Genomic DNA, 113,220 nt, shown 5'->3' on the forward strand with positions numbered 1-113,220 from the left:
AGAACAGCAGATCACCTGGTTCGAGGTCATTGCGCTTAACCAGCGGAGCATCGATGTTGATCATTTCACGGGAAGAACGCGGCAGGCTCATGCCCGCCTCTTCACGGAACAGATAACCAATGAAGCCGCTGCAATCAAAACCGGACTTGGTGGAGGTACCGCCGAAACGGTAACGGGTACCGATCAGGGATTTGCCACGTTCAAGAATGCTGTCAGCGAGTACTGGCAACTGGTAAGGCTTGTTGTCGGAGAAACGCGCCAGTTCAGCTTCTGTCGCCAGTTCTTCCTGCAAAACCGAACGATCTGAACGGACGTTTGCATTGGGAGCGCTGACCGATCTGGCGGTTTGCTGCTGTACTTGCTGTTGTTGCGAGACCGGTGAATTGGCGGCGCAACCTATAAGCAGGGTGACAAGTGCGAGAGGCACGAGGGGTGCGAAGCGAGCTAGCATGGGCACGACCGTGGCTGATAAGTATTAAGAAGCCGCGACTATGCCCACTCTCATTCTGATTTGCAAATTCAATCGAACTAAATGTGACTTACCAGATCGTCCATGACATGTACCGCTCGACAGGCCAAAAACACGTCCATTTGGGCGCTATGATCGGTAGGCGTCAAATTTACTAGCGCCGTAAAACCGCCGCAAACCCTTGTTCTTACTACGGGTTCATGGATATAGGGGAAGCTTGCAGTGGTGCCAATACTCAGCACTGCATCAAAGCCTTTTGCCATCTCTTCATAGAGTATTTGCATCGCTTGCTCGGGCAACATCTCTTGAAACAAAACGACGGATGGTCGCATTACGCCACCACAAAACGAACAGAGAGGTGGAAGAGGTCGTTCCAGGTGCGTACTTAAATCAGCATCCTCTGCACCGCATGACTGACAAAAAAGCGGTGCCATCTGCCCATGAATTTCAATCAGTCGCTCAGGCGGACTGCCCGCCGCGCGATGATAGCCATCCACATTTTGCGTCAGCACCCAGCATTCCGGCTTTTTGCGTTGCAGCTCGGCGATGGCGTAATGGGCGGCATTGGGCTGGCCTCCCAGGCATGCCCTTCCCAACTGCGCGATGTACTTCCAGCACAGCGCAGGATCGCGGCGCAGCATGGGGCCGGACAGAGCCATTTCGATAGGAATACCGTCGTCGGTTTCACCGTTATACAAGCCACCGACGCCGCGATAGGTCGGTAGCCCCGAATCCGCTGACAAACCTGCACCGGTAATAACCAGAATCCGCCGGGCATGACGCAGCGCCGAGGCGGTTTGCAGCAGCAACGCGGGGTCTACCACCCAAGCGTCTCTTTAAGGAAGGGAATGGTCAGCTTGCGCTGGGCCTGCAGTGAGGCCTGATCGAGGGTTTCCAGCAGATCGAACAATGCGCTCATGCTGCGAGTGCCACGGGTTAGGATGAAATGCCCGACCTCGTCAGTCAGATGCAGTCCGCGTCGCGATGCACGCAATTGAAGTGCACGCAGTTTGTCCTCGTCAGACAGGCCACGCATCTGGAACACCAGCGCCATGGTCAGGCGTGATTTGAGGTCGGGAAGTTTGACCGGTAACTCGCGGGGGGACTGCGACGCTGCAATCAGCAGACGGCGACCACTGTCGCGCAATCGATTGAACAGGTGAAAGAGTGCTTCTTCCCATTCCGGCTTGCCGACGATGGCTTGCAGGTCGTCGAGGCAGACCAGTTCGTATTGCTCAAGGTTGTCGAACAGTTCGACGCCTTCATCGATCACTTCAGCCAGTGGCAGGTAAACCGCCGGCTCGCCCATCTGCTCGAAACGCAGGCACGCGGCCTGCAACAGGTGAGTCCGACCTACGCCATCCTTGCCCCATAGATAGATGAGGCTTTCGGTCCAGCCCGCCTCGGCTTCGCACAGCCGCTCGACGTAGCCGAGTGCCGCAGCATTGGCGCCGGGATAGTAATTGATGAAGGTGGCGTCATCACGCAGACGCACACCCAGGGGCAGCTGAATAGGTTTCATGCTGGCTAAACGGTTCAAATGAACCGTTAGGGGCCTCTGTGTAAAGTGCGCAAAGTTTATACCCGTGACGCTGGGGGCACAATGCGCCAGACCATAAGCAAAATCAAAGGTTTGCGTGAATCCGGGGTATTTACGGGCCATCGCGATCCCTTGTGGGAGCAGGGCTTGCCCGCGATAAGGGCGCCAGAGATATCAGGTCTATCGCGTCCAGCCTTATCGCGGGCAAGCCTCGCTCCCACATAGGATTGCATTTCAACCCCAAATCCCCTGGGGGGATGCTTCCTACAACTCCGGATCTTCCGCCCCGCCGTAAACATCCGACTCTTTATAGACGTCATGCGCATGACGAACCAGGACCATGATCACCGCTGCCACCGGTAGAGCCAGCAGGATCCCGGTGAAGCCGAACAACTCACCGCCCGCCAGAATCGCGAAGATCACCGCCACCGGATGCAGGCCGATCCGATCGCCGACCAGCAAGGGCGTGAGCACCATGCCTTCAAGCGCCTGACCGACCATGAACACCGCCGCGATACCCAGCATCGGGTACAGGTCGCCGCCAAACTGGAACAGCCCGGCCACCAGCGCTGCGCCGATACCGATCACGAAACCCATATAAGGCACGATGGCGGCCAGACCGGCAATCACCCCGATCAACAGACCCAATTCCAGGCCCACCAGCATCAAGCCCGCTGCATAGATAACGCCCAGGCCAACCATCACCAGCAACTGGCCGCGAATGAATGCGCCCAGTACTTCATGACATTCGCCCGCCAGCTTGACGACCTGCTCTTCACGGTGGCGCGGCAATAGGCCACGAATCTTGGCCATCATCACGTCCCAGTCCCGCAGCAGGTAGAAACACACCACAGGGATCAGCACCAGATTGGTGATCCAGCCGATCAGCGCGAGGCTGGAGGCTGTCGCCCTGGACAATACAGCGCTGACGATATCGCCGGTCTGGCCCATGTGTTCGGAAATCGCTGCCTTGACCTTATCGAACTTCCAGAAGCCGTCAGCCAGTCCGAACTTGGTCTGCACCCACGGCAAAGCGCTGTGCTGCAACCAGTCCAGTATTTGTGGCGCCAGCTCATACAGACGGAACAGCTGCTTGGCGAGCATCGGTATCAGCACCAGCAGCAAGCCCATCAGGATCAGCGTAAACAGACCAAACACGGCCACCACGCTTAACGTCCGCGACAGGCCCAGCTTTTCCAGCTTGTCGGTCAGTGGGTCGCCCATGTAAGCCAACAGCAGCGCCACCAGAAACGGAGTCAGAATCCCGTGCAGCAAGAATACAAACAGGAACAGCAGAACAACCCCGCCAATCCAGAACCAGCGCCGTGTGTCAGTCATCAAAGCCCCTCGACTACTAATAGAGATGTCATGCGTTTTTACCAGCGGAAGTAAATCTGCGGTGCTGCTATTGGCACGATTGTCGGCCCGGGAGCCTGAACCGCTCCTGCAGCGTCAACTGGTGCCGGTGCAGCCTGCCCAGGTGCAGCGGCAGGTGCGGTTGGCGCCACAGTTGCTTCGGCTGCCGGAATCTCCTGCAACTTGGCCAGCGACAATTGCGAACGCAGTTGCTCGGCACTGCCGTTCACTTCGTAAATGATGCGATCGCCTTCAACCAGCTTCAGACGCGCGCCAAACGGTTCGAGTAACTGCATCAGTTGCGCGTAGCGCTCCAGATTCATGCCTTGTACCTGCATCAGCAGCCCGCTGGAGGCGCCTGGTTTGGCCACAAAACGCGGCGCCAGTCGTTCGCTGACGGCCAACAACACAGCGTCGGCCAAGGCCTCGGAGCTGGCAGCAGTCGCGGTGCCCTGCTCGCGCTTGTCACCCATCCACAACCGCCATTTGCCCTGCCATTGTCCAGCCTCTTCCTTGGCGTGCACGGCCAACAAGGCATCCGCGCCGTATCGCTCTGACGCCTGCTTCAACGCAGTGGGATCCGTGCCTTCTATATTTTTCGCGGTACCCACGCCCTGTTCTTCCAGGTCCGCCAGCGGCAGACGCAATGGCAACGCACGGTGCTGGGCCGCACGGCGCAGGGGTTCAGCAGAAGCCTGACCGTCGCCGACCAGATTGGAACCTTCGGTTGCATCATTCAGCCACCACCCAAGGATAGTCGGCCGATTGCTGCCCCACAGCGAATAACCGGCCTGGCGCAACGCACGGTCGGTGCTGGCCGGATCGAAATCCACCAGCAGGGTTTCCGGAGGCCCGGCGTCATAACCATATTGACTGATGATCTGCTGCGGATCCTTGCGCAAATCGGCCAGCGATGAACTCTGCGGAGCACGAGCATCGCCGGTCAGGCGCAGGACCATGGTTTCCAGCGCAGCCTGGGTGGCACGTGTGCGCTCGTCAGGCGTCTGGCCACTGACGGTTTCACGGACCTGATAAAGATTGTTAACGGTTTCAGCGACGCTCGGCAGACTGAGCAGTGACAGGCAGCCGGCAAAAAATAGATTCGAAAGACGCATGGACAGTTCCCGAACGGAAAAGCGGCAATAAAGAACCGCATCGAAATGACTGGCGTGAGTGAGACCGCAGCGAGCAGCTAAACATTCACAACAAAGATGAAGGCTACACCTTATAGGGGCGGCATCGAATCAACCAGTCCACAGACACACAGGTTTTTTTGCTTTCAATGCGCCAGCCCGTCGGCCTAAGGATGGCCGGTAAGGCCCAAGCCTGATAAAATCGCGCGCCTTCGCAGACTGGCGATGGTGGCGGCCCGAAAACTGGACACAGCTTTCAGCGGCCCCGCTGTTTCGGTCGATCCCCCGAATCCCCCCTAAAGGCCTGGATTATGAGCAAGCAACCCTCCCTGAGCTACAAAGACGCCGGTGTAGACATCGACGCCGGTGAAGCATTGGTCGAACGCATCAAGAGCGTTGCCAAGCGCACCAAGCGGCCGGAAGTCATGGGCGGCCTGGGCGGCTTCGGCGCCCTCTGCGAAATCCCGGCTGGCTACAAGCAGCCTGTGCTGGTTTCCGGCACCGACGGCGTCGGCACCAAACTGCGCCTGGCGCTGAACCTGAACAAGCACGACACCATCGGCATCGATCTGGTCGCCATGTGCGTCAACGACCTGGTGGTGTGCGGCGCAGAGCCGCTGTTCTTCCTGGATTACTACGCCACCGGCAAACTCAACGTCGACACTGCTGCTGACGTGGTCACCGGCATCGGCGCTGGCTGTGAACTGGCGGGTTGCTCGCTGGTAGGCGGCGAGACTGCTGAAATGCCAGGCATGTACGAAGGCGAAGACTACGACCTGGCAGGCTTCTGCGTTGGCGTCGTGGAGAAGGCCGAGATCATCGACGGCTCGAAAGTCGCTGCCGGTGATGCCCTGCTCGCCCTGCCGTCTTCCGGTCCGCACTCCAACGGCTACTCCTTGATCCGCAAGATCATCGAAGTCGCCGGTGCCGATATCGAAACCATCCAGCTGGACGGCAAGCCGCTGACCGAACTGCTGATGGCACCGACCCGCATCTACGTCAAACCTCTGCTCAAGCTGATCAAGGAGACGGGTGCTGTCAAAGCCATGGCCCACATCACTGGCGGCGGTCTGCTGGACAACATCCCGCGCGTGCTGCCAGCTGGCGCTCAGGCAGTGGTCGACGTGGCGAGCTGGCAGCGTCCAGCCGTATTCGACTGGTTGCAGCAGCAAGGCAACGTCGCTGAAAACGAAATGCACCGCGTGCTGAACTGCGGCGTCGGCATGGTTATCTGCGTCGCTCAGGAGCACGTTGAAACCGCGCTGAACGTTCTGCGCGAAGCAGGCGAGCAGCCTTGGGTCATCGGCCAGATCGCCACCGCTGCCGAAGGCGCTGCGCAAGTCGAGCTGAAAAACCTCAAGGCGCACTGATGCCTGCAACCTGCGATCTAGTGGTGCTGCTGTCCGGCACCGGTGGCAACCTGCAAGCCATGATCGACAGCTTCAAGGGCGGTGATCACCCCGCCCGCATCCGCGCGGTGATTTCCAACCGCGCCGATGCCTTCGGTTTGCAGCGCGCCAGGGACGCAGGTATCGATACCAGCGTCCTCGATCACAAGGATTACGACGGTCGTGAGGCATTCGATGCCGCGTTGATCGAAGTGATCGACACCTACCAGCCGAAGCTGGTTGTCCTCGCCGGATTCATGCGCATCCTCACCGCGGGCTTCGTCCGGCATTATCAGGGGCGCCTGCTGAACATCCACCCTTCCCTGCTTCCTCTCTATAAAGGCTTGCACACCCACCAACGGGTGCTGGAAGCTGGCGACGCCGAGCATGGCTGTACCGTGCACTTCGTCACCGAGGAACTCGACGGTGGACCACTGGTCGTACAATCAGTGATTTCGGTGGAGCCCAACGATACGCCGAGCACTCTTGCCCAGCGTGTTCATGTTCAGGAACACCACATCTACCCACTGGCTATTCGCTGGTTTGCCGAGGGCCGCTTGAGCCTTGCCGCAGAAGGCGCATTATTGGACGGGCAGTTGATCGCCGCCAATGGCCACTTGATTCGAACCTAGGAGATATTATGCGTCGCGCTTTGCTGTTCGCTTTCGCTCTGCTCGCATTGCCTGCCACCCAGGCCGCAGACCTGCAACCCTTCTCCGCCAGCTACACCGCCGACTGGAAACAGCTGCCCATGAGCGGCACGGCCGAACGCAGCCTGACCTCCGGCCCGAACGGCGTCTGGACTCTGAATTTCAAGGCTTCCATGATGATCGCCAGTCTGAGCGAAGTCAGCACGCTGAAGGTCGACAAGGACACCATGCTGCCGCAGACCTACAACTTCGAGCGTGGTGGTCTGGGCAAGTCCAAGAAAGTTGATCTGGCGTTCGACTGGTCCACCAAGTTCATCACCGGCACGGATCGCGGCGACGCCGTCAAGCTGCCGCTGAACCGTGGTGTTCTGGACAAATCCACTTACCAACTGGCCCTGCAACACGATGTGGCCGCTGGCAAGAAGACCATGACCTATCAAGTCGTCGACGGTGACGAGATTGATACCTACGATTTCCGTGTGTTGGGCTCCGAGAAGGTCGCCACCAAGGCCGGTCAGATCGACGCCATCAAGGTCGAGCGCGTGCGCGACCCGACGCAAAGCAAGCGTATTACCGTGCTCTGGTTCGCCAAGGACTGGGACTACCTGCTGGTTCGCCTGCAACAGGTAGAAACCGACGGCAAGGAATACAACATCATGCTGCTGGACGGCACGGTGAATGGCAAAGCGGTCAAAGGCAGCTGATAGCAGCCAAGCCGTACTCAAGAGCCCCGCCATTGTGCGGGGCTTTTTTGTGCCTGGGAGACGGGCAGCTATTAATAGCCTGTGGGAGATTCTATGTTGGCCTGCAAGGGTTGATCCCGGTGGGAGCGAATTCATTCGCGAATGCGTCATGTCAGGCGACAGAAGTGTTGAAGCTGCCGACCCTTTCCCGAATAAATTCGGTCCCACAGGTTTTGCATAAGCTTGAGAGGCTATCAACCTGTTGGAGCGAGGCTTGCCCGCGAAGAACGATAACGCGGTATTGCAATGAAACCGCGTCGCCTATATCGCGGGCAAGCCCGGCTCCACAGGGATTTGCGATCCACCCGAGATGGTTATCTCTGGGAGATTCTATGTTGGCCTGCAAGGGTTGATCCCGGTGGGAGCGAATTCATTCGCGAATGCGTCATGTCAGGCGACAGAAGTGTTGAATCTGCCGGCCCTTTCCCGAATGAATTCGGTCCCACAGGTCCTGCATAAGCGTGAGATGCTCTCAACCTGTTGGAACGAGGCTTGCCCGCGAAGAACGATAACGCGGTATTGCAATGAAACCGCGTCGCCTATATCGCGGGCAAGCCCGGCTCCCACAGGGATTAGCGATCCAACTGAAACGATTATCTGTGGGAGATTCTGTGTTGGCCTGCAAGGGTTGATCCCGGTGGTTCGAATTCATTCGCGAATGCGTCATGTCAGGCGACAGAAGTATTGAAGCTGCCGACCCTTTCCCGAATAAATTCGGTCCCAAAGGTCCTGCATAAGCTTGAGAGGCTACCAACCTGTTGGAGCGAGGCTTGCCCGCGAAGAACGATAACGCGGTGTGGCCGTGAAACCGCGTCGCCAGTATCGCGGGCAAGCCCGGCTCCCACAGGGATTTGCGATGCACCTGAGACGGTTGTCTGTTGGGAATTCATTCGCGAAGAGGCCAGTACAGTCGATGCATTTTGATCAGCCTTAGCACCGCCTTCGCGAATGAATTCGCTCCCACAGGTGCCATAAATCCGCAGCTGGAGCCACATGAAATAATCTTCATTTACCTGACAGACCCGCTGTAGCCCTTATAAATAAAGGCTCCCGGCAACCTGCCGTGCTCTGCAACCGAACATGAAAAAAACCAACTATTTACGTAGTCAGCTAACAAATTCTATAACTGAGGCCTGCGACAGATCGCCGCAGTCCAAGTCAGGAGTTTGAACGATGACCGTAATAGTAACTGAACGCGATGACGCCCATATCTCCCATGAAAGCATTGCCGACGGCATTCAAATCTGGGACGTCTACCAGCAGGATCAACTGGTCGGCATGTTTCACGTAGAGTCCGATGCGCAGCGCTACAAGATGGAACTCGAGGCGCAGGAAAACCAACGCAGTCAGTGATCGCTGACGTGCTGGATGACAAACAGAATCGCTTAAAAAACAAAACCCGCACTTGGCGGGTTTTGTTTTGACACGACGCTGGTATTACCACATCAGATCATCAGGGATCTTGTAAGCCGCGTACGGATCATCGCCGTCTGCCTTCTCTTCAGTCGGCTCGCTCAACATCACGATGCGACGCGGGTCGCGCTCCTGAATCTTCAGCGCCGCCTCACGCGGAATGACTTCATAACCCCCACCATGACTGACGATGGCCAGCGAGCCGTTGCTCAGCTTGCTGCGCATCAGGTTGTTGACCGACAGGCGCTTGACCTTCTTGTCGTCGACGAAGTTGTAGTAATCCTCGGTGGTCAGCTTGGGCAGGCGTGACGATTCGATCAATTGCTTGACCTGAGCGGCGCGGGCCTTCTGCTCGACCTTCTCCTGCTGCTGCCGATTGAGTTCCTGATCGCGCTTGACCTTCTCGGCCGCGGCTTCCTGGGCGGCACGCTTTTGCGAGTCGTCAATTTCAATCTGACCTTTGTGGGCCAGACGCTGTTCTTTCTGCTTGTCTTTGCTGACCTGTTTGGCCTGCTTCTGGTTGACCAGGCCTGCCTTGAGTAACTGATCGCGAAGGGAAATGCTCATTGTCTACTCACTTATGCAGATGCAGCGAGCTCAGCCACAGCTGGGCGCGTTCTTTTCCTGACGTTTGGCTTCGCCCCACAGAGCGTCCATTTCTTCAAGGGTGCAATCTTCCATGGGACGCTGGGTGTCGCGCAATGCCTGTTCGATAAATCGGAAGCGGCGTTCGAATTTGCGGTTGGCAGCGCGCAGGGCATTTTCAGGATCAACCTTGAGATGCCGGGCCAGATTCACCGCTGCAAACAACAGATCGCCAACCTCTTCCTCGATGCCCGCAGCGTCGTTGTCAGCCATGGCTTCCAGCACTTCATCGAGCTCTTCGCGGACATTGTCGACCACGGGCAAGGCTGAAGGCCAGTCGAAACCTACCTGTGATGCCCGTTTTTGCAATTTGGCGGCACGAGACAACGCAGGCAACACGGCGGGCACATCGTCGAGCAGTGACAATTGCTCGGGCGGCTTTGCCTTGACGGCACGCTCCTGAGCCTTGATCTCCTCCCAACGCTGCTTGACCTCTTCGTCGCTCAAGCGCGGCGTTTCCAGTGGCGCATACAAATCGCCAGTGGGAAAAACATGAGGGTGACGACGGATCAGCTTGCGCGTAATGCCATCAATCACGCCGTCAAACTCGAACCGCCCTTCTTCCCTGGCCAGTTGGCTGTAGTACACCACCTGAAACAGCAAATCGCCCAGCTCACCCTTGAGATCATCGAAGTCACCGCGCTCAATGGCGTCGGCCACTTCGTACGCTTCTTCAAGGGTGTGCGGCACGATGCTGGCGTAATTCTGCTGCACGTCCCACGGGCAACCGTATTTCGGGTCACGCAGACGGGCCATGAGGTGGAGCAGGTCTTGGAGCGAATACATGGGGTTCCCTTCGGTCACAGCTTTAAGCTACAAGCCCCAAGCTACAAATTGTCCGCGTCCAGCTTGCGGCTTGTAGCTTAAAGCTTGCAGCTACGCCTCAAGGCGTTCTGTTTCGCCGCGTCTCGATAATGTTCGGCAATTGCGAGATCCGCCCCAGCAAGCGGCCCAAGGCATCAAGCCCCGGGATCTCGATGGTCAGCGACATCAACGCCGTGTTGTCCTCTTTGTTCGAGCGGGTGTTGACCGCCAGCACGTTGATCCGCTCGTTGAGCAGGATCTGCGATACGTCACGCAGCAGACCGGAACGGTCGTAAGCACGGATGATGATGTCCACCGGATAGGTGAGCACCGGCACCGGGCCCCAACTGACCTGAATGATCCGCTCGGGCTCGCGACCGCCCAACTGCAGGACCGAGGCGCAGTCCTGACGGTGAATGCTCACCCCACGGCCTTGCGTGATATAGCCGACGATGGCATCGCCCGGCAGCGGCTGGCAGCAGCCCGCCATCTGCGTCATCAGGTTGCCGACACCCTGAATCTGGATATCGCCACGCTTGCCGGGCTTGTAGCCGGTGGCTTTGCGTGGGATCAGTTCCAGTTGCTCGTTGCCGCGCTCTGGCTCGACCAGCTGTTGCGCCAGATTGACCAGTTGAGTCAGACGCAAATCGCCCGCACCCAACGCCGCGTACATATCGTCGGCGGCGCGCATGTTGGCTTTTTCCGCCAACCGCTCGTGGTCCACCGCTGGCAGTGCCAGACGCGCCAGCTCCCGCTCAAGCAAGGTTCGACCGGCCGCAACGTTCTGGTCACGCGCCTGCAATTTGAACCAGTGAACGATTTTCGCCCGCGCCCGGGAAGTAGTGATGTAACCCAGGTTGGAGTTCAGCCAGTCACGGCTCGGCGTCCCCTGCTTACTGGTGATGATCTCGACCTGCTCACCGGTCTGCAGGCTGTAGTTGAGCGGTACGATCCGGCCATTGATCTTCGCGCCCCGGCAGTTATGGCCGATTTCGGTGTGAACCCGATAAGCGAAGTCCAGCGGTGTAGCCCCTTTGGGCAAGTCAATGGCGTGGCCGTCCGGTGTGAAGACGTAGACGCGATCCGGCTCGATGTCGACGCGCAGCTGTTCAGCCAGCCCACCGATATCGCCCAGTTCTTCGTGCCATTCCAGCACCTGACGCAGCCAGGAGATTTTCTCTTCGTAATGATTGGAGCCGGATTTAACGTCAGTGCCTTTGTAACGCCAGTGCGCACAAACCCCCAGTTCGGCTTCTTCGTGCATCGCATGGGTACGGATCTGGACTTCCAGCACCTTGCCTTCCGGCCCGATGACCGCGGTGTGCAGCGAGCGATAGCCGTTTTCCTTGGGGTTGGCGATGTAGTCGTCAAACTCCTTGGGAATGTGCCGCCACAACGTGTGCACGATACCCAGCGCGGTGTAGCAGTCGCGCATTTCCGGAACCAGCACCCGCACGGCGCGAACGTCGTAGATCTGGCTGAAATCCAGACCCTTGCGCTGCATTTTGCGCCAGATGGAATAGATGTGTTTGGCCCGGCCACTGATATCGGCTTTGACGCCGGTGGCCAGCAGTTCGTTGTCCAGTTGCGACATCACATCGCTGATGAAACGTTCGCGATCAAGGCGACGTTCATGCAACAACTTGGCGATCTGCTTGTATTGCTCAGGTTCCAGGTAGCGGAAGGACAAGTCCTCCAGCTCCCATTTGATATGGCCGATACCCAAGCGGTGGGCCAAAGGCGCATAAATATCAAAGACTTCACGGGCCACGCGATTGCGCTTTTCTTCGTCGGCATTTTTCACCGCACGGATCGCGCACGTACGCTCGGCCAGCTTGATCAAGGCAACGCGAACGTCGTCGACCATGGCCACCAGCATCTTGCGCAGGTTTTCCACCTGCACCTGAGTGCCCAATACCAACGACTGGCGCGGACTGAGGCTGGCGCTGATTGCCGCCATGCGCAGCACGCCATCAATCAGTCGGGCGACCGTTGCGCCGAAACGCTGCTCGACATCCGGCAAAGGAATCTTGCCTTCGCGCACGCCCCGGTACAGAACCGCTGCAACCAGCGAGTCCTGGTCCAGCTTGAGGTCGGCGAGGATCTCGGCGATTTCCAGTCCCGTATGAAAACTGGACGTGCCTTCGGCCCAGAGATTCTTCGCTGCATTGTCCTGCTGCTCGGCTTGCCGAACAAATTCACAGGCCTCTTTCAGCGCCTGTCGGTCCACTATGAGGTCGACGCTGACCACATGATCAAGCCACGCGTCGAGATTGATACTGCCGTCTGTGTTTATCGGCTGGTGTGCTCTCACCTGTACCATGTTGCTTACCTTCCCTACGGCGCGATGAATAGCGCCTACAGTCGCTGACCTTCTTGAGCGAACACTCCTCACCGGGCAAGCGAGGACTGGTGTCCGCGGGTCAGTCGGATTAAACGAGACTCCGTGTAAGCAGCCGACTCGATTCCCTGGGCCGCCGCTTACTTACTCGCTTCAAATAACGCCATCGCCTCGACATGTGCCGTCTGTGGAAACATATCGAGGATACCGGCACGTTTTAATCTGTAGCCCTGACTGAGCAATTCGACAGTGTCACGAGCCAAAGTTGCCGGATTACATGAAACATAAAGTAACCGGCGGGCGCCTAATGTCTTCAGCTTGCGCACCACCTCAAAAGCACCGTCACGCGGCGGGTCCAACAGCACCGCAGTAAAGCCTTGCGCTGCCCATTCAGCCTTGTCCAGCGGCTGCGAAAGATCCGCCTGAAAAAATGCCACGTTGTGTAGATCATTACTCATTGCATTGCGGGTGGCACGCTCGACCATGGTCGCAACCCCTTCGACCGCTACCACCTCTTTGACCATTTTCGCCAATGGCAGGGCAAAATTGCCCAGCCCGCAAAACAAATCCAGTACCCGCTCATCGGCCTGGGGTGCCAACCACTCCAGCGCCTGTTCGATCATCGCGGTGTTGACCGCCGCGTTGACCTGAATGAAATCTCCCGGCCGATACGCCAGCTCCAGATCCCAAGGCTCCAATCGATACCCCAAGGATTGCGAAGCGTCTGCCGGCTGCGGATCACCGTCCCCATGCAACCATAGTTGTGCGTCATGAGTATGGCAAAATGCTTTCAAATTATTGAGATCGGATTCAGCCAGTGGCGCAGTGTGCCGAACCAGTACCGCGCTCGATGTCCCCCAAAACAATTCGACATGCCCCAGCACCTGAGGCTTGCTAAAGCTTTTCAGCATTCCCGGCAGCTGCATCATGATCGGTTGCAAAGCCTGTACCAGCACCGGGCATTCATCGATGGCGACGATGTCCTGGCTGGCGGCAGCACGAAAGCCCACGTCCAGATGTTTTGCCTTTACGTCCCAGCGTACCGCGACCCGGGCGCGTCTGCGGTAGGCAAACTCCGGACCGGTCAACGGCGCTGCCCACTGCTCCGGCTCAACGCCGGCGACCCGCTGCAACTGCTGGGCGAGCATGCGCTGTTTCAGGGCGAGCTGTTCAGCGTGGGGCACATGCTGCACGCTGCAGCCGCCGCAGCGACCAAAATGCACGCACGGCGCAGGACGACGCATCGCGCTGCCCTGGAACACACGTTCGGTGCGTGCTTCAACGATTTTGCCGTGGGCATTGAGTACCCGCGCCTCGACCTCTTCACCTGCCAGGCTGCCCGCGACGAACCAGGTCTTGCCTTCGAAAAACGCGATGCCGCGTCCATCGTTCGCCAGGCGCTCGATGGTCAGCCGCTGTTTCTTGCCCGTCGGGATCTGGTTTGCCCGGGTACCGCCTGCTGGCTGGAAGCGCAGGCCTCTTTCATGTTTGGCCATCAGTTGGGCGCGTCATAGACGCCGGTCGACAAGTAACGGTCGCCACGGTCACAAATGATCGCGACCAGGACCGCATTTTCGACTTCACGGGACAGACGCAACATGCCCGCGACCGAACCGCCCGAGGACACACCGCAGAAGATGCCTTCTTCGCGGGCCAGACGGCGCATGGTCTCTTCGGCCTCGACCTGGCCCATATCAATGATGCGATCCACCCGATCAGCCTGATAAATGCGTGGCAGGTACTCTTCCGGCCAGCGACGAATACCCGGAATCGCTGCGCCTTCCATCGGTTGCAGTCCGACGATCTGCACATTCGGATTCTGTTCTTTCAGGTAACGCGACACGCCCATGATGGTGCCGGTGGTCCCCATGGAGCTGACGAAATGGGTGACTGTGCCACCTGTCTGCTGCCAGATTTCGGGGCCGGTGCTGGTGTAATGCGCCTGCGGGTTATCGCCGTTGGCGAACTGGTCAAGCACCTTGCCGCGACCTTCGCGCTGCATCCGCTCAGCCAGGTCACGGGCACCTTCCATGCCCTCTTCCTTGCTGACCAGAATCAGCTCGGCGCCATAGGCAGTCATCGCCGCCTTGCGTTCGGCGCTGGAGTTGTCCGGCATGATCAGGACCATCTTGTAACCCTTGATCGCGGCGGCCATGGCCAGGGCGATGCCAGTGTTACCGGAGGTCGCTTCGATCAGGGTGTCACCAGGATGAATCTGACCACGCAGTTCGGCACGGGTAATCATCGACAGCGCAGGACGATCCTTGACCGAACCGGCAGGGTTGTTCCCCTCCAGTTTCAGCAGGAGCGTATTGCTGGTATTACCCGCCATGCGCTGCAAGCGCACAAGCGGGGTGTTGCCGACGCAATCGGCAATGGTTGGGTACTGCAGGGTCATGGCGTATTCGCAATCCAGACTGCGGGGGCGCCTATCATAACGGCAAACGCCTAAAGCCCATATCACGCAAAGTGCGGGTCTTATCGCCAAATGGAATAACGCATAGTCAGCGATGCAAAGCCACCCTTCACCCAGTAGGGGTAATATGCGGCGATTGTGTCCGGTTAAATAGCTACACTGCCTGACACCAACCTGCCATCACCACCTTACAAGCCTGTGTAGCTCACCGGCAATCCTCGCCCGCTGGAGAAAAAAGTGTGCTGAAAAAGCTGGGTATCAAAGGCCGCGTCCTGCTGCTGACCGTCGTGCCGGCCATTCTCATGGCGACGCTGCTGGGGGGATATTTCACCTGGATGCAGCTGCACGACTTGCAGGAGCAATTGTTACAGCGCGGCGAAATGATTGCCGAGGAGCTTGCGCCTCTTGCCGCGCCAGCGCTGGACCGCGGTGACAGCGCCCTGCTTGAACGCATCGCAGTGGAGACGCTGGAAGAGAACGACGTACGTTCCGTATCGTTTCTCAGCGCAGACCGGGTGCCACTGGCCCATGCCGGGCCGAGCATGATCAACTCGCCTCCCGAGGGCAACAGCACAAAACTCCTGCAACGCACCGGCAACGATGCGACACGCTACTTGCTACCGGTGCTCGGTCGCGAACGTCACCTGACCGGCGAAATCATCCCGAATGAAGCCGACCGCCTGCTGGGCTGGGTCGAAGTCGAGCTGACCCACAGCGGTACATTGCTGCGCGGTTATCGCAGCATGTTTTTCAGCCTGCTGCTGATTCTGGGCGGGATGGCCCTGACCGCAGTGCTCGCGCTGCGCATGAGCCGCACGATCAACGGCCCTATCAGCCTGATCAAACAAGCGGTTTCCCAACTCAAGGACGGTAATCTGGAAACCCGCCTGCCACCGCTGGGCAGTCTGGAACTGGATGAACTGGCTTCGGGCATTAACCGCATGGCCGCAACGCTACAAAACGCTCGGGAAGAATTGCAACACAGCATCGAACAAGCCACTGAAGACGTCCGGCAGAATCTGGAAACCATCGAAATCCAGAACATCGAACTGGATCTGGCGCGCAAAGAAGCGCTGGAAGCCAGCCGGATCAAATCCGAATTCCTGGCCAACATGAGCCATGAAATCCGCACGCCGCTCAATGGCATTCTTGGTTTTACCCATTTACTGCAGAAAAGCGATCTGACGCCGCGCCAGTACGATTACCTGAGCACCATCGAAAAATCGGCCGACAGCCTGCTGGGGATCATCAACGAAATTCTCGACTTCTCGAAGATCGAGGCCGGCAAACTGGTCCTCGATAATGTGCCGTTCAACCTGCGTGATCTGCTGCAGGACACACTGACCATTCTTGCCCCGGCTGCCCACGCCAAACAGCTGGAACTGGTCAGTCTGGTGTACCGAGACACGCCGTTGTCATTGCTCGGCGACCCGCTGCGCCTGAAGCAGATCATGACCAATCTGGTCAGCAACGCGATCAAGTTCACCCGGGAAGGCACTATCGTCGCCAGGGCCATGGTCGAAGACGAAAGCGAAGACAGCGCTCAGTTACGCATTAGCGTGCAGGACACTGGGATCGGCTTGTCCAGCCAGGACGTGCGCGCCTTGTTTCAGGCCTTCAGCCAGGCCGATAACTCGTTGTCCCGACAGCCGGGCGGTACCGGTCTGGGCCTGGTGATTTCCAAGCGGTTGATCGAGCAGATGGGGGGCGAGATTGGCGTCGACAGTGAGCCGGGCGAAGGTTCGGAGTTCTGGATCAGCCTGCGCCTGCCCAAAGCCCGAGACGATATCGAGGACGCACCCGCCCTGCCGTTGCAGGGGCTGCGGGTCGCGGTAATGGAGCATCACGATCTGGCGCGGCAAGCCCTTGAGCATCAACTGGAAGACTGCGGCTTGCAGACACTGGTGTTCAACAACCTGGAAAACCTGCTCAACGGTGTCACCGCGGCGCATCAAACACCCGCAGCGATCAGCCTCGCCGTATTGGGTATCACCGCTCACGAGCTGCCGCCCGAGCGCCTGCGCCAGCACATCTGGGACCTGGAAAACCTCGACTGCAAAGTGCTGGTGCTATGTCCGACCACCGAGCAGGCGTTGTTCCAGCTTGCGGTCCCGGACATCTATACCCAGTTGCAGGCCAAACCGGCCTGTACCCGCAAACTGCGCCGCGCCTTGTGCGAGCTGATCAGCCCGGTCGCCCAGCGCAGCGATACCGCCGAACCGTTGTCGAGCCGTCCGCCACGTCTGCTGTGCGTGGACGACAACCCGGCCAACCTGCTGCTGGTGCAAACCCTGCTGGAAGACATGGGCGCCGAAGTGACTGCGGTGGACAGCGGCTATGCAGCGCTGCACGCGGTGAAGACCGAGACGTTCGATCTGGTGCTCATGGACGTGCAAATGCCCGGCATGGACGGGCGTCAGACCACTGAAGCAATCCGGGCCTGGGAGACCGAACGCCAGAGTTCGTCGCTGCCTATCGTCGCCCTGACCGCCCATGCCATGGCCAATGAAAAGCGCGCGCTGCTGCAGAGCGGCATGGACGATTACCTGACCAAGCCTATCAGTGAACGACAACTGGCCCAGGTGGTGCTCAAGTGGACCGGACTGGCCCTGCGCAATCAGGCACCGGAGCGTCAAACCGAAAACACTCACCGCAGTGCCGACATGCATGTGCTTGATCACAGCGAAGGGTTGAAACTGGCCGCTGGCAAACCCGATCTCGCCGCCGACATGCTGGCCATGTTGCTGGCATCACTGGAAGGCGACCGTGAAGCGATTCGCTCAGCCCGTGAAAGCGATGACCGGGAAGCCTTGCTCGAACGCGTCCATCGCCTGCACGGCGCAACCCGATACTGTGGAGTTCCGCAATTACGTGCTGCATGTCAACGCAGCGAAACGCTACTCAAGCAAAATGCACCGCAAGTCCACGACGCTCTGGACGAACTGGAATCAGCCATAAAACGCCTGGCTGATGAAGCGCGGGTGAGTGCCTGATCGAAGGGTTTGAGCCCACGGTCCATGGCACCGCGCTCGCTCGCACCGAACATAGAACTGCAGGAGCGCGCTTGCCCGCGATTCGGTCTGTCAGTCGATGAATATATCGTCTGTGCTGGCGCAATCGCGGGCAAGCGCGCTCCTACAGAAAAGGCATTTGAATTCAGTTAGTTATTTTATGTTTGATGGGAGCCGCCGAAGCTGCAAAGCAATATATCTGACACACCGCTTTCTCGGCCTTCGGCAGCGCCTACAAGATCCGGTATCTCTCCAACACTACAAGGAATCGTAGATGCGCACTCTGATCTTCAGCAGCCAGACTTACGACCGCGACAGCTTTCTTGCCGCGCGTCTGCCTGAATCGCTGCAACTGCACTTCCAGCCGGCTCGCCTGACAATGGAAACAGCCGCACTCGCGGACGGCCACGAAGTCGTGTGCGCGTTCATCAATGATGACCTCAGCGCGCCCGTACTTGAACGTCTGGCCGCCGGTGGCACTCGTTTGATTGCTCTGCGTTCGGCCGGCTACAACCATGTCGACCTGCCAACCGCGCAGAAACTGGGGATCAGCGTGGTGCGGGTGCCCGCCTATTCACCGCATGCCGTGGCCGAACATGCCGTTGCGCTGATTCTGGCCCTCAACCGTCGCCTGCATCGCGCCTACAACCGCACCCGCGACGGCGATTTCAGCCTGCATGGTCTGACCGGCTTCGATCTGGTGGGCAAAACCGTCGGCATCGTCGGCACCGGGCAGATCGGCGCAACCTTCGCCAAAATCATGTCGGGTTTCGGGTGCGAGTTGCTCGCCTACGACCCCTTCCCCAATCCACACGTCGAAGCCCTGGGCGCCCGCTACCTGAGCCTCGAAGAATTGCTGCAACAGTCGCAGATCATCAGCCTGCACTGCCCGCTCACGCCGCAAACCCGACACCTGATCAATGCCCGGTCGCTGGCGACCATGCAGCGCGGTGCCATGTTGATCAACACAGGACGCGGCGCGCTGGTCGACACCCCGGCCCTGAGCGAAGCCTTGAAAAGCGGTCAGTTGGGTTATCTGGGGCTGGATGTCTACGAAGAAGAAGCGCTACTGTTTTTCGAGGATCGGTCCGATCACCCGTTGCAAGATGACGTGCTTGCCCGCCTGCTGACCTTTCCCAATGTAATCGTGACCGCTCATCAGGCTTTTCTGACCCACGAAGCCCTGGGTGCTATCGCGCAGACCACGCTGGACAACATTCATGCCTGGGCCAGCGGTCAGCCGCAAAATCTCGTGGCAAGCTAGCGGGAAGAGAAATCCCACAACTGCGTGATAGGATGCGCGCAATTTGGAGGACCTCATGGCCGAACACGATTTTCGCTACAGCATGCTCAACCCGCAACACACCCTGACCGAGTGCCGCACCTTGGCACCGGGGCGCTATCAAGTGACTGGCAACGGCGGTTCGATTCACGATCGTGACGAACTGCTGGTGACCATCAAAGGCAGCAAAACCCTGCACATGCGCCTGCAGGTCGAGAAGGTCCGCCACCTGATCAACCCGCCCGGCCAATGGATCGCAGTCGCCAAAGGTCCAGTGTTCGACGAACTGGCCATCCACCAGTGGAAGGTCAATTGCGACAGTTGCGGTGTAGTGCTGGACTTCGAGTTCATGGTTGACGCCAAGGCTGGCGTTGCCGCACAGAAACCCGCCGCATCAGCACGCATTGCCGAGCTGGGCTGGAAATCCGAAGGTGAGAAGCACTTCTGCAAGAAGTGTCAGGAGAAAGCTGCATGAAACCGTTTGCCCTGTCAGCACTCGTCGGTGCTGCCTTGCTGGTCGGCTGCGCGGCTAAACCGCTGCCGATCAAGCATGACCAAAGCTACGTGCTGGAATGGATCGGCGAACGTCCGCTGATCGACAACAGTCACCTGACCATGACCCTGGGCGCCGATGGCCGCGCCTACGGCAATGCCGGCTGCAACCACTGGTTTGCGTCGTACACCCTGCAGGACGAGACCATCACGTTTGGTGCCGTCGGCAGCACCCGCAAAATGTGTGCCCCGGCCCTGATGGAGCAAGAGCAACGCTTCCTGCAAGCGGTTGGCAAAGTCCAACGCTGGGACATCTCGCCCATTGACCAGCTGCGCCTGTGGCCTGCGCAAGGCAAACCGTTGAGGTTCTGGGAAGAGGGTTGAACCCTGGGTTGCACCATTTCCGGTAGGAGCGAACTTGTTCGCGAGGCGGTGTATCTGAAGAACCGCGTCAGCCCTCTCGCCAACAAGTTGCCTCCTACCACAACAACCTGACACGGCACCGCCCGGTAGGAGCGAACTTGTTCGCGAGGCGGTTTGCCTGAATAACCGCATCAGCCCCTCTCGCCAACAAGTTGCCTCCTACCAGAACCGCCTGACACGCACTGATCGGTAGGAGAGAACTTGTTCGCGAGGCGATGGTGCAGCCGATAGAGGTTTTTCCTGCCTATTAGATTTCACCCCTCTCCGCGCAGCGCCTTCAGCTTCGCCGTCACACCGGTGGCGGTCTGTTCGCCCAGCAACTGCGCACGCATCTTGCCCTTGTCATCAATGATGTAAGTCACCGGTAATGCCTCACTCGGCGGCAGGTCATATTGCGCAGCCGGGTCCTGAGCCAATACCGTGAACTTGATGCCAAGTGCATTGCTGGCGGTTTTCAGCTCTTCGCCCTGCAAGTTGTCGAAATTGACGCCAAGCACCGTCACCTTCTGGTCCTTGAGTTCTTCCGACAGGTGATTCAGCTCCGGGATTTCAACCCGGCACGGGCCGCACCATTCAGCCCAGTAATTGATCACCAGCCAATGCTTGTCGATACGCTCGCTGGCAACTTTCTGGCCGTTCTGGTCAGTCCCCAGATCCACGCCACACCCCGCCAGCAACATACTGCCGACCAATGCCACTACCGCCGCCAATCGCCTCGCCATGTTGTTCCTCACTCCTGTCAAACAAGCTGCAATTTTCAGAGTTGACCCAAATCCTGTAGGAGCTCACCGACAGCATGCTGTCAGGGACGCCGGGGCGACTCTCATCGAATACTTAAACCTGCGACCGATCACCGCTTGGTGTTTAGCCCAGGTCCTATGGCGGGTAGAATAGCCGCCACTTCATGCTGGATGCGACCTGCAAATGACCGACCTGACGCTTTATCACAACCCGCGCTGCTCCAAATCGCGCGGCGCGCTGGAACTGCTGCAAGCCCGAGGCCTGAGCCCGTCCATCGTGTTGTACCTGGAAACCCCGCCCGACGCCGGGCAATTGCGCGACGTGCTGAACAAGCTTGGCATCAGTGCCCGTCAACTGCTGCGCACCGGCGAAGACGATTACAAAACCCTCAACCTGGCCGACCAAAGCCTGAGCGACGACGCATTGATCGACGCCATGGTCGCGCACCCCAAACTCATCGAGCGGCCGATTCTGGTCGCCGGTGACAAGGCCGTCATCGGCCGCCCACCAGAAAACGTCCTGGAGCTTTTACCATGAGCACGCCGTACATCCTGGTCCTCTTTTACAGCCGCAACGGCTCAACCAGCGAAATGGCCCGGCAGATCGGCCGCGGTATCGAACTGGGCGGTATGGAAGCGCGCTTGCGTACCGTGCCCGCGATTTCCACCGAATGCGAAGCCGTGGCGCCGAGCATCCCGGAAAGTGGCGCGCTGTTCGCCACACTGGATGACCTGAAAAATTGCGCAGGCCTGGCCCTTGGCAGCCCGACGCGGTTCGGTAACATGGCTGCACCGCTCAAGTACTTCCTCGACGGCACCAGCAACCTGTGGCTGACCGGCGCGCTGGTGGGCAAACCGGCCAGCGTGTTCACCTCCACCGCCAGCCTGCACGGCGGCCAGGAAACCACCTTGATGTCGATGCTACTGCCGTTGCTGCACCACGGCATGCTGATCACCGGCCTGCCTTACAGCGAATCTGCATTGGTGGAAACCAGTGGCGGCGGCACCCCCTATGGCGCCAGTCACCACGCCGGGCCTGACGGCAAGCGCCCGCTTGATCCGCACGAGACCCAACTGTGTCGCGCACTCGGTCAGCGTCTGGCGAAAACCGCCCTTCTGCTAGACCCGGCCCGTGGCTAAAAAGCCTGAAGTCCTGCCTGCGCTGGACTGGCTTGAGCCGAGAGTAAAAATCAGCCGCCTGATCAGCCTGAGCAGTTTTTTCGGGCTGATTGCGCTGCTGAGCATTTATTACCTGTGGATTGCCGACCTGCACGGCGCACGGCCATGGGTGATTCTGCTGATCGAGTTGGTGCCGCTGCTGTTGTTCGCACCCGGGATTATCAGTAGCAGCCCCCGCGCTTATTCGTGGCTGTGTTTCGTGGTCAACCTGTATTTCATCAAAGGTGCGCTGGCAGCGTTCGATCCCAACCGTTCGCTGTTCGGCATCCTGGAGATGCTCGTCAGCCTCGGGGTATTTGTCAGCGCGCTGCTGTACATCAGATGGACTTTTCAGCGAAACCGTAAACTTGCGGGCGAAGGCCAAGTCTGAGGCTGTACGCATCATTTTCTGGAGCAGTAATGCACGATTACAAATGGCTGAATGAGTACTGCCTGAACCGCTTCGGCTCGGCCAAAGCCCTCGAAGCACATTTGCCGACACCCAAGACCGCTAAACAACTGCAAGCCATCGGCGACGACCGCTACCTGTCGACCATGGCCCTGCGGGTGTTCCGCGCCGGTCTGAAGCACAGCCTGGTGGACGCCAAGTGGCCGACTTTCGAGGAAGTGTTCTACCGCTTCGATCCGGAAAAGGTCGTGCTCATGGGTGCCGACCACCTTGAGCGGCTGATGCAGGATGCGCGGATCATTCGCCACCTGGGCAAACTCAAAAGCGTGCCGCGCAATGCGCAACTGGTACTGGACATCGAAAAGGAACACGGCAGTTTCGGCAACTTCATCGCCCAATGGCCGGTGGATGACATCACCGGGCTCTGGCAGTACCTCGCCAAACATGGCAACCAAATGGGCGGACTGTCTGCGCCGCGCTTCCTGCGCATGGTGGGTAAAGACACCTTTATCCCGACCTGGGACGTGGTAGCCGCGCTCAACGCCCAGAAGATCGTCGACAAAGTCCCGACCAGCAAACGCGATCAGGCCATCGTCCAGCAAGTGTTCAACCAATGGCAAAGCGAAAGCGGCAGGCCGTTGTGCCAGCTGTCAGCGATGCTGGCGTTTACGGTGAATCACTGAGTCTACTAAATCTGTAGGAGCTGCCGAAGGCTGCGAATCGCGGAGTATCAGCCAATGCGCTTCGCAGCCTGCGGCAGCTCCTACAGAAACCGTCTTTAGACATTCACCACATTAACAAACCGCGATGCGGCGGTTTCGTCGATGCGCAGATTCGTGAAGTCGAACAGATTGCGGTCAGCCAGCTGTGACGGAATGACATTTTGCAGGCTGCGGAAAATGCTGTCGGTCCGACCCGGCGTCTTGCGCTCCCACTCCTGAAGCATGTCCTTGACCACCTGACGCTGCAGGTTTTCCTGAGAACCACACAGGTTGCACGGGATGATCGGGAAATTCCTGAAGTCGGAATAAGCCTGAATGTCTTTCTCATGGCAGTACGCCAATGGCCGGATCACCACGTTGCGACCATCGTCGGCGCGCAGCTTCGGCGGCATGGCTTTCAGCGAGCCATTGAAGAACATATTCAGGAAAAACGTCTCGACGATGTCATCGCGATGATGCCCCAGCGCCATTTTCGTTGCGCCAATCTCGTCGGCAAAGGTGTACAGCGTGCCGCGACGCAGGCGTGAACACAGCGAACAGGTGGTCTTGCCTTCCGGGATCAGTTCCTTGACCACCGAGTATGTGTCTTTCTCGACGATGTGATACTCGATGCCCAGTGTTTCCAGATAGGCAGGCAGCACGTGCTCGGGGAAACCCGGCTGCTTCTGATCCATGTTCACGGCGACGATATCGAACTTGATCGGAGCGACCTTCTGAAAATGCATCAGCACATCAAGCATGGTGTAGCTGTCTTTGCCACCAGACAGACAGACCATGACCTTGTCACCCTCTTCAATCATGTTGAAGTCGGCCACGGCTTCACCGGCCAGGCGACGCAGGCGTTTCTGCAGTTTGTTCTGATTGACTGAAAGGGTGCCCATGGCGCTGGTATCCGGTTGCAATGACAAGGAGAAAAGCCCGGCATTTTACGCATAAATACGGCGTGGGGCTAAAGCTTGCTGTTTACTGCCTGAGGGCATTAGCAGCGGCCTGTAGATCGCCAATTGCTCTAACCGGGTGCTTTTTGTACAGGTCAGGCTTCCTATACTGAAATCGAGGGCGGACGAGAAAGCAGTATTTTCAGGGATGTAAATCTATCGCCTGTACTGCTTCTTCCCGGCTAAAGACGGTTCCATGTCGTACATGAAAGGAAGGAGTACTCCACATGATCCATCACGTCTGGGGATTGTTTGCCCATCCTGATCAGGAATGGCAGGACATCCGTGGCGAGGAAGAACAAAGCATCGGCCATCTATACCTCACGCATACCCTGATCCTGGCGGCAATCCCGGCGGTTTCGGCCTATATCGGGACCACGCAGATGGGCTGGGTGATTGGGGATCGAGCGCCGGTCATGCTGACCCACGAAAGCGCAATATGGATGACGATCATGTCGTACATCGCCATGCTCGCCGGTGTTGCGATCATGGGCGGCTTCATCCACTGGATGGCCCGCACCTACGATGCGACGCCTAGCCTGGCACGCTGCCTCGCCTTCGCGACTTACACGGCGACGCCGCTGTTCATCGGCGGTCTGGCTGCGCTTTACCCACATATGTGGCTAGGCATGATGATCGGCACGGCAGCCGTCTGCTACACGGTTTACCTGCTGTACGTCGGCGTGCCGACCTTCATGAAAATCCCGGCGGACGAAGGCTTTATGTTCTCAAGCTCCATACTTGCAGTGGGCCTGGTGGTGCTGGTGGCGATCATGGCGTTTACAGTGGTGCTGTGGGGCATTGGCGTTGGGCCGGAGTACACCAACTGATGGTTCGCCGTTGAAATTGCATGTGACCGCAAATCACGTGGGAGCGAATTCATTCGCGAAGGCGTTGGTTCTGGCGATATAAATGCGTCGACTGTGCTGCCCCTTCGCGAATGAATTCGCTCCCACGGGAGACTACCGCGTCAGCCTGGACGACCATTCGGCAGCTTGGGTTTTCGATATCCAGCCCTTTTACGGCATACTCGGCATCTCTGGAGACCCATGAAGCATGCTCGAGCCACTCAACACCCGTGTCGAAGTCTGTTACCAACAAGCCGAAGCCTTTTTCAAACGCCCTTTCACACGCCCGGTAGTCAGCCTCAAGCTACGCGGCCAAAAAGCCGGTGTCGCGCATTTGCATGACAACATGCTGCGCTTCAACCCACAGCTGTACCGGGAAAACAGCGAAGACTTTTTACGCCAGACCGTCGCCCACGAAGTCGCGCACCTGATCGCCCACCAATTGTTCGGTGACCGCATCCAGCCCCACGGCGAGGAATGGCAACTGATCATGCGCGGCGTCTACGAACTGCCGCCCAACCGCTGCCACACCTACGCCGTCCAGCGCCGCAGCGTGACGCGCTACATATACCGCTGCCCGTGCCCTGGAAGCGAATTCCCGTTCTCGGCCCAACGTCACCAAATGGTCCGCAAAGGCCGCCGCTATTTATGCCGCAGCTGCCGCGAAACGCTGGTGTTCAGTGGTGAAACGCGAGTGGTGTGAGGTTCTACGCGATTGCGCAGAATCTGTGGGAGCGTGGCTTGCCCGCGATAAGGGCGACCCGGTATAAGCGGCAGACACATTCTGGCAAGCAATCCCACTCCCATACTCGAGAGCCTGGTCTAGCTTTTGGGTCTCGCAAGGTAGAAAGGCAGTGGAATGCTATCAACCCATCAGTCTCGCCAGCTCCGCGTCGGCCGATACAGTGAAAGCGGTCGATTTTATCTAATCACGTCCAATACTCGAGATCGTCAGCCGATATTTGGCGATCTGAGGATAGGACGTCTTGTGGCCCGTCAGTTCATGGAAGCCGAGCGCGACGGTCTTGTCCAATCGCTGGCATGGGTAGTGATGCCTGACCATTTCCACTGGTTACTCGAACTGAAGAGTGGTTCATTGAGTCAGGCAGTCGGGCGTACAAAGTCCCTGACGTGCGCAGCAGTAAATGCTGCACAAGGGCGCACGGGTAGTATCTGGCAGCAAGGTTTTCATGACCGTGCCGTTCGACGTGATGAGGATCTCAAGGCGTTGGCGCGCTATGTCGTGATGAACCCGGTGCGCGCAGGCCTGGTCAAGCGTATTGGTAATTATCCTCTTTGGGACGCTGTCTGGATTTAGTTGCCCCTAAGACCGAGTCGTCCTTATCGCGGGCAAGCCACGCTCCCACATATTCCACGTCGTCGAATCAGCTTGCTAAAGATAGTGGCGGCTAGCCGCCAGCCCATAAAAAAACCCATCCGAAGATGGGTTTTTCAGTAACGCGGGCTGTGGTTAGACAGGCTTGCGCGTCGGGATCGGGCGGGTCAGTGGCTCTTCAGCCAGTTCAGCAACACCCAGATCATCTACTGGAGCGGTGTTGTCGATAGCACGACCACCGGAAGCCAGCTCGGTTTGCAGCTTGTCGGTGTCCAGCTCGCCGACCCACTTGGCAACCACGACGGTGGCAACAGCGTTACCTACCAGGTTGGTCAGGGCGCGGGCTTCGGACATGAAGCGGTCGATACCGAGGATCAGCGCCAGGCCGGCAACCGGCAGATGGCCGACAGCCGACAGGGTTGCAGCCAGTACGATAAAGCCGCTACCGGTCACGCCAGCAGCACCTTTGGACGACAGCAGCAGAACAAGCAGCAGGGTGATCTGATGGGTGATGTCCATGTGAGTGTTGGTCGCCTGAGCGATGAACACTGCAGCCATGGTCAGGTAGATCGACGTACCGTCCAGGTTGAACGAGTAGCCAGTGGGGATAACCAGACCTACTACCGACTTCTGTGCGCCCAGACGTTCCATCTTGATCAGCATGCGAGGCAGTGCCGATTCCGAGGAGGAAGTACCCAGTACGATCAACAGCTCTTCACGGATGTAGCGGATCAGCTTCAGCACGCTGAAGCCGTGAGCGCGGCAGATGCCACCCAGCACGATCAGTACGAACAATGCGCACGTGATGTAGAAGCAGATCATCAACTGGCCCAGTTGCACCAGCGAGCTCACACCGTAAGCACCGATGGTGAACGCCATGGCACCGAAGGCACCCAGAGGCGCGAGCTTCATGATCATGTTGATGATGTTGAACATCACGTGAGCGAAGCGATCGATGAAGTCCAGAACCGGCTTGCCGTAAGCACCCAGGCGATGCAGCGCGAAGCCGAAGATCACCGAGAACATCAGGACTTGCAGGATATCGCCGTTAGCGAAGGCACCGACGATGGTGTTCGGGATCACGTTAAGCAGGAAGCCAACGATGCTCTGGTCAGCGCCCGCTGTCACATAAGCAGCGATCTTGGAAGCATCCAGCGTGCTCACGTCGATGTTCATGCCGGCACCCGGCTGAACAACGTTGACCACAACCAGACCGATCAGCAGGGCGATGGTCGATACGATTTCGAAGTACAGCAGCGCGTAGCCGCCAGTCTTGCCCACCGACTTCATGTTCTGCATGCCAGCGATACCGCTAACCACAGTACAGAAGATGATCGGGGCAATGACCATTTTGATTAATTTGATGAAACCGTCGCCCAGCGGCTTGAGGGCCTTGCCGGTGTCAGGATAGAAGTGGCCGATAAGAATACCGATCACGATTGCTACGATGACCTGGAAATACAGGGATTTGTAAATCGGCTGACGAGTCGTCATGAAATCATCCTCAAGGGCGTTGTCGGCACCATTCATGTGATGCGCGCGACGCCTAACGAGCTAACCCTCCTGCAACTGGAGGGATTTGTTTTGTCGAGCTGCACGGGGCAGACCTCTCCCCTGTATCGCAAGGCTCGTGCCACTTTTAAGAAACACGCTGAACAGCATGTAAACCGGTGTGTTGGAGTCTAGTTGGGGTTTGAGTATCCGCTCAGAGTGGCGGATTTCCGCCGATTAGCGGGAGAAAATGAGGAAGAGTGGCGGGTATCCGCCGATCCGCCATCAGATCGCCATCCCATGGTTATAGACGATGGCCAGGATTTTGGAGGTGAATTAAATATCCGGATTAAAACCCTTTCTCTGTGGGAGCCGGGCTTGGTCTGGGCGGCATTCCGACGATGCATGAGACGCAGCTAGAAGCTCAGACCGCGTCGTCGTTTATCGCGAGCAAGCTCTGCTCCCACAAAGCTCAGCGCATACCGTGGGAGCCGGGCTTGGTCTGGGCGGCATTCCGACGATGCATGAGACGCAGTTAGAAGCTCAGACCGCGTTATCGTTTATCGCGAGCAAGCTCTGCCCCCACAAAGCTCAGCGCATACCCGTGGGAGCCGGGCTTGCCCGCGATGCATGAGACGCAGCTAGAAGCTCAGACCGCGTTGTCGTTTATCGCGAGCAAGCTCTGCCCCCACAAAGCTCAGCGCATACCCGTGGGAGCCGGGCTTGGTCTGGGCGGCATTCCGACGATGCATGAGACGCAGCTAGGAAGCTCAGACTGCGTTATCGTTTATCGCGAGCAAGCTCTGCTCCCACAAAGCTCAGCGCATACCCGTGGGAGCCGGGCTTGGTCTGGGCGGCATTCCGACGATGCATGAGACGCAGCTAGAAGCTCAGACCGCGTCATCGTTTATCGCGAGCAAGCTCTGCCCCCACAAAGGTCTTGCGATGTATCAGGGATATCGCGGAACAGCCAGGATCTACCCCGCGAAAAAATGAATCCTGAACACAGCCCCGCCCAGTGGCGAATCACCCAGGGTCAACCGCGCGTTGTAGCTTTCGATGATGTCTTTAACCACCGCCAGCCCGATGCCCTGACCCGGGTTCTGGCGGTCCAGACGTTCGCCACGCTGCAAAATACGTTCGCGCTGGTGTTCCGGCACGCCGGGGCCGTCGTCTTCAACGCATAACTCTTCCCCGGCTTCGGACGTCCGCAAGCTGACGCGAACCTGCCCCAGACACAGCCGATACGCGTTCTCCAGCAGGTTGCCGAGCATTTCCAGCAAGGCGCCCTCTTCCATCGGCACCACGCATTCGTCGGGCAGGTCCAGCGTCACCTTCACCTGTTTATCGCGGTAGACCTTCTCCAGCGTATTGCACAGGCTTTCCACCACCGGCCGGAGCCTGACGTGATGACGCACCAGCCCGCTCTTGCGCAGGCTGGCCCGCTGCAGTTGATAGCCGATCTGCTGACTCATGCGCTCGATCTGGGATTGCAGAATGCGCGCCTGCTCGACATCTTCAGGTCGCTTGGCGATGTTTTCACTGACGCCCTGCAACACCGCCAGCGGGGTTTTGAGGCTGTGAGCCAAGTCGTCGAGGGAGTCGCGGTAACGAATCCGCTGCTCGCGCTCACTGCTCAGCAACCGGTTCAACGACCCGGTTAGACGCAACAGTTCGCTCGGATGATTTTCACTCAGGCTCTCGCGCTGGCCCGACTCCACCTGATCCAGCTCCTGACTCAAACCGCGCAAGGCACGCAGCCCCCAGGTCAGACCCAGCCACAGCAGCGCGAGCAATACCAGCAACGCAGCGCCAAACCCGAGATAAAGCTTTTGCCGCAGCTGAGTGACGGTTTCCTGATAACCGCGCACCGGTTGCAGCGCCACGATACTGAAGGCCGCATTACGGCCGCCGAGCAATCTGATTTCAACGTCATAGACGAAAAACTCTTCGCCGTTGGACTCTTTGATCGTGGTGAACTCACTGCCCTTGCCGTCGTAACGCGGCTGGTAGTCGATGTACTCGTCTTCAGTAGCCAGCGAGCGCCAGACCAGATCACCCTGACGGTTATAGATGTAGCCCAGCAAGCGCGAGCCGGGAAGATTGAATTGCTCACCGGGCAGCACGGATGGCATCAACAGACGGCCATTCTCGACTCTGGCGGCGGAAATCAAGGTGGTCACATCGGACGCCAGCCGCTGCTCGATGGAGCCGCGCAGCGCGAGGCTGAATGCGCCCTGCAAGGCGGGCAACATGAGTAGCATGAAAATCACTGCCAGGGTCGCTGCGCCAATCATCAGGCGCAGGTGCAGCGAACGAATCATGTGCAGCGCTCGTTGAACAGGTATCCCAGCCCGCGCACGGTTTCAATGGGTTTGAAGGCCACCGCACCTTCGATCTTGCGCCGCAGACGACCGACCAGAACCTCGATCACATTCGGATCGCGCTCTTCGTCATCGGGGTAGAGTTGCTCCATCAGGCGCTCTTTGGCCACCACCTGCTGGTGATGGCGCATGAGGTATTCGAGAATCCGGTATTCGTAGGCGGTCAGCGGCAGCGGTTGCTCTTCCAGCGTGGCCTGTTTGCGGTTCAGGTCCAGCGATAATGGCCCGGCAATAATCGTCGAGTGGGTAAACCCGCTAGCCCGGCGCAGCAAGGCATTGAGGCGTGCTTCCAGCTCTTCGAACTGAAACGGCTTGACCACGTAATCATCAGCCCCGGCAGCCAGGCCTTCGACCTTGTCCTGCCAATTGCCACGGGCCGTCAAAATCAGGATCGGAAACGCCTTGCCGAGGGTGCGCAACTGACGAATCAGCTCCAGCCCGCTCATGCCCGGCAGCCCGAGGTCGATTACCGCCAGGTCATGGTTGAACTGGCCCACCTGGTAGAGCGCCTCTTCGGCGTTGGCGACCGACTCAACGATATGGCCAGCCTCGGTCAATCGGGTTTGCAAGTGATGACGCAACAGCGCCTCGTCCTCAACCACCAGCAACTTCATGCAGCTCTCCCGGGTGATGTTTCACGTTCTAAAATCAACTCCGCAGCCATGCCAAACAACTACAAACCACTGAATTGACATACATTCTGTAGGAGCGCACGAGCAACGCGAGGCCGCGATTGCGATTTATCAGGCAGACCGCTATCGCTGCCTCGCGTTGCTCGTGAGCGCCTACAGAGCTTTATTTGTGGCATGACAGCGCATCGCCTCGAACACGAGGTGTGACGCTCAAAGCAACTGCTGCACCGGCTTCCAATGCTGCGAACCGCCCTCTTCAGTATTAAGCGAGGCCACATGAGCCTGGTGCAGATCATAGTGCCCCGACAGCGTTTTCGGCGCGACCGGCACGCCATTGTATGTACCCGACAGGCTGTCATACGTTGCAGAATAATATAGCCGGTCGGCGCGGGGCCGGTCATCGACCTGCTCGCTCAACCCCTGACTCCAGACACCCTCACCCAGCGACCTGCCACTCTCGCCAAACCTGTCGACCCGTTCGCCACTTTTGTTCAGCGGTGCTCGGGAAACTTCATTGCCGCTGTCCGCCGCTTGCGCCGCAGCACTGCCGCCCAGAAAAGCCAAAGCCAGGAAAAACTTGTTGAGTGTCGTCATGGTGTAGTCCTCTTGCGCCGGGCGCTGTTCAGGTACGGCACCAGACTAGTCTGCGCGCCCTGAACCAGCCCTGAACACCCACTGAACCTGCGCTGAACAACTATCTACCGCACACATTAAAAAACACCCGTCACAATGCGTTAATCTTCCTACCCATTCCCAACCGCTATATAGAAGGTGTCGATCATGCGTTTATGGATTGCGTTGCTGATGATGGGGCTGGCCGGTGTGACTCAGGCGGCCATCAAGACCGAACAGATCAACTATAAAAGCGCCGACGGCACCCCGCTGGTGGGTTATTACGCTTATGACGACGCCATCAAAGGCCAGCGTCCCGGCATCATCGTGGTTCATGAATGGTGGGGCCTGAACGATTACGCCAAGCGTCGCGCCCGTGACCTTGCAGCGCTCGGCTACAGCGCCATGGCTATCGATATGTACGGTGAAGGCAAGAACACCGAACACCCGAAAGACGCCATGGGCTTCATGCAGGCGGCGTTGAAAGACAGCGACGCGGCCAACAAGCGCTTCGATGCAGGTCTTGAGCAACTGAAGAAACAACCGCAGACCGATCCGAAGAAAATCGCCGCTATCGGCTACTGCTTCGGCGGCAAGATCGTTCTGGATGCGGCCCGTCGCGGCGAACCGCTGGCTGGCGTGGTCAGCTTCCACGGTGCATTGGTCACCAACACCCCCGCCAAGGCCGGTGGCGTGAAAGTCCCGATGCTGGTGGAGCACGGCGCTAAAGACAGCATGGTCACCCCGGAAAACGTCGCTGCCTTCAAAAAGGAAATGGACGACGCAGGTGCCGACTATAAATTCGTCAGCCTCGCCGACGCCAAACACGGCTTCACCAACCCCGACGCCGACCGCCTCAGCCACGGCGAACACGGCGGCCCGGACATCGGCTACAACAAAGCCGCTGACGAAAGTTCGTGGAAAGATATGCAGGCGTTTTTGAAGAAAGTGTTTGGCGCGTAAACCCGCCTAGGACGCTCTCCTGTAGGAGTGAGCTTGCTCGCGACAGCTGTATTCCCGACGCTGGACATGTATCAGGTGTACTGGCCTCATCGCGAGCAAGCTCACTCCTACAGGATCTATGTGGGCCGGGCTATAGCGCACGCCTTTAGCGAGCCGCTTCCCAGCACCGCATTCCCCCGGCAAAATGCCGCCCATGACTCAAAATCCTCACCTCCCCGCCTGTTGCCCCGCCCTCCATCACCATTGGCCCTTGCCTCATGCCTTGGCGAATGTGGCGTTGGTCAGCAGTCACTTCGATCCCAAACAACTCGCGGAGGGCGACTTCCAGCGTTGCGTCATCACGCCTCCGGCCAGCATCCAGCGCTCTGTCGCCAAACGGCAAACCGAATTTCTCGCAGGCCGTTTATGCGCCAGGGCGGCGCTGCAGCATCTGGACGGTCGCGACTGGGTGCCGGACAACGGCGAAGACCGCGCGCCGATCTGGCCAGCCGACATTTGCGGTTCAATCACCCACAGTACCGGCTGGGCCGCGGCCATCGTCGCGCACAAACAGCATTGGCGTGGATTGGGGCTGGACACTGAAAACCTGCTCAGTCACGAGCGCGCCACCCGTCTGGCCGGGGAAATCCTCACGCCGTGGGAAATGCAGCAAATGGCTGCAGGGCCTGCGGAGCAGATTGCTCTGCACGTGACGCTGACCTTCTCTATAAAAGAAGCGCTGTTCAAGGCCCTTTACCCCATCGTGCAGAAACGTTTCTATTTTGAAGACGCGCAACTGCTGCACTGGTCCACCGACGGTAAAGCCCGCTTGCGCCTGCTGACCGACCTGTCCGGCGAATGGCACAACGGCAAGGAACTGGAAGGGCAATTCAGCGTGCAGGGCGAGCATGTGTTGAGCCTGGTGGCAGTGCCTGCCGATCAAAACCAGGATTTGTAGGAGCTGCCGAAGGCTGCGAAAGAGATTTGTCTGACACACCGCTTTCGCAGCCTTCGGCAGCTCCTACATTGACCGGGCTAATCTGCTCCTATCGGGCAATGCTCACAGCGCCCAACCCACGCCACCTGATGGCTCAAGCAACAACTGCGCCGCTGCCGGCGTGGCGGTTCGCCCACATAGTGGATGGCATTGAACAGTGGGTTACGTCGCCCATCGCTCAAGGTCTTGCTGCGCAATAGCGCATAACCCACGTCAAGCGAGGTGTCGGTCAACGTGCCCAGTTGCACGAGGCAGCGCTCAAGGTAATCCCCGGCATTGCCCCACAGAACCGCCGCCGATACATCGACCAGCCGACTGAGCGCATCAATGAAAGGATGCAGATTGTCATCCATCAGCCCTGAAAAACTCACAGGCTGACTCGCGCCAACGCCGAGGAATTTCAACGCAACCGGAACACCACGCTTGTCCAGCGCCACAGCGATCTGATCCAGCTGCAACGGCCAGCACCAGCCCTGCACCAACCCCGCCACCACAACCGGTGGGATCACTTGCATGAAGTAATACTTGGACCACTGCGACACCAACACCTGTCGATGACTGGCCAGCAACTCAGCGCCATAGATATTCAGCAACAACGCGTCCAGCGCCTCAGCCTGCAAAAGCTCCGGCAACGGCCTCACCGCCCGCGGATCGTCTTCAGCCAGCAGGCTCTGCCCGAAGCACTCAAGTGCGCCACTGAATAATGGGTGACTCATCAGGCTTCCTGATTGGGAAAAGGGAGTTCTCAACTTACGTAGGAGCTGCCGAAGGCTGCGAAACCGATGTGCCTGATATATCGCCTTCGCAGCCTTCGTCAGCTCCTACAGGAACAACATCTCCATTGAGGGAATGACAGCGCGCCAAACCACAACCCGAACAATTCTATCCATCATTTCCCCAAGCACACCACATGCCAAAACCCCCTTGCCAAAGGCATTTTCTGTGATAGGGTTCGCGCCCTCAAAAATCAGCTGACTGCCGTAAAAAAACCTTGATAAGCCTCATAAGGGCGTCGGTCCAGTAGTTATGCGGCCTACACGCGATATGGAGCTTTCATACACCAATTACACACAGCTTTATCCACAGGTAGTGCGTTGCAATTGGTGTCCAAAACGCTTTATCTTGTAGCCCGGCTTCACGAACAACCCTACATGTAGGGTTTTACGTAAAAAACCCAACACAAGTCGAACAGGGATTTCAAGCATTTTTCTTACGTGTCGAGGGTTGAACCAAAGGTTCATTCGGTAGCCCAAGCTGCGCCCCAGACACCCGAGCATGCATACCCTATTTGACCGCAGCAAATTCAAGCATTTGTTGCAATATTTAACAGGCACCATCCAACAGATTTCCCGAGGCAGCGAGCAACGATTTCGCTGCCTTTTTGACTTCAAAGCCAAGGACGGTGAAATCCGCCATCCCCATTCCGTTTTGAGGTCGTTACAGCCGGCGTTTTTGTCGACTGAATGCCTACAAACCGGATCGGTGGGTGCTGATTAGCACCCAAACAAACATAGAGAATGTGGAGACACCCATGCAAACAGACACAACTCGCGAGAACTCGCCGAACCCGGCGCCGCAGACAAGCCAGTCCCAACAGGATCTGTCCGCGACCGCTCCCGGCCAGCTGCGCGTGATCAAGCGTAACGGCACTGTCGTCGCCTACACCGATGACAAAATTACCGTCGCTATCACCAAAGCGTTTCTTGCAGTTGAAGGCGGCACTGCCGCTGCGTCTTCGCGCATCCACGACACCGTGGCCCGTCTGACCGAACAAGTCACCGCGACCTTCAAGCGTCGCATGCCTTCGGGCGGCACCATCCACATCGAAGAAATCCAGGATCAGGTTGAACTGGCCCTCATGCGTGCCGGCGAGCAGAAAGTCGCTCGCGACTACGTCATCTACCGTAACGAGCGCTCCAAGGAGCGTGCCGTTCGTGGCACCGACGCACCGGTCGACGCCCACCCTTCGATCCGCATCACCCGCGCCGACGGCAGCATTGCGCCGCTGGACATGGGTCGTCTGAACACCATCGTCACCGAAGCGTGTGAAGGCCTGGCTGAAGTTGACGCCAACCTGATCCAGAACGAAACCCTGAAAAACCTGTACGACGGCGTGGCGATGAAAGACGTCAACACCGCTCTGGTGATGACCGCCCGAACCCTGGTTGAGCGCGAGCCGAACTACTCGTTCGTGACCGCCCGCCTGCTGATGGACACCCTGCGCGCTGAAGGCCTGAATTTCCTGGAAGTAGCAGAAAGCGCTACTCACCACGAAATGGCCGACCTGTATGCCAAGGCCCTGCCTTCGTACATCGCCAAAGGCATTCAGTTCGAATTGCTGAACCCGATCTTGGCCACCTTTGACCTGGAAAAACTCGGCAAGGCGATCAACCACGAGCGCGACCAGCAGTTCACGTACCTGGGCCTGCAAACCCTGTACGACCGTTACTTCATCCACAAGGATGGTATCCGTTTCGAACTGCCGCAGATCTTCTTCATGCGTGTGGCCATGGGCCTGGCAATCGAAGAGAAAGCCAAAGAAGACCGCGCCATCGAGTTCTACAACCTGTTGTCGTCCTTCGACTACATGGCGTCGACGCCTACGCTGTTCAACGCCGGTACCCTGCGTCCGCAACTGTCCAGCTGCTACCTGACCACCGTTCCGGATGACCTGTCGGGCATTTACCACGCCATCCACGACAACGCCATGCTGTCCAAATTCGCAGGCGGTCTGGGCAACGACTGGACTCCGGTTCGTGCGCTGGGCTCGTACATCAAAGGCACCAACGGCAAATCCCAGGGCGTTGTACCGTTCCTGAAAGTTGTGAACGACACCGCCGTAGCCGTTAACCAGGGTGGCAAGCGCAAAGGCGCTGTCTGTGCTTACCTGGAAACCTGGCACATGGACATCGAAGAGTTCATCGAGCTGCGCAAGAACACCGGTGATGACCGTCGTCGTACCCACGACATGAACACTGCCAACTGGATCCCTGACCTGTTCATGAAGCGTGTCTTCGATGACGGCAAATGGACCCTGTTCTCGCCATCCGAAGTACCGGACCTGCACGACCTGACCGGTAAAGCCTTCGAAGAGCGTTACGAGTACTACGAAGCCCTGAGCGAATACCCAGGCAAGATCAAGCTGTTCAAGACCATCCAGGCCAAAGACCTGTGGCGCAAGATGCTCTCGATGCTGTTCGAAACCGGCCACCCATGGCTGACCTTCAAAGACCCGTGCAACCTGCGTAGCCCGCAGCAGCACGTGGGCGTGGTTCACAGCTCGAACCTGTGCACCGAGATCACCCTGAACACCAACAAGGACGAGATCGCGGTCTGCAACCTGGGCTCGATCAACCTGCCGAACCACATCGTCAACGGCAAACTGGACACCGATAAGCTCAAGCGCACCATCGACGTCGCCGTTCGCATGCTCGATAACGTTATCGACATCAACTACTACTCGGTGCCACAAGCGAAGAACTCCAACTTCCGTCACCGTCCAGTGGGCCTGGGCATCATGGGCTTCCAGGACGCGCTGTATCTGCAGCACATCCCTTACGGTTCCGACGCTGCTGTCGAGTTCGCCGACCGATCGATGGAAGCTGTCAGCTACTACGCGATCCAGGCCTCTTGCGACCTGGCCGACGAGCGCGGTGCCTACGAGACGTTCCAGGGTTCCCTGTGGTCCAAAGGCGTACTGCCGCTGGATTCGCAACAGATCCTGATCGAGCAGCGTGGCCAGAAGTACATCGACGTTGACCTGAACGAAACCCTGGACTGGGCGCCAGTACGTGCCCGTGTACAGAAAGGTATTCGTAACTCCAACATCATGGCCATCGCACCGACCGCGACCATCGCCAACATCACTGGCGTATCACAGTCGATCGAACCGACTTACCAGAATCTGTACGTGAAATCGAACCTCTCGGGCGAATTCACCGTGATCAACCCGTACCTGGTCCGCGACCTCAAAGCCCGCGACCTGTGGGACTCGGTCATGATCAATGACCTGAAGTACTACGACGGTTCGGTACAACAGATCGAGCGCATCCCGCAGGAACTCAAAGACCTGTACGCCACCGCGTTCGAAGTCGACACCAAGTGGATTGTCGATGCAGCAAGCCGTCGTCAGAAGTGGATCGACCAGGCTCAGTCCCTGAACCTGTACATCGCTGGTGCATCGGGCAAGAAACTGGACGTGACCTACCGCATGGCCTGGTACCGTGGTCTGAAAACCACTTACTACCTCCGTGCCCTGGCTGCGACCAGCACTGAGAAATCCACCGTCAACACCGGCAAGCTCAACGCAGTATCGAGCGGCGGCCACGGCCCGGACGACTCGGCGATCACCGCCCCACGTCCAACCGAAGCTGCACCGGCCGGTCCAGCACCAGTGCCTAAGGCCTGTGCGATCGACGAGCCGGATTGCGAGGCTTGCCAATAAATTAGTATCTACGTTGAAGGTCCCCTATCACAGGGGGCTTTCAAGATCTTTGATCACAAATTTATCGCTTGCACGCAATCCGAACAAAAAGCGTTTAGGGAAGATAGAAACTAGCAAAGGATGGCAAAAAACGCCAAAATCCGAGTCAGACAAAACATCTGCTTTTAAACAAGCGATGGGGTATCCGACGACGAATTTGTCGTGCTTCAAAGAAGAAATGCCACGCTCAGAATAGGGCGGGGAGATAGAAAAAGCTCGCGGGCGATTGCGCAAAAGTTGTCGAGACCTATCGCAATTACCCGCGCCACCAAAACCAAACAGATACGAAAGGCCTAGGGGGTGTGCATTGAGCCAAATACTGACGTCATCGTCAACGACTCTCTGCTGGATGGTCCCCGAAAGCATGAAAACTCATGAATATCGGAGACTACAAAATGGTAACTAATACCAAAGCCACATCTGAAAAAGTCGCGCAATTAGCGTCGGAGACCCTACGAGATCCAAATGCGTCAGCCATATCAAAAACGCTCGCAGCCTCAGCGTTGGCTCAAACACACACGAGAAAACAGACCGGCGCAGATATGGAACGCATTGCTAGCAACGTTTTGCTCAGCGATAAATACAGCAATATCAGTAAGACCCTTGCAGGTTCGCTGGTTTCCCAATCCAACAAAAAACGTTGAGGTGCCTCATGAAAATCAATATGGCGCATCTCAGAGAACGCTCGACCACCGGCGGCTGGATTGACTTCGCAGTTTTCGACGCCAAGGCCACTAACGGAGACAATGACAACCTCTTAGCCCAGCTGACAATGTCAGCAAGGAATGCGGGCCTCAAGGTTGATCAAGCAGCTCTCGCATTCAATTCCGCAGGAAGGTTACGCTTCTATGGTACGAGGAGTCTCGTGGACTATCTCGCAGGAATTGGCGTACCACGCTGGACTCACACGATTGACTTTTAAATAGATCACGAAAGGCCTTGCCACGTGTGAGGCCTTTTTCACATAGCAGGCTCAATCAACGTAGTGTCTACGCCCTCAGTTGAACACCGAGAAAGACCTCCATCGAAGGAGCTGTTTGGACGCTCGCAGTTCCAACATCGTTTAGCTACACTAAGCGTCTTTCCAATCTGGAGGTCGCCAACATGCCAACACCCTCCCTCGCTGCAAAAAAAGCCTACTGTGCCAAAACGCGCAAATCGAACTATGCCGCCAGTCTGCGCTTGGAAGGTTTTGATAGCACTCCGCTTGATGCAGAACGCTCTCTTCCAACTCGTGAAGAACTGCTAAAAACCTATCGAAAAAAACAGGCCTGATGCTCGACAAATACGGTACCGGCCAGGATCCATACTGCTATTCCGGTACAACGATTTTGCGTAACAGTTTGGGCTTGACCAATGACGACATATTGGCTGAGGCGGAGCGCGCTCTTTCTGAGGTAGCGGCGGACTCCATCGAATTCGCCCCACCGCCTTATCGTCTTTCCTACCTTAAAAATCTTCACCTTCGCTTATTCACCGACCTCTACGACTGGGCCGGTGAGCTTCGTACCGTGGACATCTCAAAAGGAGATACCCACTTTTGCACGACGAGTCGCATTGAGCCCGAAGCTGAAAAACTATTCACTTTGCTGGCCGAGGCTGACTGGTTTCAAGGTATGGACAGGGCACAACTTGTTAAAGCGAGCGCCGAAATGTTCGGTGACTTGAACGTCGTCCATCCTTTCAGGGAAGGAAACGGCAGAACGCAGCGGATCCTTTTTGAACATATCATTGTAAACGCAGGGTATGAAATCAGTTGGTGGGCCGTAGACGCTGAAGAATGGACAAAAGCGAATATTGACGCAGTGGTTTGCGATTACGCAGCACTGACTGACGTATTCGAACGATGCATCGGGCAACCTATCTCAACTTGATATTCCACCACTGCGCAGCACGTGCAAAATACTCTCCCGCCAATAAATCTGACACCGCAGATCCCTCCAAATCAAGCCCAATCCTGTAGGAGCTCACCGAGGTTACGAGGCCAGCGATGGCGGTGTGTCAGGCATACCGTAATCGCTGGCCTCGTAACCTCCGTTAGCTCCTGCAGATTCAATGCTCGGCAAACGAAAGCGTTCGCTTCGATACCGTCGTAAAAACGCCGTATCCATTCAAATAAATGGGTTAGAAAATCCGATAGCATGACACTATCCATCCCGTAGCCACCCTCAATTGGGCGTCAATGCCACCTGAGGATATCTTCCCGCTACCCGCAACAGATGGCGCATTGACACCAACGCGCTTCAGCACCTTGTTTACCCACGAGTTCACCCCATGAAAAATCCGATATCCCTCGCATCGCGCATCGGCCTGGGCTTTGCCGCCATCGTGTCGCTGCTTGTATTGATTACCGCCGTGGGTATCCAACGAGTTGGATTTATCGACTCCACCCTGGAAGACGTCAGCGAAAACGCTGCGAAAGTGCAGCGCTACGCGATTAACTTTCGCGGCAGCGTTCACAACCGCGCCATCGCCATTCGTGATGCCGTGCTGGTGACCAATGATCGCGACCTTGAATCCCACCTGGCCGAAGTCAGCAGCCTGCAAAAAGACTACGTGGATTCAGCCACGCCGATGGACCAACTCTTCGCGAGCAACACCGTCACCCCGCAAGAGCAATCCATGCTGCAGGCCATCAAAGACATCGAACAGCGCACCCTGGCCTCCACGAAAAAACTGATCGACCTGCGCCGCACCGGCGACATCGCGGGCTCTCAGGCTTTGCTGCTCAACCAGATATCCGCCGACTACAGCGAGTGGCTCAAGCGCATCAACGCCTTGATCGACTACGAAGAAGCGTCCATCAAATCGCAGCTCAGTGACGTGCAGGCCACCGCTAGCCAGTTTCGCGGCTTGATGTTGCTGGCGACTGGCGCGGCCTTGTTGCTGAGCATCTTCCTGTCGATCCTCATCATCCGCTTCGTCAAATCCACCCTCGGCGCAGAACCCACCGAAGTGGCTCAAGCCATCCAGCGTCTTGCCGCGGGCGACCTGCAGCAAAGCATCGTCACGCCCTACCCCGACAGCGTGATGGGCGTACTGAAAACTGCCCTCAGCCGCCTGGCTGACACCATTACCCAAGTGCGCATGGCCGCTCAGGAAGTGAATCAGTCCTCCACACTGCTGTCCGCCACGTCGATCACCAACAACGACCAGATCAACCTGCAAACCCGTGAAGCTGAACAAGTGGCCACCGCCATCACGCAAATGGCAGCCACCGTCAACGAAGTCACCGGTTACGCATCCCAAGCCGCCGATGCAACGCGTCTGGCCGACGGCGAAGTGGAAAGCGGTAACCAGTTGGTCGCGGGCACAACCCTGGCGATTGAACAATTGGCCACGTCACTGGCGGAAACCACCCTGACCGTGGAGCGGGTGTCCAAACAAAGCGAAGAGATCGAGAGCGTGATCGACGTCATCAACTCAATTGCCTCTCAAACCAACCTGCTGGCCCTCAACGCGGCCATCGAAGCGGCAAGGGCTGGCGAGCACGGCCGGGGCTTTGCAGTCGTCGCCGATGAAGTACGGTCGCTGGCCAACCGCACCCAGCGCTCGACGCAAGACATTCGGGACATGATCAGCACCCTGCAAAGTGGTACTGAAGCCGCCGCGCAAACCATGCGTGACAACTGCGAACTGGTAGGTCGCACCGTGGAGCAAACCCGCAATGCACAAGGCGCGCTGTCCAAAATCAGCAAGGAAGTGGGCGCCATCAACCGCATGAACGCACAGATCGCCAGCGCCTCGGTGCAGCAAAACAGCGTGGCCGAAGAAGTGGCTGTCAACATCAACCGCATTCACGGCTCAACCGTGCAGTCCGCTACCGGATCAAAACAAGTGGCCACCGCAAGCCAGGAACTGGCCCAACTGGCAGACCGCCTCACCCAGAAAGTGGCGTTCTTCAAAGTCGGCTGAGCCAAAGGGCAGCGCAGAAAACAAGGCGTGGATCGCGGTGCCCTCGGCCCGGTAGGAGCGAACTTGTTCGCGAGGCGTCATACCTGAAACACCACGAAGCCCCCCTCGCCAACAAGTTGCCTCCTACCCGAACGGCCTGACACCGTGCAAAACGGTAGGAGCGAACTTGTTCGCGAGGCGTCATACCTGAAACACCACGAAGCCCCCCTCGCCAACAAGTTGTTGTGGCTCAATATTTATGGACCATGATGTAGGAGTATCAACCTAAGGAAGCATCATGGGATTTCGGGTCGTTACAGCCGAAGAAAAAGCCGAGGCTATTCGCCTTGTCGTTGAGTTGAATTACTCAGTGCCTAAAGCGTGTGAGCAGACTGGCGTAGGGCCTACCGCGTTGCGGCGCTGGGTTTCACGGTGGCGCAAGGAGCAGGTAGGAGCCGCGCAAACTACCCGGCCTCAGGATCAAGATCTCATCGACTCGCTGCAGGCCAGATTGGCACTGCTGGAGGCCGAGAACGATGTTTTAAAAAAGCAGTTGCCCTCTCATCTAAAGGTGCTGTTTGGCCGAAGAAAATGATTGAGGGCGCTACAAAGAAGCTGTCGGTTCGACGCTTGTGCTGCGTACTGAGCATACCTCGCAGCAGTTATTACGCCATGCGTCGGCCTCGAGCTAAACGCAGTATCGAGCCGCAGTTAGAGAAGAAGATCCGGCTTTTGCACAAAGAACATCGAGGCGCGCTGGGCAGTCGCGGATTTGTTAAAGCGCTGAAGGCACAAGGCGTCCAAATGGGGCGTCATCGTATGCGCAGCTTGATGAAGAGTCTGGGTTTGGTGAGGCGTCGGGCACAGCATGCGCACTATCGACGGGCTACCAAACCGTCCAACATTGCGCCCAATGTGCTGGCACGACGCTTTAACCCTGAACATCCCAACACGTTCTGGGCGGGAGACATTACCTATATCCGTGTCGGTGGTAGTTGGCTGTACCTGGCAATTGTGATGGATCTTTTCTCGCGCAGGATCGTTGGCTGGGCGTTTTCAAGGACGGCCGATACCGAGCTTTCATTGCAGGCTTTACGACTTGCGGTGGGGCTGCGCCGACCTTCTTCCGAGCTGGTGTTTCACTCGGATCAGGGATGCCAATACACCGCTGACCGCTTCGTTAGCTATCTGGCCGAGAAGCAAATCGTGCAGAGCATGAGTCGGCGCGGAAACTGTTGGGACAATGCGGTAGTGGAACGCTACTTCCGATCACAGAAACACGATTGGTCACCTGAGAACGGTTACTCGAATCACTTCGAGGCAGAACGAGACGTGATGGATTTTATTGCTCACTACAACCATCGACGTTGCCACTCTGCCTCGAATAACCTGCCGCCAGCTGTTTTCGAAAAACTGGCGGCCTAACACTCCTACGGAACGGTCCAAAAAAACTGGACCATTACAAGTTGCCTCCTACCCGAACGGCCTGACACTGCGCCAAACGGTAGGAGCGAACTTGTTCGCGAGGCGTCATACCTGAAACACCGCGCAGCCCCTCTCGCCAACAAGTTGCCTCCTACCCGAACGGCGACACTGCGCCACACCAACCGTTGGTCGCCTAAAAACCGCTACCGCACAGCCCCTCCCCGCCACAACCCCCGGTATCCAAGGCATAGCGAAACATTGACCCCCGTCAAGCCAAATCCCCATACCGCAAATGCGTCGCAACGACACATTGCCGGACACCCTCATGACCTATATGCTGTGTTTCGAAATATGAAAAACACTACATAAGGGATTTCTGCTGCATTTTCGGTCGTACCTTCTCCTCTGAGAATGAACCCACAAATGCAGAAGAAAATAACGAAATTCCTTCCTCAAACGCAGTTACGGATGAACAAGTGTCGGGCGAAATCTGTATAATCCCGCGCTCGCTCCAAGGTACTCAAATGACCCTTTGCCCACGCAATGCTGTCTTGCCTGAAAGCCACCTTGAGTCCCCGTTTTGCTCGCCTGTAAGGCCCCAAAGGCGCGGCGACAAATCCAATGATCGATCCGCAGCACCACAAACAGGTCGATCCTGAGTAAAACTCGAAAATTCCGTTGCCGGCGTCATCCACTCGACGCAGGCACTACATCCTTTGAAATTCAGGAGCTTCCACCATGCTGAGCTGGGACGAATTCGATAAAGAAGACGGCGAAGTAGCTGTCAAAGCAACCAACGCCGGTCACGCTAACGAAGCCAACATGGACCGCCTCGACAGCGCCGGTGGCGCCGCAGCCACCGAAGCTCGCGCCGTCACCGACAAAGACTCTGCTGCCCTGATCCGTGCCAAAAAAGCACTGGACGCACTGGACGTTGCCGAAGGCCTGGCTGAACTCGAAGGCGCCAGCGCCCGCGTTGCCGTTGACGAAAAAATGATGATCAACTGCCGCGCTGACCTTAACCAGCTCGTGCCATTCAAATACGACTGGGCGTGGCAGAAGTACCTGGACGGTTGCGCAAACCACTGGATGCCGCAAGAAGTCAACATGACCGCCGACATCGCCCTGTGGAGAGACCCACAAGGCCTGACCGACGACGAGCGCCGCATCGTCATGCGTAACCTGGGCTTCTTCTCCACCGCCGACTCCCTGGTTGCCAACAACCTGGTACTGGCCGTGTACCGCCTGATCACCAACCCGGAGTGCCGCCAGTACATCCTGCGCCAGGCCTTCGAAGAAGCGATCCACACCCACGCTTACCAGTACTGCATCGAATCCCTGGCCATGGATGAAGGCGAGATCTTCAACATGTACCACGAGATCCCATCGGTCGCGAAGAAAGCCGCCTGGGGCCTGAAATACACCCGTTCGATCTCCGATCCGAAGTTCGAAACCGGCACCGTCGAAACCGACAAAGAATTGCTGCGCAACCTGATCGCCTACTACTGCGTACTGGAAGGCATCTTCTTCTACTGCGGCTTCACCCAGATCCTGTCCATGGGCCGTCGCAACAAAATGACCGGCGTCGCCGAGCAGTTCCAGTACATCCTGCGCGACGAATCCATGCACCTGAACTTCGGCATCGACGTGATCAACCAGATTAAAATCGAAAACCCACACCTGTGGGATGCCGAAATGAAGGAAGAAGCCAGCCAGATGATTCTGCAAGGCACCCAGCTGGAAATCGAATACGCACGCGACACCATGCCGCGCGGCGTACTGGGCATGAACGCGGCGATGATGGAGGACTACCTCAAGTTCATCGCTAACCGTCGCCTGAGCCAGATCGGTCTGAAAGAAGAGTACCCAGGTACCACCAACCCATTCCCATGGATGAGCGAAATCATGGACTTGAAGAAAGAGAAAAACTTCTTCGAGACACGGGTTATTGAGTATCAGACTGGTGGGGCGTTGAGCTGGGATTGATTGATCCCGCGTTCACAAGCTTCAAATGAAAGGGCTGCCTGAGAAGGCGGCCTTTTTTATTACCTGTGAATGCCGTTGAATGACAGGTTGATCGAGGAGCTACGGAGTGGCCCCGATGCCCCTGACACCGCGCCGTCTCGCGGCAACATAGGTCTGGTGGGACCGGATTTATCCGGGAAGGCAGCATTCCAGACGACGATGATGTGGCGGATGTACCGACCTATTCCCGAATGAATTCGGTCCCACGCAGACTGTGTGAAAACGTAGCGAGCGACGGCAAGACAAGGCAAAAACAGGCGAAAAACGGCCGGGGTCGCGTCCGACTCTAGTGTTCTAAATGAGCATTTTTCGCCTGTTTTTAACGCAGTATTGTGCGCGTAGCACCGAAGGTGCCCAGCCTGCAGTAGTTTTCACACAGTCTGCACGGGTTCCGTGTGAATTCAGACGATTACACTTCTTTGATGAACGCGCCGATCACAAGATTCTCGAATCCCATTTCTCGTTCCCATACCGACGGGACTTGTAACTGTCGATCTTCCACTCCCCCGCTTTTTTCAACATGACGAAGAGATACTCGTCCTGAAAGCTCGTCTCCGTTTTAATCACCACTTCAGCTCTGGATTTGGTTTTGATCTCCACCAGGACTTCCGTTGGACTTTCGACACCGTTGAATTTAGCTGGGAAGCCAAAACTTCCAGGATTTTTGCCGCCGTACACCCGACGCTTATCAGTGCAGTAATGATCAAACAGCGGGGCCGTCCGCTCACCGAATATCGCAAACCAATCGGTTCTGCCTTCCGCGTAGTGGTATTCGATGCCCGGATACTTCTGCCGTAGCTCACCATCTTCTTTTTTACTTCCGGCGTAGATATCACGCTCGATCGAATTCCATTTAGTCCCGAATTCACTGACATGCAATGCCAGATGTGATTTGAGTGAAGCTTCGTCCATTTTACCTGGCCCCAGAATTTCCATTGATGCAGAACACTGCTTGAACGCAGCCGTCTTTCGACGATCGATTTCGTAGCTTACAAAGAGCCAGGCCTGATGGCTATCACAGGTTCAGATCTGACGTTCGTGGACTTACCACCCTCCCCGCCTCACTTCACATCGCAATGTATGGCACGATAATCTTTGAAGGAACATCGCCATATGCAACCCGCGTATTTTGAACCAGAGACAGGACGCTGAAATGGACGCCGCTTTTCAAAAGCTCGCACTCAAGATTGGCATCGAGCTACCGGAACGTTTTTCAGCATTGATGGCCATAGCGCAGTCGGACAAAAACACCATGCGCAGTGTTTATGACGTGTTTTTGCTTGATGCCGAAACGGCCGAGCGCGAAATTGATGAGTGGCTCGATCCGGCTGATCATGAAGGTCGAACGTTCCTGCCTTTCGCGACTAATGGCAGCGGTGAGCCCTACTGTTTCGTGCGTCTGGCAAATGGGCAGACGGGGATCGCACAAGCACTGCATTTCGGGCAGATGACAAGCCTTGCCCACATCGACATATCGTCGTGGTTGACAAGCCACTATGTGCGCGCCGCTGCCGACTTGTCCCACCTGAAATATCAAACAGAGCTGGTGACACCTCAAACAGAGATGGGCCCAGTAATCACCCACGAAGTGCAATTACTCCACCCAGCATTGCTGCCTGAACACCGTGCGCTACTTGCGGACCTTTTTTCCAGACCCTGTGTGGCCAGGTCATTCAAGGACGGCTCCGAGAGCATTCCCAGAACAGTGAACGCTTTCATTTCCCAAGAGGAATCGGAGTCGTTACAGGCAAGCCTGGAACAGCCAGACCCTATAGAATTCGAAGTACTGCGTGACTGGATGCGCTGAGTAGGCCTTGCAGTCAGCAGAATCCCAATGGAGTGACCATGAGCGAAAAACAACCCTGCCGGGTTTGCGCAAATTTGATATTGGCAACCACGGCGGCACGCAACGACGGAATGTGCATGCCCTGCAAGGGTGGCTATCGGAAGCGTATCGAAGACGGCAAGCTCCGGGCCGAAGAGCACAAGCGTTACATCGTCAGCCCGAGAGCGCTGTACTGGACGGCGCTGGTCAACCGCGTCTACAACACACCCGAAGGTTTCTCAGGGCTGGCATTGGCAGAACAGCGCTATTACGCCGTCAGCGCATTACAGGGCGAGATCTACAACGGCGGCTTCGACCAGTACTTCGGCAACTCCTCGGGGGATCACTTCGACATCGCTTGCGCAGGCCTGCTTGAACTGGGCGCGACGCAGACACTGGCGCTGCTCGAAGAGGCCAGGCGCCTGCTGTTCGGTACCCAGCCCGTGCCCACCGACCAGGGCTTGCGCCAGTTGAGCATGCCTACCTACGCAGACGAGCAAGATCTTGATTGCGAAGCGGCGCTGGATGCCCTCGACAACCAATTTTATAAGGATGCCGAACAACTCGACGACCGCTTGCTGAAGTACGCCCTCGAGCACGGCTTGTTCGAAAAAGAGGCTGATTGACCATCAGGCCAGATGACAATCTCCACTCAAATCAGCAAACCCAGGCAACGCCAACCATGAAAAATCACGCACCGTACTACGCGCTGTTTACTGTGATGCTTTCAATGTTTTGCCCAGCCGTCCTGGCAGCATCGTGGCAAATCTGCAGCATGGAATTGCGTATTACTGATGTCCTGACAAACCCCTATCCAAAGTTGCAGGCCGAGATCCTCAAGGTAAGCGCAAGGACCGCCACGGTCGTCTGCCCGGAGAAAGGCACGACCCTCAAGTTTCTGCCGGAAACGTCAGACTATCAGGCCGTGCTTCCGCGCCGAACCTGGCCCAAAAAAGGACAAGTGGTGCACTTTGATTACCGCTACCTGGATGGCACCTGTAAAGGCGAATGGAAGGATTATCCGTGCCGCATCAAACACTACTCACTGCCGAGGCAATGAACGTTGAATCATAAAAAACTACTGGGCTATCTGCCCGACGATCTCGTTGAGCCGATCACCCATGACGTTGCGCGGGTGACTGCATGGGAGATGCTTGGCCCTGAAAAAAAACCTCATGAAGTACTGACGGCCCAGGTGCTCAAGCGGGTGTTCCTGCGTTGGGATTGTGTGTTGCAGGGCCCACGTGATGACGCCGGCCCACACTACAAAGACCTGGTGTGCCTGACGATGGCGGCCGTGCTTCATCGTCATGGTTTTTGCGATGAGGCATTGACCCGGACTGCGCTGGAGGCGGTCGTCAGGCTTAATGAGCAGGGCGTGCTGAGCGATACCTTCGAACGCAACAGCGATACCATCAAGGCTCTGCTGACTTCGTCACCAACACCCTTGGTACGACGCCCTCCGTTCGACAAAGACGTCACGTTCTTGCGAGAGGGCGACGTCTTGTCAGTACAGATCGGCGAATGGTTTTATGCGATCTACGTCCATAGCATCCTGGGTAATCACGAAGCCCCGGTGGTCGAGATTTACGACTTCGCCTCACGCCAGCGCCCAGGGCCTGAAGACCTCCGGCACTGCAAGGCCAAAGGGCAGCGCTACAATGACGGCACTATGCGTATCGCACAGCACGCGCCTTATGGGCTGCGGGATGTGCCGGACAGGGCCAGGCAGTTTCAGATCATCGCCAGCGGCATGCCCGCGCCCCGTGTTGATCATTTACAACCGTCGATTGGTTTGTTCGCCGTAAGCGACCCGTTCACCCTCTTGGAAGATATCCAGCGCGCCTTCGGTCACGATTGAAAGCTCCCCGATTGAACAGCCCCTTAGCGTTGCATCGCCTCCAGACCAACGCCCGCGACGTAACGCACCTGCTCATCGGTATCCTGTGTTGCCCGACGTAGCGCCTCAATGGCCCGACGCGCGTCGTCGGGCAGCAAGCCACGGTTATTCAATCCACTCACTGCATGACGACGAATGGCGACGTGGGGTGAAGCCAGGCCGCGCAAGGCTTCGCTGACATCGGCAGTGGTGGTATCGATTTGGCCGTAGAGTTCTCCAAGTGTCTCTTCAACCGCAGCCCGAACCTCAGGACGTTGATCAAGCAGACGCTCAAGGGGCCTGTAATCCAGCACCGGGGGCAGCACGGCCCGCCAGCGAAAACCGTCAAAGTTAGCGCAGATCCCCGCGACTGCGACGTCGGGCGCTTGCTGCATAAGCCAGTCAAAATCCTCAAGGTAACCCAAGGCCTTCGCGCACCAGTTGCGGGTCGGTTGCTCAGGAGCTTCAATCGCCTGTCGGCGCAGGGCCTGGATCACGGGCTCATCAGCAAAGCCGGCCAGCCCAAGAATGCGCGCCGCAGGTGTAGGTTTTTTATGCCCGTTGACCTGCTCGATAAGCGCTGCCTTTGCGGTACGGCCGTTGGCAATCAACCACGGCTCTGCGTCTTCCCCGGAAACTCCATCAAAACAATGCAAGCGGCTGACGTAAAACGCGGCCTGCTCGGCGAGCGGCAAGGCAGCGACTTCGCGCAGCTGGTTTTCAATGGCCAGTTCGACAGGGAAATTCTCCTCGAACTGCTGGCGCGTCATGCTGCGCTTGGCCAAGGCGGTATAGCCACCAAAGTCATGAAAAATCACCACGAAGCCAGGCGTCACACCAGGGTGCCCACTGAAATGGCGGCCCAGCGCCCTGGCGGCACGGCTGACGGTGACCAGAAAGCGTCGCTCCGCCGCTTGCCATTCGCGCGGACGAAGCCAATTGGCATAGGCTTGCAGCTCATCATCAAGCTGCTTGAACGGCTCAGTCGCGCAGATTTCCCAATCCCAGCGCCAGTCCGCCGGGTTCCACTTCACCGAGCTGAAGCTTTCATCGTCGTCATCAGGAAAGTCTTCGCTGAGCGCCTGCAGGCTGTTTGCCCCAAAGCTGGGCAGCGACAGAACGCCCTCTTCTTCCCGGTAGCTGGCATGAAACGCTGCGGCGTACACAGGGCTGCCGCCTTCATCGAGCAGCGTTTGCAATGTCTGTCTGGCGGCGTCGAACAGCGCCTGCTCCAGAGCTTTCCAATTCATCATTCAGGTCCTTGCTGACGAAAGTGAGTTCAGCCCAGCAGGTCGAGCATCCCCTCAAGGGTGCTTTCCAGACGGGCCAATTCGATGTGCGTGCCATCGCCATATTCGGCGGTACGCAGCGCACATTCAATAATCACCACAAGCCCCAGAGGTGCTCGATGGCCGGGGTACTTGCGCAGCCTGAGCTCGACCCGGGTCGGGCTTAGCCAAGTGCTGCTGTCTGCTGACCACAGAGGATCCTTGAAGCTAAACACCTCGGTGCCGTTTTGGGTATCGATGATTTGCGGCGGGAACAGCCAATGCGAGTTGCCTGCCTCACACGGGGTCGCCTGGACTTGATAGCGACTGTCGGGAGACAGGGAGAGGATTTCGATGTCGCTCATAAATGTACTCCGACGGCCCTTCAGCGCTGAACGTTGGCAAGACCAAGGTGAGTGTGGGTCACAAGTGTACCCGTAGGACCGGCTTTAGCCGGGAGGACATTATTCCTGACGGAAGCTATGTCCCGAATGTACCGGCCCTCTCCCGGCTAAAGCCAGTCCTACAAATGCCTCGGTCTGGTATGTGAATCTGGACCGAGACAGGAATTATCAGGCGTCATCCGCTACGTAATAAAGAATGTACCCGGAATAAACGAGAGAGCCTGCCGCCACTCCTGCTTCGATGCACGCTGTGATTGCAGCCTCATCAGCAAAACCGTACTCCGACAACCTGTCGCCGGCAAAACCAGCAAGCCGCCATGCGTCGAAGCCACCGATCTCACCATGAGCGCCGAAGTCAAAATCTACTGTACCGGTGGGGAGGCTAACCGCGCAGCCATAGCCGTGCTTGAAGTAACGAACACCGCCTTCCAGCTCTCCGCGCTGAGGAATGTCATTAAAGACCCAATCCGTATTAGTCGAGGGCCGCGGGATGCCAGACCTTTGCATCAGGTCCACTGCGGCAGCAACGCATGCCTTGTAGTCGCTGATCAAAATGGCGAGTTGGTTATTCATACGGTCTCGCTTTTATAAACAAACGGGTGGGTGCCATACGCGCGCTGATCCGGGTAAACATCGGATTCATCGCCTCGGCACAGCATCCGCGGCTGGCGATGTTTTCACCGCCCCGAAGCAGCCTTTCATCAACGACCGAAAGCGGCGACCCTGCTCCCGAGACAGACCGTCACGAAAGTGCTTTCGCCATCTCGGAAGTAGCCGCCCAACCCAACCCTTCATACACCGGCTTGCCGACCATGGTCGCGTGCAGTATGGCGAAATTCATTCCACGTTGAGCAAACTCGGCTTCAGCCAACCTCATCAGGGCTGAAGCCAGGCCCCGGCGTCGATGAGAGGATTCGACGAAAACGTTCAGCACATAGCCGCGCTGATCCAGGGTCGGATGGGACGGATGAGGTGGCCAGTCGATACACATCAGACCTACCGCCGCCACAGGCTGCTCGGCGTCCATGAGCGCAAAACCGTAGTAGCGGCCATCGAACAGGCGCTGCTGCAACCAGGGCCGGAAGTGCTCAGTCATCACCCGCAACACCGATGGATCTTTTCCCGCCTCAAGGAACATCGCTTCACGGTGCACACAAATCATCTCAAGGTCATCGGGTACTAGTCGACGGGCCGTCAAGCCTGAAAAATCGATGTTGCCGGGGATCTCTTTCATCGCATACACCTGAGCGGAGCGTCCGATGCTAGAGCGGTCAAGGGGAGATTGTTAGACACAGATTGAATGAAAGCGCGCCATACAGCGGCCGCTTGACTGCCCGTATGGGCTGGACATATCGATGTTCACTGAGCGCATGGCAACCACGCGGAGTCACTCCACAGTCCACATCGCCCGGATGACTTATGATCTGCGCATTCCTGCCACGGACGAAGTCATCGCCAAAAAATGTCACGGCTAAGGATTGTCTGTATACCCTCCCCGGTTACCAAATTGTTCTGTCGTCGGGTGGGCCGCTCGGTCAATTCGTAGAGGGAGTGGCTTGTTGAGTGTTGCAAGAGTAAGCAATAGAACACATGCCCACACAGCGACCATTGAACGTGCAAGTACTTTTATAAGGGTTTTGCCAGCGGGGGCGATTATTTCCTTTTTCTTGTCATAGAGAAGTAGCGAGGCGAGGATAACCAGGCATATCCCAGCCAGCCAAACATGTTGGCTCGTGTCATAAGAACACAGATCGTTCTCACCGCATCTGTGGGCTATGAAGCCCCCTATTGATGACAATGAAGACCAACCGAAACCAATCATCGCCATTATTATTTTCCCCATGGCATTTCCAATGAAGCATATGACCGTACCTGCGAGGCCAAATACCCATATAAGAAAAAAAAGCCCATTGCCTAAGCCGCTCATGGGCCCACCAGCAGCTTCCGGCTTTAAGAAAATAACCGAGCCAATGATTGTTATTGCCAATGCGGAAAACATTAATATTCCGCAAAAAAATTCCCAGCGTATTAGGGAGGCTCGAAGTCTCTTGTTCATGAAAGTTTTGCTACCTCCTGGAGCGTTATACTATAGCGCAGCGGAAGCTTCAGGCTCATCGTTTTTTAAATCAGAAAAATGAGCAAACCTCCGCCTTTGCTGTGTTTTTTCGATAAGAGTTAAGGACATCCCAAAAAGCCCCGGTTTCTGTTGAAATACCTGCCTGACATGAACACAACGGTTCCCCCTATGATACAGCTGTCCTTCATTTGCCTTATCGAACCTGTAGATAATGCGAAAGCTGCTGCTAGCTGTGCGAGAGCTGGCCTGTGATGCGGGGAAACGCCTTGGAAAGGAGCTGCTTGAGAGAAAATCGATAAATTAACGACGGAACGTCTGCTTACCTGAGCGGGCGTTTTTGGCCATGAGGGCATCAAAAATCAAGGCCTACATCAGTGTAGGAAAAAACAGCCGTTATCAAGGGAGGTTGCAAGTGATCTACGAGTGCGATATCGACGTCGACTTCAATGGCGCTGTGTTATTTGTCTACCCGCGCTTGATGGACTTATTCGGAGGGGCGATAGAGGATGGGCAAAATATTCTTGAAGCCTTCACCTCCACGAATAAAGGCGATGAAATTTTAAACCTTGGTTGGGCGTGGCCTATCATGGGCATTGACGACGGTGGCTATCGCATTCGCTTTTTTATTGATGAGACTTTAGAGCCTGATGACAGGAAAGTATTGTTTGAAGACAAACATTTTTACTTAGACGTCTGTGATGATTTGTACCTGGCAGACATGGCAGTGTTTTGGGAGTGGGAAACGTACACAGGATGGAAGAAAATCCCCGTACCCATTGGCAAGTACAAAGGGAGCATTGCGGGCGTCCATACACGTGACGAAAACGGGGAAACCTTGTATGGTTTCGATATCCAGTTACACACGATAGCAGAAGCATTTAATCGAACAGTAGAACCGAGATCAGACTCTCGCCTTATTTAAGTGAGCGAGGGTTCGAAAATGAAAAATATGCCTTTAAGACTATCGCTGGGAAACTGATGTGATGAGCGCAAATTTTTACGTACTTGAGTATGAAAGCGATGATGAGGGCTGCCCGATATTTCTGGAAGGTGTGGCAAACGCCGACTGGGAATGGACAATATACGACCCCTACCCCTATAAATTTACAATTACAAAAGACCATGAATTCAGGGTAACGGATAAAGACGTGAAGATTCTAGATCTGGACTATTCCGGCTCTCCTACACGACTTGTCTCACAGCAATTTCTAAATGTTTGCGATGCATTAGGAGCGAAATATCGCTCAGTGCCGGTAAAGGTATATCTTGCAAATGGCGCAGAGACGAACAAGGACTATTTCTATTTTTTGAGCGCCCAGTGGGAATCACTGCTTGATGAATCCAAATCTGAATACAGCCTGGAACTAGATATGGAGAGCGGGAAACCAACGACCAACAAATTCTACCCAAGAGCAAATTGCTACAATTGGATAAGTGAATTCATAACCAAAGACAATATAGAAGCAGATATTTTCTGGTGTTCTGAGTTAATGGAGTTGGTGTGCAGTAAACAATTTGTAGACGAGGCGGCTCGGTGCGGTTTGAAAGGCACACGTTTCGTTTCTCTGGATGAAGAGTATCGGTACGATCCGTGGAACGAAATTCCAGAGTGAAGGCTTACTCTCTGGGCAGGTGCTCTCATGGTGGTGCTGTACCCGGTATCCCCCAGAAACAATGGCCCCATACCATGGCGTGTTTGGCATCGAGCATCCCAATGGCCGTCAACTCATCCTGCCACGCGATCTGCTGACTTTGTCGGGCGTCAAAGCCCGCCAGGCTCGTTAGCCTCCCGGTCAGGCCAGCGTGGAAATCGATTCCTATGGCCTCGGAGAAAACACTGACAACCGCAACACCATCCCCCAAGCGTGATCAATTCCGACGTCTTCATGAGCGTCTACTCGTCAGTAGCCGAGGAACCGATTGGCCACGTATCCATGCGGCGTCCCTGGCTAAGTTTAGGTTGTGGTTTACCTGTGCCTCGTAACTCCGATGAAGAGAAATTACGGCCTGAAATGCCACTGAACGAAGATCAACTTTTGTCCTTATTTCTAGGCACTATTGGAATGAATACAGCCTTTTGCCTAGTTTTCTAGTCATTAGCGGCTGATCGGGTAGCTCATTCGAGCTAAGAATTTAGAGACGTTGTGCTTCGCAGCTCTGAGTGGGAATGCAATTCCCCTCCCGCGCTCGGGCCTGTGAACTGGAAGGGCCGACTTCACTGATAGAGTCCGTTGAGACGAGTCCGCTATTAACGTGCGCCGTCGTACGTGGACGGCTCAGGAAGATGAGCTATTGGCTCAGTTAATGAATTTGGGACGCCGAGATTAAGGTAGCCGAAGGCGGCCATTTTTATTGGCGGAAGATTCGTGTTCAGTTTTTCTCACCATAGCGCTTTTCGTAGTAGCCATAAGCCTCGTCCATTTCGTACAGTTGTAGGAGATTTTTCCTACAAGGACGACGCAGTGGCGATCCCAGCAGTTGAGAGAAAAGCGATCGAAGGGGGCCTGGGTGAAAACCATGGCCCTTTCGGCGGAAGCTCCCAGAGCGACATCGCACCATCCAATAAAGCACCGGTGATATTTCTCATTTCAGGAGAATCAGGTGAGCAGTCTGGATACACAGACGAGGTAGACGTACACGGGGTTTATTCCTACGCAGGCGAGGGACAGGTCGGCGACATCATGCCGAACCGAGGAAACCTAGCAGCTCAACAGCATGCAGCTACTAGTCAGGCGTCGCATCTCTTCAAGTTGGGAGATTAGGAATGGCCGTAACTAAAGGTCACGGAAACCCTAATTGGACACGTGACGAAGTCATACTAGCGCTTGAGCTCTATCAGTCCTGTTCAGGTCAGATTCCTGGCCCCACAGATCATAGAGTACGTAAACTATCTGACCTGTTAAGACAATTTCCTCACCACAGCAATGCAGCACGCCAACCGTCCTTTCGAAATCCCGACGGCGTAGCATTTAAACTGCAAAATCTTCGCAGTGTAGCTATCGGATCCGGGCTTAAAAATACGTCAAAGGTAGACCGAGAAGTTTGGGAGGAACTTGGAGATAATCCATCACGGACACTTGAGCTTGGCAGCCTTATTCGCCAAAGCATCGCTATTATCGATGGACTTCCGCTGCCAGAGGATGAGGTGGAATTTTCGGAGGGCAAGTCTGCAACCAAGGTTCATATTCGGCGTGAACGTAGCGCCAAGCTCCGAAAGGAGTTAATTGACTTGCGCCTAAAACAGGGTGGAATGTCGTGTGACCTATGCGCAACAGATGGAAGCAAAATTGACCCAGCCCTGAGAAATTCAATGTTTGAGTGCCACCATATTATTCCGCTCAGTGTGGTTGGCGAGACAAAAACGAAGGTGAAGGATATGGCTCTGCTGTGTGCAAACTGTCATCGACTGCTTCACCGGGCGATAGCAAAGAGAAAGCAATGGCTTTCAATCGAAGACGCCAAGCGTTTTCTTTTCATCTGATCGATAGATAGGCCGGCTGCTGCGCTTCATGACAGGCTGCAAACGGCCAGCAGCAGCCTCTCGAGGGAGTCTAAAAAATCAGCGCCGATTCAGTGAGCCAGCGGCAGGTCAGATCATGCCTTTAGGCTTGGAGGTAGCGCTGATGACAGCGTCTTCTTCCACTACGGTCTGAACGAAGCCTTTCGTTTTAAGAGCGTTGACCAGCCTCATGTTGAGATCGGTTTTAGGCACCTGGATTTTTTTGACATTCGGTGAAAGCTTTGTGAAACCGACATCAGTCAACATACCAAGAAACAGGGATGCCTCTGCCCAACTGCACGATGGCAAGCATTGGATCAGAACTTCAGAGCGCTGAGCTGAGGTAAGCCCCTCCGCGCTTGCAAACTTCTTGAGTGCAGGGATAAACGCTGAAGGAAAGCTTACCGAGTGTCGATTAGCGAGGCGGCAGGTTTCAGCGACCTCTTTGACGGCCTCATTGTCGGTGTCGAAGACTTCACTCGGTAACGCCGTCCACATTTGGATCTTTTCATTTAGATCAAGCGCACCGCTTTTACTGAGTGCCACTGCCATACTGAGCGACAGTTTAGTTAGATCTATATGGTCGCGCGCCTCAACCCAATGTGCCGCGAGATAAGGAACTTCCAGATCTGCACTGAAAGTCCTGATGCACTCACGGATCTCAGGGCTGTACGCCAGAAAGGGGGCGGTTGCGAGCATCTCCCAACGCTCCCTCGATTCCAGTCCTTTGAGGATCAATGTATCGCTCAAGACGATATCTGCGAACAGCACTTCAAGCGTTTCGTTAGATAACCCTGTTGGGGCGATTAAGTACCTCTGCAGCTCTTGATGCAGGGAGGTATGGAGGCCCCAGAGTTCCCCTTTTAGCTCCTTACCATGAAGCTGGATAAAGCTTGCGAAAGCCTCCATATCCAAGGTTTCGCAACCATTATGCTCCAAAGCGGGTACGAGTATGTCTTTGAAGAATGTCCACACCGCGCCGACCTTCACTTTCACCCGATCAGACTGGAGTATTTGCGCCCACAACGATGGGGTCGTGTCTTCAAGCCGGTCGAATGTGCATGTCGTTCGATCGAACAGTTGAACCACGGCATCGGACTCGTCCGTCTCTTCCAAGATGGCCCATAACAGTTCTATGAGGGAGCCCGCCGACTCATCCAGCGTGCCAATTTGGGCTAAAAGTGTGATTGCAAACCCCTCCGCAGACTCAAGGAGAAGTTCATTCAGCCCCTCAATCTGAAGGGCCTGCAGTCGACGATAGGAAATGATGTTTTCACTGAGATCGGCTTTACTTGCATGAGCGGATTCGCCTTTTTGGCAAATCAGCGTGAGCAGGTTCAGATTTACCTCAACACAACCCCATTCGATCAGCTTCTTGAGGTCGTCCAGGACGATTCCATTACCTAACTCTGAGAAACGCACCGGCAGCTCTCTAAGCCAAGGCCAGCCTTTACCTCCCGCTTCAAGTCCAGGCATCAAGCGCGAGACGTCTTGGAGACTCGCAATGGCATCACAGATGTTCATGTCCGGCGCCGAATCAAGCCTTCGGAGCTGTGCAATCTCTAATCCATCCATGAGTGCACTGATCAGGGCTTGCCTCAGTAAAGTTGATTCGAATCGCTCAGCGTTCAATAACGCGCGGAACAATCCAGGCTCCAGAGCAAAAACAGATTGAATGAACTTCGGTGATGTCGCGGTTGATATCAAAAATTCGGTCGCTTGCGCCATTCTGCCCAAGTGCCCTTCCAGCCCACTCTTGAGAATAGTCGCGAGCTTACTGCGCTCATGGCTCATGCCAGGATCGTTGTATGGACAGCCAGAAAGGTACTCAATCAGGGCGACAATGATGCCCCTGCCATCGCTCAGATCATCTATATCCAGCTTTTCCACGGCCTTTTTCGGGGCATTGATTACAGTCGCGACATCAACGGAAACACCACGTCTTAATTCCAGGATCAGGTTTTTGTCTTCGGATGTGAGGGACCCTGCGTAGAAGTAGCCGAAGTAATCCGTGTAATCGGTATCGAAGTGTCCGTGGCGCATCAGGTACACGACAATGTCCAAGCCGTTCAGCTTTTGAGAGATGACATCGCCGTAGTTTTTTTTGGCTGCTGCCCGGAAGGTTTGGTGATTAATTCGGCTTGCCTCAATTCGGTGTTCGGCCATTTCATTATCTATGTCAACAAGGGTTCGTTGGAGCAGATCAAACCTTTTTGGGTATGACGTCGATGTCAGTAGTTGCTCAGAGTCAAAAGGTGCTGCCCTCTGAACTGCATCCCCGTACCTATCGATGATGGCCATTGTTAAATTAGTGCTCTGAGAAAAAATCGACTCAAAAACATCATCCTTAACAAAGTCGGTCAACGAAAATTTACTGCCACTTGGCATCCAAACATGGGTTGCCGCAATGTCGGATTTTTTAACCAGTTCTAGCCATACGTACGCCCGCAGCTCAGCCACACTTCCAGCGATTTCCTGTACCCGCTTTTCACGCTTTTCCCGCAACGCCTGGTAGGCATCTTCAGCCTGTTTGGACTGCTGGAATCGCCACTCGCTGAATCCTTGGATGGTCTCGTAAATGGCGCCACGTCGTTTGACCAAGTGTGCATATTCATCAGGATGCAGATTGCGAATCGCGATAATTGAAAACAGCTTGTTCGGATCAAGCTTTAGACCGGAGCCGCCGCTGAGAATGCTGGAAAACATGTCGAATTCGTTGACGATATTCTTGATCAACCGCATGTCATCGATGAAATAACAAACGGTTTCGACCAACGTCTCATTAAGCCCAACGTCCAACGTGACCCCATTGAACTGTCGCTCACGAAGCATCTTGAACATTTGCTCGCGAGAGTTCTCTGAGTTGACCACAGGGATTATCGGGATGATCAGGTCAAAAAATTTTGTTTTCTCACCGACGGCGAACAGTTCATCACGAAGCGCATAGATGAAGTAAACCGGTCTTTTGATCTGCGGGGACTGCTTGATGATGAAATTGATTTCCCGCAGGCGCGTGAAAACGTCGTGAATTCCGAATCTGTCGAGATCCTCGATGACCACGATATCGATCTTACTGCGTTCAAAGCAGTAGACGATTTCGTCAACATTCTTGTGCAACACTGAGCCGTGGTGTGTCGTTTCCAGTTTTCCGCCCTTGATCGTGAAGCCGTCAATGCTGAACAGGGACAACAGCTTCAGAGCCGAGAACAACATGTAGATGCCACCGCCCCCGAGCACCACAACGGCCATCCACCCAGGGATCCATAGAAGCCATTCGACCAACCACGCTGGGTCAATTTTTGGCAGTTTCTCGACTGTCGGGACGTAAAGCCTCAGTACGCTTACGATTATCAGCACGTAGAAAAAGGTACGCCCCCATATGCTCGACGTAGATGCCTGGATGATTCGCTTCAATCTGCTCTTCGGCAGTTCATCTGACGGTACCGCGTACAGCAGTTGCTGAACGATAGTTTCCTCGATACGCGTCAAAATATCCGACTCGGTTTTTTTATCAGCGCCTTTGAGGTCGGTGGTGTTTGAGTTGGAATCAGCGGGAGCGACAGGAGCATCAGTTGAGGCCGACTTTCCTGCCCCGCCTTTGTTTAGATCTTTGCCGAACGCGGCCAGCGATACAAATGCATAGGTAAGCTCAGGGTGACGTTCGACAAACGTACGTATGACGCTACTTTTGCCGGCGCCGTACTCACCAGTAATCGCGATATTGCGAATCTGATCGTTGCTAAGCGCGCTCAGCAGCTCACTCTCGTAACGCTGTGATCGATCCATCTCCAAAAGTACAGGCGTTAGCGGCTCGAAGACATTTTTACCACCGGGCACAGCAAGGTATTCGCGCGCGGCGGCTACGGCTTTTTCAACAGCTTTTCTGTAGCGTTTGTACTGTCCCATCGCATGATTCACTCGCGAGCTGACGTACTCGCACTTCGAAGTAAGCGCCTGAGCTATACGACGGAACATCCCTGTCTCCTATACCGCTGAAAGGCTGTTCGGGGGAACCGCCAAAATAGTCTTCACTTAATACCCAGTGTCACTGAGGTACGTGTTTTACCGATGATAGCGCACCGCCATCGCTGAATGGGACGAACTCTCTGCTGCTTCCCCTAAAGCACATCTTCTGGAGACCTCGCATGCCTAAATTTCTCGCTGGATCTCACCTCATTGTCGGCCTCGGTGTTTATACCCGCCACTGTATAGATGTCGAGCACGATCAGGTGATCCAGTACATTGGCATTCGGACGTGAGCGGAGTGTGTGAGCGTCCGCTTCTGGCCGGAAGCTGAAGCGAACGTTCCAAATTTGTGCTCGCTTGCTTGAAGCACGCTGTAGTGACCGACTACAGCAAAGTCGATATGATTCACATGCTCTTGGGCGTGCAGTCTCTTGAGTGGCAGCCTAATTAATTTATCGAATCCGCAAAGTTGGCTAAATAAGGATATTAGAGATGAAAGAAACTACGCCCCTTCGCAACTCATTGTTCAGGGAAGATCTTTATCAATTAGAACTTGAATATTGCAACCATTACAAGCGTGACGATGCCAAAGCAAATAATGTTCGCGGCAAGATAAACTCTTTGATTTTGGAAAACTGTCCGAATTGGACTGAGTGGTCCCAAAGGGAAGTCCAATCAATTTTTCGCATATATAATTTGATAAGTTTGTCGAGCCAGAATGTACGCAAACTTGCTCAGATGGATTTGCATGGGTTGAGTGATATTACAAATACGTCTTTTGGCGATGCCATTAGCTACGTGAGTGGTATCGCTGAGGTCGACCTCTCCAACGTGCAAGAAGTCCGGTTGGAGCGTTATGAGTGTGCTTATACTGAAGGTGAGTGCGTATCCTGCAATCAGGACAATCACCACATCTATTACTCTATCGATAGCAACCAGGTCAGCTCTGTCGATTTACTCTGCCACGAGCTGGGGCACGCAGCTGATTTCACTAATTCAAGGCAAGCTTCCGCAGATGACAACGCACTGCATCGTCATCAAAGTTTAGCTGAAGCTGTAGCGTATTATTGTCAGTTTCGTTATCTACAAGATCATGGCAATATGAAAAAAAGAACAGGGGCACTAGGCGCCTTTTTATACACTTATTTGACTTATCTGATTTGCTGCTACTGTTTTGATCAAAAAAACACACTAGACCAAGTGAACCCCGTCGAAGCTGTTGATGATGAAATTTTCAGTTCTTTTTTTTCTGCCTACACCTCGCTGTTTGGCGCTGAGCAAGCAAGAGAATTTCTAGCACAGAAAATCTATGAAACTCAGGCTAGATTCCAAGGCTTAGGAAATGTGATTCTCGAAGAATTAAATCCAAGGTTAGGCATCCCACTAGGGTTGGCACTGCTTGAAATAGAAAATTTGGATTTAGCTCTTGTATCGCGAATGAATATTTTGAGCGACGAACTTAAATATGTCATTGAGTCAATAGACCATAGTATAAATGATAGACTGTCGAACATGGATGCGCTCATCACGAAGTTCATAGAACAGGGGAAATAAGCGGAAACTTTCATTAATTCTATTCTAGGCTGCTCCTGTGCGGCAGCACAGGAGCAGTGTTTGAGTGCATATGGCATCAATGTGTGACATCCGACTACGAGCTGGCTGATAGCAATCAGCATATTCGATCACGCGGATAAATTGTGGCAACCCGACTTAGAGAAACTCGCTTAAGCGAGAAACCATACTGGTGCGGGCATCACCAGAAGTCGCAGATGCTGAGCACCAAAATTGGAATGTTCCTCACAGAGCTTTAGGACCATTAGCGAGCCAAAGTCTACTTCTCCAGTGAACACTGCGTCGAAGGCCCCCTAACTCACAAAGCCTCGACGCACCTAATTTAAATGCTAAGCATCAATCCTCATCCCACCACCTCTCAAGATTCGGTTCTAGGCGCCAGGTCTTCGCCAATCGCTCAAGCAATTCGATCCTCCGTACCTCCAGCTCTTCGAGCGTCCATTGAGAATACCCGCGCACTTCGTTGGTGAGAGTGAATGCGCATGAGTCACCAGATGCAAAGTACTTGGTCTTTTTTAGATCAAAGTCGTAGTTCTGCGCTGCGGAATTTTTACGCGTATTGAGCAGGACTAAGTTTGCCAAGCTATGCACCCAGGCCGCATGATCATCCGTATCAGAGAACCATTGCTCCCACTGCGATCCAGACGAGATTGTTTGCGGGCAGATATGCTCAACCGAAATAACCGGATAGTTGTAATTGGCCGAGCCATCCGTGGAGGCTTGTTCCAAACGAAGTAAGAGTGGTTTGACTATCTTGGGAACAAGGTAAACATTACCATCTAGCGCTTTGAAGAGCATCGTGGCTTCAGTATGTTCAATTTCCAATCCTTTGGAGCGGTCCCGATTGGTCGATCGAAATTTGGGGGCCGTCGGCACGTCGAGATCATCCAATACATCGACATAGCGTGACATCCGTGCGTTGACATCGGCTCGGGTCAAGAAGAGAAAATAGGCAAGTCTTTCCAACCGGAAGACAAACTCTGGAACGTCGATATCATCTCCACCATTGCTCTTGCGTAGACAAAGCAGCAAGGGCGGCAACCAATCTCGGTTGTCCAATCGCTCCAAGGAACGTACTAAGTCAGCGCTCTTCGCACCGAAGCGCGTGCGCAGCTTCTGATCATCCATTGCCAACATCAGAGCGTCAGCATAGGGCTCCAACACCGCGTCAATGAACCCAACGGGATTTTCGCGAAACGCTGGCACATGCACGGAAAAACCGCTTTCAAGCGCGGAACGAGGTTTGTCACGTTCGTAGATCATGCGGATGTGCGTGAATAAAGCACTGAATCTGTCGCGGCCCAGTGCTGCTTCAACTTCCTCCCAGCGGTGGGATAGTGATGACTCCTTGTCGGTGCCTGCTCGCTCCAAGAGATCCGCTTTAAGAATATCAGTGGCCGAAAGGTCGAGGCCGCGAGCGTTGAGAACGGTAAAGATTCGTCTCGCAGCAGTATCGGAGGGGACTTCAACTAGCACGAGATAACAATTTTGCAGCAGAAAGCGCAAAAGCTCATCGCGCTCCTTTTCATCCATGGCCTCTAATCTATAGCGAATTAGCTTTGCGTTTTCAACGATACGTGCTTTTGAGTCTGTGAGTCCGTCCAACGACGGCAGTTGGTTAGTCGCTCCGCGTGTCTGAATATGCGTCTCAAAAAAGCCCTGATCTTTCTGCCGCAGTTGCAGGCGTAGTGCCTCTGGGATGCCCTCATCCTCATTAGCTACCTGCTTGATATAACTTTCGCGCTGCGCTTTCTTCTCTGCTCCTTCCGTCAGGTCGCGAATGACGCTGAACAGGAGAGTGAGGGTGGTCAGACGCTGCTGACCATCGACTACACGTGATGCAGGGGCGCCGTGGGTTTTCACCAATACGATGCTACCCAAAAAGTAAAAGCCCCCGGCCGCAGAGTCTCGCGTCATGGCGTCCTTTAAGTCCGCAAGCAACTCCTCAGCTTGAGTCGTTTCCCAAGCATACGGACGCTGATAAGCGGGAACAGTAAAGGCATACTCTTTGGAAAAGACTTCCGCTATTTTTTTGTGAGCGGCCTCGATTCGCAACTGCGAAGCGTCATGCATGAAAAAATCCTTTTTGGTTTTAGCTCGACTTCTCATGCTGCCACAAGTGTATGTGCAGCATCGATGGCCAAGGGTTTAGCCGGTGGAAGGAATTCTGAAATACCTAAGCCTAAAGTAGATTTGCAGCCATAGTCGTCACATCAGTTTTAATCAGGCGATTAGCCTGGGTTTTTGCGTATTGGCTCACCGGCAACCGAATCTCCTGTCTCGTTAGACAGGCTAAACGTTCCGCATGAGCTGAACGGTTAGCCTGAAATGCCGACTCAGACTCAGGGACGAACCTGCGTGTAGCCAGAGTGCCACAACCTGAAAAAATAGGCTAAAAACAGCTCTGCAATTCAGGGGGGGGGCACCTAACCTACCGTCCGCTTCTGGCCGGTTTCTGCCGGTTATTACAGCCAGCATGCGCAGCTTTTTTGCCTATACGGTCACAAATCTTACCGGTCAATCCGACGGGATTGATCGTCAAACCTCCCGGTAAGGCGCAATGACAGCAAGCGGTTATTACACCTGCGTTTACGTGTTCAAGAGAAGCGTAATTTCGCAACACATCATGCATTTTCAGAAACGCCCTACAGCTTTGCTCCTTGCCCACCCCGCCATCGCACCCTACCCTTGCACCGCGCCTAAGAAACGCACCAGAAACTCAATGTAGCGGCCTGCCCGCCCCCGATAAAATGCGGCTTTTGTACCTGCGGCCTCTGGCTGCGCGTCCTAAAATCTCTGCTATGTCGGGAGTGGACCAATACAAGACCCGCAAGGGAAATACGTCCGGCCTTTTCTACATTGAGGTTTCTTAACTCCCGACGCCTTGGCTCTCACAAAGCTAACAATGTAGAGATCACTCAATGCAAAACCTCGATTCCCAATTGCCCCCCAGGCAACCCACCCCCGAACCTCTCACCCCCACCACCTTCCACCGCCACAACCGCCCACTGCGCACGGTCCTGCTGGAATCCCAGGTCTGGTTCTGTGCCCGGGATTTCAGTCGATTGATGAGTTGGCCGTTGAATGAGCGCACGACGCGCAAGCTGGATGAGGATCAGCGTCGTATGGTGTTGCTCGGCGCTCATTACGGGGCTGAGGAGGAGTTGATGGTGAGTGAGTCGGGTATCTACGAGATGCTGGTGTATCACTGTCATGCGGAGAAGCGCGCGTTGCGGCGCTGGATCACTAATGAGGTGGTGCCTTGCGTGCGGGATGGTGTGCCGCTCAATGACAACGCGCCGAGTTTGAGCCTGCTGCAATGGCCGGAGTTGTCGGTGTGTCTGTTGAATTGGCGCAGTGAGCCGTGGATCAGGTTGCGGGATATGCCGCGGCTGTTGCCGCATGGGCAGTTGCCGGAGGATTCGGTGCGGGGTAAGGGGTGGTTGGGTTGGTGGCGGGCGGTTTGGCGGGGTTGACGTCTTGCGATGCCCGTTGCAGATCTGACAACGGGCATCCAAGGTTGGGACAGGAGAAAGCTGACCAGCTTTCTCCTGTCGTAGCGGAAGCGTTGCTGCTTAGCGAGCGATCATGCCGGCCGCTTGTTCGGTTGCTTCGGTGGTACGGGTTGCGAGCTTGCGAACTTCGTCGGCCACAACGGCGAAACCGCGCCCGGCCTCTCCGGCTCGGGCAGCTTCAATAGCCGCGTTGAGGGCCAAGAGGTTGGTCTGGCTCGCGATGCTTTGGATCGTACCCACGATTTGCGACAACTGGGCCAGGCTGGTTTCCAGCGTTTGCTGATGCCTGACTTCCGCGTCTCGCAGGGCTTTCTGCTCGTGTTGCAGGTGGATGTCCACGAGCGCACCCACCACGCGAAGCGGAGCGCCGTGCGGGTCGCGCCGGGTCTGGCCTCTAGCCCTGAACCAACGGTATTCGCCACTCTTCATCTTCAATCGGTACTCGATGTCGAATGGGGTCTTGCCCGACTTGTCATTCAGGTGAGCGCCGAACGCGTTGAGGCTGCGTTCCTTGTCTTCCGGGTGCAGCCTGGATGCCCAGCTGTCCAGAACATCAGGAAACTCTTCAACCGTTTCAAAACCCAGCAGCCGTCGGAACTGAGGGGACCACCAGAAAGGGTTCTTCGCATTGACGGGGTCGCCAGCGATCACTTCCATGTCCCACAAGCCATCGGAGAGCATTTCTCTGGCCAGTTCAAACCGGGTGATGATGACGTCGTGTTCTGCATCGCGCTGCAACTGGTCGTGAATATCACGTAGCGAGCCAGCAACACGGATCGGCATGCCTCGGTCGTCACGAAGGGTTTCGCCTTGAGCGTGGAACCAGCGATAGGAACCATCCTTCATGGCGAGCCGGTTTTTAACCTTGTAGGGCGTGTTCCCTGATTTGTCGTTGAGATGACGCGCAAAGGCATCCAGTGTCGCTTGTTTATCCTGTGGATGCAGGCGATCTGCCCAACTGGCCAGGACATTCGGGAAATCGCGTTCGTCATTGAAGCCCAGCAGGTTCCGGAATTGCTGCGACCACCAGAAGCGGTTTTTGGGGTTAACGGGATCGCCAGCGACAACCTCCATATCCCAAAGCCCCTCACTGGAGGCAAGATTTACCAGGTCGAACCTGATGTCATGGGCTGAGGCAGAAGCGGCTGACTCGCGAAGCAATTCACGGGCATCTTCGAGGTCGTTTTCAAGCTGGTTTATGCGCGACCGGGACTCGCTATTCGATGATTCGAGAACACCCCAGGCGTCAAGGACTGCGGCTGCCTCTTGGCAACCTTTGACATCAGGAGTCTGACCGCTTTTGATCGCAGCGAGGAGCTGCTGGAGGGCATGACGGTCACGGCGCAAAAAAGGGATATTGGACATGTTGTAGGGCTCGGTAAGCGTGACGGGCCGCATCCATGGCACCTTGGCGACTATGTCGGCATGTCTTGGCAAAGCTGTAAATTTTTCCCAGCCTTGCAGATCCGTAGGCACAACTCGCTTACCGTGATGGACGTCTTGCTGATGTCTTTCACACCACGCTGTCTCGGGGCAAACAGACGACACCTGGGACGGCCGGGGTGGCTCCTATCAAACAAAATATAAATCACTGAATAAACGGGGGGCTGTTGGAGCGAGTGGGCGGCAATCCGACTTGCCCGCGAACCAATCGACTCGGTAGGTCAGACGCACCGCGCTATCGTTCTTCGCGGGCAAGCCTCGCTCCAACAGTTCAATGTTTGCTGCGCGACAGCACGGTGTCAGTGACACCGGGGCGGCTCTCATCAAACAAAATATAACTATCGGATCTGGAAGGCTTTTTACTGTAGGAGTGACCGGGGTCTATGTTTGCCGCGAGACAGAGTGGAGAGATGGACGACGGGGAATCTCCTAGCGACGCGCCTCACTCTTCTCTCACGCTGTTATCTCGCTGCGTCAGGGTGATCCGGTAACTGGTCAATTTTTCGCCCTGGGTCAGGTACTGTTTGCTGAAGTATCGATAGACCGCGCCCTGTAGCTCGATATTTATGCCGTTCTGGGTGTCACGGATGGCGACGTCTTCCAGGGCGCTGTCCGTGATCATAAATCCGCTGTTTTCATTCAACTGCTGCAGTATCTCTGCGTCATCGCCCTGTAGCGGCTTTTTTATGTAGAAACGAAGCATATCGAGATCCGTTGCTGGCGCGAGGTAGCGCGTTGCGTAGAGCCAGGCGCCACCGGGCAGTTCTCGCTTCAGGACCACTTCGTCAGCATCACCGGGGCCGTCGAGCCAATGGATGGCGGCTGATGTGATCAAGACGAATGCAAGTATCCAGAATCCGATTTTGTAAAAGGCGTTGGGACTGACAGGCTTGGGTGTTTGCATAGCGAATCCCTTTTTGATATCCACAATTGGTCCTTGGGTTCATCGCCATTGGGAGCGCGCGATCCCTGAACGGGACGACGAGCCGTGTCAGCGTGGCACCTTGACGGCGCGGCGTGCGCGAGTGCGTTCCTTACAGCTTCAGCGGATGGAGCCGGTGGTCAAACCACTGAAAATCCTAAGTTTTTCGGCGGGCGAGAGATCATACGCTGCGCTTATGACACTGGCTGTCACGCCCCTTCTCCTTTTGTCGCCCCCCTCTCAAGTTTCCGATGTTAAGTCGATAGCGTATTGAAAACTTCAATTCTCGATCGAAAAACAGGAATCTCGTATGCGTCTTAGAAATCTCAACGTAGCGCCCCGCGCGGCCTTGTTTTTCGCGTTGATTATTGCGTTGGTCTTTGTGCTTGGCGTGTTTGCCGTGGTGCAGATGGGCAAGCTGAGGGACGCCGAAAAAGACGTCGAACTGAACTGGATGGCCAGCATCCGACAGACGGCTTTGATGAACTCTACGGTCCTTCGCTTGAGGCTCGAAACACAGCGTGGCCTTGCTGACCCTCAGTCCATTCAAAAGACTATTGAACACTTCCCTGGCTACCGTAAGGCGTTCAACGATGCTGTGGCGCAATACGATGCCCTCATCGCAAGCGACAAAGAGCGCTCGTTTTATACACCAGTGAAAACCAGCGCGGATGCATATTCCAAGCAATTGGATCTGCTGGAACCACTGATGCGGCAGGGAGACATCGCGGCTGCGGTGAGCCTGGTGAGTACCGGCATCCGCCCTCTTACCAATAGCATGGAGCAGCAGATCAAGGATCTGACCAACTTCAACAACGAAGGCGCAGCGCAGGCCGGGCAGAACGCAACCGATCTTTACAACAGCGGGCTCTGGCTGGTTGTGGGCATTATTGCGGGCGTTGTTGTCCTGACGGTTGGATTGGCATTGCTGCTGACGAAAAGCATCACGTCTCCCATCAACGATGCCCTGTCCGTCGCTGAGCGTATTGCGGCTAGTGATCTCTCCAAAGAGGTACAGGTCAGCGGCACTGATGAAGCCGGTCGTCTTTTGAAAGCGCTCGCACAGATGCAAACGAACCTGCGCAGCACGATCATGCAGATCTCTGATTCATCCACTCAACTGGCCTCCGCGTCAGAGGAGATGACGGCAGTCACTGAGGAATCGAGTCGCGGCCTTGTTGCTCAGAACGATGAGGTCAATCAGGCGGCAACAGCGGTCACTGAAATGAGCGCGGCCGTTGACGAGGTTGCTCGCAACGCGGAGTCGGCTTCCGAAGAGTCGAAGCGTACTCAGGGTTATACCGAGGTCGGTCAGGCGCGGGTGGCTCAGACGCTGAAGTCCATTCAAAAGCTGAACGGTAACGTTGAAAACACGAGCGAGCAGATTCAAGGGTTGTCGGATCGTGCTCAGGGCATCAGTAAGGTTGTCGAGGTCATTCGGGCAATTGCCGAGCAGACCAACCTGTTGGCGTTGAACGCTGCGATCGAGGCAGCACGAGCAGGCGAGCAAGGTCGTGGGTTTGCGGTGGTTGCAGACGAAGTGAGGGCATTGGCCCATCGCACGCAGGTGTCGACTCAGGAAATCGAGCAAATGATCTCTGCCATTCAGAACGAATCTGATCAGGCGGTGAAGGCGATGAATACGAGCAGGGATCTGGCGACTGAATCACTGGGCGTCGCCCAGGAGGCCAGTACCTCGCTGGATCAAATCGCCACGGCCATTGTTCAGATCAACGAACGTAACCTGCTGATCGCGACGGCCTCTGAAGAGCAATCCCATGTGGCCCGTGAGGTTGACCGCAATCTGGTCAGTATTCGCGAGCTGGCGACCCAGAGTGCTGCAGGGGCCAGCCAGACGGCCAGTGCCTGCGGTGAGATGTCGAAACTGGCGGTTAACCTGAACCAGTTGGTTAACCGGTTTGTGGTGTAGGTAGTGCACTCAGGTCTATGCGAGCCAATGGGACTGGCTCGCGTCAAATATGAAATAACCAGCTGAGTTAAAAGCTTTTCTGTAGGACCGGCTTTAGCCGGGAGGAAGTCGGTACATCCGACCCACTTCTTTCGTCAGGGGCATTGCCCTCCCGGCTAAAGCCGGTCCTACAGCATTGCACCAATATCGACATCACACTTGTGAGTGCGAGGCTTGACCGCGATGCAGGCACTTCGGATTCGCAGGCAGACCGCGTTATCGTTTATCGCGGGCAAGCGCGCTCCTACAGGATTGTGTGGTTGCTAGCCTTTCATGCGCTCGCGGTATTCCTGAATCATTGCTTTGGTGACGTCTTCTTTGTAGCACAGGGGCGCGTATCCGCCCGGCTTGCTGTAGGCGCTGCGTTTGCCGCAGCTTCTGCCGTTACGCATGGCGTTGTAAGGGCATGGGCAGTTGCCGGAATAGGAAGCGATGGAATCGTCGATTAACAGCTGGACGATGGCTGAATCGGGGATTTTGCTGTCCTTGGCGGAGACCGAGAATGCGCACAGCAATGCCAGCATCGCGACGAAAGTGATTCCTGTCTTTCTCATGGCCAATCCTTAGCTGATGGGACGAAATGTCCTGTCAACCTTGTACCATGCCATCACTGCGCCATTACGCATTTTGTTTTCGGATGTTTTGATTTGAGAGATTTGTCTCGGCAGTGATGAGACAAATCTCTGCCAGTGTGGGCGGCTTTATTGTTGCTTTGGCGGATCGATGGGGTCCCAGTTGAAGTACTGGCGCTCGCCGATGCCGTTGAAGTCAACGCGGTAGGTGTGTTGTTTGCCGCCGATGTCACACACGCCGATGTAGTCGTGATTATGTTGCTCGCGAGGAGGCGGCGCTTCGATGTGGACAGTGCCTTTGCAGCCTTCGTAGTTACAGGGCGCGGTTTTGCTGTACAGCAGGTAATCACCGGCTTCGTCGTGCTCGACCCACTGACCGTCAATGAAACGCGCCTCTCCTTCAGGAATTCTCTGCAGGGCAATCTTGAGTTTGGTTATGTAAAACATGAGGCCGAACATGCCGACGATGGCGATGGTCCAGGCGAGGATTTTCCAGCCAAGGTTGAAGTAGGAAAAGATCCCCGTCGCATCGGCAAATATGGACATGACAGAGAGCAAGAACGCCGGTACAGAGCCTGCAAAATACCAGGCACCTTTTTTGACGCTCGCGCGGCTTAGCCTCTGCATGCTCTCGGGATCGATGACAAAGCGGACAGGGCCACGCTCGACAGTCTGATTTTGGGAGACGTGGATGTGGTTACCGTTACCGTCGCCTTGGTAGATTGAACCAATGGTGATGTTGTTGCCATCGGACATCAGCATGTCCTCCTTTTTCATGTTGGGCGCTAAGGACACGCTAGATGGGTCAACGGAGAAATACCACTCAACCCTGAGCAGTTACTCGCGCTGTGAGGCTTGTGCGCTGACTGGGCTGTACGTATCGAACAAGTCTGCTCGCTGCAACAGCCTCGGTTAATAATCCAGCCGGCCAAATAGATCGTCAAAAGGAATCATGACGTGTTGCCGATAGGCCGGACTCATTTGCAGCCGCCGATACCAGGCCTCGACGTGGGGAATATCAGGACGGGGGATATCCAGATTGAAATAGCGGTAGAGGTGGGTGCCCGCGGGTATGTCTGCCAACGTCAGGTGTTGCCCGGCGAGGAAGTCCTGCTCACTCAGAACTTGATTGAGTAGCTGAAAATATTGCGCACACAGCGCCACATTTCTTTCGATAGCTTTAACGTCCCGCTGGGCTTCGGGGGTTCTGTAAAATCCCCAGAACACGCCGGTCAGGAACTCGGGTTGCAGCGTTGTCTGAGACCAGTCCATCCACCGGTCGATCTGCGAGCGACGCGCCGGGTCATCGCTCCAGAACTCGGGCCCACCGTATCGTGCTGCCAGATACCTGAGAATGCTGTGGGATTCCCAGACCACTGTCCCATCGCTGTCCCTGATAACCGGCACTCGGCCGTGAGGGTTCATGGCCAGGAATTCGGGAGTGTCTTTGAGGCCAAATGCGCCACCTGCCGGAATATGCTGGTGAGGCAGATCCAGTTCACCGATGAGCCACATGACTTTCTGAACATTGAACGATGAGCGTCTTCCCCAGACTTGCAGCATGCAGCCTCCTTTATTGATCGGTTCGAACGAGCGTCGCGGGTGGTTCTGGTTTGGTTTGGTGATGGTCAGCGTTGCGATTTGGTAGCTTACCTTGATAGATGTGGGTTGATGCATGCGAGGAAGGTTAAGTCGCGCTAGCGCTGGTGAACTGTCCTCGCTGTAGGCTAGAACGGGATGGTTTATTTATCAGCATCGTTTGAGGACGCTGTAGGGTGTTTCCTGATTTGCTGTAGGTCGCGGTTGGTGACCAAGCTATAAGCCTTTATCCATGGCAGTTTCTGAGAGTCTCACACCTTCGGGATGTGACCAAACACCCGTATGTGAGCGTTTTTTGGTCGTTCGACAGCCTGCGTTTCGCCTCCTATCTTGCCCTCCCTTTTCGCCCGCAGGACATCTGAAATGAGCAAGCAAGTCGCGTCTATCGATGGCCCTCTTGAAAGCGGTTTCGCTGAGATAGCGCAACTGATCAATTCGGCCAGACAAACCACGCTGCAGACCGTCAACACTCAGATGATCCAGCTGTACTGGCAAGTGGGGGCTTACATCAGCGACAAGATCGAGAAGGCGGAATGGGGTGAAGGCGTAGTGACCCAACTGGCGACCTATTTGGCCAGGAGTCAGCCCGGCAAAAGTGACACCAGTGGTGTCACAAATTCATCCCGGTGCACTCAGCGTGTTCAAAGACGCCTATATGTTGGAGTTTCTGGATTTACCGGGTAGGCATGGTGAGGCCGATTTGCACCGCGGATTAGTGCAGCGGCTTAAAGATTTCCTCAGTGAACTCGGGCGGGACTTTTGTTTTGTCGGCTCACAATATCCGATACAGGTGGGCAACCGGGACTTCGCGCTGGATTTACTGTTTTTCCATCGAGGACTGAACTGCCTTGTCGCTTTTGAGTTGAAGGTGGGACGTTTCGAGCCGGAGTATTTGGGCAAGCTTGGTTTTTATCTTGAAGCCCTTGATCGCGACGAGCGCAAACATCACGAGAACCCGGCAATCGGTGTGCTGCTCTGTGCGAGCAAAGAGGATGAAGTGGTGGAGTACGCGCTGAACCGCTCCCTGTCTCCGGCCATGGTCGCGGAGTATCAAACCCGATTGCCTGACAAACAGTTTTTGCAGGCAAAGCTGCATGAGTTTTATACGTTAAATACCCAGGGTTGTGATGGCGCCTGAGGTGGATGCATTTATGCAGGCCCCGGCTAAAACCAGTCCTACAGATTTTCGTTTGCGGTAAAGTCTGCGCCCTGCCCGCTTCTGACCCATCAGGTTTATCACTGTGAAACTCTCTCGACTCAACACGTTGCTCGCTCGTGTTTTCGTCCGGTTCCAAGGCAAGCGTGAGCCTGTGGTCGAGTCGCAGGTGGTTGAGGAGACGTTACCCGATGCGCCGCCCGTTGAGCCCGTCAAACCGAAGGTCAGAAAGGCCAAACCCAAAGCAGTGCCCAAGGCGGTAGCCGAACCGAAAGCCCCTGCGTGTCCGCATTGCAAGAAAGTGATGGTGATGAAAGTGGCGCGCACTGGGGCCAATGCCGGGGGGAATTTCTGGGGGTGCGGGGATTATCCCAAGTGCCGCGGAATTCGGGCGATCTTTGCGCCGATGAAGGTTAAGTGAGCTTTGCATTTCCGGATGGATGCGTTTCCAGAAGAGCGTCTTCAGATAAAAAATTGATCAAGCAATCCGCAATTGCCTGAGTTGAAATAAAATTCCAGTAGGAGCGAATTCATTCGCGAAGGGGGCCGCCCTGAAAAACACCTGGGTCTGACACAACGCTTTCGCGAATGAATTCGCTCACACAGGTCTCCTGAGCAGAGTCAGGGACATTGTCCCTACCCCTCAACCCCATTACTGATAATCCACCGAATCATGTTTTTCAGCGGCACGCTGTGGTGGCGGACGCTGCACCAGGCGTCGTGTTCATCGCCGTAGAGTTCGAGGTAGCGGCTAAGCGTTACATGAAGGCCGTCCTCGGTCAGGCGCAGTTCGATTTCGCGGCTGTGCAATGACGCTGGATTGGGGGTACGGGTCCGGCGGTGCAGCACCAGTGCTTCGCTTTTATTCATCATCGGGTTCACCACCTGGGCAGGTTGAAGGGGCTGGGACAACCTTGCCTGATTTACCTTCAACCACGAAGTTGGCGCGTTTCTGGGCCACGGTGTCACGCAGGGCCACGTAATAATCCGGTTGTTTGCGCAGTTGGTCGGTGAACGGCAAGGCTTCAGCGCGGCCATCGACTATTCCGCCCACGGTATTGATGGTGCCCAAGGTCTGCACGGTGTCGCTGTTGCTGCCCAACGGATCGACCACGAAGCTCAGCACCTTACCAGTCGCGTCACGCAGGTTGCCGGTGCCAAGCAATGGCAGCTCGACGATTGGCCCGTTAGCGATGTTCCATACGCCGAAGGTCTGGCCGAAGTCTGACTTATGGCGCTCGATGCCCATCTTTCCAGAAACATCGATCAAGCCGACGATACCCACCGTGGTGTTGATCACGAAGCGGCCGAAGGTGGCGACCGAACGCTCGCCATTTCCTTGCAGCAGGTCGTTGATGAACACCTTCGGTTCGCCGAAGTTGGCGACGAAGTTGTGCACGCCAGCCTGGAAGAAGTCCGGCATGTGACGATAACCGCGGGCCACCGGGGCGATGGCGTAATCGTCGACGGTGCGGTTGAACGCGAAGATACCGCGGTTGACCGGTTCTGCCGGGTCATGAAGGGTGTAGCTGACGTTGTCGCAAGGGCCAACCGGTGTTGACGGTGCGCTGGCGCAACCACTGGCGAGCACAACGACGAAACCGGCGAAGGTAAAGCGGGCAATGGGCGAAGCACTTTTGAGAGTTGGCATGCAAGGTGATCTCGGAAGGACTGGCGCTGATCCTGCCTGCGGTTTTTTGCCTGAAGATTTCCGTTTTATTGCCTGCCCGTCGCTTTATTACCGAGTTGAAATATATGACGTAGCGTCAGGAATGATTTTAGATAGGCGTTGCGAATCCACTCCGGCAGCGAGCCCACTGTGAGCCATTTATTACTGGTCGACGATGACGTTGAAGTCCTCGCCCTTCTGCAGAAATTCCTTGAGCAACACGGCTACAGCGTCGAAGTGGCGACCGATGGCCCGGCGCTGTGGCGGGCGGTCGAGCGGCGTTTGCCAGACCTGATCATCCTCGACGTGATGCTGCCCGGCGAAAGCGGCCTGGTGCTCTGTCAGCAGTTGCGTGCCAGGCACACGGTTGCGGTGATCATGCTGACGGCCATGGGCGAATTGAGTGACAGGGTCGTTGGCCTGGAGTTAGGCGCAGACGATTACCTGACCAAGCCGTTCGACGCCCGGGAGTTGCTGGCGCGGGTGCGTGCGGTGCTCAGGCGTGTAGGGGAAGCGGCGACGGTCTCGAACGAGCCTTCGCGCTCGATTCTGGAGTTCGCCAACTGGCAGCTGGATGTCACGCGGCGCGAGTTGCGCTCGCCGGAAAAAGTCATGATCCCGCTCTCCACCGGGGAATTCGAATTGCTGCTGGTGTTTGCCGAGCATCCGCGGCGCATTCTCACCCGTCAGCAGTTGCTGGACATGGCGCGTGGCGAGGCTTACGACGCGTTTGATCGCAGCGTTGATGTGCAGGTCAGCCGTCTGCGGCGCAAGCTGGAGGCCGATATTCACAGTGAGCCGATGATTCGCACGATACGCAATGGCGGTTATCTGTTCAGTCCGTCCGTGGTGAAGCGATGAGTTTTTTGTCGGCATTGCGCACCCGATTCAATCGCCCCCATGACACGGTCGCACGCTGGATTGCCCTGACGACCATGCTGGCGATGCTCACATCGCTGGCCCTGAATGGCGCCTTTACGCTGCTGGCAGGTGTCTGGGCTCGACCGCCGATTCTGGAAACCGGTTTGATGGAAAAAGCGGCGACCATCACTCGCATCATTAACGCTGCGCCTTTGGAGCAGCGCAAAAGCATTGCCGTGGCGGCCAGCGACAAGGTGTTCGACGTGCAGTGGTTGGCCCGTCGCGAAGATGCGAATTTGCCGAATACCACCGACCCTGGCTTCGAAGACGGTCAGCAGTTTTTACGTGACTTACTGGAAATGCCCAATGCCGTTATCGAGGCCTATGAGCCGAGGGACTGGGGCTCGGACCAGGTTGGGCGACCTTATGCACTGGTGATCCAGTTGGGCGATGGCTCATGGGTGCAGTTATCCGTGGCCACGCGCAAATGGGGGTTTGATCCGTTTATGCGTAATCTGGTCGTCATCGTTTTGGTCCTGTTGTCGACCATCGTGGTGGCGCTGATTGCAACTCGACACCTGGCGACACCCCTTGAACGCTTTGCCGAAGGGGCCAGGCGGTTTGGTAAAGACTTTCGCGCACCGCCGATTCCGGTACTCGGCCCCCATGAAATTCGTCAGGCGATCCTCGCGTTCAACGCCATGCAGGCGCAGATCCAGCATTTCCTCAATGACCGCACGCAGATGCTTGCCGCCATCTCCCACGACCTTCGTGCCCCACTGACCCGGATGCGCTTGCGCGGGGAGTTCATTGAGGACACTGAGCAGCAAACCAAGCTGTTCCGGGACGTGGATGAAATGCAGACGATGGTCAATTCTGCGCTGGAGTTCTTCCGCGACGATGCACGGCTTGAACCGGCCACGGCGTTTGATCTGGCGGAGCTGCTGCTGACGATAGTCGATGATTTCAAGGATGCGGGCGTTGAAGTGCAGTTCGTGGGGGCCAGTCGTTTTGTATTTGAGGGACGGCCGATTGGCATCAAACGAGCGCTGGTCAATCTGATCGACAACGCCGTGAAGTACGGACACAAGGCCTGCGTGCAACTCGATTCACGCGCTGGCTGGGTCGAAATCCTGGTGCAGGATCGCGGGCCGGGAATTGCTCCCGAGCTGCATGAGCAGGTGTTTGCGCCGTTCTTTCGCATCGAAGGCTCGCGCAACAAAAACACTGGCGGTGTGGGGTTGGGGTTATCAGCAGCACGAGCCACGGTGCTTGAGCATGGCGGCTCGCTGACGTTGCGTAACCGGCGCAGTGGCGGGTTGGAAGTGAGTGTGGCGTTGCCGGTGGATTGAAATATCTGTAGGTGATTTTGTAGGAGCGCGCTTGCCCGCGATTCGGTTTATCAGTCGATAAATATATCGGCTGCGCTAACGTTATCGCGGGCAAGCGCGCTCCTACAATTCCCCGTTTGCCGCACTACAGCGTGATATCAGCGACACCGGGGCGACTGCTGCAGAAATGCATTTCAATTCAGTGAAGGGTTATTCCACAAGGCGAAATTCGACATCAATCTTCCCTTAGGGCAGGATGCCAGCATCTCCCGCCGCGATCACTCCGGCGCTCTCTTCGAGGACATCCGATGCGGTTCTTTAGCTGTAAGACTCTGCTGTTGGCTGCTGCATTGGCGATGGGTCTGCAAGGCGCCAATCTATATGCCGCGCCTCAACAAAAAGCCCCAACTCAGCAGAAAGTCTCGATGCTCGAGGGCAAGTGGGTGTTCCGCTTGCCCAAGGAATACGTGAAGAGTCCAATGCCGGAGATTGACGATAAAGCCAAAGCTGCGGGGGTCACGGGTTCGTTGTACATGAACAAGGCCGCCAAGCGTGTGGTAATTGTTACCGAAACGCCGCTGGAGTCTGGGGAAACCGTGTCGAGCAACGATGACGCCACCCTGAGCGGCGTGATTACCGCGACCATTGAACAGCAGAAAGCCAGCTACCAGAACTTCAAGCAGTTGGGCGATGTGAAGAAAATGGTTCGTCGCGGATTGGGTCTGCGTCAGCTGGATATTTCCGGCAGCGTCGACGGCGGCAAAGTGCTGAGCACCACGGTGACCGCCGCCTCAGGCAAGCGGATGGCGATGGTCAACGTGATCTCCCTGGAGAAACACGCCAAGGCGCATGGGGAGCTGTTGAAAGGGATTACGGCGGGGAAATAGCGGACCGCTATGAGACCGTGAATATATCGACAACCTGTTGTTCAGATGTCTATGGATGGACAGCTACCCATGCTTCAACTTCTTCGAACAGCCGCCGAGCATACTCCACAGCTTCGTTCGCCATGGCCTCACTAATAGGGTCGCCCGAGTAGTCACTGAGATTGCGTAATTTCCGCAGACCATCCAGGGTAATCATGAACGGACGATCCAGGCCAATCGTTGTAGGCAGCGTCTGAATCATTGTCATGTGGTGACCTGGCTTGCTGGTCAGTGTTCGAAAACCGTTGGCTTGCAAGGCTGCATTGGCGGCTTGCATGATGGACTTGTAAGCCATGTCGAAACGCCCTTCATTGCTCATCTGCGTGAGCTGAGCATCTGCAAGACTTCGCCTGGCCGCACTGATCAAGCGATCAATGTTGGCTGAATCCTTATGAATGCTTTCGAGTGCAGTGCCTAAAAGGTTTTCCAGCGTCATGCGTTACTCCCTGTGTGTAGCGTCAAGATCCTCCTCGGCGCCAATCACGAACAGCTTAGGTTTACTCAACAAGTCGCGCACAAAACCACCCTGTTCTTTTACTAATTGAAACCATTCATTGTCGGGATACTGTTTGGGATTGATCTCTCTGCCTAATGTCTCTTGCAGAGGATAAAGCAGGCTGATCAGCTCGCTGAAGGTCACGTCGCCGATCACCATAAGATCTATATCGCTGTCAGGACCGGCTTTGCCACTGGCCATTGAACCAAACACAAACGCAGCCTTGATCCTATCTTCAAGGGGTTGAAGTACGACCGAAAGAGACTGCAGCCAGCCGTCGGTTTTGCGCAAAATACTGGCCAACTCTTCATATATCGGGCAACCGGGATCAGCGCGATATTGCACCTGATTGCCGACCCGGATTTTTTTGAGAATCCCTACTTCGACCATTTTGTTCAGCTCGCGGCTCAGGGTGCCGGAGATTGTCCCGGTCTGCCGCGCGATCTCTCGCTGATGGTATTGCTCCCCCGGATGCAGGAGTAAAAGAGCCAATACCTTGCGCCTGTATTCGGAGAAGAGAAAACTGGCCAGATCCATAACATCGCCTTAAACGCTGCTTTAAAGGCAGCAATTGAAGCCTTAAAAGCAGCAACTTGCCAACTGAATTTTTTGCTTCAATCCATCCGCAGCCTCGCCGACAGCAATTCCACCAACTGATGCACCTTGGGCAGTGACTCACGATTACGCGGCCAGGCCAGGTGCAGGTCCAGGCCTTCGGTCGCGAGGTGTGGGAGGATTTCTATCAGTTCGCCGCGTTGCAGTTGGTCCTTGATCAGCCAGGTTGCCAACTGAGCGACGCCGCTGCCTGCCACGACGGCGGCCACCTGGGCCTCGCCATTGCCGACCACAATGCGACCGTCGACCATGCGCAACTGAGTTTGCCCGGTGGCGTCGACGATCACCCATGGGCTGGTGCCGCCCTTGTCTTTGCCGTACAGAATGCACGCGTGATCGGCCAGATCATCGAAGGTCTGCGGCGTACCGTGGCGATGCAGGTAAACCGGAGCGGCGCAGAAGATCACGCGCTCAGTGCCCAGGTAGCGATGGCCGAGTGTCGATGGCCAGGCTGACGAGCCGCCGATGCGCACTGCCAGGTCTATGCCCTCTTCTATCAGGTCCACAAAGCGATCGGTAAAAGACACGTGCGGACGCAGCTTGGGATTCCGTTCAGCGAACTCCAGCAGCAGTGGCAACACGTGAATGCGCCCGAACGATGCCGGTAAATCCACGCGCAGATTTCCGGCAGGCTCCGAGCGCTGTGCGGCCAGAGCGGTTTCGGCATCTGCCAGTTCATCAAGAATGCGAGTGCAGACGGCGTAGTAAGCCGTGCCTTCTTCAGTCAGGGCCAGGCTGCGGGTGGTGCGCTCGAACAGGCGCATGCCCAACCGCCCTTCCAGCCGCGCAATGCTCTTACTGACTGCGGAGTTGGTGAGGCTCAGCCGTTCGGCAGCCGCGGTAAAACTCCCCGCATTGGCAACGGCAACGAATGTGGATATGCCTTTCAGGCGGTCAGCAGAGATCATGAGCGTTATCAACTGATGAAATTAATTCCATAGTGCACGGAAAAACTGCCAAAGATAAGAAGTGATTTCTCGAATAGGCTAGCGCCATTCTTTCAATTCGAGTTATCCCCATGCCTTCTGTAGACACTACCGCTGCTGGCGCTGCCAGCGGCGCACGCGCCACTGGTGCGAATTTGGCGATTGCCATGCTGGCGCTAGCCGGTTTTGTGATCGTTACCACTGAGTTTCTGATCATCGGCATGCTCCCAGGCATGGCCCGCGACTTGGGGATTTCGATCTCTGACGCGGGTTTGCTGGTGACCTTGTTCGCCTTCACGGTGATGCTGTTCGGCCCGCCGCTGACGGCAATGCTTTCGCACCTTGATCGCAAGAAAACCTTTGTGGCGATCCTGCTGATCTTTGCTGCGTCCAACGCTCTGGCAGCGGTGTCCAGCAACATCTGGATCCTCGCATTCGCCCGTTTCGTTCCTGCGCTGGCATTGCCAGTGTTCTGGGGTACGGCCAGCGAAACCGCGAGTTTGATGGCCGGACCAAGCCAGGCCGGTAAAGCGGTAGCTAGGGTCTATCTGGGTATTTCCGCGGCGATGCTGTTTGGCATTCCGCTGGGTACGTTGTTTGCGGGCGCAGTGGGCTGGCGCGGTGCCTTCTGGGCACTGACCGTGATGTCGTTGCTGATGGCGCTGCTGCTGTGGATTTCCATGCCTTCAATCGCTAAAACGGCGAAGGTCGGCCTGGCCAAGCAGGCGAAAATCCTCACCGACCCGCAGTTCATCGTCAATTTGCTGCTGTCGATTCTGGTGTTCACGGCGATGTTCACCGCTTACACCTACCTGGCTGACACACTGGAGCGCATCGCGTTGATCGCCCCAACCCAGGTTGGCTGGTGGCTGATGGGCTTCGGCGCAGTCGGTCTGATCGGCAATGGCCTCGGTGGTCGCTATGTGGATCGCAGTCCGTTGGGTTCGACGATTGTCTTCGCGCTGTTACTGGCGATAGGTATGACCGCCACTGTCCCTGCCGCTGGATCCATCCCGCTGCTGTGCGTTGTCTTGCTGGTGTGGGGCATTGCCCATACCGCGTTGTTCCCCATCTGTCAGATCCGCGTCATGAAAACTGCACCGCACGCTCAGGCGCTGGCAGGAACGCTCAACGTTTCAGCCGCCAACGCCGGGATTGGCCTGGGGTCTGTGATTGGCGGGCTGACGATCGAGCATCTGAGCCTGGCTTACGTCGGTTATGTGGCCGCATTCGTCGCCTTGCTGTCCATCGCAACGGCTGTGATTGCCATTCAAATGAAGACACGATGAGCTGGAAAGCATCCTTCACGCTCCAGACTGCGACTATTTACGACGTTATTTTTCAATAATGGCTAAAGGCTCTTCCCATTTCCCATGAGGGAGAGCCAGAATCCGATATTTCGTTCTGACCTAAGGCTGGTAGGCCCTCAGAACGATCCGGTAGAGCGCCATGAGAAACTACGACGGCAAGGGAAAGTCCTTTGCCAAACGCATTTATTGGGTACGCAGCGTCGGCGTCGGCATCGGATTTTTCAGTGTCGCGGCGACCATGTACCCGTTACATCCGCCTGCCTGGGTCTGGGCTGTGATGTTGTGCAACTCGATTATCTGGCCACCCATTGCCTTATGGCTTGCAACTCGCTCGCGCCAGCCGTTTCACGCAGAACAACGCAACATACTCGTTGACTCACTGGCGGGTGGTTTCTGGGCCGGGGCGATGGGCTTCAATCCACTGCCGACCGTTACTGTGCTGGCGATGATGGCCATGCATAACCTTGCTGCAGGTGGTAAACGCCTGTTTCTGCGGGGCTGCGTAGCGCAAATCATCGGGGCCGCAATTTCTCTCTACCTGTTTCGCCAACCCTTCGTGTCGTCCAGCACGCCCACACAGATCTACGCCTGTCTGCCGGTACTGGTGTTCTATCCGATGTTCGTCGGCTACATGAGTTATCGGGTGGCGGTGAAACTCAGCGAACACAAACATATTCTGGGGAAACTCAGTCGTACCGACAGCCTCACCGGCCTGATCAATCACGGCTCCTGGAAAGACCTGCTGCAGTTGGAGTTCAACAAATGCCAGGTACTGTCGCGGCAGTCGTCCATTGCGCTGATCGATATCGATCACTTCAAGACGATCAACGATACCCACGGCCACATTGTAGGAGACAGCGTACTCAAGCGTCTGAGCACGACGCTCATGGCCAACCTGCGGGACGTTGACCTGGCGGGCCGCTACGGCGGCGACGAGTTCTGCCTGATCCTGCCCAATACCAGCGCGACGCTGGCGTGGGAAATCCTTGAGCAACTGCGCGGTGACGTGCATAACCTGAAAGACCCACAGCTGCCCCACCTGCAGTTGAGCCTGAGCGTCGGTATCGCGACATTCGGTCCACACCTTGGTGATGCCGCCACGTGGATCAACGAAGCCGATAAAGCGCTTTATATCGCAAAAACCACAGGTCGCAATCGGGTCTGTTCCGCAGCACCGACTGTGGTTGATTTTCCGCGACTGGGGATTGAATCCTCGGCGTCGTGACTTGCAAAGCTGGCACCGCTTCCAGATCTGTTCAGAAGCGGTAGCCATCAGCAGGTCAATCCCATGACAGTTATCAGCGAAGTGCTGAGCCCCGCTCAATCATCGTTAATCGCGCTCACACAGAGGTTCGTCAGCAACCACTCCGGGGTGTGCTCCTCAAGCAGTTGACTCACGCTTTTTTTAAGTTCCAGCCTGCCATACAGCGCTTCTTCCTGATCCAGGTGTCTTTGTTGAGCCAAACGGTAATCAACGGGGTAGATGCTCTGTTCGATGGGCAACAGCGCGTCGAAGTGTTCCAGCAGCCCCATGAAAACCAGACGCCGCTCGACGGTATGCCGGGTCGTTGCGATGAGGTTAATGAAGTACAGGCTGTCACGCTGACGCAATGCTTCAGAAGCCGCAAAGCGCTCTGCCAGGGTGTACGCCGCCTGATCGTCGAACACCATGCAACATAGCAACTGCCGTGAGAGATCATGAAAAGGGTTACCGGTCAGTGTCCGTCGATGATGCAGGCCGAGGACAAAATCAACGGCTTTTTCAACCTGACGCAGACGCTCGAAATCACTGAATTCCGGCAGCTCAGCCAGCAAAGGAGCCTGTCGGCCCTGCGCGGCAACTTGCCGGGAGAACATCGATAGCTTCCCTTGCGGTCCCAGCAAGGCGACCTGTCGATCACACAACTCTGTTCTGGATAATGCCGCCTGACGAGCGACCATTTGCTGGAAACCCAGGCCCATCTCGGCAAGTGGTACACCTACTGATTGCCCCCACGCCTGACCATCCTCCCGAGAAAGCAAAACGCTCATGATATAACTCCCTTTTATTTACGTTTGTGTTGTGCAGTTTTTATTGTTGGTTCACACATCGCCTTAACAGGTCGACAACAATCTATTCCACGGATATAAAAAGGGCGTAGTCACAACCTCTTCCCTGATCGAATCCGCAAGAGAATTCTCTATCTACATTCCTTGTGATGACTGCAGGTCAATTCAAAAGCCTTAGGCATAACGCCAGAGCCCCACGAGCGCAAAGCCGCATGGCGAAAACGAGCATGGTTATTAGCCCAAAGAGAATCTTCCTACATAGAGCTCGGATACATCTGTAAAACGTAGTTCAAACAAGCCAGGACTACGTGGACGCCATGACTTGTATAGACAGAAACGATAAACATTCGGAATAACAATTACAATCATTCGTTACAAATATAGCGATTTGTAAGTTACTTACAGAGAAAGTTTTCGGATGTGTCTTTGCAATAAGAGTTTTCCCACATAAATAATGGATGCGGGCTGACAGATATTATTTTCTTAGTGTGTGTTCTGTGCCCTCATGAGTCAGGATGGATTCAGGAACTGAAGAGGTAGAAGGTTGCGAAGCGTTTATTCTCACGCACCGCTATCGCAGCCTTCGACAACTCTCATCAAAAAATATACCCGCTGAATAAACCGTATCTGTTGGAGCGAGGCTTGCCCGCGAATCAGTCGACTCGGTAAGCCAGACGCACCGCGTGTCTTTCTTCGCGGGCAAGCCTCGCTCCAACAGATACGGTGCTTGCTGCGGTCGAAGACGGGGCTAGACCTCCTACAGGTCATTTGTTGCCCTGCGAAAGCGCTGTGTCAGGGCGCGTTCATTCAGGTGCTGGCGAGCATCGCATCGACCTTCATTCCGCGACGTAAACCGAATACTGCCGCAGTCCCGAGACCAACCGCGCCCATAATCGCGACATAACCAACGCAGACCCAAGGACTCCATGGCATCAGGGCGATCAACAGCAGCGGCGTGGTACTGGCCCACAGCGCGTACGCAATGTTGTAGGTGACCGAAATGCCCGATACGCGAATGTCAGCCGGGAAAAGGCCGACCATCACGGAAGGCACCACACCGACGATGCCGCAGGCCAGCCCCGCCAGCGCGTAGGCAATACCCGGCACCAGCCACTGATCGATCAGGCTCATGTAGAGCAGGCCAATGCCCAACGGCAGCAGCAAGCTGTAGACAATCACTGCACGCCACGCACCGATGCGATCCACCAGCATGCCGGCCAGCACACAGCCAATGTTCAGAAACACAATGCCAAGGCTACTCAGGGCAAAGGTATCGCTGGCGCTCATGCCAAAGCGTTTTTGCATGACTGTCGGCGTGATCACCACCAGCACTACCACGGCGGAGGTGAGCACGCAGGTCAGCAAGGCGGCGGGCAACAGGGATTGGCGATGCTTGCGCAGCACGGCGGTCAGGGGAAACTCCGTGGCGGTTTCACGTTGGGCATGCATGGCCATGAACACCGGCGTTTCGCTCAACCAACGGCGCAGCCAGACACCCAGAACGCCAAATGCGCCACCCAGCAGGAAAGGTATACGCCACGCGTAATCGAGGATTTCCGCCGGGGTGAATACCTTCGCCAGCCAGGTTGCGATCAGCGCGCCCAACAGGTAACCAAAGGTCAGCCCGGCCTGCAGCACACCCAGGGCATAACCGCGATGACCTACAGGTGCATGCTCGGCGACGAACACCCAGGCGCTGGGGACTTCGCCGCCCACTGCCGCGCCTTGCAGGATGCGCAATGCCAGCAGGATCAGCGGCGCCCAGTAACCGATTTCCGCGTAGGTCGGCATCACGCCAATCAACAGGCATGGCAGCGCCATCATCAGGATGCTCAGGCTGAAGACCCGCTTGCGCCCCAGGCGGTCGGCGAAGTGCGCCATGAGAATCCCGCCCAGCGGCCGCGCCAGATAACCGGTCACGAAAATCCCGAAGCTTTGCAGCAGACGCAGCCACTCGGGCATTTCCGGCGGAAAAAACAGCTGGCTCAGCGTCAGTGCAAAGAACACGAAAATGATGAAGTCATAGATTTCCAGCGCCCCGCCCAGTGCCGCAAGGCCCAGGGTTTTATAGTCAGCCCGGGACAGCGGCTGGGGACGTGGTCGAACAATGGCCGTCATAAGGACCCCGGACACGGAAGAGTAAAGACGCGACACAGCGTCGCAGGGCGCGAAGAATAGCAAAATGATGGGTAATGGCTAGGGGTTTGGATGAGTGGCTGCTAACGCAGAATGGTCAGATCGACGCCGTAGAAAACCCGTGTATTGGCTTTAGCCGGGAAAGGGCCGGTTTATCCGAGACATCTTCCGCCTCAGGGATGCAGTCTTCCCGGCTGAAACCGCTCCTATCAAACAAAATATAACTATCTGATTTGGAATGCTTTTTACTGTAGGAGTGACCGGGGTGGCGATCCACATTGCTCGCGATAGCTCCAGTACAGGCGATATATTCATCGACTGACAGGCCGAATCGCGAGCAATGTGGATCGCCACCCCGGTCACTCCTACAGGGTCCGTGTTTGCTGCGCGACAGCGTGGTGTCAGGGACACCGGGGCGACTCCCACTAAATTGCTTGATAGCTGTCACGTGCCTGACCCTCGAGCCAATCCAGAAATGCCTTCACTGGCGGTTGCCGCTCACGACCCGGCGTGCAAACGGCAACATAGGTTGGCCCAGGCAAGCTTACATCCGGGCGATAGGGGATCAGAAGCCCCTTGGAAACGCTGTCCGCCACCAGCACATTACTGGCCAGCACAAGTCCGTGCCCGGCAATAGCCGCATTCAAAGCGAAATGCTCATCGTCGTATTCACGCAGCATTGCTTGATTCAGCCATTGATGATGGCCTGCCGCTGCACACCAGGTAGCCCAATCCACAGCAAAACCGCCGGGAATCTGCCAGCGCAGGCTGATCAACTGCACTCTGTCTTGATTGGCCGGATCTGCCAGGCTTGGGGCGGCATACACCGCAAAACGCTCAGTCATCAGTGGCTGGCTGACCAATGCCGGATAGGTACGACTTGAAGTGCGAATGGCCAGATCGACGCACGCGTCACGCAACAAATCCACCAGCTCGTTACTGGTTTCGACCCGCACGTTGATGTGTGGCTGGGTTTGATAGAAATCACCCAGCCTTGGGATCAACCACGATGCCGCCAGCGCTGGCGTTGTCGATAGCACCAGCGTGTGGTGGTCCGGCCGAAACTGCAGACCGGCAAGGCTTTGACTCATGTCCAGTAAGGCGCGATGAGCATCACGATACAGGCGTTCGCCATCGTCAGTAAGCTGCACACCTTTGCCCAATCGCTCAAACAACAGCGTTCCTAGCCAGGCCTCTAACGCTTTGACCTGATATGAAACCGCAGCGGGCGTTACAAACAGCTCTTCAGCAGCGGCTTTGAAACTTGCTGACCGGGCGGCTGCTTCGAAGGTGCGCAACGCAGTTAGCGGTATTTTGGCGAACACAGGTAGCCTCGCACACATCAAATGAATTGAACGAGGGTCAATTTATCTCATTTTTGCGTTACACGAGCCGTCATTAAAGTGGCTGGCAACTCACCGCTGAAATGGAAGCCGCTCATGCAAGGTCCCTCCCGCAAAATTGTTCAAGCCGTGCTTTACGAGCTGATCGCTATCGGTGTCTTGTCGCCCTCACTGTCTTGGGCCTATGACGAAAGCCTGGCCAGCTCAGGCGGTTTATCGGTTCTGCTTTCGGCCACCGCGCTGCTCTGGAACATGCTTTACAACGGTTGCTTTGAATACTGGGAAGCACGCCAGCCGCAACGTAGCCGGACGTGGCTGCGCAGGCTGCTGCACTCTCTGGGCTTTGAGGGTGGATTGACGTTGATATTACTGCCGGTCGTCGCCGCCTGGCTGAATATTACCTGGTGGTCTGCACTGGCAACCAATCTGGCGCTGTTCGTATTTTTCTTCTTTTACGCATTACTGTTTCAATGGGCATTTGATCAGTTGTTTGATGTTCCGCTTTCAGCCAAACCGCAGTCCCCAACAATCGAGCAGCCCTGCCCATGAAGATTAAGCATGAATTAAGTATCACTGGCTAATCTGGCTTCAACAGGCAAACGGAACGAATCAGTTGCCTCCAGATCAATAACATCAGATCAACCAAAAGGAATACCCATGAAAACTTTGAATGCCTTGTTTGCTGCTGTTGCCCTTACTGCCGCTGCCGGTGCTGCACAAGCCGACGTACGTCCTGACGAGATCCCTGGCCTGCTCAAGTCCGGTGCGATCATGGACTTCGAAAAGCTGAACAAACTGGCGCAGGACAAGCACCCAGGCTTCACCATTCATGACACCGAGCTGGATAAGGATGCACAAGGCAACTACATCTATCAGGTTGAACTGCGCGATGCCAAAGGCGTGGAGTGGGATGTGGACGTGAACGCCAAGACCGGTGCGATCGTGAAAGACAAGCAGGATAAGTAAGACTTAACGCAGTTTTGTCGGACCGGATCTACCGGGAGTCAGTTTTTCAAGCAATCTGGTTTATTGCGTTGAAGAATGTCTCCCGGATAAATCCGGTCCTACCGTTCTGTGTACATCATCTGTTTACGTAACAGGATTTACTGTCTCAAACCTACTTTCAACAATTGGCCGTTATCTTCATCGGTCAGCACATAGATATAACCATCCGGTCCCTGACGCACGTCACGAATGCGTTTCTTCAGTTCGCTCAGCAAACGTTCTTCATGAACGATCTTGCCGTCTTCAAACTCCAGACGAATCAAATCTTCCGATGCCAGCCCGCCAATAAACAGGTTGTGATCCCACGCCTTGAAGCGTGACGCGTCGTAAAACGCCATGCCGCTGATGCCCGGTGACTTTTCCCAGACGTGGAAGGGTTTGATAGTGCCTTCGACGAATTTGCCTTTGGCTTCCGGAATCGCCTCTCCCGAATAGTTGATGCCGTGGGTTGCCAGCGGCCAGCCGTAGTTCTGGGCACGCTCGATGATGTTCACTTCATCGCCACCTTTAGGCCCATGTTCGTTGGTCCACAAGGTGCCGGTCCATGGGTTGAGCGCCGCGCCCTGTTGGTTACGATGGCCGTACGACCAGATTTCCGGGCGCACGTTTTTCTGGCCCACAAACGGGTTGTCATCCGGGACTTTACCATCGGCGTAAAGGCGCACGATTTTGCCTTGAAGCTTGTCCAGATCCTGAGCGGTGGGCCGGTTGTTGTTCTCGCCCAGAGCGATAAACAGATAACCATCCCGATCAAAGACGATCCGCGCGCCGAAGTGGTTGCCCACTGACAGCTTCGGCTGTTGACGGAAAATCACGTTGAAATCTTCCAGCCGGGTCAGGTCCGTGGAAAGGCGCCCTCGCCCTGCTGCGGTTCCGGCTGTTTTACCGTCTTCACTGCCTTCGGAAAAAGTCAGGTAAACCATGCGGTCCTTGGCGAAGTCCGGGGACAGGACCACGTCCAGCAAACCGCCCTGCCCGTTTGCCCAGACTTTGGGAACGCCGGACAGCGGTTGGGACAAGGTGCCGTCAGGAGATACGACGCGCAGGTTGCCCGGTTTTTCAGTGACCAGCATGCCCTTGTTGTCCGGCAGGAAAGCCACAGCCCATGGATGGGCGAGCCCTTTGGCCACTTCTTCGACGCTGAGGGTGCCTTGCTCGGTCTTGAAATCCTGGACGGGACCCGCAGCGGCGCTCAGCGGCAAACTCAGCAATGCGCTGGCACACAACGTTGCGATCAGGGTTTTGCAATGCATGGACGATTCCTTATGTCATGAAAAAGCCCCCATGAGAGGGGGACGCGGGTCTCAATCAGTGCTTTTACGGTTCTGCCCGCTATTGTTGTCGGCCGGGCGAGGCGCCTGTTGGGGGGGCGGATAACCATTGCCTATGCCGCCATTCTCCAGCGTAGGCGGTCGCGGATTGGGGGCCGTACTCGGGCCACGCACAGGCGGTGTGGCCGGGACGGTGCCCTGGCGGCTATTGGGATTGGCGCGATGAATAGGGCTGTTAGTGGAATTGCCGTTATTGAGCGTGCTGTTGGGCAAGGTCTGGGCTTGGGCAACACTGGTCAAGCCTGCTGTCATCAGGCCGCTCAGGGTGAGGAGTACGATGCGTCGCGCAAAACTGTTCATCACTTACCTTCTGTTGGAAACGGTAACGATCGGGTGTTTGATGGCGATAGCACTACTAGGTTCGCCTCCAACAGGGTGGATGAGCAACCTGCGCGGGTTTGAGTTTGTAACAAGGATGTGCAGCCATGCAGACTCAAGCCACCCAGTGGGAGCCGGGCTTGCCCGCGATACTGACGACTCGTTTTCATGGCCACACCGCGTTATCGTTCTTCGCGGGCAAGCTCAGCTCCCACAGATTGGTAGCATCTCAAGCTTATGCAAAACCTGTGGGACCGAATTCATTCGGGAAAGGGCCGGCAGATTCAACACTTCTCTCGCCTGACATGACGCATTCGCGAATGAATTCGCTCCCACCGGGATCAACCCTTGCAGGCCAACATAGAATCTCCCACAGATAATCGTTTCAGGTGGATCGCTAATCCCTGTGGGAACCGGGCTTGCCCGCGATATAGGCGACGCGGTTTCACGGCCATACCGCGTTATCGTTCTTGGCGGGCAAGCCTCGCTCCAACAGGTTGATAGCCTCTCAAGCTTATGCAAAACCTGTGGGACCGAATTTATTCGGGATAGGGTCGGCAGCTTCAACACTTCTGTCGCCTGACATGACGCATTCGCGAATGAATTCGCACCACCGGGATCAACCCTTGCAGGCCACCATGGAATCTCCCAAAGATAAGCGTTTCAGTTGGATCGCTAATCCCTGTGGGAGCCGGGCTGTTCTGGTCAAGTTTTTCCGGACACCGATTACGGTGATCAAGCCGCCTGCTGCTCCATAGCTATTGGCGACAAGTAGTTGTTGTAGCTGTGGAGTCTGATTCTGTTGTAGCGCATGAAGAAGCTGGTCATATCCTGCCTGGCTTCTTCAACTGTCGTGTAGCCCTTGGCGGGCACCCACTCTGATTTGAGCGTCCCGAAGAAACGCTCTGTTGGTGCGTTGTCCCAGCACTGCCCCCTGCGGCTCATGCTTTGCGTTATCCCATGCTCCAGTAGCTCGGACTGAAAGCGCTGGCTGGTGTATTGGCAGCCTTGATCTGAATGGAACATCAAGCCTGCATGTTTGCCTCGAACCTCCACCGCCATTCTCAGCGCCTTGCTAACCAGGTTGGCGTCATTGATCAGAGAAAACCCCCAGCCCACGACTCTGCGGGCGAACAGGTCAATAACTACTGCCAAGTGATACCAGCGCTTCCCAACCATCAGGCTGGTGACGTCGCCGCACCAGACCTGATTGATTGCGGTTGGCTCGAAGTTACGTTCGAGCAGGTTCTTGGCCACAAATGCTTCGACGCCTCTGGAGCGGTACTGATGGCGGCGGCGCTGCCTGCTGGCCAGATTTGCCTCCGCCATCAGCTTTCCAGCCAAATACCTTCCGACCTGGATATGCTGGGCCTTCAAGTGCTGAGAGATCATCCGCGCGCCTGCACTTCCCCGGCTTTCAACATGCAATTGCACGACTTTCGCTCTGAGCGCGTCACGGTTGGCTATCGGCGCTGAACGTCGCCTAATCCAGTCATAGAATGCGCTGCGGGAAACGCCCATCACACTGCAAAGCAAGCTGGTCGGATATGAACTCGACTCCCTCAGCTCCTCGATCAGGAAAAACGATCGGGATCCGACATCAAGAGAGCCGTAGCCTTTTTTAATATTTCAGCTTCAGTTTCCAAGCGCTTGACCTTGGCTCGCAGCTGTTGAAGCTCTCGCTGTTCGTCGCTGATTGCCTTGGTACCTGCTACTGGCTGCCCTTTCTGACGCTCTTTACGAACCTGATCAACCCAGCGGCGCAGAGCCGTACGGCCAACCTCCATCGATGCACAGACATCGGGAACTGAGCAGTTGTCATCAAGAACCATGCTCGCAGCACGTTGCTTGAACTCGCGGGTGTAGGTCTTTCGCTCTTGCATGGAACCTCCTGATTGGGCGAATCATATCGCCCTTAAGAGGTGTCCGGGATCATTAAGCCAGTTCAGGCTTGCCCGCGATACTGGCGACTCGGTTTCACGGCCACACCGCGTTATCGTTCTTGGCGGGCAAGCCTCGCTCCAACAGGTTGATAGCCTCTCAAGCTTATGCAAAACCTGTGGGACCGAATTTATTCGGGAAAGGGCTGGCAGATTCAACACTTCTGTCGCCTGACATGACGCATTCGCGAATGAATTCGCACCACCGGGATCAACCCTTACAGGCCAACACAGAATCTCCCACAGATAAGCGTTTCAGGTGGATCGCTAATCCCTGTGGGAGCCGGGCTTGCCCGCGATACTGACGACTCGTTTTCATGGCCACACCGCGTTATCGTTCTCCGCGGGCAAGCCTCGCTCCAACAGGTTGATAGCCTCTCAAGCTTATGCAAAACCTGTGGGACCGAATTCATTCGGGAAAGGGCCGGCAGATTCAACACTTCTGTCGCCTGACATGACGCATTTGCGAATGAATTCGCACCACCGGGATTAACCCTTGCAGGCCAACATAGAATCTCCCACAGATAATCGTTTCAGGTGGATCGCTAATCCCTGTGGGAGCCGGGCTTGCCCGCGATATAGGCGACGCGGTTTCACGGCCACACCGCGTTATCGTTCTTCGCGGGCAAGCCTCGCTCCAACAGGTTGATAGCCTCTCAAGCTTATGCAAAACCTGTGGGACCGAATTCATTCGGGAAAGGGTCGGCAGCTTCAACACTTCTGTCGCCTGACATGACGCATTCGCGAATGAATTCGCACCACCGGGATCAACCCTTGCAGGCCAACATAGAATCTCCCAAAGATAAGCGTTTCAGGTGGATCGCTAATCCCTGTGGGAGTGGTCCCGGTATCCCTGACACCTCGCTGTCGCTAAGCAAACGGATGACCCTGTAGGAGCCAACTTGTTGGCGAGACGTCGGACCCGCATCGTCAGAAATTCCGCTTCGCCAACAAGTTAGCTCCTACAAGGTCCGCGTTTCAAATCCATTATTGGAGTGATGTTTGATAGGAGCCGGGCTTGCCCGCGATACTGACGACTCGTTTTCATGGCCATACCGCGTCATCGTCCATCGCGAGCAAGCTCAGCTCCAACAGATTGATAGCCTCTCAAGCTTATGCAAAACCTGTGGGACCGAATTCATTCGGGAAAGGGCCGGCAGATTCAACACTTCTGTCGCCTGACATGACGCATTCGCGAATGAATTCGAACCACCGTGATCAACCCTTGCAGGCCAACATAGAATCTCCCACAGGTTCTACGCGTTCATAATCTGGAGCTCCCCATGACCGACACCACCCAGGCCGCGCCGGCGTTGAAGGAGATTTTCAATCGGGCGCGGCTGCAGCATATCGCCGAACAGACAACGGCGATTTACCCCGCTTTCGATACGCAAGCGTTTCTGGAGCATGTGGCCCACGACCTGGACAGCCAGTCGCTGATGCAACGGCTCAACCGCGTCAGTCGCGGGTTGCATGCTGGCTTGCCTGCGGATTACCCCGAGGCACTGGGAATTCTGTACGAGCTCGCGCCACGCCTGAACAGCAGCTTTGTCAGCCTGATCCTGCCGGAATACGTGGCGCTCTATGGTCAGCATGACTTCGAACGCTCTATGGCAGCATTGAAGTTCTTCACGACCTTTGGCTCGTCTGAATTTGCCGTGCGGCACTTCCTGCGTCTGGATTTCCAGCGGGCGCTGCTGATCATGCAAGGCTGGGCACTGGACGAAAATGAACACGTGCGCAGACTGGCCAGTGAAGGCAGTCGCCCGCGGCTACCATGGTCGTTCCGCCTTGAAACGCTAATGGTTGATCCGACTCCAGTGCTGCCGATCCTCAACACCCTGAAGGCTGACAGCAGCCTGTATGTGCGCAAGTCGGTGGCCAATCACCTGAACGACATCACCAAGGACAACCCCGACTGGGTGCTGGCGCAAATCGAAGGCTGGTCGCTGGAAAACCCGCACCCCGCCTGGATCGCTCGTCACGCGCTGCGTTCGCTGATCAAAAAAGGTGACCGTCGAGCGCTGACGATCATGGGCGCAGGACATAAGCCGCAAGTGCGTGTAGCGCTGATCAGCGTCACTCCCGGCACGATTCGTCTGGGTGACGACCTGAGTCTGTCTTTCCATCTGACGTCGACCGCCGGGCAAACCCAGCGGTTGATCATCGATTACGCGATTCATTACGTGAAGAAGTCCGGCGGCACCTCCGCCAAGGTCTTCAAGCTCAAGACGCTGGAGCTGGGGCCCGGCGAGTCGGTGAACGTGACACGCAAACTTCAGGTGCGTAATTTCACCACCCGGGTGCATTACCCAGGCGTGCATGAACTGGACGTTCTGATCAACGGCGAATGCCTGGCCAGCAGTCGTTTCGAACTGCTGCCGTGAGTCAGCTCAACGGCATGCGGAAAGTGAAAGTCGTGCCGTCTTCATGGCTGGAATGCACCGTCAGCATGCCGCCGTGGGCCAGTGCTATCTGGCTGGAGATGTACAGACCCAGTCCAAGCCCGGCCTGAGGTTCTTCGGCTCCAGGGCGCGAGTACGGCTGGAAGAGATGAGGCAGAACATCATCGGGGATCGGCACGCCCTGGTTGGTGACTGTCATCAGGAACTCCCCCGCTTCAACCCGGGCCGCTACGTCCACAACCCCGTTGGCGTCACCGTGGGAAATCGCGTTGGCGACCAGATTGGACAGCAGTTGCGCCAGCCGCTCGCGGTCGCACCGGATGCTGTCGAGGGCGCCAATAAAGGATCGAATCGGGCGTGTTGGATGCACACGTTGCACTTCGGAAATCACATGACTGAGCGCAGCACCCAGATCCCGACACTCATGCAGGCTCAGCGGAATACCGTGCCCCAACCGCCCGCGGGCAAAATCCAGCACGTCGTCCACCAGTTGCGAGGCGCGCCTTCCGGAAGTGAGGATATGACCCGCAATCTTTGCGGCCCTTTCATCCAGAGAACGCCGTAACAGCAGCTCGGCGCTGGCAGTAATCGCAAACAGCGGGTTACGCAGGTCGTGGCCCAATACGGCAATAAACTGCTCACGCCACTCTGCTACTTCGCGTTCTGCTCGCAGATCGGCTTTGACCTGCTCCAGCTTCTCTTCCGCCTCGATCTGAATCGCCAATAACCGCGCGAACGAGGTCATCAAGGCCTCGATGGCTGTAGCCTTGAGCTGGGAAGGTTTGGGGTCCAGCGCACAGATGGTGCCGAAAAACGATCCGTCTGACAGGAATACCGGTACGGCAATGTAGCTTTCGAACTGATAAATGCGCGGCGTGTGATGCGTGCGATAGTGATCGTCTTCACTGACATGATCGATGATCACCGGTTCATGCAAATGGGAAGACTGGATTTCGTGGCATATAGTTGTGGTCAGCTCCAGCTCGCCGCCGGGCTTGAGGCCAAAGTTCAGCTTGTCGAGCACCGCACAGGCGGTCCATGAAGTGCCGGTCACGCGCGCGACAGCGGCGAACCCCATGCCCGTGGTCTCGCTGATCACCTGAAGCATGGCGGGAACCGCGCTGATCCGGCTGATTAATGCGACATCTTCGGCGATGGTCTGCCTCATGGGCGTTCCTGTAGTCGGCTGGATAGAGAAAATCGGCGGCATTGTACCGGCCAGACGCCATGATCGTAAAACCGGAAGTCGGGAACTGCGTCGAGAATGACAATAAACTCAACGTGCACAAATCTTCCAGACATCAGCGCATCGCCTGACGAAAATCTTTCAGGGTGAACCGCTGATCAAATGCACCGCCCCGCAACATCGTGCCAACAGGACCTTGCCATGACCAACAGCAACTGGATCGATCTGAAGCAGGACAGCGAGTCCGGCATCGAGACGATTCGCGCGCATTTTGAGGGTCATGCCTACGATCCGCATTGGCATGACAGCTATCTGGTGGGCATCACCGAACAGGGCGTGCAGCAATTCCATTGCCAACGAAAACGCTATGTGAGCACACCCGGACGGATCTTCCTGCTGGAACCCGGCGAAATCCACGACGGTGACGCCCCCTCCCCGGAAGGCTTTACCTACCTCACCCTGTATGTCGACCCGAAGTGGCTGGACCGGGAGTTGCGCTCGCTGTTCGAACATACTCCGGCTGACTGTCAGATCAGTTTCGCCGACACGCAGGCTGATGACACGCGTCTGGCTACTGCCACCGCCAACGCATTTCAGACACTGCATGGAGCCGAGCTGCGCATCGTACGCCAGACCGCACTCGATGAACTGCTGTCGAACCTGACCCGCCATCTGCGCTGGCGGACCCAGGTCTCGCCCGACCCGCGCTTGCCACGGGTGGCGCAGATAGCGCGGGACTTTCTCCACAGCCACGCCAGCCACGACATTGGTCTGGATGATCTGGCGCGGGTTACGGGCGTTGATCGCTTTCGGCTGACCCGGGCGTTCAAGGCCGCCTTTGGCATCGCCCCGCATGCCTATCTGATTCAGTTACGACTGGCCAAAGCACGGCGCTTGCTGGCGGGCGGTCAATCCCCGGCTGAAACCGCCGCTGCGCTGGGTTTTGCTGATCAAAGTCATCTGGGGCGCTGGTTCCAGCGGGCTTACCGTATGACGCCAGCCGATTACCGCAAACGTTGCTCAAACCTTCCAGACTGAGGCACGGCCAATGGCGATGATCGACTGACGATCAATCACCAGTGAGCGCTCCATGGACCAGTTTTTGCCCTTTGTGCTGTTTGCCTTCGTGTCATCCATCACCCCCGGCCCGACCAATATTCTGGTCATGACTCATAGTTCGCGACACGGCTGGGCCGTCGTTGCGCCTATCGTGCTGGGCGCGTGTGGCGGCGCCGCGGCGTTGGTGTTGCTGGTGGGCACAGGCATCGGCGATGTGCTGGCTCGGCATCAGGGTATTCAGACCGCGATGTCGTGGGTGGGGATTGCCTGGCTGAGCTGGATGGCCTGGCAGATTTTCAACGCCCCGGCCGCAGCTATCGATCCGAGCGGCCCGGAAAATAAAAACGCCACGGACAGCAAAGGCACCCGACTGGGCCTGTTCGGGGCCGCCAGCCTGCAACTGGTTAATCCAAAGACGTGGATGATGGCCTTGGCAGTGGTCAGCGTTTTTGCCGGGACCGAAGCCGACAGAGGTATGCGCGTGGTTTACCTGTCGCTGATGTTCTTCCTGATCGCGATCCCCTGCATGACCGCATGGGCCTGGCTGGGCGTCAGCGCTGCACGGTTCTGTCGGTCGCCAACGGGTATGCAACGGTTCAACCGGAGCATGGCGCTGTTACTGCTGGTGTCGACGTGGATGACGGTGTGGGCTTGAGCTACGCAGATTTCACTGCAAACGGGTGACCTGTAGGAGTGAGCTTGCTCGCGATGGCGGTATATCCGTTACAAAGCTGTGTCTGATTAAACGCCATCGCGAGCAAGCTCACTCCTACAGATTTTATGTCAGGCGGTATCAACTCACTGGCCGCGCCAGGTTGATGGTGAACGTCGTGCCTTGTTCGGCAGTCGAGGTAACGCTGACGTCGCCCCAGTGAGCGCGAGCGATTTCGCGGACGATAAACAGGCCAAGGCCGATGCTGCGACTCGGATCATCATCGGCCACTCCGTGGGGCATGGGTTCGAACAGGCCTTCAAGCCGCTCCGGCGGTATCGGCGGACCGACGTTGTGCACCGCGATCCGGATCCACTGTGCATCGAAGGCAGACGTGATCGTGATGGCCCCTGTCGCTGAGCCATAAGCCACGGCGTTGCTCACCAGGTTATCAACCAGCTCGAATAGCCGGTCGGCATCAGCCGTGCACAAGCCGTCGCCAATACATTCGTGAATCAGCACACGCCGGGGAAATAACAGCCGTTGCTCCGCCACGCTGGCAGCAATCACCTCATGCAACTGCACCGGCTGGGGCAGCACGGAAATACCGCTGCCCACCCTTGCCTGAGTGAAGTCCAGCAGATCGACAATCAAACGCTGCGCACGCCCTACCGATTGATTGACCAGCCCGAGGCTGCGCTGTTGTTTGTCGCTGAGCGGTTCCAGCCCGATCAGCCCGGCCGCCATTTTGATCGCCGCCAGCGGATTGCGCAGGTCGTGGCTGACGATGGCCACCATCTGCTCGGCGAAAGTGGCACGAATGTCGGCTTCGGTCTGAGCCATACGCAGCCGGTTCTGCACCGAGGAGAGTTCCTTCTGAGAGGCCAGTTGCTGCAACAGCATCTCTTCAGCCGCCTGACGCGTCTCGGCCAGTTCACGCTGGTATTTATTGCGCTCTTCGCCGCTCATCAGGGACAGGTGATGCACCACGCCCTGCGGCGTTTCCCGTCGTATCGCATTGAGCATCATGGTCATGACGTGACCATCATGCCGCACCAGGTCGAGTTTGATCTCCGACACGGAGCCCCGCATCTCCAGCAGCGGCCCCCAGTGTGTCTGCTGGAAAATCTTGTCCCCTACGCTCATCAAATCCTGAAAGCGGGTTCCAGCCAGGCTCGCCGAATCGGAGCCCATCCACAGGCAGAAAGTGAGATTGGCCCGCAGGATCGTGCCGTCCTCGCGAGTCAGCAGCAGACCACAGGCCGCGCCCTCGAACAGCAGGTCGCTGTCAGCGCTCAACTCGACATCAACCGGCAAGGGTCACCACTCCAGACGCGCCGAAGAACTCATCCATCGCGACAATACACGCATCAGGATTACTCATGTGCGGGCAATGGCCAATGTTATCGATGACCCTCAGCGTGCAGTCAGGCATCACCCGCTGCAGATAATCGCCCACGTCCAGTGGCGCGATAAAATCCTGATTGCACTGCAATACCAGGGTTTTGGTCGGCAACTGCACTACATCCTTACGGTTATCCGCCGTGAACGTGACGCGGGCAAACTGCTGGGAAACTTCCGGGTTGGTGCGACAGAAACTATGGGTCAATTCCTCGCCCAGCTCGGGTTGATCGGGGGCACCCATAATGGCCGGAGCCATGGTACTGGCCCACCCAAAATAGTTGGCTGCCAGCGTGCTGAGCAGGGTAACGATGTCTTGCCGGGTGAAACCGCCCACGTAGTCACCGTCGTTGATGTAGCACGGCGACGGGCCGACCATGACTTGCGCCGCGAAGTGGCCGGGGTCGCGCAGGTCTGCGAGCACGCCAATCATTGAGCCGACCGAATGGCCAACATGGATCACCGGGCCCGGCCCGGCGAATTCCTTGACGACCTCGAGCAAATCACTGGCGTAGCCATCCAGAGAGTCGTACTTGCGCTTGTAGTAGGCAGACAGATCCGACTGGCCGTTACCAACCAGGTCGTAGACCACCACCTTGAATCGCTCGGCGAAATACGGGGCCATGAATCGCCACATGTTCTGGTCGCAACCGAAGCCATGGGAAAACACGAGGGTTGCAGGCCCCTCTCCCGTGACCCTGACGTTATTGCGTAACTGCACCGACATCCGTATGCCTCCAACACTGACCCAAAAGGTGATCAGATTGCCACTAATGAATTAAACGAGATTAGCATCGTTCCAGACAGGAACCACTCATACGAAAGCATCTGTTCCATGAAAAAGCTTGCTTCGGCGCTCGGGGCTGCTTCTCAATAGCTGTTTTTTAAACAAACTGTGAACCGTTCATGAGTCAGACTTACGACGCACGCGGCAATATCTATATCGTCTGCACGCCTCAGAACTTGCGCGAACGGGGCATCGCGATTGCTGATAACGCAGCCGATGCTGCCTTGAATAGAGAACAATGGGCCGCCGCCGCAGTGCATGCCTTGTGCAACTGGCCAGAGGGCACGCGCCCGGCAGGAGCAAAGGCGCACCGTTCGGATGGATTATTGGTCGGTCCTTTTCAGCAGGCAGCGCCATTTGACCTATTGATCGTCAACACAGACGGTACACTGGCCGAACGCAGCGGCAACGGCATGACCATTTTTGCCCGCTTTCTGACTGACTCTGGTTATGTTGCTTCGCAAGGCTTTGAGCTGCGGGTTCATCACGATAACCGCGACACAGCGACGCCGGTCAGCACTCGGGTTGAGCCGACTACAGTCAATGGCGAGCATGGTTTCTGGCTGGCACTCGGAAATCCGTCTTTCGGCCCGCAAGCGGTTGGCGCGCTTGGCGAAAGCCTGGAGCCCGCGCAGCTCAATGGTCGCGCGGTTAATCGGGTAAAGCCTTTGGCGCAGATTTATGCCCAATGGGACCACAGCGTTTTCGTGCGCATTGGCAACCCTCATTGCGTCACGCTGGTGAGTGATGAAGCGGACTTACCGTCTTTCGAGGCGTTGCAGGAGTCAGCATTGAACGCGGCGTTGACGCGTATCGCCTTTGCCAAAGGTGAATCCGGCACAGGCGAACCTTGCCCAGCCGGGGTGAATCTGCAATGGGCGTGGGTGCAATCCGCCAATCAAATCGTGGCCAGGATCTTTGAACGCGGCGAAGGCCCAACCGCATCTTCAGGCACCAGCGCCAGCGCCGTGGCCAGCGCAGCCTGGCATGCCGGGTTGGTGGAAGCAGGATTGGTTCATGTCAGCATGCCGGGCGGAACGGCACCGGTGAGGCTGGAAGAGCACAACGGAGAATTGCGGGTTTCGTTGTTCGGGGTGGCGAAGGTAGCAGGCGAGTAAACACCACTTCCCTGTGGGACGTCCCCCGTCGCGCAGCAAAACGGACCCTGTAGGAGCGCGCTTGCCCGCGAATCGGTGCGTCAGTCGATGAATATACCGTCTGTCCTGACGCAATCGCGGGCAAGCGCGCTCCTACAGATAAAATCTCTATAAATCAGGTAGTTATGCTTTAACGCCTTTGAGACGTCCCCCCGTCTACTACGCAACGCTGTCGCGCAACAAACACGGACCTGTAGGAGTGAGCTTGCTCGCGATTCGATTTCATGGCCGACGAATTTATCGCGTGAACTGACTCTATCGCGAGCAAGCTCACTCCTACAGGTAAAATTTCTATAAATCAGTTAGTTATGTTTTAACGCCTCTGGGACGTCCCCCGTCTACGACGCAACGCTGTCGCGCAACAAACATTGGACCTGTAGGAGTGAGCTTGCTCGCGATTCGATTTCATGGCCGACGAATTTATCGCGTGAACTGACTCTATCGCGAGCAAGCTCACTCCTACAGGTAAAATTTCTATAAATCAGTTAGTTATGTTTTAACGCCTCTGGGACGTCCCCCGTCTACGACGCAACGCTGTCGCGCAACAAACATTGGACCTGTAGGAGTGAGCTTGCTCGCGATTCGATTTCATGGCCGACGAATTTATCGCGTGAACTGACTCTATCGCGAGCAAGCTCACTCCTACAGGGGCATCTTGTTTGATAAGGACAGCTCTGCCCTACTCCCCAATATCCTCATTCCACAGTTCTGGCTTGCTGGCGATGAAGCCTTTCATCATGTCGACGCAGGCATGATTGTCGATCACTTCGACATTCACACCACGTGAACGCAGCAATGCTTCCTCGCCCATGAACGTCTGGTTCTCACCGACGATGACCTTGCGGATGCCGTACAACAGAATCGCCCCGCTGCACATCGAGCAAGGTGACAGTGTGGTGTAGAGCACGGCGTCGCGATAAACGCTGGCAGGCTGGCGGCCCGCGTTTTCCAGCGCGTCCATTTCCCCGTGCTTGATAGCACTGCCTTCCTGAACCCGACGGTTATGACCGCGGCCGATGATCTGACCGTCGTGAACGATGACTGAACCGATGGGAATACCGCCCTCGGCTAGCCCCAGTTGAGCTTCGTCGATTGCGGCCTGCATGAATGGGTCCATGGTTCTACCTCGTTTCCTGAGTCTGAAGAAAAGTAATGTGCATCATTGTGGCAGCCTCGCCATAGCGCTGTTCAGCGCTTGCGAAACAAACTCCTTGAGCAGGTCGGCCGAGCGCGCCTTCATGTCGGTACCGACGTCATTCTGTTTGGCCCTGAGTTTGTTGGCCAGTTGCGGTTCTTTGTCGCCGCGGTTGAGTGCGCGCAGTTCATCAGCGCTGAAGGACTGCGCATAAGCCGCAGCCATGTTGCGATCCCATTGCGACTGGAACTGCGGCTGCAAACGCTGCAACTCATCTTTGACCAGTTCCTGCGCCTGCGTCTTGCCAACCGACTCGACGATGCTGCCAAACGTGGCAGTGCGCGAAGCAACCTGATAGCCCAGCCAACCAAGGCTTTCGCCCAGGTGCCGGTCTTCGACATACGCCAAGGCGCTGTCATCAACCTCTGAAGCCTGGACACTCTGCTCAACGCTTGTCCAAAGGCCAAGCAGCAAGGCAAAAAACAAGTTGCCGGTCACTGACTTGTGCAGGGTCATGAAGTCTCCTCCGCCAACCACTCATCCCGGTTCAAACGATAGATTTTCACGCCTAACCGGTGGTATTGGCTGTAAACAAATGCGTTGAAACCCACCTTCTGAATCATGCGCACGGAAGCAACATTGGCGGGCTGAACGATGGCGATGATCGAGCGCAGCCCCAAGTGTTCAAAGCCGTAACCCAGCGTCGCACGGACAATCTCCGTGGCCAGGCCACGCCCCCAGAATTGCGGCGCCAGGCGATAGCCGATCTCCACTTCTTCAACGCCGTCGACGCTCTCACGATTCAGAGCACAAAATCCCATCAGGACACCGCTGGCTTTTTCGACCACCGCCCACGGCCCGAAGCCGTGGTGCGCATAAGATTGCAAAGACCAGTCAATGAACTCCGCCGTTGCGCTCTCGCCGAGGACGCCCCGCACCGAATAACGCATCACCTCAGGATTAATGAGGATCTGCGTCATTGGCGGCACGTCGGCGCTGCTTAACTGGCGCAGAATCATGCGCTGCGTCTCGAGTACAACGTCAGTGGTCATGGCTCAACCATCAGCCTTTCAAGGTTCTGCCGGGAGCGCAGAGACTCACAAGCCGTTGCTGACTTTCCCGGCCACATCGGCGGGCACCCAGGCCTTCCAGACTTCAGGATGCTGCTTGAGGAACAACTGAGCAACCTCTTTGGGCTGCTGACGTTTTTCACTCATCTGCCCCAGGGTCTGGTTAAGCAGGTCAATCGGCAGGTCGACCTTTTCGAAAAACGCGACAAGGTCCGGATACTGTTTGTGGAATGCATCCGAGACGCCGATGCTCAGGCGCGGCTCCAGTGAACGAGTGCCTCGTGGGTTCGGGTTATTGGCGTCGGCCAGGGTTTTCCAGGCTTCGGCGTCGAACGGCGGCTCTTCCAGCTTGATCAGTTTGAAGCGGCCCAGCAGCGGAGTCGGCGACCAGTAGTAAAACAGCACAGGTTTGCCACGATGAATCGAAGAACTGACCTCTGCATCCAGCGCCGCGCCCGAACCGGTCCGGAAGTTCACGTAGCTGTCATTGAGCTTATAAGCCTTGAGTTTCTGGGTGTTGACGATTTCTGACGTCCAGCCAGTGGGGCTGTTGAGGAAACGGCCCTTGTCCGGCGACTCAGGATCTTTGAAGACGTCTTTGTAGCGAGGCAAGTCAGCCACCGACTTGAGGTCCGGGGCCAGCGGTTTGATGCCTTTGGCGGGATCGCCCTTGATCACGAACTCCGGCACCCACCAACCTTCGGTCGCGCCTTTGACGATATTGCCAAGCCCATGGACCTTGCCTTCGGCTTCGGCCTTGACCCAGGCAGGACTACGCCCGGCCCACTCCTCGCCGATGACCTGAATATCGTTTTTCGCCAATGCGGCTTCGAGGCTCACCGTGCTGCCCGGCAGCTTATCGGTGGGGTAGCCATAACCTTTCTCGACGATGGTGCGCAGGATCTCCGTGATCAAGCTGCCGCTTTCCCAGGTGATGTCGCCGAAGTTGATCGGTGCCGCCTTTTCCGCCGCCACTGCGGGTTGCCCCAACAGGCCAAGGGCCAGGAGTGAACAGCCGAGCAGGGTTCTGATTGATGTCATGGTCACCTCTGGATGGCCGGGCCCGGCCTGATTGGGAAATTCGTTGTTAGATAGACTTGAAAGGTATCGACATCGGCAGACGGCGATAAGTTGTACTCATGCATAGGCGGCCTGCTTCTGGAGCGACACGTCAGAGCCTTCGCAATGCACGGGCAGGAGCGCGAAGTGCCTGAAGAACCGCGTCAGCCCATCTCGCCAACAAGTTGCCTCCTGTCTTAAAAAGCTAATGAAGGCAGCCCTTGCTCGGCCGCCTGGCGTTCATAGTCGAGCAGTATCTGATAATCGTCTTGATGGGCTGCCAACACCTGACTGATCGCTAGCGCCTCTGCGACATCCGGCAAGTCCGACAGAGCCTGATTCATGGCATGACGGATGACCTCTGCCTGAGCGACATCGACGCTCAACGACGTGATGAAAGGCAGGCATGGGCCATGAGCAGTGCGCGCCAGAATACGCAAACCGCGGACCTCCTCGCTGGCATCCCGGGCCAGATAGTCGAAGGTCACGCTGTCGATGGCTGCGATATCACCGCGCCGCTCCTTGAGCCAGCGCAGGCTGTGACGATGGCCGCCGGTAAGGGATACCTGCGAGAAAAACCGCCCATTTTGCTGCAGCGGTGCAACGGTATGCCGCAACAGGTTCATACCGGAGTTGGAGTCTTCGCTGTTGACGAGGCCGTGGCTGCCGAGAAAGTCCGCGACTGATCGACGAGGGTCATCAGCCCGGATCACCAGCAGGCTGCAATGCAGGCCATCGGCGCTGTTGGGCAACTCGTAAGCAGGCCGCCCGATCAGGCGAACCTTGCCGCGCAACAGCGTCATCAAGGGATAACCGCAGGTCTGTGCGAGCAGTAGCTGCCTGGATAGCCAGAGTTCCGGCAGATCGAACGCACCTTGCAGACGCTGCGCGCCGAGCACTTCGAAGATCCGCGCCAGCCAGGCCTCACTGGCCTGCGCGACGCGCTCTGGGGCGGTGTACATCGATAATTCGGCAAAACCTTGAATCATGGCAAATCCGGTCAAAACGGTTGAGCCAACCATAGATGAAAAATGCGGGGCGTGTACATGAGCCCGTCAGACTTCGCGCAAGGTATCTGAGACGGCCCTTGTGGGAGCGAACTCATTCGCGAATGCGGTGGGTCAGACCCGGATATTTTTCAGAAAGGCACCCTTCGCGAATAAATTCGCGGTGAATCTTGTTTCAGCCCAAATGCCAGGCTCCGCTTGGGCTCAATGCCCAAAAAGCCCCGTATCGGATTTCTTGGCTTTTTTGTCGGCGCGTTTTTCGTCGGCGGTCTTGGCGGGCTTTTTCTTCGCGGCTTTCTTTGAATCCATACCTTTGCTCATGATGCGTGCTCCAGGTTCAAGGATCTGTTCTCTGTTATACACCGATTCGACGCTATGATAAGCAGCCATTCCGGCCGCCCCTCTGAAGTGCGCCCTGCCAGATGTCCGAGACTGAATTCTGCCCTCTACCGTCGCTCTGCCAGCCCCTGCTGGACAAGTTCTACCGCTCCCATCGCTCGCCAATGCGCTCGTCCGGAGCGGCACAGATGTGGGTGGCACGGCAGCAGGAAATCATCGGCGCACTGAGTCTTATGCCGGTGGCTGACGGGTATTGGTTGACCGGGCTGTTCGTGGCGCCGCAGTGGCGAGGACGGACCATTGCAGGACAACTGATCGCCAGCGCGCTCAAGGAGCTGAACGGGCCGGTCTGGCTGTTTTGCCATCCGGATCTCGTGACGTTTTACGAACGATCAGCCTTCGCACTCACAACAGATTTGCCGCCGATGCTGGCGGACAAGCTGGCGCGGTATCAAAAGACCAAGGCGTTGATGGCGATGCAGAGGAAGGGGTAGATATTGAACCGTAGGAGCGCGCTTGCCCGCGATAGCTTAAGCACAGGCGATAGATTCGTCGACTGACAGACCGAATCGCGGGCAAGCGCGCTCCTACAAGAATGCATTCCAGCTCAAAGCATGAATGCATTCTGCCTAAGCGTTATTCATCCGCATTCGGATCCATATCCGGGAACATCACGTCCATAAACCCGAACTTGCTGAAGTCGGTAATACGCGAAGGATAAAGGCGGCCAATCAGGTGATCGCATTCGTGCTGCACTACGCGGGCATGAAAGCCGTGGGCGTCGCGCAGGACCGGCTGGCCGTCCGGATCGAAGCCTTCGTAACGGATACTTTGAAAGCGGTTAACCGCGCCACGCAAACCCGGCACAGACAGGCAACCTTCCCAGCCTTCTTCAACGGCCGGATGCAACGGCGTGATCACAGGATTAAGCAATATCGTCTGAGGTACGGCTTCAGCATCCGGATAACGCTCGTTGCGTTCAAAACCGAAGATCACCAGTTGCAGGTCTACGCCAATCTGCGGAGCCGCCAAACCAACACCGCCGACGCTTTCCATGGTTTCAAACATGTCGGCGATCAGGGTCTTGAGCTCAGCGCTGCCGAACATCGATTGAGGCACAGGTGGGGCGATGCGCAAGAGACGCTCATCGCCCATTTTCAGAATGGGGTGGATCATGCGGGCCGGGCTCCTTAGCGAAAAAACCTCATCCTGCCACACTCAGGCTCAGGATTCCCCGGCCTTGGCGGGCAGCGGCAGAGAATGGTCACGCCCCAGACCGGAAACATGCTGTTTCTCTGTGGACTCGATTGCGCCATCACCTTCTACTTTCTCGCCCTTGTCCTTGCCTTCAACCGACATATGCTCGACTACGGCGTTCATCTCGGCACCCAGCAATAGCACCGCTGCCGAAATATAGAAATACAGAAGCAAGACGATGATTGCACCGATGCTGCCGTACATGGCGTTGTAGTCAGCGAACGTCTTGACGTAATAACCAAAGCCCAACGAGGCGATAATCCACACCACGACCGCCAGCACAGAGCCTGGCGTGATAAAGCGAAACTCCTGCTTCACGTCCGGCATGACGTAATAAATCAATGCCACAGCCACCATCAGCAGCATGACGATCAGCGGCCAGCGCAGGATGGTCCAGAGCGTGACGATGAAGTCTTCCATGCCTATCTGCGCGGCAATCCAGTTCATGACTTGCGGCCCGGTGACCATCAACGCGGCCACCGCCAGCATCATCATGGCGATACCGATGGTGTAAGCCACAGACAGCGGAATGCGCTTCCAGACCGGGCGGCCTTCAACCACGTCATAGGCGGCGTTCATCGCACTCATCATCAAGCGCACACCGGCCGAGGCGGTCCATAGCGCGATGACGATACCAATCGAGAGCAACCCGCCTTTGGACTGCTGCAGTTGATCAATAACCGGATTGACCTGCTCCAAAGCCTGAGGCGGCAAAACGAGCTCTGACTGCAACCGCAGCCAGGAGAAGAAATCCGGCAGGTGCAGAAAACCGATCAGGGCAATCAGAAACAGCAGGAAAGGAAACAGCGAAAACAGCATCTGGTAGGCCAACGCTGACGCATAGGTGGACATCTCGTCATCGAGAAATTCGCTAACCGTACGGACCATCACCTTGCCCAGTGGCAGTTGGCGCAATTCCGGGAAAATCATGGCGTCTCCTTCGCTACATAACTGACGCAGCTTACACATTCACATTGATGGGTACTGCGCCTCTCACACAAGCTGTTCGCAGATACTGGCTTTTTACCTTAATTCAGTGGACTGGACGGCCTGAAAAAGGTTTCAAAACCTTGGTTTACAGACGCTGAAAATGACAACGGCCATCCGAAGATGGCCGTTACTCAACACCAGGACCAACCCGGATAGTCGGCTTACGCCTTGTCGACGCCCTTCTTCACTGCGTCTTTGGCCTTGCCTTTGGCTTGCTGGGCTTCGCCTTTGATTTCCTGCGCCTTGCCTTCAGCTTTCAGTTTGGAGTTGTCGGTTGCTTTACCCACGCCTTGCTTGACGTTACCGACTGCTTCGTTAGCCATGCCTTTAACTTTATCGCCAGTGCTGCTCATAGGTCTTACTCCGCAGAATCAATGAGAGGTCATCGCCTCGACGTAATGATTGACCTGCCCCTTTTGCGCAGAGTTTCAAGTATTTTCATGAACGTGACCGCCGTTCGTCTGCTGCTCATGAGCCTGATAAAACCGCTCGGTAAAACTTTGGCTTTAAGTTTGCGCAGCAACCCACGAGAATGCGCAACGCAATCCGGCTGCGTCGGGCCAATGCCCGTCGCGCTGAATACAACGATCCGCAGGAACATTATGAAACTCGATAAAAAGCAGGCCATCGCACGCCGGAACCAGGAACTGGGCGGTGCCGTGCTGGGTACCAACAACACCCACTTTGCAACCTTGAATACCAACAAGAACATCTGGTGGTTCGACCTGCCCGTACCGCGCCTGGCGGTGGGTCAGTACGAATGGATGCACCTGCTGCTGTACACGCCGAGCAGCGACCAATTGCTGCATTTGAAGGTCACCACGGTATTCCTGCGTGATCACATGGAAGGTCTGGTGATTCGCAATAAAGGCCAGCGCAAATCCACCGTCAGCCTGGAACTGAGCGCGGACAAGGATTCTTATTTGAAGGATGTGAGGCCGCTGGGTGCGAATTTGAGCTTCGCGGATTTTCAGCAGCCCTGATGCTTTGAACTGCGCAACTCTGTCGCGCAGCAAACGCGGGACCCTGTAGGAGTGAGCTTGCTCGCGATTCGGTCATAGGGTCTACGAATTTATCGCCTGAACCGACGTCATCGCGAGCAAGCTCACTCCTACAGGTCTTGTGGCTTCTGCGTTAGTGGGGGGGCCTTGGAGACTGCGCCATCCATAGACAGGAAGGCGTTCCAATCGAGTTATGCGCCAAGTATCAAGCAACCCGTCGAGCAACCAGAAATCCGACCGTCCCCGCCACAGCTGAAGCAAACGTTCCCCACGCCCAGTCGACCAGCGCCAGTTGCGCAGGCCAGCCCTGGAGCGTGGCCCAGTTGGTCAGGTCATAGGTGCCGTAAGCAACCAGCCCCAGCAACGCACTGCGCTTGGCCGCGTGGCTGACGCTGTCGCGACGCAACCCTGATTGCACCGCCAGGACGAGCAAGCCAAAGGCGTACAGCAGGTAGAAAACCACGGCGGGCGCAATCACCGGTTTGTCGAGCATCAACGGCCCAAGCCAGGCCCGATAGCTCGGCCCCATCAACAAGCCCAGCCAGATGCCGTCCAGGACCAAAAAGGTCAGCAAGATGATGAAGTAAGCAGTGAGGTTTCTTTTCATGAAAGGCGTCCTTGTCTGAGTGGGTCCGCATTGCGCGGAGCGACCTTGATGAGCATTGACGGGTTGGACCCCATGCCAGGCAGGAACGATCCATCGTCCCTGCTTTAACCGATGAACGTCAGACCAGCTCGATGCGGTCTGCGTGGATCACGATCTGGCCTTGCTTGTACAACGCACCAATGGCTTTCTTGAAATTGCCTTTGCTGACGCCAAACAGGTTGCTGATGACTTGCGGATCGCTCTTGTCGCTGACCGGCAGTACGCCGTTGTTTTCCTTCAGCTTGCCGAGGATCTTGTTGTTCAGGCTGCTGGCGGCTTGCTCGCCCACCGGTTGCAAGCTCAGGCTGATGTTGCCATCGCTGCGGACTTCCTTGATGTAGCCCTTTTCCTGCTTGCCGGCGCGCATGAACTTGAAGACCTCATTCTTGTGAATCAGGCCCCAGTGTTTGTTGTTGATGATCGCCTTGAAGCCCATATCAGTCGCTTCAGCCACCAGCAGGTCGACTTCCTGACCCAAGCTGTAACTGGCAGGCGTCTTGTCCAGATAGCGGTCCAGGCGTGCAGTCGCGGTGATGCGACGGGTGTGTTTGTCCAGATAGACATGCACCACGCAGTAATCACCGGCCTGTAACGTGCGCTTCTCTTCGGAGTACGGCAGCAGCAGGTCCTTGGGCAGACCCCAGTCAAGGAACACGCCGATGCTGTTGACTTCAACCACCTTCAGGCTGGCGAACTCACCGACCTGAACCTTGGGTTTTTCTGTGGTGGCCAGCAGCTTGTCTTCGCTGTCCAGATAAATGAAAACGTTGAGCCAGTCTTCATCTTCGCTGGGAATATCTTTGGGAATATAACGATTGGGCAGCAGAATTTCGCCGTCCGCCCCGCCATCCAGATAAAGACCGAAGTTAGTGTGTTTAACCACTTGCAAGCTGTTGTAACGCCCGATTAAAGCCATGTGCAAATACCCTCATTACGTGGGCGGCATTCTACCCGAGTTTGCGGGCCATGAGGCTGACGCAGAATGTCGCTGCACCCGACATTCAAAAAGGCCAAAAAAATCAAATATTTGCTTGCAGGCGATGAACCCGTCAGACGCTCCATTCGTCAGATGCGCGGGCGCTGTAAATGCTTGATTTTCAGGCGCTGAAAAATAATCGCTGAAATAACTTATCAGTTAAAACAACCGGTTAGCCCGACATTGTTAATTATTTAGCCCCCACGGCCAGATTATTTCCTGTGAGTTTAAGAGGATATTTCCCAAGCAATTGTCAAGCCATTCGTGTACCATTGCTGGCCGTATCAAGTTTATATAGGTTAATGGCAGCCATGCGTGTAAAAGCATCCAACTCGAAAGCAAAGCCAGCTCCAGCCGTTGAAACGAGCGACTCGATCAACGCCCAGATTGCTGCTTTCCTCAAGTCCGGTGGCGAAATCCAGCAGATTGCCAAAGGCGTCAGCGGCCAGACTTTCGGCCCGTCCAAACAGATCACCCTCGGCAAAAAGTAATTTCCCCCGCTCCAGTTGTCGATCTCTATGCGTCTTGACTCCCAAGGCGCCAGAGCTTGCTAATCTTCGTTGCACATACCCGTTTCATCCTGACTGCAAGGCCGCCATTGCCTGGTCGCTCGACTACGGGCAGGATGATGTCTTGAAGCCAGCCTTTTGCGGAATGCACGAATGAAGAACTGGATGCTGTTCGGCGCACTGATCTACCTGACAGGTTGCGCGTCTCACAATTGCAACACGGTCCCTGATGACGGCCACGCTTCTGGCAGCGACTGTCGCGCAGAGCATCTGCTGTATCAGAACGATATGCTGCAAGCCAAGCTGCTGATCAGTGAAGCCGATCGTGAGAATTACGAACTGGCCGAGGCCATGCTGCGCCGTGCGGGCGTGAATGACGCATCGGGCGAAGCCGAGTTTTACCTGGCGGTGCTGTTGATTCGTCAACAATCAGACCAGCCCAGGGTAATCGAATTGCTTGAAGATGCCGCGAGACACAAACACCCGCTGGCAATCGCGCTGCTTTCCCAGCAGCTCAGCATGACCGATCAAAAGAAGTCCGAACAATACCGTGCCGAGTACGCTGACCTGGATGTCGCCAAGAGTGGCTATCCGTCGTTTGATCAGGCGTTAGTGGTCATTCGCGGCTTGATTATCCCTCCGGCTCAAGCGACCGCTTCGAACTGATTATCCTGTGGATCGACGAACGGTCTTCGCTCTACGACTTTCGTAGGTATGCTGCGAGGCTCTAGATCGCGGCTCCCCTGTTTTTCCCGTTGGGCCTTTGGCCATTTCAACCTGCCCCCTCCGTAACATGAAGGAGTGAGCACGATGCTCAATTTTCGTCATTACGCGCTTTCCATAAGCGCCCTGCTTGTTTGTCAGCATGCATCCGCCCAGGTAATTGAGCGGGAATTGGGAGACTTCAGCCTGAAATTGGGTACATCGCCCACGCGCAGCATGGCGCAAGGCCTGGTAACCCAGAGCGGCTCGGGGTCATTCCATGGCGGGCTGGACCTGACCCACGACAGCGGCTTCTATTTCGGCCAGTGGACGCCCAATGTTGGCGTTACCGAGGACAGCACGCTGGAGCTGGATTCCTACATGGGATTCAAGAAACCGTTCGATCAGACCCTCGGCTACGAGCTGGGCATGATCCGCTACAGCTACCCGGACACCAGTCAGATCGATACACACGAGTTTTACGCTGGCCTGCGCATTCTCGACAGCCGCATTGGCGCAGCTTTCAGCAACGATGTGGGGCGTCGTGACAGTACCCTGATCGTCGATCTGGGCGGAGTCGAACAGTTGGGCCTGGGCGTGCGGATGCAGTACGCCAACCATCAGTACGATGCGCCACAGCAAATTTCGGATGGCAGCATGGTCACCAGTTTCAATGACTGGTCGCTGAACCTGTCGCGTCCCTGGCTGGGTCTCGACATGAATCTGATCTACAGCGGCTCCAGCCTGACCGGGGACGGTTGCAGCGCTTACAGCGGTCACAATCCGAATTGCGAAGGCACTCTTACCCTCAAGGCTGTGCGTTCATTCTTCTAATTCAGTGAACTGCTACTCTTTGGCCCGCTCTACACAAACAAGCAGGTCCATCGAGGAGTCGTTATGCGTACCCCGTTCAAAGCCTTCATTTCATTGTTGATGGCCGTGTTCATTCTTGGCGGTTGTACGCGCGTTGGGCTGGCGTACCGCAATCTCGACATCATCATTCCCTGGTCGCTCAGCGACTACCTGGAGATGAACTCAGCGCAAAAAGACTGGTTCGATGAGCGCCTCAAGGAGCATTTGAGCTGGCACTGTACGACTCAGTTGCCCGGCTATCTGGGATGGCTGGACCGCCTGCAACGCATGGTCGAAACCAATCAGGTCACGGCCGATGAACTGCAGGCACGCACCGACGAGGCCAAGCTGGCGATTGGACAGATATCACGACAGATCACCCCGTCTGCCGTCGAGTTGCTCGCCCAGCTGGACGACAAGCAGGTGCAGGAGATGCAGAACGCCTTTGCCAAGGACCAGCGCAAGCGTGAGAACGAATACCTCAAAGAGCCCCTGCCCCAACAGATCAGCGACCGTGCCGAGCGCATGGAAAAACGCCTGACCCCGTGGATGGGTAAACTCAACGCCGCACAGCTGCAACGCATTCAGAGCTGGTCGCAATCGCTTGGCGAACAGAATCGGGCATGGCTTGATAACCGGGCCAGTTGGCAGAAGCGCTTCGTTGCGACGGTACAGGATCGCAAAGCGCCAGACTTCCCCTCGAAGATTGCGAAACTGTTGCAGGATCGCGAGACGTTCTGGACGCCTGAATATCGCGAGGCCTACGACAGGACCGAACAGGCGGCCATCTCGTTGCTGGTGGACCTGATGGCCCAGAGCACGCCTGAGCAGCGCCAGCGCCTGCTGAGCAAGATCGCCGACACCAGGAAAGACTTTACGGATTTGAGCTGTTTGAAGGCGGCTCAGGCGAGCTGAATCTGTCGATCATGCAAGAGGGAGCATGCACTCTATTCGCCATACCTGGGCCCTGTAGGAGTGAGCTTGCTCGCGATCGCGTTCAGGTGGTCACGAAATACATGACAGGCGAGCGCTATCGCGAGCAAGCTCACTCCTACAGGGATGCATTTCAATTCAGCAGCCTGCAGGCATTCCTCAAGCAATCTGCGCTTTGGCCGCAACCTCTTCAAAGGTTGCCGGATCCAGCGCGTCCTGTTGTTCATCCAGCACCTGACGCGGGTGGTCATTGCCGGGGATGCTGCTGTCGATCAACGCCAGCAATTGTGCGCCGCGCGGGGTCAGGACAAAGTTTTCGCCATTGCCGCCCTCTGCTTCCGGACGTGACTGGATAAATCCACGGTCCAGCAGCAGCTTCTCGTATTCACTGGCAACGACCTTCAGGTGATCCAGATTTGCTACCGGCTCTCCCACTGCAGCTGACGCGGCGTGGTCCTCTGCGTACTCGCGGGGTTTGAAAGTGTCGTCGGCACTGTTCTGTACTTCGTGCAACAGGCGCTCAACGAGGTCCCAGTCATAAGGTTTGTCCATTGTTATTACCTCCAGTCAACTTGGGGGAATGGCCCGTGAAATCTGGCCATCAGGCTTGCAGCTGAAAATTGTGACAGGTGCTGAAGCGCCCCGTTCAGCCGAAGCTGCCCGATGGTGACTGGATGGAGATGAATCAGAGCTCTCAGCGCAGGACCGGCTTTAACCGGTCCTACGAGAGAATTGCGGGCAACTTACTCAGCCGCAGGCGTTTCGGTCTTACGCTTTTTCAGCGGGGCCATGCCGTCTTTGCTGACCAGCGACAAGGCGTCGGTCTTCGGCCGGTTGGCGATTTTGCGCTTGGTTGGGGCCTTGGCACCGGTTTTCTTCTTGTCGCCCTTGGCGTCGGTCTTTTTCTTCTTCACGCCAACGGCTTTGCCTGAAGCCTTGACCTTCTTCGGCCCGCCGTAGCTGCCTTTGACTTCCTTGATGGTACGACGCTCGAAGGTCTGCTTGAGGTAGCGCTCGACGCTGGACATCAGGT

At 56.1% G+C, this 113,220-nt stretch carries 111 protein-coding genes and 3 pseudogenes (2 of these 114 only partly in view); 56 read left to right on the forward strand and 58 right to left on the reverse strand.

Translation table 11 applies throughout. The annotated features are described in order from the left end of the window. From K3169_RS22520 to K3169_RS22540, 5 genes are all read right to left on the reverse strand, one after another. Window positions 1–451, reverse strand: the 5' portion of a protein-coding gene (locus K3169_RS22520; RefSeq protein WP_263268092.1) for a C40 family peptidase. The gene continues 251 nt to the left of window position 1, outside the view; the window shows 451 of its 702 coding nt (coding positions 1–451); its start codon is at window positions 449–451; the stop codon falls past the left edge of the window. 77 nt (window positions 452–528) lie between these two features. Further along, window positions 529–1,293 carry an NAD-dependent deacylase gene (locus K3169_RS22525; RefSeq protein WP_164706036.1) on the reverse strand — a complete coding sequence of 255 codons (765 nt, stop codon included), beginning with the start codon at window positions 1,291–1,293 and terminating at the stop codon, window positions 529–531. Continuing rightward, window positions 1,287–1,991: a DnaA regulatory inactivator Hda gene (gene hda, locus K3169_RS22530; RefSeq protein ID WP_027902380.1), complete on the reverse strand. Its 705-nt coding sequence runs from the start codon at window positions 1,989–1,991 to the stop codon at window positions 1,287–1,289. Before hda ends, K3169_RS22525 begins: the two co-directional genes overlap by 7 nt. Before the next feature lie 282 nt (window positions 1,992–2,273). Further along, on the reverse strand, window positions 2,274–3,347 hold the full coding sequence (locus K3169_RS22535; protein WP_027902379.1) for an AI-2E family transporter: 1,074 nt from the start codon (window positions 3,345–3,347) through the stop codon (window positions 2,274–2,276). A 38-nt stretch (window positions 3,348–3,385) separates the two neighbouring features. Further along, complete coding sequence (locus K3169_RS22540; RefSeq protein ID WP_263268095.1) at window positions 3,386–4,480, reverse strand: DUF2066 domain-containing protein; 1,095 nt, start codon at window positions 4,478–4,480, stop codon at window positions 3,386–3,388. A gap of 329 nt (window positions 4,481–4,809) precedes the next feature. Between K3169_RS22540 and purM the strand changes: the two genes are divergently transcribed. The 4 genes from purM to K3169_RS22560 all read left to right on the forward strand — a co-directional run bounded on the left by purM (window position 4,810) and on the right by K3169_RS22560 (window position 8,632). After that, window positions 4,810–5,868 (forward strand): phosphoribosylformylglycinamidine cyclo-ligase, encoded by a 1,059-nt coding sequence (gene purM / locus K3169_RS22545; protein WP_122397835.1) that lies wholly within the window; start codon window positions 4,810–4,812, stop codon window positions 5,866–5,868. Further along, window positions 5,868–6,518 carry a phosphoribosylglycinamide formyltransferase gene (purN, locus tag K3169_RS22550; protein WP_263268097.1) on the forward strand — a complete coding sequence of 217 codons (651 nt, stop codon included), beginning with the start codon at window positions 5,868–5,870 and terminating at the stop codon, window positions 6,516–6,518. Before purM ends, purN begins: the two co-directional genes overlap by 1 nt. Window positions 6,519–6,526: 8 nt before the next feature. Beyond that, on the forward strand, window positions 6,527–7,240 hold the full coding sequence (locus K3169_RS22555) for a DUF3108 domain-containing protein (RefSeq protein WP_027899227.1): 714 nt from the start codon (window positions 6,527–6,529) through the stop codon (window positions 7,238–7,240). Between the two features lie 1,212 nt (window positions 7,241–8,452). Further along, window positions 8,453–8,632, forward strand: coding sequence for a hypothetical protein (locus K3169_RS22560; protein ID WP_027899228.1), 180 nt, complete (start codon window positions 8,453–8,455; stop codon window positions 8,630–8,632). An 84-nt stretch (window positions 8,633–8,716) separates the two neighbouring features. Here the strand turns inward: K3169_RS22560 and K3169_RS22565 are convergent, their stop codons facing one another. The 5 genes from K3169_RS22565 to cysM form a co-directional block, all read right to left on the reverse strand. Beyond that, entirely contained in the window at window positions 8,717–9,259 is a 543-nt protein-coding gene (locus K3169_RS22565) for a DUF2058 domain-containing protein (RefSeq protein WP_027899229.1), read from the reverse strand. A 30-nt stretch (window positions 9,260–9,289) separates the two neighbouring features. Further along, on the reverse strand, window positions 9,290–10,123 hold the full coding sequence (gene mazG, locus K3169_RS22570; protein WP_263268098.1) for a nucleoside triphosphate pyrophosphohydrolase: 834 nt from the start codon (window positions 10,121–10,123) through the stop codon (window positions 9,290–9,292). Window positions 10,124–10,220: 97 nt separating this feature from the next. Next, the gene (relA, locus tag K3169_RS22575) at window positions 10,221–12,464 is read right to left on the reverse strand and encodes a GTP diphosphokinase (RefSeq protein ID WP_027899231.1); all 2,244 of its coding nucleotides are present in this window, start codon (window positions 12,462–12,464) and stop codon (window positions 10,221–10,223) included. Window positions 12,465–12,622: 158 nt separating this feature from the next. Further along, entirely contained in the window at window positions 12,623–13,978 is a 1,356-nt protein-coding gene (gene rlmD / locus K3169_RS22580) for a 23S rRNA (uracil(1939)-C(5))-methyltransferase RlmD (RefSeq protein WP_263268099.1), read from the reverse strand. Then, on the reverse strand, window positions 13,978–14,880 hold the full coding sequence (gene cysM, locus K3169_RS22585; RefSeq protein ID WP_099270633.1) for a cysteine synthase CysM: 903 nt from the start codon (window positions 14,878–14,880) through the stop codon (window positions 13,978–13,980). The genes rlmD and cysM overlap by 1 nt, the downstream gene beginning before the upstream one ends. A gap of 257 nt (window positions 14,881–15,137) precedes the next feature. On the opposite strand from cysM, the gene K3169_RS22590 reads away from it, so the two are divergent. The 4 genes from K3169_RS22590 to K3169_RS22605 all read left to right on the forward strand — a co-directional run bounded on the left by K3169_RS22590 (window position 15,138) and on the right by K3169_RS22605 (window position 20,067). Further along, entirely contained in the window at window positions 15,138–17,891 is a 2,754-nt protein-coding gene (locus tag K3169_RS22590; RefSeq protein WP_263268100.1) for a response regulator, read from the forward strand. Between the two features lie 292 nt (window positions 17,892–18,183). Then, on the forward strand, window positions 18,184–19,173 hold the full coding sequence (locus K3169_RS22595) for a 2-hydroxyacid dehydrogenase (RefSeq protein WP_027899235.1): 990 nt from the start codon (window positions 18,184–18,186) through the stop codon (window positions 19,171–19,173). A gap of 55 nt (window positions 19,174–19,228) precedes the next feature. Next, window positions 19,229–19,666 carry a hypothetical protein gene (locus K3169_RS22600; protein ID WP_027899236.1) on the forward strand — a complete coding sequence of 146 codons (438 nt, stop codon included), beginning with the start codon at window positions 19,229–19,231 and terminating at the stop codon, window positions 19,664–19,666. Continuing rightward, on the forward strand, window positions 19,663–20,067 hold the full coding sequence (locus tag K3169_RS22605) for an META domain-containing protein (RefSeq protein ID WP_099270636.1): 405 nt from the start codon (window positions 19,663–19,665) through the stop codon (window positions 20,065–20,067). Before K3169_RS22600 ends, K3169_RS22605 begins: the two co-directional genes overlap by 4 nt. A gap of 293 nt (window positions 20,068–20,360) precedes the next feature. On the opposite strand, the gene K3169_RS22610 is transcribed toward K3169_RS22605, so the two are convergent. Beyond that, the gene (locus tag K3169_RS22610; RefSeq protein ID WP_263268101.1) at window positions 20,361–20,828 is read right to left on the reverse strand and encodes a TlpA family protein disulfide reductase; all 468 of its coding nucleotides are present in this window, start codon (window positions 20,826–20,828) and stop codon (window positions 20,361–20,363) included. Between the two features lie 202 nt (window positions 20,829–21,030). On the opposite strand from K3169_RS22610, the gene arsC reads away from it, so the two are divergent. Genes arsC through K3169_RS22630 form a run of 4 tightly spaced genes read left to right on the forward strand, consistent with a single transcriptional unit; the run spans window position 21,031 to window position 23,096 of the window. Continuing rightward, on the forward strand, window positions 21,031–21,384 hold the full coding sequence (arsC, locus tag K3169_RS22615; protein WP_027901857.1) for an arsenate reductase (glutaredoxin): 354 nt from the start codon (window positions 21,031–21,033) through the stop codon (window positions 21,382–21,384). Then, a complete protein-coding gene (gene wrbA / locus K3169_RS22620) occupies window positions 21,381–21,986 on the forward strand; it encodes an NAD(P)H:quinone oxidoreductase (RefSeq protein WP_263268103.1) in 606 nt (201 codons plus the stop codon). Before arsC ends, wrbA begins: the two co-directional genes overlap by 4 nt. Beyond that, a complete protein-coding gene (locus K3169_RS22625) occupies window positions 21,979–22,395 on the forward strand; it encodes a DUF2069 domain-containing protein (RefSeq protein WP_263268105.1) in 417 nt (138 codons plus the stop codon). The genes wrbA and K3169_RS22625 overlap by 8 nt, the downstream gene beginning before the upstream one ends. A 29-nt stretch (window positions 22,396–22,424) precedes the next feature. Then, a complete protein-coding gene (locus K3169_RS22630; protein WP_027901854.1) occupies window positions 22,425–23,096 on the forward strand; it encodes a DNA-3-methyladenine glycosylase I in 672 nt (223 codons plus the stop codon). Window positions 23,097–23,191: 95 nt separating this feature from the next. Here the strand turns inward: K3169_RS22630 and ttcA are convergent, their stop codons facing one another. Beyond that, window positions 23,192–24,016: a tRNA 2-thiocytidine(32) synthetase TtcA gene (ttcA, locus tag K3169_RS22635; protein WP_099270640.1), complete on the reverse strand. Its 825-nt coding sequence runs from the start codon at window positions 24,014–24,016 to the stop codon at window positions 23,192–23,194. 284 nt (window positions 24,017–24,300) lie between these two features. Here ttcA and K3169_RS22640 point away from each other — a divergent pair, with 284 nt between their 5' ends. The 3 genes from K3169_RS22640 to K3169_RS22650 all read left to right on the forward strand — a co-directional run bounded on the left by K3169_RS22640 (window position 24,301) and on the right by K3169_RS22650 (window position 26,239). Beyond that, the gene (locus K3169_RS22640; RefSeq protein ID WP_027901852.1) at window positions 24,301–24,903 is read left to right on the forward strand and encodes a Yip1 family protein; all 603 of its coding nucleotides are present in this window, start codon (window positions 24,301–24,303) and stop codon (window positions 24,901–24,903) included. A 226-nt stretch (window positions 24,904–25,129) separates the two neighbouring features. Next, window positions 25,130–25,624 carry a SprT family zinc-dependent metalloprotease gene (locus K3169_RS22645; protein WP_027901851.1) on the forward strand — a complete coding sequence of 165 codons (495 nt, stop codon included), beginning with the start codon at window positions 25,130–25,132 and terminating at the stop codon, window positions 25,622–25,624. 156 nt (window positions 25,625–25,780) lie between these two features. Then, window positions 25,781–26,239, forward strand: coding sequence for an REP-associated tyrosine transposase (locus K3169_RS22650; protein ID WP_122704244.1), 459 nt, complete (start codon window positions 25,781–25,783; stop codon window positions 26,237–26,239). Between the two features lie 153 nt (window positions 26,240–26,392). Here K3169_RS22650 and K3169_RS22655 read toward each other — a convergent pair whose 3' ends face one another. The 4 genes from K3169_RS22655 to K3169_RS22670 all read right to left on the reverse strand — a co-directional run bounded on the left by K3169_RS22655 (window position 26,393) and on the right by K3169_RS22670 (window position 31,358). Further along, window positions 26,393–27,751 carry a dicarboxylate/amino acid:cation symporter gene (locus K3169_RS22655; RefSeq protein ID WP_122707615.1) on the reverse strand — a complete coding sequence of 453 codons (1,359 nt, stop codon included), beginning with the start codon at window positions 27,749–27,751 and terminating at the stop codon, window positions 26,393–26,395. Between the two features lie 974 nt (window positions 27,752–28,725). Beyond that, window positions 28,726–30,072: an ATP-binding protein gene (locus tag K3169_RS22660; RefSeq protein ID WP_027901317.1), complete on the reverse strand. Its 1,347-nt coding sequence runs from the start codon at window positions 30,070–30,072 to the stop codon at window positions 28,726–28,728. Further along, on the reverse strand, window positions 30,069–30,746 hold the full coding sequence (locus K3169_RS22665; protein WP_095094996.1) for a response regulator transcription factor: 678 nt from the start codon (window positions 30,744–30,746) through the stop codon (window positions 30,069–30,071). Before K3169_RS22665 ends, K3169_RS22660 begins: the two co-directional genes overlap by 4 nt. A gap of 228 nt (window positions 30,747–30,974) precedes the next feature. Beyond that, window positions 30,975–31,358 (reverse strand): hypothetical protein, encoded by a 384-nt coding sequence (locus K3169_RS22670; RefSeq protein WP_231674964.1) that lies wholly within the window; start codon window positions 31,356–31,358, stop codon window positions 30,975–30,977. Window positions 31,359–31,544: 186 nt separating this feature from the next. On the opposite strand from K3169_RS22670, the gene K3169_RS22675 reads away from it, so the two are divergent. Together K3169_RS22675 and K3169_RS22680 are read left to right on the forward strand one after the other, a co-directional pair. Next, on the forward strand, window positions 31,545–32,339 hold the full coding sequence (locus K3169_RS22675) for a dienelactone hydrolase family protein (RefSeq protein WP_027901319.1): 795 nt from the start codon (window positions 31,545–31,547) through the stop codon (window positions 32,337–32,339). Window positions 32,340–32,532: 193 nt separating this feature from the next. Next, the gene (locus tag K3169_RS22680; RefSeq protein WP_263268111.1) at window positions 32,533–33,276 is read left to right on the forward strand and encodes a 4'-phosphopantetheinyl transferase; all 744 of its coding nucleotides are present in this window, start codon (window positions 32,533–32,535) and stop codon (window positions 33,274–33,276) included. 77 nt (window positions 33,277–33,353) lie between these two features. On the opposite strand, the gene fhuF is transcribed toward K3169_RS22680, so the two are convergent. After that, a complete protein-coding gene (gene fhuF / locus K3169_RS22685; RefSeq protein ID WP_263268112.1) occupies window positions 33,354–34,031 on the reverse strand; it encodes a siderophore-iron reductase FhuF in 678 nt (225 codons plus the stop codon). 815 nt (window positions 34,032–34,846) lie between these two features. Between fhuF and K3169_RS22690 the strand changes: the two genes are divergently transcribed. Then, window positions 34,847–37,759 (forward strand): ribonucleoside-diphosphate reductase subunit alpha, encoded by a 2,913-nt coding sequence (locus K3169_RS22690; RefSeq protein ID WP_231674960.1) that lies wholly within the window; start codon window positions 34,847–34,849, stop codon window positions 37,757–37,759. 27 nt (window positions 37,760–37,786) lie between these two features. On the opposite strand, the gene K3169_RS22695 is transcribed toward K3169_RS22690, so the two are convergent. Beyond that, window positions 37,787–38,164 (reverse strand): hypothetical protein, encoded by a 378-nt coding sequence (locus K3169_RS22695; RefSeq protein ID WP_263268113.1) that lies wholly within the window; start codon window positions 38,162–38,164, stop codon window positions 37,787–37,789. 29 nt (window positions 38,165–38,193) lie between these two features. On the opposite strand from K3169_RS22695, the gene K3169_RS22700 reads away from it, so the two are divergent. The 8 genes from K3169_RS22700 to K3169_RS22735 all read left to right on the forward strand — a co-directional run bounded on the left by K3169_RS22700 (window position 38,194) and on the right by K3169_RS22735 (window position 45,103). Next, window positions 38,194–38,442 carry a hypothetical protein gene (locus tag K3169_RS22700; RefSeq protein ID WP_263272352.1) on the forward strand — a complete coding sequence of 83 codons (249 nt, stop codon included), beginning with the start codon at window positions 38,194–38,196 and terminating at the stop codon, window positions 38,440–38,442. Window positions 38,443–38,450: 8 nt separating this feature from the next. Then, window positions 38,451–38,720 carry a hypothetical protein gene (locus K3169_RS22705; RefSeq protein ID WP_263268114.1) on the forward strand — a complete coding sequence of 90 codons (270 nt, stop codon included), beginning with the start codon at window positions 38,451–38,453 and terminating at the stop codon, window positions 38,718–38,720. Between the two features lie 182 nt (window positions 38,721–38,902). Next, window positions 38,903–39,073 carry a YhfG family protein gene (locus tag K3169_RS22710; protein WP_263268115.1) on the forward strand — a complete coding sequence of 57 codons (171 nt, stop codon included), beginning with the start codon at window positions 38,903–38,905 and terminating at the stop codon, window positions 39,071–39,073. After that, window positions 39,073–39,672, forward strand: a complete 600-nt coding sequence (locus K3169_RS22715) for a putative adenosine monophosphate-protein transferase Fic (protein WP_263268116.1) — start codon at window positions 39,073–39,075, stop codon at window positions 39,670–39,672. The genes K3169_RS22710 and K3169_RS22715 overlap by 1 nt, the downstream gene beginning before the upstream one ends. Window positions 39,673–40,072: 400 nt before the next feature. After that, window positions 40,073–41,713 (forward strand): methyl-accepting chemotaxis protein, encoded by a 1,641-nt coding sequence (locus tag K3169_RS22720; RefSeq protein ID WP_263268117.1) that lies wholly within the window; start codon window positions 40,073–40,075, stop codon window positions 41,711–41,713. Between the two features lie 277 nt (window positions 41,714–41,990). Beyond that, on the forward strand, window positions 41,991–42,287 hold the full coding sequence (locus tag K3169_RS22725) for a transposase (RefSeq protein WP_095096866.1): 297 nt from the start codon (window positions 41,991–41,993) through the stop codon (window positions 42,285–42,287). Further along, window positions 42,203–43,117, forward strand: coding sequence for an IS3 family transposase (locus K3169_RS22730; protein ID WP_231677976.1), 915 nt, complete (start codon window positions 42,203–42,205; stop codon window positions 43,115–43,117). The genes K3169_RS22725 and K3169_RS22730 overlap by 85 nt, the downstream gene beginning before the upstream one ends. 738 nt (window positions 43,118–43,855) lie before the next feature. Next, window positions 43,856–45,103, forward strand: a complete 1,248-nt coding sequence (locus K3169_RS22735) for a ribonucleotide-diphosphate reductase subunit beta (RefSeq protein WP_027901745.1) — start codon at window positions 43,856–43,858, stop codon at window positions 45,101–45,103. A 474-nt stretch (window positions 45,104–45,577) separates the two neighbouring features. Here K3169_RS22735 and K3169_RS22740 read toward each other — a convergent pair whose 3' ends face one another. Next, window positions 45,578–46,054 (reverse strand): NTF2 fold immunity protein, encoded by a 477-nt coding sequence (locus tag K3169_RS22740; RefSeq protein WP_027901744.1) that lies wholly within the window; start codon window positions 46,052–46,054, stop codon window positions 45,578–45,580. Between the two features lie 241 nt (window positions 46,055–46,295). Here K3169_RS22740 and K3169_RS22745 point away from each other — a divergent pair, with 241 nt between their 5' ends. From K3169_RS22745 to K3169_RS22760, 4 genes are read left to right on the forward strand one after another with little or no spacing between them, the layout of a single operon-like run. Next, window positions 46,296–46,949 (forward strand): SMI1/KNR4 family protein, encoded by a 654-nt coding sequence (locus K3169_RS22745; protein ID WP_263268118.1) that lies wholly within the window; start codon window positions 46,296–46,298, stop codon window positions 46,947–46,949. A 38-nt stretch (window positions 46,950–46,987) separates the two neighbouring features. Next, window positions 46,988–47,593, forward strand: coding sequence for a DMP19 family protein (locus K3169_RS22750; protein WP_122398020.1), 606 nt, complete (start codon window positions 46,988–46,990; stop codon window positions 47,591–47,593). Between the two features lie 56 nt (window positions 47,594–47,649). Beyond that, entirely contained in the window at window positions 47,650–48,027 is a 378-nt protein-coding gene (locus tag K3169_RS22755) for a hypothetical protein (protein ID WP_241154105.1), read from the forward strand. Between the two features lie 3 nt (window positions 48,028–48,030). Next, window positions 48,031–48,828 carry a hypothetical protein gene (locus K3169_RS22760; RefSeq protein ID WP_263268120.1) on the forward strand — a complete coding sequence of 266 codons (798 nt, stop codon included), beginning with the start codon at window positions 48,031–48,033 and terminating at the stop codon, window positions 48,826–48,828. Window positions 48,829–48,851: 23 nt separating this feature from the next. Here the strand turns inward: K3169_RS22760 and K3169_RS22765 are convergent, their stop codons facing one another. The 4 genes from K3169_RS22765 to K3169_RS22780 form a co-directional block, all read right to left on the reverse strand. After that, on the reverse strand, window positions 48,852–50,096 hold the full coding sequence (locus K3169_RS22765; RefSeq protein ID WP_263268121.1) for a DUF4303 domain-containing protein: 1,245 nt from the start codon (window positions 50,094–50,096) through the stop codon (window positions 48,852–48,854). A gap of 29 nt (window positions 50,097–50,125) precedes the next feature. Then, window positions 50,126–50,479: a hypothetical protein gene (locus K3169_RS22770; RefSeq protein WP_263268123.1), complete on the reverse strand. Its 354-nt coding sequence runs from the start codon at window positions 50,477–50,479 to the stop codon at window positions 50,126–50,128. A gap of 207 nt (window positions 50,480–50,686) precedes the next feature. Beyond that, complete coding sequence (locus tag K3169_RS22775) at window positions 50,687–51,091, reverse strand: DUF6896 domain-containing protein (RefSeq protein ID WP_263268125.1); 405 nt, start codon at window positions 51,089–51,091, stop codon at window positions 50,687–50,689. Between the two features lie 169 nt (window positions 51,092–51,260). Then, window positions 51,261–51,752 carry a GNAT family N-acetyltransferase gene (locus K3169_RS22780; RefSeq protein WP_263268127.1) on the reverse strand — a complete coding sequence of 164 codons (492 nt, stop codon included), beginning with the start codon at window positions 51,750–51,752 and terminating at the stop codon, window positions 51,261–51,263. A gap of 541 nt (window positions 51,753–52,293) precedes the next feature. Here K3169_RS22780 and K3169_RS22785 point away from each other — a divergent pair. The 4 genes from K3169_RS22785 to K3169_RS22800 all read left to right on the forward strand — a co-directional run bounded on the left by K3169_RS22785 (window position 52,294) and on the right by K3169_RS22800 (window position 56,076). Further along, window positions 52,294–52,656 carry a hypothetical protein gene (locus K3169_RS22785; protein WP_263268128.1) on the forward strand — a complete coding sequence of 121 codons (363 nt, stop codon included), beginning with the start codon at window positions 52,294–52,296 and terminating at the stop codon, window positions 52,654–52,656. A gap of 282 nt (window positions 52,657–52,938) precedes the next feature. Continuing rightward, entirely contained in the window at window positions 52,939–53,517 is a 579-nt protein-coding gene (locus K3169_RS22790) for a hypothetical protein (RefSeq protein ID WP_263268129.1), read from the forward strand. Between the two features lie 61 nt (window positions 53,518–53,578). Further along, on the forward strand, window positions 53,579–54,208 hold the full coding sequence (locus K3169_RS22795) for an Imm43 family immunity protein (RefSeq protein ID WP_263268131.1): 630 nt from the start codon (window positions 53,579–53,581) through the stop codon (window positions 54,206–54,208). A 1,151-nt stretch (window positions 54,209–55,359) separates the two neighbouring features. After that, window positions 55,360–56,076: an HNH endonuclease gene (locus K3169_RS22800; protein ID WP_263268133.1), complete on the forward strand. Its 717-nt coding sequence runs from the start codon at window positions 55,360–55,362 to the stop codon at window positions 56,074–56,076. 108 nt (window positions 56,077–56,184) lie between these two features. Here K3169_RS22800 and K3169_RS22805 read toward each other — a convergent pair whose 3' ends face one another. Further along, window positions 56,185–60,069, reverse strand: a complete 3,885-nt coding sequence (locus tag K3169_RS22805; RefSeq protein WP_263268135.1) for a hypothetical protein — start codon at window positions 60,067–60,069, stop codon at window positions 56,185–56,187. Window positions 60,070–60,552: 483 nt separating this feature from the next. Here K3169_RS22805 and K3169_RS22810 point away from each other — a divergent pair, with 483 nt between their 5' ends. Next, entirely contained in the window at window positions 60,553–61,614 is a 1,062-nt protein-coding gene (locus K3169_RS22810) for a hypothetical protein (RefSeq protein ID WP_263268137.1), read from the forward strand. Between the two features lie 354 nt (window positions 61,615–61,968). On the opposite strand, the gene K3169_RS22815 is transcribed toward K3169_RS22810, so the two are convergent. Continuing rightward, window positions 61,969–63,705, reverse strand: a complete 1,737-nt coding sequence (locus K3169_RS22815; RefSeq protein ID WP_263268139.1) for a DUF262 domain-containing protein — start codon at window positions 63,703–63,705, stop codon at window positions 61,969–61,971. Window positions 63,706–64,553: 848 nt separating this feature from the next. Between K3169_RS22815 and K3169_RS22820 the strand changes: the two genes are divergently transcribed. Then, window positions 64,554–65,108, forward strand: a complete 555-nt coding sequence (locus tag K3169_RS22820) for a Bro-N domain-containing protein (RefSeq protein ID WP_263268141.1) — start codon at window positions 64,554–64,556, stop codon at window positions 65,106–65,108. 108 nt (window positions 65,109–65,216) lie between these two features. Here K3169_RS22820 and K3169_RS29875 read toward each other — a convergent pair. The 3 genes and pseudogenes from K3169_RS29875 to K3169_RS22835 form a co-directional block, all read right to left on the reverse strand. Then, window positions 65,217–65,501 (reverse strand): annotated as a pseudogene (locus tag K3169_RS29875) (methyl-accepting chemotaxis protein); the annotation flags it as partial. Next, window positions 65,490–66,545 (reverse strand): annotated as a pseudogene (locus K3169_RS29635) (PAS domain-containing protein); the annotation flags it as partial. The pseudogenes K3169_RS29635 and K3169_RS29875, both read right to left, overlap by 12 nt. Before the next feature lie 487 nt (window positions 66,546–67,032). Beyond that, on the reverse strand, window positions 67,033–67,494 hold the full coding sequence (locus K3169_RS22835) for a hypothetical protein (RefSeq protein WP_411567060.1): 462 nt from the start codon (window positions 67,492–67,494) through the stop codon (window positions 67,033–67,035). A 328-nt stretch (window positions 67,495–67,822) separates the two neighbouring features. On the opposite strand from K3169_RS22835, the gene K3169_RS22840 reads away from it, so the two are divergent. Next, entirely contained in the window at window positions 67,823–69,442 is a 1,620-nt protein-coding gene (locus K3169_RS22840; protein ID WP_263268145.1) for a methyl-accepting chemotaxis protein, read from the forward strand. A gap of 302 nt (window positions 69,443–69,744) precedes the next feature. Here the strand turns inward: K3169_RS22840 and K3169_RS22845 are convergent, their stop codons facing one another. The 3 genes from K3169_RS22845 to K3169_RS22855 all read right to left on the reverse strand — a co-directional run bounded on the left by K3169_RS22845 (window position 69,745) and on the right by K3169_RS22855 (window position 71,616). Next, a complete protein-coding gene (locus K3169_RS22845) occupies window positions 69,745–70,035 on the reverse strand; it encodes a hypothetical protein (protein ID WP_099270668.1) in 291 nt (96 codons plus the stop codon). Window positions 70,036–70,182: 147 nt separating this feature from the next. Further along, complete coding sequence (locus K3169_RS22850) at window positions 70,183–70,809, reverse strand: phage holin family protein (protein ID WP_099270860.1); 627 nt, start codon at window positions 70,807–70,809, stop codon at window positions 70,183–70,185. 156 nt (window positions 70,810–70,965) lie between these two features. After that, on the reverse strand, window positions 70,966–71,616 hold the full coding sequence (locus K3169_RS22855) for a glutathione S-transferase family protein (RefSeq protein WP_263268147.1): 651 nt from the start codon (window positions 71,614–71,616) through the stop codon (window positions 70,966–70,968). Between the two features lie 399 nt (window positions 71,617–72,015). Between K3169_RS22855 and K3169_RS22860 the strand changes: the two are divergent. Together K3169_RS22860 and K3169_RS29640 are read left to right on the forward strand one after the other, a co-directional pair. Beyond that, a pseudogene (locus K3169_RS22860) lies at window positions 72,016–72,790 on the forward strand (PDDEXK nuclease domain-containing protein). 103 nt (window positions 72,791–72,893) lie between these two features. Continuing rightward, window positions 72,894–73,229 carry a topoisomerase gene (locus tag K3169_RS29640; RefSeq protein ID WP_317633744.1) on the forward strand — a complete coding sequence of 112 codons (336 nt, stop codon included), beginning with the start codon at window positions 72,894–72,896 and terminating at the stop codon, window positions 73,227–73,229. Window positions 73,230–73,444: 215 nt separating this feature from the next. On the opposite strand, the gene K3169_RS22870 is transcribed toward K3169_RS29640, so the two are convergent. Together K3169_RS22870 and K3169_RS22875 are read right to left on the reverse strand one after the other, a co-directional pair. Further along, the gene (locus tag K3169_RS22870; protein WP_231678048.1) at window positions 73,445–73,681 is read right to left on the reverse strand and encodes a hypothetical protein; all 237 of its coding nucleotides are present in this window, start codon (window positions 73,679–73,681) and stop codon (window positions 73,445–73,447) included. Then, window positions 73,671–74,459, reverse strand: a complete 789-nt coding sequence (locus K3169_RS22875; RefSeq protein WP_263268150.1) for a VacJ family lipoprotein — start codon at window positions 74,457–74,459, stop codon at window positions 73,671–73,673. Before K3169_RS22875 ends, K3169_RS22870 begins: the two co-directional genes overlap by 11 nt. 168 nt (window positions 74,460–74,627) lie before the next feature. Here K3169_RS22875 and K3169_RS22880 point away from each other — a divergent pair, with 168 nt between their 5' ends. From K3169_RS22880 to K3169_RS22890, 3 genes are all read left to right on the forward strand, one after another. Further along, complete coding sequence (locus tag K3169_RS22880; RefSeq protein WP_027901720.1) at window positions 74,628–75,338, forward strand: response regulator; 711 nt, start codon at window positions 74,628–74,630, stop codon at window positions 75,336–75,338. Continuing rightward, a complete protein-coding gene (locus K3169_RS22885) occupies window positions 75,335–76,690 on the forward strand; it encodes an ATP-binding protein (protein ID WP_231678046.1) in 1,356 nt (451 codons plus the stop codon). Before K3169_RS22880 ends, K3169_RS22885 begins: the two co-directional genes overlap by 4 nt. A 287-nt stretch (window positions 76,691–76,977) precedes the next feature. After that, complete coding sequence (locus K3169_RS22890; RefSeq protein ID WP_263268152.1) at window positions 76,978–77,556, forward strand: polyribonucleotide nucleotidyltransferase; 579 nt, start codon at window positions 76,978–76,980, stop codon at window positions 77,554–77,556. A gap of 49 nt (window positions 77,557–77,605) precedes the next feature. On the opposite strand, the gene K3169_RS22895 is transcribed toward K3169_RS22890, so the two are convergent. The 3 genes from K3169_RS22895 to K3169_RS22905 form a co-directional block, all read right to left on the reverse strand. After that, on the reverse strand, window positions 77,606–78,031 hold the full coding sequence (locus tag K3169_RS22895; protein ID WP_231678044.1) for a HEPN domain-containing protein: 426 nt from the start codon (window positions 78,029–78,031) through the stop codon (window positions 77,606–77,608). A 3-nt stretch (window positions 78,032–78,034) separates the two neighbouring features. After that, window positions 78,035–78,628, reverse strand: coding sequence for a nucleotidyltransferase domain-containing protein (locus K3169_RS22900; protein ID WP_231678043.1), 594 nt, complete (start codon window positions 78,626–78,628; stop codon window positions 78,035–78,037). A 77-nt stretch (window positions 78,629–78,705) separates the two neighbouring features. Beyond that, window positions 78,706–79,614, reverse strand: coding sequence for a LysR family transcriptional regulator (locus tag K3169_RS22905; RefSeq protein ID WP_263268155.1), 909 nt, complete (start codon window positions 79,612–79,614; stop codon window positions 78,706–78,708). Between the two features lie 110 nt (window positions 79,615–79,724). Between K3169_RS22905 and K3169_RS22910 the strand changes: the two genes are divergently transcribed. Both K3169_RS22910 and K3169_RS22915 read left to right on the forward strand, forming a co-directional pair. After that, window positions 79,725–80,921, forward strand: coding sequence for an MFS transporter (locus K3169_RS22910; RefSeq protein ID WP_099270675.1), 1,197 nt, complete (start codon window positions 79,725–79,727; stop codon window positions 80,919–80,921). Between the two features lie 160 nt (window positions 80,922–81,081). Continuing rightward, window positions 81,082–82,167 (forward strand): diguanylate cyclase, encoded by a 1,086-nt coding sequence (locus K3169_RS22915; protein ID WP_263268158.1) that lies wholly within the window; start codon window positions 81,082–81,084, stop codon window positions 82,165–82,167. A 95-nt stretch (window positions 82,168–82,262) separates the two neighbouring features. On the opposite strand, the gene K3169_RS22920 is transcribed toward K3169_RS22915, so the two are convergent. The 3 genes from K3169_RS22920 to K3169_RS22930 all read right to left on the reverse strand — a co-directional run bounded on the left by K3169_RS22920 (window position 82,263) and on the right by K3169_RS22930 (window position 86,452). Next, window positions 82,263–82,973 (reverse strand): hypothetical protein, encoded by a 711-nt coding sequence (locus tag K3169_RS22920; protein ID WP_257153501.1) that lies wholly within the window; start codon window positions 82,971–82,973, stop codon window positions 82,263–82,265. An 825-nt stretch (window positions 82,974–83,798) separates the two neighbouring features. Next, window positions 83,799–85,109 (reverse strand): MFS transporter, encoded by a 1,311-nt coding sequence (locus K3169_RS22925; RefSeq protein ID WP_263268161.1) that lies wholly within the window; start codon window positions 85,107–85,109, stop codon window positions 83,799–83,801. Between the two features lie 443 nt (window positions 85,110–85,552). Beyond that, the gene (locus K3169_RS22930) at window positions 85,553–86,452 is read right to left on the reverse strand and encodes a LysR substrate-binding domain-containing protein (protein WP_263268163.1); all 900 of its coding nucleotides are present in this window, start codon (window positions 86,450–86,452) and stop codon (window positions 85,553–85,555) included. Between the two features lie 114 nt (window positions 86,453–86,566). On the opposite strand from K3169_RS22930, the gene K3169_RS22935 reads away from it, so the two are divergent. Continuing rightward, entirely contained in the window at window positions 86,567–87,019 is a 453-nt protein-coding gene (locus tag K3169_RS22935) for a PACE efflux transporter (RefSeq protein WP_263268165.1), read from the forward strand. A 108-nt stretch (window positions 87,020–87,127) separates the two neighbouring features. Then, the gene (locus K3169_RS22940) at window positions 87,128–87,436 is read left to right on the forward strand and encodes a PepSY domain-containing protein (RefSeq protein ID WP_027901899.1); all 309 of its coding nucleotides are present in this window, start codon (window positions 87,128–87,130) and stop codon (window positions 87,434–87,436) included. 137 nt (window positions 87,437–87,573) lie between these two features. Here K3169_RS22940 and K3169_RS22945 read toward each other — a convergent pair whose 3' ends face one another. From K3169_RS22945 to K3169_RS22960, 4 genes are all read right to left on the reverse strand, one after another. Further along, on the reverse strand, window positions 87,574–88,728 hold the full coding sequence (locus K3169_RS22945) for a PQQ-dependent sugar dehydrogenase (RefSeq protein ID WP_027901898.1): 1,155 nt from the start codon (window positions 88,726–88,728) through the stop codon (window positions 87,574–87,576). 51 nt (window positions 88,729–88,779) lie between these two features. Further along, window positions 88,780–89,106, reverse strand: a complete 327-nt coding sequence (locus K3169_RS22950; RefSeq protein WP_263268168.1) for a hypothetical protein — start codon at window positions 89,104–89,106, stop codon at window positions 88,780–88,782. A 753-nt stretch (window positions 89,107–89,859) separates the two neighbouring features. Further along, window positions 89,860–90,660, reverse strand: a complete 801-nt coding sequence (locus K3169_RS22955) for an IS3 family transposase (RefSeq protein ID WP_263268170.1) — start codon at window positions 90,658–90,660, stop codon at window positions 89,860–89,862. A 38-nt stretch (window positions 90,661–90,698) separates the two neighbouring features. Continuing rightward, window positions 90,699–91,007: a transposase gene (locus K3169_RS22960; protein ID WP_027902288.1), complete on the reverse strand. Its 309-nt coding sequence runs from the start codon at window positions 91,005–91,007 to the stop codon at window positions 90,699–90,701. 1,340 nt (window positions 91,008–92,347) lie between these two features. Here K3169_RS22960 and K3169_RS22965 point away from each other — a divergent pair. Next, window positions 92,348–93,451 (forward strand): DNA alkylation repair protein, encoded by a 1,104-nt coding sequence (locus tag K3169_RS22965; protein ID WP_263268171.1) that lies wholly within the window; start codon window positions 92,348–92,350, stop codon window positions 93,449–93,451. A 1-nt stretch (window position 93,452) separates the two neighbouring features. Here K3169_RS22965 and K3169_RS22970 read toward each other — a convergent pair whose 3' ends face one another. Continuing rightward, window positions 93,453–94,637, reverse strand: coding sequence for a GAF domain-containing sensor histidine kinase (locus K3169_RS22970; RefSeq protein ID WP_263268172.1), 1,185 nt, complete (start codon window positions 94,635–94,637; stop codon window positions 93,453–93,455). A 219-nt stretch (window positions 94,638–94,856) separates the two neighbouring features. Between K3169_RS22970 and K3169_RS22975 the strand changes: the two genes are divergently transcribed. Next, window positions 94,857–95,693, forward strand: a complete 837-nt coding sequence (locus K3169_RS22975) for an AraC family transcriptional regulator (RefSeq protein WP_231672554.1) — start codon at window positions 94,857–94,859, stop codon at window positions 95,691–95,693. A 52-nt stretch (window positions 95,694–95,745) separates the two neighbouring features. Then, entirely contained in the window at window positions 95,746–96,369 is a 624-nt protein-coding gene (locus K3169_RS22980) for a LysE family translocator (protein WP_263268173.1), read from the forward strand. Between the two features lie 138 nt (window positions 96,370–96,507). Here K3169_RS22980 and K3169_RS22985 read toward each other — a convergent pair whose 3' ends face one another. Together K3169_RS22985 and K3169_RS22990 are read right to left on the reverse strand one after the other, a co-directional pair. Further along, window positions 96,508–97,683: a PAS domain-containing sensor histidine kinase gene (locus K3169_RS22985; RefSeq protein ID WP_263268174.1), complete on the reverse strand. Its 1,176-nt coding sequence runs from the start codon at window positions 97,681–97,683 to the stop codon at window positions 96,508–96,510. Beyond that, on the reverse strand, window positions 97,673–98,494 hold the full coding sequence (locus K3169_RS22990) for an alpha/beta fold hydrolase (protein WP_263268175.1): 822 nt from the start codon (window positions 98,492–98,494) through the stop codon (window positions 97,673–97,675). The genes K3169_RS22985 and K3169_RS22990 overlap by 11 nt, the downstream gene beginning before the upstream one ends. 179 nt (window positions 98,495–98,673) lie before the next feature. Between K3169_RS22990 and K3169_RS22995 the strand changes: the two genes are divergently transcribed. Next, on the forward strand, window positions 98,674–99,672 hold the full coding sequence (locus K3169_RS22995) for a diaminopimelate epimerase (protein ID WP_263268176.1): 999 nt from the start codon (window positions 98,674–98,676) through the stop codon (window positions 99,670–99,672). 718 nt (window positions 99,673–100,390) lie between these two features. Here the strand turns inward: K3169_RS22995 and K3169_RS23000 are convergent. The 5 genes from K3169_RS23000 to K3169_RS23020 form a co-directional block, all read right to left on the reverse strand. Next, entirely contained in the window at window positions 100,391–100,828 is a 438-nt protein-coding gene (locus K3169_RS23000) for a nucleoside deaminase (RefSeq protein WP_231672549.1), read from the reverse strand. A 42-nt stretch (window positions 100,829–100,870) separates the two neighbouring features. Further along, window positions 100,871–101,362 (reverse strand): hypothetical protein, encoded by a 492-nt coding sequence (locus K3169_RS23005; RefSeq protein WP_027901888.1) that lies wholly within the window; start codon window positions 101,360–101,362, stop codon window positions 100,871–100,873. Then, window positions 101,359–101,898 carry a GNAT family N-acetyltransferase gene (locus K3169_RS23010; protein WP_263268178.1) on the reverse strand — a complete coding sequence of 180 codons (540 nt, stop codon included), beginning with the start codon at window positions 101,896–101,898 and terminating at the stop codon, window positions 101,359–101,361. The genes K3169_RS23005 and K3169_RS23010 overlap by 4 nt, the downstream gene beginning before the upstream one ends. A 45-nt stretch (window positions 101,899–101,943) precedes the next feature. After that, window positions 101,944–102,957: an ABC transporter substrate-binding protein gene (locus tag K3169_RS23015; protein WP_027901886.1), complete on the reverse strand. Its 1,014-nt coding sequence runs from the start codon at window positions 102,955–102,957 to the stop codon at window positions 101,944–101,946. Between the two features lie 215 nt (window positions 102,958–103,172). Further along, window positions 103,173–103,964 (reverse strand): phosphate/phosphite/phosphonate ABC transporter substrate-binding protein, encoded by a 792-nt coding sequence (locus tag K3169_RS23020; protein WP_231678130.1) that lies wholly within the window; start codon window positions 103,962–103,964, stop codon window positions 103,173–103,175. 440 nt (window positions 103,965–104,404) lie between these two features. Here K3169_RS23020 and K3169_RS23025 point away from each other — a divergent pair, with 440 nt between their 5' ends. Further along, entirely contained in the window at window positions 104,405–104,815 is a 411-nt protein-coding gene (locus K3169_RS23025; RefSeq protein ID WP_231678129.1) for a GNAT family N-acetyltransferase, read from the forward strand. A gap of 142 nt (window positions 104,816–104,957) precedes the next feature. Here the strand turns inward: K3169_RS23025 and def are convergent, their stop codons facing one another. The 3 genes from def to K3169_RS23040 form a co-directional block, all read right to left on the reverse strand. Continuing rightward, on the reverse strand, window positions 104,958–105,497 hold the full coding sequence (gene def, locus K3169_RS23030) for a peptide deformylase (RefSeq protein WP_099270706.1): 540 nt from the start codon (window positions 105,495–105,497) through the stop codon (window positions 104,958–104,960). A gap of 48 nt (window positions 105,498–105,545) precedes the next feature. Next, window positions 105,546–106,508, reverse strand: a complete 963-nt coding sequence (locus tag K3169_RS23035; RefSeq protein WP_027901882.1) for a YihY/virulence factor BrkB family protein — start codon at window positions 106,506–106,508, stop codon at window positions 105,546–105,548. Between the two features lie 221 nt (window positions 106,509–106,729). Continuing rightward, a complete protein-coding gene (locus K3169_RS23040; RefSeq protein ID WP_087270630.1) occupies window positions 106,730–106,921 on the reverse strand; it encodes a CsbD family protein in 192 nt (63 codons plus the stop codon). A 249-nt stretch (window positions 106,922–107,170) separates the two neighbouring features. Here K3169_RS23040 and K3169_RS23045 point away from each other — a divergent pair, with 249 nt between their 5' ends. Further along, a complete protein-coding gene (locus tag K3169_RS23045; RefSeq protein WP_263268183.1) occupies window positions 107,171–107,551 on the forward strand; it encodes a hypothetical protein in 381 nt (126 codons plus the stop codon). Between the two features lie 223 nt (window positions 107,552–107,774). Here K3169_RS23045 and K3169_RS23050 read toward each other — a convergent pair whose 3' ends face one another. Both K3169_RS23050 and K3169_RS23055 read right to left on the reverse strand, forming a co-directional pair. Next, window positions 107,775–108,176 (reverse strand): DUF2177 family protein, encoded by a 402-nt coding sequence (locus tag K3169_RS23050; RefSeq protein WP_122707277.1) that lies wholly within the window; start codon window positions 108,174–108,176, stop codon window positions 107,775–107,777. Between the two features lie 118 nt (window positions 108,177–108,294). Then, window positions 108,295–109,131, reverse strand: coding sequence for a S1 RNA-binding domain-containing protein (locus tag K3169_RS23055; protein ID WP_263268185.1), 837 nt, complete (start codon window positions 109,129–109,131; stop codon window positions 108,295–108,297). Window positions 109,132–109,493: 362 nt separating this feature from the next. On the opposite strand from K3169_RS23055, the gene K3169_RS23060 reads away from it, so the two are divergent. The 4 genes from K3169_RS23060 (at window position 109,494) to K3169_RS23075 (ending at window position 112,169) form a co-directional block, all read left to right on the forward strand. After that, window positions 109,494–109,682, forward strand: coding sequence for a hypothetical protein (locus K3169_RS23060; protein ID WP_027898056.1), 189 nt, complete (start codon window positions 109,494–109,496; stop codon window positions 109,680–109,682). A gap of 171 nt (window positions 109,683–109,853) precedes the next feature. Continuing rightward, window positions 109,854–110,366: a hypothetical protein gene (locus K3169_RS23065; protein ID WP_263268188.1), complete on the forward strand. Its 513-nt coding sequence runs from the start codon at window positions 109,854–109,856 to the stop codon at window positions 110,364–110,366. A 144-nt stretch (window positions 110,367–110,510) separates the two neighbouring features. Then, window positions 110,511–111,236: a TorF family putative porin gene (locus tag K3169_RS23070; protein WP_099270719.1), complete on the forward strand. Its 726-nt coding sequence runs from the start codon at window positions 110,511–110,513 to the stop codon at window positions 111,234–111,236. Between the two features lie 63 nt (window positions 111,237–111,299). Then, window positions 111,300–112,169 carry a DUF6279 family lipoprotein gene (locus K3169_RS23075; RefSeq protein WP_099270721.1) on the forward strand — a complete coding sequence of 290 codons (870 nt, stop codon included), beginning with the start codon at window positions 111,300–111,302 and terminating at the stop codon, window positions 112,167–112,169. 177 nt (window positions 112,170–112,346) lie between these two features. On the opposite strand, the gene K3169_RS23080 is transcribed toward K3169_RS23075, so the two are convergent. Beyond that, window positions 112,347–112,739, reverse strand: a complete 393-nt coding sequence (locus K3169_RS23080) for a transcriptional regulator (RefSeq protein ID WP_263268189.1) — start codon at window positions 112,737–112,739, stop codon at window positions 112,347–112,349. Window positions 112,740–112,930: 191 nt separating this feature from the next. Continuing rightward, window positions 112,931–113,220, reverse strand: the 3' end of a protein-coding gene (locus K3169_RS23085; protein ID WP_027898061.1) for a DEAD/DEAH box helicase. 1,057 nt of this gene lie beyond the right edge of the window; the window shows 290 of its 1,347 coding nt (coding positions 1,058–1,347); its start codon lies beyond the right edge, outside the window; it ends in the stop codon at window positions 112,931–112,933.

This window comes from Pseudomonas phytophila (genome assembly GCF_025643095.1).
In the GTDB taxonomy this organism is placed as follows: Bacteria; Pseudomonadota; Gammaproteobacteria; order Pseudomonadales; family Pseudomonadaceae; genus Aquipseudomonas; species Aquipseudomonas quasicaspiana.

Excerpts from the sequence above, each read along its gene's own strand:
- hda (WP_027902380.1), bottom strand. The coding sequence starts at position 1,991 with ATGAAACCTATTCAGCTGCCCCTGGGTGTGCGTCTGCGTGATGACGCC.
- K3169_RS22535 (WP_027902379.1), bottom strand. The coding sequence starts at position 3,347 with ATGACTGACACACGGCGCTGGTTCTGGATTGGCGGGGTTGTTCTGCTG.
- K3169_RS22540 (WP_263268095.1), bottom strand. The coding sequence starts at position 4,480 with ATGCGTCTTTCGAATCTATTTTTTGCCGGCTGCCTGTCACTGCTCAGT.
- purM (WP_122397835.1), top strand. The coding sequence starts at position 4,810 with ATGAGCAAGCAACCCTCCCTGAGCTACAAAGACGCCGGTGTAGACATC.
- purN (WP_263268097.1), top strand. The coding sequence starts at position 5,868 with ATGCCTGCAACCTGCGATCTAGTGGTGCTGCTGTCCGGCACCGGTGGC.
- K3169_RS22555 (WP_027899227.1), top strand. The coding sequence starts at position 6,527 with ATGCGTCGCGCTTTGCTGTTCGCTTTCGCTCTGCTCGCATTGCCTGCC.
- K3169_RS22560 (WP_027899228.1), top strand. The coding sequence starts at position 8,453 with ATGACCGTAATAGTAACTGAACGCGATGACGCCCATATCTCCCATGAA.
- K3169_RS22565 (WP_027899229.1), bottom strand. The coding sequence starts at position 9,259 with ATGAGCATTTCCCTTCGCGATCAGTTACTCAAGGCAGGCCTGGTCAAC.
- mazG (WP_263268098.1), bottom strand. The coding sequence starts at position 10,123 with ATGTATTCGCTCCAAGACCTGCTCCACCTCATGGCCCGTCTGCGTGAC.
- relA (WP_027899231.1), bottom strand. The coding sequence starts at position 12,464 with ATGGTACAGGTGAGAGCACACCAGCCGATAAACACAGACGGCAGTATC.
- rlmD (WP_263268099.1), bottom strand. The coding sequence starts at position 13,978 with ATGGCCAAACATGAAAGAGGCCTGCGCTTCCAGCCAGCAGGCGGTACC.
- cysM (WP_099270633.1), bottom strand. The coding sequence starts at position 14,880 with ATGACCCTGCAGTACCCAACCATTGCCGATTGCGTCGGCAACACCCCG.
- K3169_RS22595 (WP_027899235.1), top strand. The coding sequence starts at position 18,184 with ATGCGCACTCTGATCTTCAGCAGCCAGACTTACGACCGCGACAGCTTT.
- K3169_RS22600 (WP_027899236.1), top strand. The coding sequence starts at position 19,229 with ATGGCCGAACACGATTTTCGCTACAGCATGCTCAACCCGCAACACACC.
- K3169_RS22605 (WP_099270636.1), top strand. The coding sequence starts at position 19,663 with ATGAAACCGTTTGCCCTGTCAGCACTCGTCGGTGCTGCCTTGCTGGTC.
- K3169_RS22610 (WP_263268101.1), bottom strand. The coding sequence starts at position 20,828 with ATGGCGAGGCGATTGGCGGCGGTAGTGGCATTGGTCGGCAGTATGTTG.
- arsC (WP_027901857.1), top strand. The coding sequence starts at position 21,031 with ATGACCGACCTGACGCTTTATCACAACCCGCGCTGCTCCAAATCGCGC.
- wrbA (WP_263268103.1), top strand. The coding sequence starts at position 21,381 with ATGAGCACGCCGTACATCCTGGTCCTCTTTTACAGCCGCAACGGCTCA.
- K3169_RS22630 (WP_027901854.1), top strand. The coding sequence starts at position 22,425 with ATGCACGATTACAAATGGCTGAATGAGTACTGCCTGAACCGCTTCGGC.
- ttcA (WP_099270640.1), bottom strand. The coding sequence starts at position 24,016 with ATGGGCACCCTTTCAGTCAATCAGAACAAACTGCAGAAACGCCTGCGT.
- K3169_RS22640 (WP_027901852.1), top strand. The coding sequence starts at position 24,301 with ATGATCCATCACGTCTGGGGATTGTTTGCCCATCCTGATCAGGAATGG.
- K3169_RS22645 (WP_027901851.1), top strand. The coding sequence starts at position 25,130 with ATGCTCGAGCCACTCAACACCCGTGTCGAAGTCTGTTACCAACAAGCC.
- K3169_RS22650 (WP_122704244.1), top strand. The coding sequence starts at position 25,781 with ATGCTATCAACCCATCAGTCTCGCCAGCTCCGCGTCGGCCGATACAGT.
- K3169_RS22655 (WP_122707615.1), bottom strand. The coding sequence starts at position 27,751 with ATGACGACTCGTCAGCCGATTTACAAATCCCTGTATTTCCAGGTCATC.
- K3169_RS22660 (WP_027901317.1), bottom strand. The coding sequence starts at position 30,072 with ATGATTCGTTCGCTGCACCTGCGCCTGATGATTGGCGCAGCGACCCTG.
- K3169_RS22665 (WP_095094996.1), bottom strand. The coding sequence starts at position 30,746 with ATGAAGTTGCTGGTGGTTGAGGACGAGGCGCTGTTGCGTCATCACTTG.
- K3169_RS22670 (WP_231674964.1), bottom strand. The coding sequence starts at position 31,358 with ATGACGACACTCAACAAGTTTTTCCTGGCTTTGGCTTTTCTGGGCGGC.
- K3169_RS22675 (WP_027901319.1), top strand. The coding sequence starts at position 31,545 with ATGCGTTTATGGATTGCGTTGCTGATGATGGGGCTGGCCGGTGTGACT.
- K3169_RS22680 (WP_263268111.1), top strand. The coding sequence starts at position 32,533 with ATGACTCAAAATCCTCACCTCCCCGCCTGTTGCCCCGCCCTCCATCAC.
- fhuF (WP_263268112.1), bottom strand. The coding sequence starts at position 34,031 with ATGAGTCACCCATTATTCAGTGGCGCACTTGAGTGCTTCGGGCAGAGC.
- K3169_RS22690 (WP_231674960.1), top strand. The coding sequence starts at position 34,847 with ATGCAAACAGACACAACTCGCGAGAACTCGCCGAACCCGGCGCCGCAG.
- K3169_RS22695 (WP_263268113.1), bottom strand. The coding sequence starts at position 38,164 with ATGCTTTCGGGGACCATCCAGCAGAGAGTCGTTGACGATGACGTCAGT.
- K3169_RS22700 (WP_263272352.1), top strand. The coding sequence starts at position 38,194 with ATGGTAACTAATACCAAAGCCACATCTGAAAAAGTCGCGCAATTAGCG.
- K3169_RS22705 (WP_263268114.1), top strand. The coding sequence starts at position 38,451 with ATGAAAATCAATATGGCGCATCTCAGAGAACGCTCGACCACCGGCGGC.
- K3169_RS22710 (WP_263268115.1), top strand. The coding sequence starts at position 38,903 with ATGCCAACACCCTCCCTCGCTGCAAAAAAAGCCTACTGTGCCAAAACG.
- K3169_RS22715 (WP_263268116.1), top strand. The coding sequence starts at position 39,073 with ATGCTCGACAAATACGGTACCGGCCAGGATCCATACTGCTATTCCGGT.
- K3169_RS22720 (WP_263268117.1), top strand. The coding sequence starts at position 40,073 with ATGAAAAATCCGATATCCCTCGCATCGCGCATCGGCCTGGGCTTTGCC.
- K3169_RS22725 (WP_095096866.1), top strand. The coding sequence starts at position 41,991 with ATGGGATTTCGGGTCGTTACAGCCGAAGAAAAAGCCGAGGCTATTCGC.
- K3169_RS22735 (WP_027901745.1), top strand. The coding sequence starts at position 43,856 with ATGCTGAGCTGGGACGAATTCGATAAAGAAGACGGCGAAGTAGCTGTC.
- K3169_RS22740 (WP_027901744.1), bottom strand. The coding sequence starts at position 46,054 with ATGGACGAAGCTTCACTCAAATCACATCTGGCATTGCATGTCAGTGAA.
- K3169_RS22745 (WP_263268118.1), top strand. The coding sequence starts at position 46,296 with ATGGACGCCGCTTTTCAAAAGCTCGCACTCAAGATTGGCATCGAGCTA.
- K3169_RS22750 (WP_122398020.1), top strand. The coding sequence starts at position 46,988 with ATGAGCGAAAAACAACCCTGCCGGGTTTGCGCAAATTTGATATTGGCA.
- K3169_RS22755 (WP_241154105.1), top strand. The coding sequence starts at position 47,650 with ATGAAAAATCACGCACCGTACTACGCGCTGTTTACTGTGATGCTTTCA.
- K3169_RS22765 (WP_263268121.1), bottom strand. The coding sequence starts at position 50,096 with ATGAATTGGAAAGCTCTGGAGCAGGCGCTGTTCGACGCCGCCAGACAG.
- K3169_RS22770 (WP_263268123.1), bottom strand. The coding sequence starts at position 50,479 with ATGAGCGACATCGAAATCCTCTCCCTGTCTCCCGACAGTCGCTATCAA.
- K3169_RS22775 (WP_263268125.1), bottom strand. The coding sequence starts at position 51,091 with ATGAATAACCAACTCGCCATTTTGATCAGCGACTACAAGGCATGCGTT.
- K3169_RS22780 (WP_263268127.1), bottom strand. The coding sequence starts at position 51,752 with ATGAAAGAGATCCCCGGCAACATCGATTTTTCAGGCTTGACGGCCCGT.
- K3169_RS22785 (WP_263268128.1), top strand. The coding sequence starts at position 52,294 with ATGAAGCCCCCTATTGATGACAATGAAGACCAACCGAAACCAATCATC.
- K3169_RS22790 (WP_263268129.1), top strand. The coding sequence starts at position 52,939 with ATGAGGGCATCAAAAATCAAGGCCTACATCAGTGTAGGAAAAAACAGC.
- K3169_RS22795 (WP_263268131.1), top strand. The coding sequence starts at position 53,579 with ATGAGCGCAAATTTTTACGTACTTGAGTATGAAAGCGATGATGAGGGC.
- K3169_RS22800 (WP_263268133.1), top strand. The coding sequence starts at position 55,360 with ATGGCCGTAACTAAAGGTCACGGAAACCCTAATTGGACACGTGACGAA.
- K3169_RS22805 (WP_263268135.1), bottom strand. The coding sequence starts at position 60,069 with ATGTTCCGTCGTATAGCTCAGGCGCTTACTTCGAAGTGCGAGTACGTC.
- K3169_RS22810 (WP_263268137.1), top strand. The coding sequence starts at position 60,553 with ATGAAAGAAACTACGCCCCTTCGCAACTCATTGTTCAGGGAAGATCTT.
- K3169_RS22815 (WP_263268139.1), bottom strand. The coding sequence starts at position 63,705 with ATGCATGACGCTTCGCAGTTGCGAATCGAGGCCGCTCACAAAAAAATA.
- K3169_RS22820 (WP_263268141.1), top strand. The coding sequence starts at position 64,554 with ATGCAAAACCTCGATTCCCAATTGCCCCCCAGGCAACCCACCCCCGAA.
- K3169_RS22835 (WP_411567060.1), bottom strand. The coding sequence starts at position 67,494 with ATGCAAACACCCAAGCCTGTCAGTCCCAACGCCTTTTACAAAATCGGA.
- K3169_RS22840 (WP_263268145.1), top strand. The coding sequence starts at position 67,823 with ATGCGTCTTAGAAATCTCAACGTAGCGCCCCGCGCGGCCTTGTTTTTC.
- K3169_RS22845 (WP_099270668.1), bottom strand. The coding sequence starts at position 70,035 with ATGAGAAAGACAGGAATCACTTTCGTCGCGATGCTGGCATTGCTGTGC.
- K3169_RS22850 (WP_099270860.1), bottom strand. The coding sequence starts at position 70,809 with ATGTCCGATGGCAACAACATCACCATTGGTTCAATCTACCAAGGCGAC.
- K3169_RS22855 (WP_263268147.1), bottom strand. The coding sequence starts at position 71,616 with ATGCTGCAAGTCTGGGGAAGACGCTCATCGTTCAATGTTCAGAAAGTC.
- K3169_RS22870 (WP_231678048.1), bottom strand. The coding sequence starts at position 73,681 with ATGATGAATAAAAGCGAAGCACTGGTGCTGCACCGCCGGACCCGTACC.
- K3169_RS22875 (WP_263268150.1), bottom strand. The coding sequence starts at position 74,459 with ATGCCAACTCTCAAAAGTGCTTCGCCCATTGCCCGCTTTACCTTCGCC.
- K3169_RS22885 (WP_231678046.1), top strand. The coding sequence starts at position 75,335 with ATGAGTTTTTTGTCGGCATTGCGCACCCGATTCAATCGCCCCCATGAC.
- K3169_RS22890 (WP_263268152.1), top strand. The coding sequence starts at position 76,978 with ATGCGGTTCTTTAGCTGTAAGACTCTGCTGTTGGCTGCTGCATTGGCG.
- K3169_RS22895 (WP_231678044.1), bottom strand. The coding sequence starts at position 78,031 with ATGACGCTGGAAAACCTTTTAGGCACTGCACTCGAAAGCATTCATAAG.
- K3169_RS22900 (WP_231678043.1), bottom strand. The coding sequence starts at position 78,628 with ATGGATCTGGCCAGTTTTCTCTTCTCCGAATACAGGCGCAAGGTATTG.
- K3169_RS22905 (WP_263268155.1), bottom strand. The coding sequence starts at position 79,614 with ATGATCTCTGCTGACCGCCTGAAAGGCATATCCACATTCGTTGCCGTT.
- K3169_RS22910 (WP_099270675.1), top strand. The coding sequence starts at position 79,725 with ATGCCTTCTGTAGACACTACCGCTGCTGGCGCTGCCAGCGGCGCACGC.
- K3169_RS22915 (WP_263268158.1), top strand. The coding sequence starts at position 81,082 with ATGAGAAACTACGACGGCAAGGGAAAGTCCTTTGCCAAACGCATTTAT.
- K3169_RS22920 (WP_257153501.1), bottom strand. The coding sequence starts at position 82,973 with ATGAGCGTTTTGCTTTCTCGGGAGGATGGTCAGGCGTGGGGGCAATCA.
- K3169_RS22925 (WP_263268161.1), bottom strand. The coding sequence starts at position 85,109 with ATGACGGCCATTGTTCGACCACGTCCCCAGCCGCTGTCCCGGGCTGAC.
- K3169_RS22935 (WP_263268165.1), top strand. The coding sequence starts at position 86,567 with ATGCAAGGTCCCTCCCGCAAAATTGTTCAAGCCGTGCTTTACGAGCTG.
- K3169_RS22940 (WP_027901899.1), top strand. The coding sequence starts at position 87,128 with ATGAAAACTTTGAATGCCTTGTTTGCTGCTGTTGCCCTTACTGCCGCT.
- K3169_RS22945 (WP_027901898.1), bottom strand. The coding sequence starts at position 88,728 with ATGCATTGCAAAACCCTGATCGCAACGTTGTGTGCCAGCGCATTGCTG.
- K3169_RS22950 (WP_263268168.1), bottom strand. The coding sequence starts at position 89,106 with ATGAACAGTTTTGCGCGACGCATCGTACTCCTCACCCTGAGCGGCCTG.
- K3169_RS22960 (WP_027902288.1), bottom strand. The coding sequence starts at position 91,007 with ATGCAAGAGCGAAAGACCTACACCCGCGAGTTCAAGCAACGTGCTGCG.
- K3169_RS22965 (WP_263268171.1), top strand. The coding sequence starts at position 92,348 with ATGACCGACACCACCCAGGCCGCGCCGGCGTTGAAGGAGATTTTCAAT.
- K3169_RS22970 (WP_263268172.1), bottom strand. The coding sequence starts at position 94,637 with ATGAGGCAGACCATCGCCGAAGATGTCGCATTAATCAGCCGGATCAGC.
- K3169_RS22975 (WP_231672554.1), top strand. The coding sequence starts at position 94,857 with ATGACCAACAGCAACTGGATCGATCTGAAGCAGGACAGCGAGTCCGGC.
- K3169_RS22980 (WP_263268173.1), top strand. The coding sequence starts at position 95,746 with ATGGACCAGTTTTTGCCCTTTGTGCTGTTTGCCTTCGTGTCATCCATC.
- K3169_RS22990 (WP_263268175.1), bottom strand. The coding sequence starts at position 98,494 with ATGTCGGTGCAGTTACGCAATAACGTCAGGGTCACGGGAGAGGGGCCT.
- K3169_RS22995 (WP_263268176.1), top strand. The coding sequence starts at position 98,674 with ATGAGTCAGACTTACGACGCACGCGGCAATATCTATATCGTCTGCACG.
- K3169_RS23000 (WP_231672549.1), bottom strand. The coding sequence starts at position 100,828 with ATGGACCCATTCATGCAGGCCGCAATCGACGAAGCTCAACTGGGGCTA.
- K3169_RS23005 (WP_027901888.1), bottom strand. The coding sequence starts at position 101,362 with ATGACCCTGCACAAGTCAGTGACCGGCAACTTGTTTTTTGCCTTGCTG.
- K3169_RS23010 (WP_263268178.1), bottom strand. The coding sequence starts at position 101,898 with ATGACCACTGACGTTGTACTCGAGACGCAGCGCATGATTCTGCGCCAG.
- K3169_RS23015 (WP_027901886.1), bottom strand. The coding sequence starts at position 102,957 with ATGACATCAATCAGAACCCTGCTCGGCTGTTCACTCCTGGCCCTTGGC.
- K3169_RS23020 (WP_231678130.1), bottom strand. The coding sequence starts at position 103,964 with ATGATTCAAGGTTTTGCCGAATTATCGATGTACACCGCCCCAGAGCGC.
- K3169_RS23025 (WP_231678129.1), top strand. The coding sequence starts at position 104,405 with ATGTCCGAGACTGAATTCTGCCCTCTACCGTCGCTCTGCCAGCCCCTG.
- def (WP_099270706.1), bottom strand. The coding sequence starts at position 105,497 with ATGATCCACCCCATTCTGAAAATGGGCGATGAGCGTCTCTTGCGCATC.
- K3169_RS23035 (WP_027901882.1), bottom strand. The coding sequence starts at position 106,508 with ATGATTTTCCCGGAATTGCGCCAACTGCCACTGGGCAAGGTGATGGTC.
- K3169_RS23040 (WP_087270630.1), bottom strand. The coding sequence starts at position 106,921 with ATGAGCAGCACTGGCGATAAAGTTAAAGGCATGGCTAACGAAGCAGTC.
- K3169_RS23045 (WP_263268183.1), top strand. The coding sequence starts at position 107,171 with ATGAAACTCGATAAAAAGCAGGCCATCGCACGCCGGAACCAGGAACTG.
- K3169_RS23050 (WP_122707277.1), bottom strand. The coding sequence starts at position 108,176 with ATGAAAAGAAACCTCACTGCTTACTTCATCATCTTGCTGACCTTTTTG.
- K3169_RS23055 (WP_263268185.1), bottom strand. The coding sequence starts at position 109,131 with ATGGCTTTAATCGGGCGTTACAACAGCTTGCAAGTGGTTAAACACACT.
- K3169_RS23060 (WP_027898056.1), top strand. The coding sequence starts at position 109,494 with ATGGCAGCCATGCGTGTAAAAGCATCCAACTCGAAAGCAAAGCCAGCT.
- K3169_RS23065 (WP_263268188.1), top strand. The coding sequence starts at position 109,854 with ATGAAGAACTGGATGCTGTTCGGCGCACTGATCTACCTGACAGGTTGC.
- K3169_RS23070 (WP_099270719.1), top strand. The coding sequence starts at position 110,511 with ATGCTCAATTTTCGTCATTACGCGCTTTCCATAAGCGCCCTGCTTGTT.
- K3169_RS23075 (WP_099270721.1), top strand. The coding sequence starts at position 111,300 with ATGCGTACCCCGTTCAAAGCCTTCATTTCATTGTTGATGGCCGTGTTC.
- K3169_RS23080 (WP_263268189.1), bottom strand. The coding sequence starts at position 112,739 with ATGGACAAACCTTATGACTGGGACCTCGTTGAGCGCCTGTTGCACGAA.